The following is a 115,343-nucleotide window of genomic DNA, read 5'->3' as shown; positions in this document are numbered from 1 at the left end:
TGGGGGTCAGCGGCGGCATCGCCGCGTACAAGGCGTGCGAGCTGCTGCGCAGGCTGACCGAGTCCGGGCATGACGTCCGAGTCGTCCCCACGGCCTCCGCGCTGCACTTCGTCGGCGCCGCCACCTGGTCCGCCCTCTCCGGCAACCCCGTCTCGACCGAGGTCTGGGACGACGTGCACGAGGTGCCGCACGTCCGCATCGGCCAGCAGGCCGACCTGGTGGTCGTCGCGCCCGCCACCGCCGACACGCTCGCCAGGGCCGCCCATGGCCTCGCCGACGACCTGCTGACGAACACGCTGCTCACCGCCCGCTGTCCGGTCGTTTTCGCCCCGGCCATGCACACCGAGATGTGGGAGCACCCGGCCACCCAGGAGAACGTGGCGACCCTGCGCCGCCGGGGCGCCGTCGTCATCGAACCCGCGGTCGGCCGCCTGACCGGCGTCGACACCGGCAAGGGGCGGCTGCCCGACCCCGCCGAGATATTCGAGGTCTGCCGCCGGGTCCTGGCCAGGGGAGCGACGCGGCCGGACCTCGCCGGCCGGCACGTCGTCGTCAGCGCCGGCGGCACCCGTGAACCCCTCGACCCGGTCCGATTCCTCGGCAACCGCTCCTCCGGCAAGCAGGGCTACGCCCTCGCCCGTACGGCCGCCGCGCGAGGCGCCCGGGTGACGCTGATCGCGGCCAACACCGGCCTGCCGGACCCGGCCGGCGTGGACGTGGTACCGGTCGGCACCGCGCTCCAGCTGCGCGAGGCGGTGCTCAAGGCGGCCCCCGACGCCGACGCCGTGGTGATGGCCGCCGCCGTGGCCGACTTCCGCCCGGCGGCCTACGCGGCCGGGAAGATCAAGAAGAAGGACGACCAGGACCCCGAGCCGGTCACGCTGGTACGGAATCCGGACATCCTCGCGGAGATATCGGCCGATCGGCCGCGCCCCGGACAGGTGATCGTCGGGTTCGCCGCGGAGACGGACGACGTCCTCGCCAACGGCCGGAAAAAGCTGGTGCGCAAGGGCTGCGACTTCCTCGTGGTGAACGAGGTGGGCGAGCGGAAGACGTTCGGCTCCGAGGAGAACGAGGCCGTCGTGCTGGGCGCCGACGGCAGCGAGACGCCCGTACCGCACGGTCCGAAAGAGGACCTCGCGGAGATCGTCTGGGACCTGGTGACCGGCCGTCTGGGCTGATCGTTTCCGGCTGCGTTTCGCGTGGCGGCTCTGGTCAAGGCCGCCGCGCATTGGGCAGAATGCCCGTGCCGCAGGTCACAGGGCTCCCGAGTGGCGAGACAGGTGCTCCGGCGGCAGAGTGCGACCGATAAACTGTTCTCGGACGATGTTGGGCGCAGCTCCCCGCGTCGTCCGCCAATGATCAGCCAGCAGCCGCTGCAACCCCAGGGAGCGTTGTGTCCCGTCGCCTGTTCACTTCGGAGTCCGTGACCGAAGGTCACCCCGACAAGATCGCTGACCAGATCAGCGACACCATTCTCGACGCGCTTCTGCGCGAGGACCCGACCTCCAGGGTCGCCGTGGAGACCCTGATCACCACCGGCCTGGTGCACGTGGCCGGTGAGGTCACCACCAAGACCTACGCGGACATCGCGACCCTGGTGCGCAACAAGATCCTCGAGATCGGCTACGACTCCTCGAAGAAGGGCTTCGACGGCGCCTCCTGCGGCGTGTCCGTCTCGATCGGCGCGCAGTCCCCGGACATCGCGCAGGGCGTGGACACGGCGTACGAGTCCCGGGTCGAGGGCGACGACGACGAGCTCGACAAGCAGGGCGCCGGCGACCAGGGCCTGATGTTCGGCTACGCGACCGACGAGACGCCCACCCTGATGCCGCTGCCGATCTTCCTGGCGCACCGTCTGTCGAAGCGCCTGTCGGACGTCCGCAAGAACGGCACGATCCCCTACCTGCGCCCGGACGGCAAGACGCAGGTCACCATCGAGTACGACGGCGACAAGGCCGTCCGCCTCGACACGGTCGTCGTCTCCTCGCAGCACGCCAGCGACATCGACCTGGAGTCGCTGCTCGCGCCCGACATCCGCGAGTTCGTCGTGGAGCCGGAGCTGAAGGCGCTTCTCGACGAGGGCATCAAGCTCGACACCGAGGGCTACCGCCTGCTGGTCAACCCCACCGGCCGCTTCGAGATCGGCGGCCCGATGGGTGACGCCGGCCTGACCGGGCGCAAGATCATCATCGACACCTACGGCGGCTTCGCCCGCCACGGCGGCGGTGCCTTCTCCGGCAAGGACCCGTCCAAGGTGGACCGCTCGGCGGCGTACGCGATGCGCTGGGTCGCCAAGAACGTCGTCGCCGCGGGCCTGGCCTCCCGCTGCGAGGTCCAGGTGGCCTACGCCATCGGCAAGGCCGAGCCGGTCGGTCTGTTCGTCGAGACCTTCGGCACGCACAAGATCGAGACCGAGAAGATCGAGAAGGCGATCGACGAGGTCTTCGACCTCCGTCCGGCCGCCATCATCCGCGACCTGGACCTGCTCCGCCCGATCTACGCCCAGACCGCGGCGTACGGCCACTTCGGCCGCGAGCTCCCCGAGTTCACCTGGGAGCGCACCGACCGCGTGGACGCGCTGCGGAAGGCCGCGGGTCTGTAAGGCCTGCCCGTCTCCCGCCCGAGGCCCGGCTCCCGCGTGGGAGCCGGGCCTCGGCGTACGGCCACTCGGAGGCGCCTCCTGGGAAGCGCCCTCTAGGAAGCGGGTGCCAACCGGATCCGGCGGCGTTCGCGGTCGATCTCCAGGATGCTGACCGCCAGCTCCTGCCCCTCCCGGACGACGCGGCCGGTCAGGTCGGAGACGTGCACCAGACCCTCCGTGTCCTCGGCGATCCGCACGAACGCCCCGAACGGGATGAGCCTGGTCACCAGCCCCGGCATCACGTCACCCGCGCGTGCGGCCAGACGGTCCCAGGGGTCTTCCCGCAGGGCCTTGAGGGACAGGGACACCTGCCCCTGGAGGGTGTCCGCGACGAGCACCTCGCCGGTGACCCGCTGCCCCGGCTCGACCACGTCCTCCGGGTGATCGATGTGCGACCACGTCAGCTCGGGTACGCGGATGAAGCCCGTTCCGGGCCAGACGGGATGGACGGGCTCCCCGTCGATGTGCACGAACACCCCGAAGTTCCGTACGACGGACACCGTCCCCGTGCGGACCTCGCCGGGCTCGATGCCGAGGAGGAAGCGGCGCAGAGGCTCGTCCTCGCAGGCCTGGGCGGACAGCGAGACCTCACCGTTCCCGCCGTTTCGCCGGACGCTCCCCAGCACCTCGGCGGTGATCCGCTGCCCCACCTCCACCACGTCCGACGGGTCCTCGAACGCGGTCCAGGACAGCAGGTGCCGCGGGACGCGGCCCGTCGGAGCCTGCGGATCGTCGCCCTCCAGGCGCACGACGACTTCGCCGCCCTCGAATCCCACCACCGTGCCGGTGACCACCTCCCCGCGCCGGACGGTCGCGAGGCGGGCGCGCAGATGCTCCAGCGAGGTGGGTGTCGGTTCGGTCATGGCCGTCAGCCTAGGTCCGGCCCACGAGGGCCGGCACCGGGCGAGCACGCCGCATGTCAGTGGCGTTTGGTAAGAATGCAAGCGTGAGCAGCGAGAACGGGCAGGGGGACGGCGCGGACCAGGGGGCCGCGGCGGCGGAGCAGCTCGCGCTCATCCGGGAGGGGGTCCGGGAGGGCCGGGCCAAGGCGCCCCGGGCCAAGCCGCGGACCTGGCGGGGGGCCGCGCTGGCCGGGGAACTGCCCGTCGCGCGGGTGCTGGTCGACAAGGGTGTGCTCCATCTCGACCGGTACTTCGACTATGCCGTGCCCGAGGAACTGGACGCCGAGGCGCAGCCGGGGGTGCGGGTGCGGGTGCGGTTCGGAGCCGGGCGCGGCCGGGTGCGGGAAGGGCGCCGCGAGGGCGGCGGGCTGATCGACGGATTCCTCGTGGAGCGGCGCGCCGAGTCCGACTACTCGGGGCCGCTGGCGGCGCTGGCCCAGGTCGTGTCGCCCGAGCCCGTACTGAGCGAGGAACTGCTGGGGCTGGCGCGGGCCGTCGCCGACCGGTACGCGGGGAGCCTCGCCGACGTCCTGCAGCTGGCCGTGCCGCCGCGCAGCGCGCGGGCCGAGCAGCGGCCGTCGCCCGAGCCGCTGCCGCCTCCGCCCGCGCCGGACGCCGGGTCGTGGACGCGGTACGAACGGGGGCCCGCCTTCGTCGAGTCACTGGCCTCGGGCGGTTCCCCCCGCGCCGTGTGGAACGCGCTGCCCGGGCCCGAGTGGAGCGAGGAGCTGGCGCGGGCCGTCGCCGCGACGCTCGCCTCGGGGCGCGGCGCGCTCGTCGTCGTGCCGGACGGGCGGTCCGCCGCCCGGGTCGACACCGCGCTGACCGCGCTGCTGGGGGAGGGACGGCACGCGCTGCTCACCGCCGACGCCGGGCCCGAGAAGCGGTACGCGCAGTGGCTCGCCGTGCGGCGCGGGTCGGTGCGAGCCGTGGTGGGCACCAGGGCGGCGATGTTCGCGCCGGTGCGGGACCTCGGGCTCGTCGCCATCTGGGACGACGGGGACGACAGCCACAGCGAGCAGCACGCCCCGCAGCCGCATGCCCGGGATGTGCTGCTGCTGCGCGCCGCCCTGGACAAGTGCGGCTTTCTGCTGGGCAGTTGGAGCTGCACCGTGGAGGCGGCCCAGCTCGTGGAGAGCGGCTGGGCCCGGCCCCTGGTCGCCGGACGGGAGCAGGTGCGGCGGACCGCGCCGCTGGTGCGGACCGTGGGGGACGGCGACCTCGTGCGGGACGAGGCCGCCCGTGCGGCCCGGCTGCCCACGCTCGCCTGGCAGGTGGCGCGCGAGGGGCTGCGGCACGGGCCGGTCCTGGTGCAGGTGCCCCGGCGGGGGTACGTACCGCGCATGGCCTGCGCGCAGTGCCGGGCGCCCGCGCGCTGCCGGCACTGCTCCGGGCCGCTCCAGGCCCAGGACGCCGGGCCGCTCCGGTGCGACTGGTGCGGGCGAGAGGAAGGCGCCTGGCACTGCCCGGAGTGCGGGGGCTTCCGGCTGCGCGCCCAGGTCGTCGGGGCCCGGCGGACCGCCGAGGAACTGGGGCGGGCCTTTCCCGCCGTCCCCGTGCGGACCTCCGGCCGCGAGCATGTGCTGGACACGGTGCCGGGCACGCCCGCGCTGGTGGTGAGCACACCGGGGGCCGAACCGGTCGCCGAGGGCGGCTACGCGGCGGCACTGCTGCTGGACGGCTGGGCCATGCTCGGCCGGCCCGACCTGCGCGCCGGCGAGGACGCGCTGCGGCGCTGGATCGCGGCCTCGGCGCTGGTGCGGCCGCAGGGCGAGAAGGGGACCGTGGTGGTCGTCGCCGAGCCCACCCTGCGGCCCGTGCAGGCGCTGGTGCGGTGGGACCCGGTCGGGCACGCGGTACGGGAGCTGGCCGAACGGGCCGAGCTGGGGTTCCCGCCGGTGTCCCGGATGGCGGCCGTGTCGGGGACGGCGCCGGCCGTGGGGGACTTCCTCGGTGCGGTCGAACTGCCGCCGGACGCCGAGCTGTTGGGGCCGGTGCCGGTGCCGGACACCCTCCCGGGGCGGCCCCGGCGGCCCGGTGCGCCGCCACCGGGGGAGCACTGGGAGCGGGCGCTGGTCCGGGTGCCGCCAGGCAGCGGGGCCGCGCTCGCGTCCGCGCTGAAGGCCGCGCAGGCCGCCCGGATGGCGCGGGGGAGCGGGGAGGCGCCGGTACGGGTGCGGATCGATCCGCCGGACATCGGGTGAGACGGATCGAGTGGGCCGGGTATGCGGCTGCCCTCCCGGACGCGTGCCGGGAGGGCGGGGTGAAGGGGATCCCGGTGGCCCCGGGTGGCTTCGGGCGTCAGCCGTTGCGGGGGCCGGGGAAGGCCGTGGGCCTGACCTCGTCGCGGAGCGTGGGGCTGCCCGCGGTCGGCTGGGTCGGCATCGAACGGGCCGCCGGGACCGTCGGCACCGCGGGGAGGCCGGTGTTCACACTGATCGTGCGGGTGCCCGAAGGCTCCGTCGCGCGCTCGGCCTCGGCGGCCGCCTGGGTCGCGGCGCGACGGGCGCCGTAACGGCGGTGGACCGCCTGCTTGGTGACTCCGAGGGCGGAGCCCACCGCGTCCCACGAGAAACCGAGTGAGCGGTCGAAGTCCACGGCGGCCGTGACCAGGGTTTCGACGCTGTCCCTGAGTTCCTGGGCGAGACGGACGGTCGGGGCGGGGGCGCGTCCGTAGACGACGAAGCCCGTGGAGGGGCCGGAGCGGCGCGGGCGGTAGACGTTGCCGAGCTGGGCGGTGAGCGTGCGCAGTGCGTCCACCTGCCGGCGGACCCGCTCGATGTCCCGCACCAGCAAGTGCAGGCTGGCCCGGGCCTGGGCGTCGTGGGTGGCGTGGTCGGCCATGAACAAGCCTCTCGAACCGGCGTTGAAAGGAATTGGGCGGCGAAAGCGGCCCGATGTGGTCAACTCTCTCTTGACCAACGCGTACGCGCTCCGCTGGTAACGGGGTGGGGGCGTGTGGGCGCGTGCGTACGCCTGTTTCCCACCCGCGCACCACCTGCTTCCAGTTGGCCGGGAGGCGGGGCGCTCCCATGGGGGCGTTCGCCGTCGGCGGCCTTCCGTTTGCGGTGGGCGATCACGTCATAGACTTGTGCGTTGCCCGTCGATCCCCGCCCGAGAGGCCCGAAGCCACCCATGAAGCTCGTCTTCGCCGGTACCCCCGAGGTCGCCGTTCCCGCTCTGGACGCTCTTCTCGCCTCCGGGCGGCACGAGGTGGCCGCCGTCGTCACGCGCCCCGACGCGCCGGCCGGGCGGGGGCGCAGGCTGGTCGCGTCTCCCGTGGCCGAGCGGGCGGCGGAGGCCGGGATCGAGGTGCTGAAGCCCGTCAAGCCGCGGGACCCGGAGTTCCTGGAGCGGCTGAAGGAGATCGCGCCCGACTGCTGCCCCGTCGTCGCCTACGGCGCCCTGCTGCCCAGGGTGGCCCTCGACATCCCCGCCCACGGCTGGGTCAACCTGCACTTCTCGCTGCTGCCCGCCTGGCGCGGGGCGGCTCCCGTGCAGCACGCCATCATGGCGGGGGACGAGATCACCGGGGCCTCCACCTTCCTGATCGAGGAAGGGCTGGACTCGGGGCCGGTCTACGGCACCGTCACCGAGGTCGTCCGGCCCACCGACACCAGCGGCGACCTGCTGACCCGGCTGGCGTTTGCGGGCTCGGGCCTGCTCGCCGCCACCATGGACGGCATCGAGGACGGCACGCTGAAGGCCGTACCGCAGCCCGCCGAGGGCATCTCCGTCGCCCCCAAGATCACCGTCGAGGACGCCCAGGTCGACTGGTCGGCGCCCGCGCTCCGCGTGGACCGGGTGGTGCGCGGCTGCACCCCGGCGCCCGGCGCCTGGACCACCTTCCGCGGTGAGCGGCTCAAGCTCATCCACGTCACACCCGTCCCCGAGCGGACGGACCTCGCCCCCGGGCGGCTGGCGGTCGGCAAGAACAGCGTGCACGTCGGCACCGGTTCGTACGCCGTCGAGCTGCAGTGGGTGCAGGCCCAGGGCAAGAAGCCGATGCGGGCGGCGGACTGGGCACGGGGTGTGCGGATCGCGGACGGGGAGACGGTGGGCGGCTGAGTTCGCGGGGTTCCGCGGGGTCTTGGGGCCCGGCCTCGAGCCCCGGCCCGCCCCGCGGGTGCCGGCCCGACGTACGCTGGGTACCGCATTCCACCCCACACCCGGAGCACCTTTTTCGTGAGTGATCAGCCCCGGCGGCCCCGTAAGCCCGCCAAGCCCTACCGCCGGCCCCAGAAGGACCCCGTCCGCATCCTCGCCTTCGAGGCGCTGCGTGCCGTGGACGAGCGGGACGCGTACGCCAACCTCGTGCTGCCGCCGCTGCTCAGGAAGGCGCGGGAGAAGGGGGACTTCGACGCCCGGGACGCGGCGCTGGCGACGGAGCTGGTGTACGGGACGCTGCGGCGGCAGGGGACGTACGACGCCGTCATCGCCGCCTGCGTCGACCGGCCGCTCAGGGAGGTCGACCCGCCGGTCCTGGACGTGCTCAGCCTCGGGGCGCACCAGCTGCTGGGCACCCGGATCCCCACGCACGCCGCCGTGTCCGCCTCCGTCGAGCTGGCCCGGGTCGTACTCGGCGACGGGCGGGCGAAGTTCGTGAACGCGGTGCTGCGCAAGGTGGCCCAGAACGACCTCGACGGCTGGCTGGAGAAGGTCGCGCCGCCCTACGACGAGGACCCCGAGGACCACCTCGCCGTCGTGCACTCCCACCCCCGCTGGGTCGTCTCCGCCCTGTGGGACTCGCTCGGCGGCGGCCGGGCCGGGATCGAGGACCTGCTGGAGGCCGACAACGAGCGGCCCGAGGTGACCCTGGTCGCCCGGCCCGGGCGGGCCACCACCGAGGAACTGCTCCGCGAGGAGGCCGCCGTACCCGGCCGCTGGTCGCCGTACGCCGTGCGGCTCACCGAGGGCGGGGAACCGGGCGCCGTCGAGGCGGTGGGCGAGGGCCGCGCCGGAGTGCAGGACGAGGGCAGCCAGCTGGTCGCCCTCGCGCTGGCGGGCGTGCCGCTGGACGGGCCCGACGAGAAGTGGCTCGACGGGTGCGCCGGGCCCGGCGGCAAGGCCGCGCTGCTCGCCGCGCTCGCCGCCGAACGCGGGGCGATGCTGCTCGCCTCCGAGAAGCAGCCGCACCGCGCCGGACTGGTGGCCAAGGCGCTGGCAGGGAACCCCGGGCCGTACCAGGTCATCGCCGCCGACGGGACCCGGCCGCCGTGGCGGCCCGGCAGCTTCGACCGGGTGCTGATGGACGTGCCGTGCACCGGTCTCGGTGCCCTGCGCAGGCGTCCCGAGGCCAGGTGGCGGCGGCGCCCGGAGGACCTGGAGAACTTCGCGCCCCTGCAGCGCGGCCTGCTGCGCTCCGCGCTGGACGCGGTGCGGGTCGGCGGAGTCGTCGGCTACGCGACCTGCTCGCCGCACCTCGCCGAGACCCGCGCCGTCGTCGACGACGTGCTCAAGCAGCGCCCGGACGCCGAACTCCTCGACGCCCGGCCCTTCCTGCCCGGCGTCCCGGCGCTCGGCGAGGGCCCCGACGTACAGCTGTGGCCGCATCTTCACGGCACGGACGCCATGTATCTGGCGCTCATCCGACGGACCGGCTGACCCCGCGAGACGCCCCGACCCCTCACCGCTGAGGGATCTGGTACCGGACCGACGCGAACAACCGTGCCAGGACATGGCAGGCTTGGGGCATGGCCGTGCAGATCAACCCCAGCATCCTGTCCGCCGACTTCGCCCGTCTCGCGGACGAGGCCCGGGCGGTCCAGGGAGCCGACTGGCTCCACGTCGACGTGATGGACAACCATTTCGTCCCGAACCTCACGCTCGGCGTACCGGTCGTGGAGTCCCTGGCCCGCGCGACGGACACGCCGCTGGACTGCCATCTGATGATCGAGGAGGCGGATCGCTGGGCTCCCCAGTACGTGGAGGCGGGTGCCTCTTCCGTCACCTTCCACGTCGAGGCCGCCGCCGCACCTGTGCGGCTCGCCCGCGAGATCCGCGCCAAGGGCGCCCGCGCCTCCATGGCGCTCAAGCCCGCGACGCCCATCGAGCCGTACGAGGACCTGCTCCCCGAGCTCGACATGCTGCTGATCATGACGGTCGAGCCGGGCTTCGGCGGTCAGGCGTTCCTGGACATCATGCTTCCCAAGATCCGCCGCACCCGCGAGCTGATCGACAAGCACGGTCTGGAGCTCTGGCTGCAGGTCGACGGAGGTGTTTCCGCGTCGACGATCGAGCGGTGCGCAGACGCGGGAGCGGACGTCTTCGTCGCGGGTTCGGCGGTCTACGGGGCGAAGGACCCGGCAGAGGCGGTACGTGCACTACGCACCCAGGCCGAGGCGGCGACCGCCAAGGCGTCCTGGGCCTGCGACCACTAAACGGCCCTTGGGCCACAGCTATGTGAACGGCGCCCATCAGGGCAGATCAAGTGCGCCGGATCTGCAAGGATGAACGGCGAATCCAGAGTGTGAACAGCAGTGAGGAGATCGCCGTGTCGGGTATGTCGGCGGGCCGGTCAGCCATGCGGATGGGACCCGCTGAGCTGGTGCAGGCGGCGGCCATGGCCCGCCGCTTCTACCTCGAGGGCAAGTCCAAGATCCAGATCGCGGAGGAGTTCGGCGTCAGCCGCTTCAAGGTGGCCCGGGTCCTGGAGACGGCCCTCGAACGGGATCTCGTACGTATCGAGATCCGTGTCCCGGCCGAGCTGGACGCCGAGCGCTCCGACGCGCTCCGCGCCCGCTACGGCCTCAGACACGCCGTCGTGGTCGAGTCCCCGGCCGAGGCCGAGGAGACCCCCGACCCCGAGAACCTCGGGGAGGTGGCCGCCGACCTGCTCGGCGAGCTGGTCAACGAGGGCGACGTGCTGGGCCTGGCCTGGGGCCGGTCCACCATCCACATGGCGGCGGCGCTCGACCGGCTGCCGCCCTGCACGGTGGTGCAGCTGACGGGCGTGTACGACGCCGGGACCGCCGAGCGCGGCTCGGTGGAGGCCGTCCGTCGCGCCGCCCAGGTCTCCGGCGGCGACGCGCATCCCATCTACGCGCCGATGCTGCTGCCGGACGCGGCCACCGCGACCGCGCTGCGCCACCAGACCGGCATCGCCCGGGCCTTCGAGTACTTCGACAAGGTCACGGTCGCCTGCGTCTCCATCGGTTCCTGGGAGCCCGGCATCTCGACGGTGCACGACATGCTCAGCGACGAGGAGCGGGCGCACTACGCCTCGCTCGGTGTCGCCGCCGAGATGTCCGCGCACCTCTTCGACGCCGACGGCCGCCGGGTCGGGCGGGACCTGGGGGAGCGGTGCATCACGGTCAAGGCCGACCAGCTCCGCCGTGTCCCCGAGGTCGTGGCGATAGCGGGCGGGCAGCGCAAGGCGGCCGCGATCGACGCGGTGCTGCGCTCGGGGCTCGTCACCAGCCTGGTGACGGACACCTCCGCGGCGGACTACCTGATGACCGCGGGACCGGCGCCGAAGTCGGCGCTGAACCGGGCGGACCCGGACGGACCCTGACATGACCGACGGTATGGCCGACGACCTGACCGGTCGGTACGTGGTGGTTCTGGACCTCGACGGGGTCACGGACGAGGCCGGGCTGATGGACCGGTGCGTCCGCGCGCTGGACCTGCCCGGGTGGTTCGGCCGCAACTGGGACGCGCTGGCCGACAGCCTCTCCGACCTCTCCGTCTGGCCCGAGGAGGCCGAGGGCAAGGGGCTCCTGGTCGTCGTACGGGGGTGGCGGGGGTATGCGAAGGCGCGCCCCGAGGAGTGGGAGACCGCCCAGGAGGTGTTCTCCCACGCCGTCGGCCTGATGCCGTCGCTCGCCGTGGTGCTGGCCTTTGGAGGTTCCTCCTAGCGCCCCTCTGACCAGCCTGGATGTTCTGCCGGGGCATGGCGCGGGGGGTGTCATGGGAGAATGAAGTACGTGCTCTTTCCCCCTGGCTGACCTGTCCGGGGGCCACCTCTGATCGACTGGGATGTGCAGCACGTGCGTTTCCTCAATGACACCCGGCCCGCCTACGACCTGACGTACGACGACGTGTTCATGGTGCCGAGCCGCTCGGCCGTCGGCTCGCGCCAGGCCGTGGACCTCGGCTCACCGGACGGCACGGGCACCACCATCCCGCTCGTCGTCGCCAACATGACCGCCATCGCCGGCCGCCGCATGGCCGAGACGATGGCCCGGCGCGGCGGCCTGGTGGTCATCCCGCAGGACATCCCGAACGACGTCGTCACCGAGGTGATCTCCTGGGTGAAGAGCCGGCACCTGGTCCTCGACACCCCGATCGTGCTGGCCCCGCACCAGACCGTCGCCGACGCCCTCTCCCTGCTGCCCAAGCGCGCGCACAACGCCGGTGTCGTCGTGGACGAGGACCACCGGCCCATCGGTGTCGTCACCGACCGGGACCTCAGCGGCGTCGACCGCTTCACCCAGCTCGAAGTGGTCATGTCCAAGGACCTGCTGCTGCTCGACGCCGACATCGACCCGCGCGAGGCCTTCAACACCCTCGACGCGGCCAACCGCCGCTACGCCCCGGCCGTCGACAAGGACGGCAGGCTGGCCGGCATCCTCACCCGCAAGGGCGCCCTGCGCGCGACCCTGTACACCCCGGCGACGGACGCCGAGGGACGGCTGCGCATCGCCGCCGCCGTCGGTATCAACGGCGACGTGGCGGGCAAGGCCAAGCAGCTGCTGGACGCGGGCGTCGACACGCTCGTCATCGACACCGCGCACGGCCACCAGGAGTCGATGATCAGCGCGATCAGGCTGGTCCGTGCCCTCGACCCGCGGGTCCCGATCGTCGCGGGCAACATCGTCTCCGCCGAGGGCGTCAGGGACCTGATCGAGGCGGGCGCCGACATCGTCAAGGTGGGCGTCGGCCCCGGCGCCATGTGCACCACGCGCATGATGACCGGTGTGGGCCGGCCGCAGTTCTCCGCCGTCCTGGAGTGCGCGGCCGAGGCGAGGAAGTACGGCAAGCACGTGTGGGCCGACGGCGGTGTCCGCCACCCGCGCGACGTGTCGATGGCGCTCGCGGCCGGTGCGTCCAACGTGATGGTCGGCTCCTGGTTCGCGGGCACGTACGAGTCGCCGGGCGACCTCCAGCACGACGCGAACGGCCGCCCGTACAAGGAGTCGTTCGGCATGGCCTCCGCGCGCGCGGTGCGCAACCGCACCTCCGAGGAGTCGGCGTACGACCGCGCCCGCAAGGCGCTGTTCGAGGAGGGCATCTCGACCTCCCGAATGTTCCTCGACCCGGCCCGGCCCGGTGTGGAGGACCTGATCGACTCGATCATCGCGGGCGTCCGCTCCTCCTGCACCTACGCCGGTGCCGCCTCCCTGGAGGAGTTCGCCGAGAAGGCCATCGTCGGCATCCAGAGCGCCGCCGGTTACGCCGAGGGCAAGCCGCTGCACGCCAGCTGGGTCTGACGCACTCTCGTGCGCGACGGCCGTGCAACGGTCGACAGCCCGCGCGCAACGAATGGGCACCCCTTCGCGAGGAACGCAATGATCTTACGGTGATACGCAAGGCTGCTGCATTACGCCCGCGAAGGGCTGGCTCATAGGCTCCTCCCCTGTACGTGGTGTGGCGGGGACTCCGCTCGTCGGGTCCCTGCCCTCGCAGGGATGCCGCCGGTCCCCGCCGCCCTGACCGGCAGCGATGAAGGAGCCAGCGCGTGCTCGACCAAGGCGCACCCCCGCACGACCGCAGCGCAACCGCCCCCGCGTCCCCGGGCCTCGCCGCGCGCCTGATGCGCCGCAAGCCTGTAGAGCTCCTGGTCGCGGAGGCCGGCCAGGGCGATGGAGGGAGCCTCAGGCGCTCCCTCGGACTGTGGCAGCTGACCATGATCAGCATCGGTGCGACCCTCGGCACCGGCATCTTCGTGGTCCTCGGCGAGGCCGTCCCCAAGGCCGGTCCGGCCGTCACCCTGGCCTTCGTGATCGCCGGTCTCACGGCGCTCTTCTCGGCCCTGTCCTACGCCGAGCTGGCCGGCACCATGCCTGTCTCCGGCTCCTCGTACTCGTACGCATACGCAACGATGGGTGAGCTGATCGCCTGGGTCTGCGGCTGGTGCCTGGTCCTGGAGTACGGCGTGTCGGTCGCCGCCGTGGCCGTCGGCTGGGGCGAGTACCTCAACGAGCTGCTCGACGGCACCATCGGCGTCACCATCCCGGACGCCCTGTCGGCCCCGCCCGGCGACGGCGGCGTCTTCAACCTGCCCGCGCTGATCGTCGTACTCCTCGCCATGGCGTTCCTGCTGGGCGGCGCCAAGGAGTCCGCGCGCGCCAACACCGTCATGGTCTGCGTGAAGATCGCCGCACTGGTGCTGTTCTGCGCGATCGGCATCCAGGGCTTCCGCTCCGGCAACTACGAGAACTTCATGCCGCTGGGCATGACCGGCGTGAGCGCGGCGGGAGCGACGCTCTTCTTCTCGTACATCGGCTTCGACGCCGCCTCCACCGCCGGTGAGGAGGCGAAGGACGCGCAGCGCGACCTGCCGCGCGCCATCATGCTGTCGCTGGTCATCGTGACGGCGCTGTACGTGCTCGTCGCGGCCGTCGCCGTCGGCGCCAAGCCCTGGCGGCGGTTCAACGACTCGGAGGCCGCGCTCGCCCAGATCATGCGCGAGGTGACCGGGCAGACCTTCTGGGGCACCCTGCTGGCCGCCTGCGCGGTCGTCGCCATCGCGAGCGTCGTGCTGACCGTCCTGTACGGCCAGACCCGCATCCTCTTCGCGATGTCCCGGGACGGCCTGGTGCCCAAGGTCTTCGGCCGGGTTCACCCGAAGACCGGCGCGCCCCGCGCCAACACGGTGATCGTCTCGCTGTTCTGCGGTGTCCTCGCCGCGGCCATCCCGCTGGGCCAGCTCGCCGACGCCACCAGCATCGGCACGCTGTTCGCCTTCGCGCTGGTCAACGTGGCCGTGGTGGTGCTGCGCCGGACGCGTCCGGAGATGCCCCGCACCTTCCGGGTGCCGCTGTCGCCGGTGCTGCCCGCGCTGGGGCTCGCCTTCTGCGTCTGGATGATGGGCAGCCTGTCGGCCGTCACCTGGGTGGTCTTCGGGGTCTGGATGGCGGTCGGGCTCGTGTTCTACTTCGTATACGGCCACCGCCGGTCCCGACTCGCAACGCCCGCACCATCCGAGAAGTGATCAACCCACTGTGCTGAACGATCTCGACGAACGCATCGTGCACGCCCTCGCCGAGGACGCCCGCCGCTCCTACGCGGACATCGGGCAGATGGTCGGCCTCTCCGCGCCCGCCGTGAAACGGCGCGTGGACCGGCTGCGCGCCACCGGAGCCATCACCGGGTTCACCGTCCGGGTGGACCCGGCGGCGCTGGGCTGGGAGACCGAGGGATTCATCGAGATCTACTGCCGGCGCAACACCTCCCCGGAGACCATCCAGCGGGGCCTGGAGCGCTACCAGGAGGTCGTGGCCGCGTCCACCGTCACCGGGGACGCGGACGCGATCGTGCAGGTCTTCGCCTCCGACATGCGCCACTTCGAGCGGGTCCTGGAGCGGATCGCGGGGGAGTCGTTCGTGGAGCGGACCAAGTCGGTGTTGGTGCTGTCGCCGCTGCTGCGACGGTTCTCCTCGGGGTCTCCGGCTTGAGCGGGTGACGAGGTGACCGGGGGTTACCGCAGGTCACCATTGCGGTCGCCGGAGTGATCCCGTAGGTTGTCCGCACTTTCTACTGACTGGTAACACCGGCAGGTAACCCATGCGCTGGCCCGTCGGCCGTTCCTCCACCGTGCGCGCGCGCATCGTGGCGCTCGCGCTCGCCCCGGTCCTCGCGCTGATGACCCTGTGGACCTTCACCATGGTGTCGGTCACCGGCGACCTGCGCGCGCTGATCCGGCTCCAGGGGGTGTACGAGGACTTCGGCACCCCCGTCGACACGGCGGTCGGACAGATCCAGATCGAGCGGCGGCTGTCGGCCGTCTATCTGGGCGCCGACCGGGACCCGGCCACCGCTGGAGACCTGCTGGCCCAGCAGCGCCGCACCGACCGTGCGGTGGACGCCATGCGCGAGACGATCCGGGACGGCGGCCGGGACCGGCTCACCGGACGGCAGCGGCAGGTGCTGGACGCGATGGCGCACGCCACCGACGGGCTGGAGAAGCTGCGCGAACGGGTGCTGTCCCGCTCCCTCTCCTGGGACCGGGCGGTGACCGAGTACAGCGCCCTCGTGGAACCCGGCTTCGACGTCCAGTCCACCCTCACCGCACTCCAGGCCGGACAGCTGGCCCGCGAGGCGCAGGTCGTCGTCGAGCTGGTGCGGGTACGGGAGTTCGTCTCCCGGGAGGACGCCCTGGTCGCCGGGGCCCGCGCGGCCGGCACCCTGACCGACCACCAGTACGACACGCTGACGGCGACGATCGAGGACCGGCGGGTCTTCGAACGGACCTACGTGCCGGACCTGCCGTCCGACTCCCGGGCGCTGTTCGACCGGTTCCAGCGCGGTGACCTGCACCGGGACCTGGTGCGCGGCGAGGACGCGCTGCTGCGGGCGGGTGCGGCACACGCCGGACGGGCCGTCGCCGCAGGCACCTGGCGGACCACCGCCGACCGGGCCGTCAAGCGGTACATGCTGCTGTGCACCCGGTCGGCCGAGAACTCGGCCGCGCGCGGGCGCGCCTTCGCCTACCGGGAGCTGGCGAAGGCCGCGGTCGTCGGTGTGGTCGGGCTGGTCGCCGTGGGACTGTCCCTGTGGTTCGCGGTGCGCGGCGCCCGGCGCATCTCGCGCCGCCTGGAGACCCTCCGGGACGCCGCAGATCTGCTGACCACCCGCCAGCTGCCCGACGTGATGCGGAGGCTGAGCGCGGGCGAGGAGGTGGACGCGGTGGCCGAGGCGCCGCCGCTGGCCGCCGACGAGGTACGGCCCGACGAGATCGGCCAGGTCGGCCGGTCCTTCAACACCGCGCGCCTCGCCGCCGTCGAGGCCGCCGTCAAGCAGGCCACCCTGCGGCGCGGGCTGTTCGCGGTACTGCTCAACATCGCGCGCCGCAACCAGGCGCTCGTGCACCGGCAGCTGAAGCTCGTGGACACGCTGGAGCGGCGCACCGACGACCCCGGCATCCTGGGCGAGCTGTTCCGCATCGACCACCTCACCACCCGTATGCGGCGGCACGCGGAGAGCCTGATCATCCTCTCCGGCGCGGCGCCCGGACGCCGGTGGCGACGGCCCGTACCGGTCGCGGACGTCGTGTCCTCGGCGGTCGGCGAGATCGAGGACTACGCGCGGGTCGTGGTCCCGCCGATGCCCGAGGCCGGCATCGCCGCGGACGCCGTCGCCGACGTGGTCCACCTGGTCGCCGAGCTCCTGGAGAACGCCACGGTGTTCTCGCCGCCGCACACCCGGGTCACACTGCGCACCGGCCGGGCGCGGGGCGGCTTCCTCCTGGAGATCGACGACCGGGGGCTCGGCCTCGACGCCGACCAGCGTTCAGCGGCCCACCGCACCCTCACCGACCCGGACGCCTTCGACCCCACCCGGCACGACCGGCTCGGCCTCTACGTCGTGGGGCGCCTCGCCGCCCGGCACGGCATCGAGGTCACGCTGCGCGACTCGGCGTACGGCGGGACGACGGCGGCGGTGTGGCTGCCGCCGGGGGTGCTGGCGAAGACGCCGGAGCCGGAAGCGGGGGTGCGAGGGCTGCCGCCGGGGAAGGGGAAGGCCGTGCCCCACCCCGCCGCTGACCCTCCCGCCCCTGACCCCGGCCCAGCGCACCCCGATGCCGACGGTGCCGACGCCCTTGCCGCCCCGGGCTTCGAGGGTGCCGGTTCCCCCGGTGCCGACGCGCCCGCCCCCGCCCTCCCCACCCGTGTCCGCCAAGCCTCCCTGGCCGCTCCCTTGCGCGCGGACGCCCCGCCCGAGGGGGACTCAGGGCGGCGCGAGGTCGACGCCGAGGAGATGCGGGCGATCTTCGGCGCGTTCCAGCGTGGCCTGGACCGAGGCCGCAAGGGACTGCCCACGACCACCGACCCGGATGAAGGGACGCACGCCGACGATGCCCGGTGACCACCACAACCCCGAGCCCGCCGGCCCCGTCTCCGGCCAGGCGCCCGGCACGGACCTCGGCTGGCTGCTCGATGACCTCGTGGCGCGGACCGAGCACGTCCGCCAGGCCGTGCTGCTCACCGCCGACGGCCTCCCGCTGAGCTGCTCGGACGGCATGCGCAGACGGGAGGTGGAGCACCTCGCCGCGGTCTGCGCGGGCTTCGCCGGCCTGGCCCGTTCGGCGGGCGACCGGTTCGAGGCCGGCGAGGTGCGCCAGACCATGGTGATGCTCGACGACGCATATCTCTTCATCACCCCGGCGGGGCACGGCAGCCGCCTGGCCGTGCTCAGCGAGGCGCAGACCGATGTCGGACAGCTCGCCCACGAGATGGCGCTGCTCGTCCGCCGCCTCGGCCGCCATCTGGACGCCGCCGCGCGATCGGCCCCCTGACCCGCGGTGAGCGACGACCACTGGTACGAGGACGAGACCGGGTCGATGGTGCGCCCCTACACCGTGACCCGGGGCCGCACCCGCCCCTCGGACCGGCACACCATCGACCTGATGTCCCAGGTCACCGCCGTCCCGGTGGAGGTGGCTCAGCCGGGTGTCGACCACGCCCGCACCGCCCTGCTCGACCTGGTGCGCCGCGGTCCGCGCCCGGTCGTCGAGCTGGCGGCCGACGCCGACCTGCCCCTGACCGTCGTCCGTGTGCTGCTCGGCGACCTGGCCGAGGCGGGGCTGGTGCGCATCGACGAGCCGCGCCGCGTACTGCCGGCGGGACCGGCCGCCGACCCCGAACTGCTGCGCGAGATCGTAGACCGCCTGCGGGAGCTGTGACAGGCCCGGCGGACGCCCGGGACACGCAACGAATCGCCGCCGGAGGCCTGGTGCGCGCAACGAACCGCTCACCGGCGCGCAACAGCTTCTTCTTGTCCGGCCGAGGCCGCCGACCGTACCGTCTAATTGACCCCACGACCCCCTCCGTAACCGGTGAGGACCACGCATGCGCACCGCCCTGCTCCAGAGCTCCGGCCGCCCCGGCTCGCCCGCCGAGAACCTCAAGGTCCTCGACGAGGCCGCGGGCCGGGCCGCCGCCGCGGGTGCCGCGCTGCTGGCCGCGCCGGAGATGTTCCTCACCGGGTACGCGATCGGCGACGCCGTCGGGCGCCTCGCCGAGCCCGCCGACGGCGACGCGGCGGACGCGATCGCCGAGCTGGCCACCCGGCACGGCCTGGCCATCGCCTACGGCTACCCCGAGCGGGACGGCGACACGGTCTACAACTCCGCCCAGCTGATCTCCGCCGACGGCACCCGGCTCGCGAACTACCGCAAGACCCACCTCTTCGGGTGCTCCGAGCGCGATCACTTCACCCCGGGCGAGCAGTCGCTCGTCCAGGCCCGGCTGGGCGGTCTGACCGTCGGCATCATGATCTGCTACGACGTCGAGTTCCCGGAGAACGCGCGCGCCCACGCCCTGGCCGGCACCGACCTGCTCGTCGTGCCGACGGCGAACATGCACCCGTTCCAGTTCGTCGCCGAGTCCATGGTGCCGGTGCGTGCCTGGGAGAACCAGATGTACGTCGCGTACGTCAACCGGGTCGGCCCGGAGGGTGAGTTCGAGTTCTTCGGGCTTTCCGCCCTCGCCGGGCCCGACGGCATCGCCCGCACCCGCGCCGGCCGCGGCGAGGAGCTGATCGTCGCCGACGTCGACCCCGCCTTCCTGGCCGCCTCCCGCGAGGCGAACCCGTACCTGAAGGACCGCCGCCCCGGCCTGTACGGGTCGCTCGTCTGAGCCGCCTCACCCCCCGAGCCCCACCCCGAGTTCTTCCGCGCAAGGAGTCCGTACCCCATGACGTCCACGGTGCCCAACGCCGTCCAGCACGCCGACGAGCAGCAGCCGCCGATCACCATGTTCGGCCCGGACTTCCCCTACGCCTACGACGACTTCCTCGCCCACCCGGCGGGCCTCGGCCAGATCCCGGCGACCGAGCACGGCACCGAGGTGGCGGTCATCGGCGGCGGCCTGTCCGGCATCGTGGCCGCCTACGAGCTGATGAAGATGGGCCTCAAGCCCGTCGTCTACGAGGCCGACCAGCTCGGCGGCCGGCTGCGGACGGTGGGCTTCGAGGGCTGCGACCCCTCCCTCACCGCCGAGATGGGCGCGATGCGCTTCCCGCCGTCCTCCACGGCCCTCCAGCACTACATCGACCTGGTGGGGCTCGAGACCCGGCCCTTCCCCAACCCCCTCGCGGAGGCGACGCCCTCGACCGTCGTCGACCTCAAGGGCGAGTCGCACTACGCCGAGACGATCGACGACCTGCCGCAGGTCTACCGCGATGTCGCCGAGGCCTGGAACAAGTGCCTCGAAGAGGGCGCCGACTTCTCCGACATGAACCGCGCCATGCGCGAGCGGGACGTGCCGCGCATCCGCGAGATCTGGGCGAAGCTGGTCGAGAAGCTGGACAACCAGACCTTCTACGGTTTCCTCTGCGACTCCGAGGCCTTCAAGTCCTTCCGCCACCGCGAGATCTTCGGCCAGGTCGGCTTCGGCACCGGTGGCTGGGACACCGACTTCCCCAACTCCATCCTGGAGATCCTGCGCGTCGTCTACACCGAGGCCGACGACCACCACCGCGGCATCGTCGGCGGCTCCCAGCAGCTGCCGGTCAGGCTCTGGGAGCGCGAGCCGGAGAAGATCGTCCACTGGCCGTACGGCACCTCGCTGAAGTCCCTGCACGTGGACGGTGAGCCGCGCCCGGCCGTGACCCGGCTGCACCGCACGGCCGGCAACCGGATCACGGTGACGGACGCGGGCGGCGACATCCGCACGTACCAGGCGGCGATCTTCACCGCCCAGTCCTGGATGCTGCTGTCGAAGATCGCCTGCGACGACTCGCTCTTCCCGATCGACCACTGGACGGCGATCGAGCGCACCCACTACATGGAGAGCTCCAAGCTGTTCGTCCCGGTCGACCGGCCGTTCTGGCTCGACAAGGACGAGGAGACCGGCCGGGACGTCATGTCGATGACGCTCACCGACCGTATGACCCGCGGGACCTACCTCCTGGACGACGGGCCGGACAAGCCCGCCGTCATCTGCCTCTCCTACACGTGGTGCGACGACAGCCTGAAGTGGCTTCCGCTGTCCGCCAACGAGCGGATGGAGGTCATGCTGAAGTCGCTCGGCGAGATCTACCCGAAGGTCGACATCAGGAAGCACATCACCGGCAACCCGGTGACGGTGTCCTGGGAGAACGAGCCCTACTTCATGGGCGCGTTCAAGGCCAACCTGCCCGGCCACTACCGCTACCAGCGGCGTCTGTTCACGCACTTCATGCAGGACCGGCTGCCCGAGGACAAGCGGGGCATCTTCCTGGCCGGCGACGACATCTCCTGGACGGCCGGCTGGGCCGAGGGCGCGATCCAGACCGCGCTGAACGCGGTCTGGGGCGTCATGCACCACTTCGGCGGCACCACCGACCCGGGCAACCCCGGTCCGGGCGACGTCTACGACGAGATCGCGCCCGTCGAACTCCCGGAGGACTGAGTCCTTCGACAGGCCCTGGGGGTCACACCCCGGCCGCGCGCGCCTTCTCGTACACCTCGGCGGCGACGTCCTTGAGCTCCTCGGCGTCGCGGGTGCCGTGCTGGAGGTCGATGAAGATCTCGTCGAGACCGACCTCGGCGTGCGCGGCCAGGTCCGCCACGATCTGGTCGACGCTGCCCTGGAAGGGCCGCCGGTCGGCACCGTCGTAACCCTGGGCCAGGTAGTCCGCGTTGGTGCGCAAGGTCGTCTGGATCGGCTCGGTGCGCCCGCGTTCGGCGGCCAGCTCCCGCAGCCCGCGCCACTGCTCGGCGAGGGCCTCGGCGCCCATGCCCACCGGCATCCAGCCGTCGGCGTGGTCGACGAGGCGGCGCTGGGCCTTCTTCGACGCCGCCGCCAGCAGGATCGGGATCGGCCGGGCGGGCTTGGGGCCGACCACGGCGGACGCGATCTTCGTGACACGTCCGTCGTACGACACCGGGTCCTCGCCCCAGACGGCCCGGCACACCTCGATCAGCTCGTCCAGGACCTGCCCGCGCTCCCCGAAGGGCCTCACCGAGGCGGCCGCGTACTCGTCCAGGGACCACCCGGTGCCGAGCCCCGCCACCACCCGGCCGCCGCTCGCCGCGTCCAGGGTGGCGAGGGCCTTGGCGAGCTGGAACGGCACGTGCAGCGGGGCGACCAGCACGCTGGTGCCCAGCCGTGCCCGCTCGGTCGCCGCGGCGGCGAGGGTGAGGGTGACCAGCGGCTCGGCCACCCCCCGGTAGCCGTCCGGCCAGGGGAGGCCTTCGATGCCGTACAGGCCCTGGGTGGCGGGCTCGGGCACCAGGAGCCGCTCGTACACCCACAGGCTCTCGTAGCCGATCCGCTCGGCGGCCCGCGCCACGTCGGGCACGTCCCGTCCGAGGTCGTACTGCTTGTTCTGGGGGAGTCCGAGTCCGAGCCGCGTCGCCATGCCCTGTGCTCCTTTGCAAGAGGTCGGTTCCTGTCGAACGTACAACGTTCACACAGGAGTTGAGGGGGCAAAGCCCTCCCGTGGCCGGATCAGTCCGGTAGCGGTGTGAGCAGCATGCGGCCGGCGAAGCCGACGGCCGCGTCCAGGCGCTCGGTGAACTCCTCGGCCAGGTCCTCGAACCCGCGCAGCGCCCACAGCGCCCGCGCCGCCGACCAGGTGGCCTCCCGGGCGCGCTCCAGACTCCAGGAGCCGAGGAGATGGGTGAGCGGATCGGCGATCTGGAGCAGATCGGGGCCCGGCATCAGATCCTCGCGGATGCGCTCCTCCAGCGACACGAGGAGCTCGCCCACGCGGTCGAACTCGTCCTCCAGCTCGGCCGGTTCGCAGCCGAGGGTGCGACACGCGTCCACGACGGCCAGCGCCAGGTCGTGACCGATGTGCGCGTTGATGCCCGCGAGGGCGAACTGCAGCGGTCGTACGCCCGGATGGCGGCGGAGCTGGAACAGCGGCCGCCAGCAGGCCGGTGTGCGGCGGCCGTCGGTTGCCGCGTCGACCGCGACGAGATACCGCTCGGCGAACCGTACGTCCAGCGCGGTCGCGGCCCGCCGGTCCGGGAACTCCCCGGCCTCCAGGCGCCGTTCCACCTCCTCGGTGACGGCCAGGTAGACGCGGTTGAACACGGCGATCCCGTCGCCCGGCGGCAGGCTCGCGTCCAGGGCGCGCATACGGGAGACAACGGTGTCGACGGAAGGGGTGAACTGCTTCAACTGCGCCATGGGGGAAGGGTCCCAGCCCCGAGCCGACAGCCGCGCCGACGGGCCCGGCGCTTCGCCGGAACGGGGGAACGGCGGACAGCGAAATCGGACGGGTCCGGACCGTTGTCACGGGTATCTGGTGGCCCTACGCTCGCACGGTCCTACTCATGAACTGCGTTCACATTTCTGATCGGAGTGCTTGATGAGTGGAAGATCCCGTGCGGCCGTGCTGCTGGCCGCGGTGATGACCTTCGGAGCCGTACTGGTCCCCGCCGCCCAGGCGGCACCGAAGGCGCCCCGGACGGCCGTCCTCGACGGCACCCGCCTCCAGCAGACCCGTGTCCGCCTGGACCAGGGGGACCGCCGGCTCGAACGCGCGCTCAAGGCCCTGACCGCCCGCGCCGACGCGTGGCTCGGCCAGGGCCCCTGGACGGTCGTGGACAAGCCGAAGCCCGCACCCGGCGGCGACGTCCACGACTACCTGAGCCAGGCCCCCTACTGGTGGCCCAGCACGGCCCCCACCGCCGACAACCCCTGGGGCTGCCCGTACGTCCAGCGCGACGGACAGCGCAACCCGGAGGTCGACACCGGCACGGACCGGCAGGACGTCGAGAAGGTCTTCGACTCGGCGTACGACCTCTCCCTCGCCTGGTACTACACGGGCCGGCGGAGCTACGCCGAGAAGGCCGGGCAGATCCTGCGCGCCTGGTTCCTGGACCCGGCCACCCGGATGAACCCCAACCTGAACCACGCCCAGTTCATCCCGTGCAAGTACGACGGCCGGGCCATCGGCGTCATCGACTTCTCGCAGTCCTACACCAGCGTCCTCGACGCCCAGGCGATCCTCGCCACGGGCGCCCCCGGCTGGACGTCGAAGGACCGGACGGCGACGGGAAAGTGGAACTCCGACTTCCTCGACTGGCTGAAGAACAGCGACTTCGGCAGGCAGGAGGGCGCCGCCGCGAACAACCACGGCACCTTCTACGACATGCAGCTCGCCGCCCTCGCGTACGCCACCGGCGACAAGGACCTGGCGCGCCGGACCGTGCTCGACGCGCGCGCCAGGCGGATCGACCCGCAGATCGCGGCCGACGGCAGCCAGCCGCAGGAGCTCGCGCGCACCAGGAGCTGGCACTACTCGACCTTCGACCTGGTCGCCCACACCCGGCTCGCGGCCGTCGGACGGCACGTCGGCGTGGACCTGTGGGCGTATCGGGGGCCGGACGGCCAGAGCCTGTTCAAAGCCGTCGACCATCTGCTGCCCGCCGCCACCGGGGCCGCCGCCTGGCCGTACCCGGAGCTGGAGTTCCACCGGTACGCGGCGGTCGATGTCGTGCACGCCGCCGCCGACGCGGGGGACACGGCGGCGAAGCGGGCCGTCGCCGGGCTGGAGGCGCCGCCCGGCGGTGACCTCTGGGCGCTGCGGCCCGCCGCCGAGCAGCTCGATTCGATAGCGGGCTGACCAGGGGGCTTCCCGGCCGGGGCTCCTGAGCGCTCGCTTAGGATGGGGTGTCCCCACCGCCTCACCCGCGACGCCCAGGAGCCCCACCCGTGACCGCCGAAGCCCCGCCCGCCCCCGCCCTGTCGTACGGCCGTCTGATCCCGGTCACCGTCCACTTCGACGACCTGGACGCGCTCGGGCTGCTGCACAACGCCCGGTACCCGCTGATGGTGGAGCGCGCCTGGGCCGAGCTGTGGCACGCCCACGGCGTCCGCTTCGACGGCGACTGGGCGGCGGCCGGCGATGCCTGCAACGCGGTCAAGGAGCTGCGGATCACCTACGAGGCACCGGTGACCAGCCCGGGCACCTACGCCGTCCACCTGTGGCTGGAGCGGCTCGGCACCACCGGCCTGACCTACGGCTTCCGCTTCTGCTCGGCCGACGGGGCGGTCACCTACGCGCACGGCACCCGGGTGCTGGTCCGGCTGGACTCGGCCACCCTGCGCCCCACCGCGTGGAGCGAGGCCTTCAGGACTGCCGGTCGGGAACTGCTGCGGCCCGCGGACTGACCTCGCGCGGGCCCCGCCCGCCGCCCAGGACCCCCGCGAAGACCGCGAGGCCGCAGGCCAGCGCCGTCACCAGGCCGAACGACACCACCAGGCTGGTGGCCTGCGCCACCCCGCCGATCAGACTGGGCGCGATCAGCCCCGAGGTGTAGGTGATGGTCGCCACGCCCGCGATGGCCTGGCTGGGGTTCGGGCCACTGTGGCCGGCCGCGGCGAAGCACAGCGGGACGACGACCGCGATCCCGAGGCCCATCAGCGCGAAACCGGCCATCGCGAGCGCCGGACGGTCCGCGACGACGACCAGCAGCCCGCCGAGGACGGCGAGGACACCGCCGGCCCGGACCGTGCGGACCGCGCCGAAGCGGTTCACCACCGCGTCCCCGGCGATCCGGGCCACCGCCATGGTCAGCATGAAGCCGGTCGTCGACGCCGCCGCCAGACCGGCCGAGCTGTCCAGCCGGTCCCGCAGGAAGACCGCCGACCAGTCCAGGCTCGCGCCCTCCGCGAACACCGCGCAGAAGCCGACCGCGCCGATCAGCAGCGCCGACCTGGGCGGCAGTGCGAACCGCGGCGGCGGCTCCTCGTCCTCGGCGGGCTGCACGTCCAGCACCCAGCCGCAGGCCAGCACACCGAGCAGGGTGAGCGTGGCCGCAGCCAGCGCGAAGTGCGTGCGCGCGTCCGAGCCGAGGTGCGCGGCGAGCGTGCCGGCCGCGGAGCCGATCAGGGCGCCCGCGCTCCACATGCCGTGCAGGCCGGACATGATCGACCTGCCCAACAGGCGTTCGACCTCCACGCCCAGCGCGTTCATGGCGACGTCGGCCATGCCGGAGGCCGCTCCGTAGACGAACATCGCCAGGCAGAGCGTGTAGAGGTTCGGTGCGAGGGACGGCAGGACCAGGGACAGCGTCCACAGCGCGATCAGGCCGCGCAGGGCGGTACGGCTGCCGAAGCGGTGGCTGATCCGGCCGGCCAGCGGCATCGAGCAGGAGGCGCCGAACGCGGTGAACGCCAGGGCGAACCCGAGTTGCCCGGCGCTGAGCGAGGCGTGGTCCTGGATCCACGGCACGCGGGTCGCGAAGGAACCGGTGACGGCGCCGTGCACGGCGAAGACGGCCGCGACGGCGTACCGGGCGCGCTTCACCGTCGACCGGTCCTTGCGCTCGGCTTGCTCGGCGAACACCTCACTCATGTTTCCAGCCCCTCCCCGGGTCGTCGCACCCTGCTGCCCTGCCGCAACCGCCGTAAACTATCAGGGACCCTGCCTGATAGATAGCGGCTTTACGGCCGCCCGCGCACCGGGTGCCCGCTTCGCCGATCTGGGAGGATCCCGCCATGCCCGCATCACCGAGCACCGCCCGGGCCATCAACGACCGGCTCGCCCTGCGGCTGTTGCAGCAGGAAGGTCCGCTGACGGCAGGGCGGTTGAAGCAGCTGACCGGACTGTCCCGGCCGACGGTCGCCGACCTCGTCGAGCGCCTCACCGCCTCCGGCCTGATCACGGTGGTGGGGGAGTCCGGTGCGCAGCGCCGCGGCCCGAACGCCCGGCTGTACGGCATCGTCGCCGACCGGGCCCATCTGGCGGCCCTCGACGTCCGTACCGAGAGCGTCTCCGTGCTGGTGTCCGACCTGCTCGGCCGGGTGCTCGCCGAGGCGTCCGTGCCGATCGGCGGGGACACCGGGGCCGGACGGGCCGAGGAGCAGGCGGTGGCGCTGGTGGAGCGGGCGGTGAAGGAGGCCGGCGCCGACCGGCTGCACACCGTCGGCATCGGCGCGCCGGGCCTCATCGATCCCGGCACGGGCGAACTCCGCGACTCGGCGGGCCTGCCCGGCTGGCACCGCAGCCTGGCCGCCGCGCTCCAGGAGCGGTTCCCGGAATCCCGGGTCAGCGTCGAGAACGAGACCAACCTCGCCGCCCTGGCCGAGCAGCGCGAGGGGGCCGCCCGGGACCGGGACACCTTCGTCCTCCTCTGGCTCGGCCACAGCCCCGGCGCCGCCGTCGTCCTCGACGGCGCCCTCCGCCGAGGCGCCTCCGGCGGCACGGGCGAGATCGGCTTCATGCCGGTTCCGGGCACGGCCGCGCTGCCCTCGGCGACCGACTGCACGGGCGGCTACCACTCCCTGGCCGGGGCGCCAGCCATCGAGGAACTCGCCGCGGAGCACGGGCTGTCGAGACCCGGCGGGGAGGAGGCCGGCGCGGCCGCGGCCGTGCGGGACGCGGTGGACGCGGCCGGCGGGGACCACGCGGGGGCCGCCCGTTTCCTCGACGCCCTGGCCGACCGGATCGCCCTCGGTGTCGCCTCCGTCGTCGCCGTCCTGGACCCCGGATGCGTGGTCCTGGGCGGCGAGATCGGCCAGGCCGGGGACGCGGCGCTGGCCGCGCGGGTGGAGGAACGGATCCGCCGGATGTCCCCCCTGGCCACCGAGGTGAGAGCCAGTGGCCTCGGCGGCACGGCCGTACTGCGCGGCGCCCTGCTGACGGCCCGCGAGCGGGCGCAGGACGAACTGTTCGCGCCGCCGGGGTGATGCGCGGTGCGTGCGCGGTGCCCGCCGGCCCCTAGCGTCCCGAGCCACCCCCGAAGCGCCGCCCCAGGTACTCCTCGAACGTGCCCTTGCCCACCGCCTGCTCCGGTGCGAGGTGGCCGCCCTGTCGGAAGGCTCGGTAGGTCTTCCCGGGGAGCGGGAGGGGCAGGGTCGGGCGTCGTCGGCCTGTCGCCTTGAGGTAGGCGCGGGACAGGGACTCCAGTGTGCGTACTTCGGGGCCGCCCATGTCCGCGACCCGTCCCGCCGGGGCGGCGGTCGCCAACTCGGCCAGGCGGTCCGCGACTTCGGCCACCTCGACCGGCTGGTCCGGGACTCCGGCGGGGAGCAGCAGGACGGGCGGCTTGGCCAGCGCCTCGAACAGCTGCACGAGCAGGTCGTGGAACTGGGTCGCCCGCAGCACGGTCCAGCCCAGGCCCGACTCCTCCACCAGCCTCTCCACGGCGAGCTTCGACTTGTAGTAGCCCAGCGGCACCCGGTCGACACCCACGATGGAGATGTAGACCAGGTGACCCACCCCCGCCCGGCGCGCCGCCGCGATCAGATTCCCCGCCGCCCGCTCGTCACCGCCGCGCGGCGTGCTCGCGCAGTGGACGATCGTGTCCACGCCGGCCAGGGCCGTGTCCAGCCCCGCGCCGCCCTCACGCAGATCGACGGCGTACGGCTGGGCGCTGCGGCTGAGCACCCGCACCTCGTGCCCGTCCTCCCGCAGCCGCTCGGCGACGAGCCGGCCCAGGGTTCCGGTACCGCCGGTCACCAGGATCGTGGTCATGCTCCTTCAGTCCCTCCGGACACCGGGCGCCCCCGGACGGGACACCCTTCGTCAGCTGAGACCGGACAGCCCCACCGCGGTGTGACAGCTCTCGGCGTTCTTTTTTCAGAGGCGCGCCAGCTGACGCCGTACGAAGTCCAGCTTGTCCGGGTTCACCACGGCCCGCACCTGGGTGATCAACCTGTCCCGGACCTCGAAGGCGACGACGCCGATCAGCAGGCCGTCCGCCCATGCCGCCAGCGCGCTCTCGCCGTTGACCTCGGCCACCGTGAGGTCCAGGCCCGCCGCGAGCCGCCGCGAGCCGCCCGCGAGGAAGCGGAGGACCTTCTCCCGTCCCTCGATCGGCCGCCGGGCCGCCGTGACCTTGCCGCCGCCGTCGCCCCACCAGGTCACGTCGGCCGCGAGCAGCTTCTCGAGGCCGGCCAGATCGCCGTCGCGGGCCGCCGCGACGAACGAGGCGACCAGCTCCCGCCGCCGCTCGGGCGAGGGCTCGAAGCGGCCCTCCGGCACGGCCACCCGCTGGACCGCCCGCCGGTACAGCTGGCGGCAGTTGGCCTCGCTCAGGTCGAGCACGCCGGCGATCTCCCGGTGCCCGTACCCGAACGCCTCCCGCAGTACGTACACCGCCCGCTCGGTCGGTGTGAGCCGCTCCAGCAGCACCAGCAGCGCCATCGACACGTCGTCCCGCCGCTGCGCCGACTCCAGCGGTCCCAGGGTGCCGTCGGAGGTGAGCACCGGCTCGGGAAGCCAGGGGCCCACGTACTGCTCGCGCCGGGCGCGGGCCGAAGTGAGCCGGTTAAGGCAGAGGTTGGTGACGACCTTGGCCAGCCAGGCCGCGGGATGCTCGACCTGCGCCCGGTCGACGCCGGTGAACCGCAGATACGCGTCCTGCACCACGTCCTCCGCCTCGTGCGCGGCGCCGAGCATCCGGTAGGCCAGGCCGAACAGGCGGGGCCGGTGGGGTTCGAACTCCTCGGCGAGCGGTGCGGTCATGCGATCACCCTGCCAGAGTGAGGGCCCGGCGGCGGGCAAGGGCCGTCGTCACCGCCACCGGGCCCGTCCGCAACCCTAAAAGGACTAGACCAATCGGTCAATAGTATGGACCATTATTCTGTGAGCCACTCCACATCCATCACCCGTATGGACGGCGATCGGGCGTGGCACACTGGCCCTGTACCAGAAGCAGCGCACTCCGGGGTCGGTGAAAGTCCGAACCGGCGGTTACAGTCCGCGACCCGGTCGCTTCCAGCGGCCGGTTGACCAGGTGAAATTCCTGGACCGACGGTTAAAGTCCGGATGGGAGGCAGTGCGCGGCGGGCGGGCACACATGTGTGCGCGCCGCCGTCTGGGCTCGTCCGGTCGCGGGCGGGTCCCGTCCGGCGTCGCTCCCGGTGTGTTCACCCGTTTCATTCTGTCGTCATCGACAGGCCCCGGAGTCCGTGCCCGAAGAGGCAGGAGGACCCGGGAAGTGTTCACCGGAATCGTCGAAGAGCTGGGTGAGGTCACCGCCGTCGAGAATCTCGGCGACGCCTCCCGCTTCCGGCTGCGCGGCCCCGTCGTCACCGAGGGCGCGAAGCACGGCGATTCCATCGCCGTGAACGGGGTCTGTCTCACCGTCGTCGACCATGAGGGCGACGAGTTCACCGCCGACGTCATGGCCGAGACCCTCAAGCGCTCCAGCCTGGGCGCCCTCTCCGCCGGCTCCCGCGTGAACCTCGAGCGCCCCACCGCCGTGGGCGCGCGCCTCGGCGGGCACATCGTGCAGGGCCACGTCGACGGCACGGGCACGGTCCTGGCGCGGACGCCCTCCGAGCACTGGGAGATCGTCAAGGTCTCGCTCCCCGCCGAACTCGCCCGCTACGTCGTCGAGAAGGGCTCCATCACCGTCGACGGCATCAGCCTCACCGTGGTCGAGGCCGGCCCGGACTACTTCACCGTCAGCCTCATCCCTACCACCCTCGCCCTGACCACCCTCGGTCTCAAGCAGCCCGGCGACCCGGTCAACCTCGAGGTGGACATCGTCGCCAAGTACGTCGAGCGGCTGCTGGCGGCGGGTCAGGGGGCCGCGAAGTGAACGCACTGAACTCCGAGGCGTTCACCCTCCTCGACCAGCACATCCTCTGGTCGGACATGATCGGCAACATCCTCGGCCTGATCACCCTGGCGCTCGGCTGGCGACGCTCCCTATGGACCTGGCCGGTCCAGTTCCTGTCCGGTCTCGTCCTTTTCGGTGCCTTCTTCGGCCACCTGACCGGTAGCGCCGGCAAGCAGGTCGTGGTCATGGCCGTCGCCCTGTACGGCTGGTGGCAGTGGAACCGCGACAAGGGCCGGTCGGCGGACGGCCACATCGTCCCGCGGTTCGCCACCTGGCGCGAACGCGCGGCGATGGCCGGCGCCGCCGCCCTCGGCACGGTCGCCGTCGCCCTGCTCTTCAAGGCCTACCCGTCCCTGTCCTGGGACCCCTGGCCGGACGCCTACATCTTCGTCGGCACCATCGTCGCCATGTACGCCCAGGCGCGCGGCATGGTCGAGTTCTGGTTCGCCTGGCTGCTCGTCGACCTCGTCGGCGTGCCCCTGAACTTCGCCAACGGCTACGCCTTCTCCGGCTTCGTCTACGTCATCTACGGTGCGCTGGTCCTGTGGGGCATGCGCGACTGGTGGCTGCGCTCCCGGGAGAACGCGCGGCCCGCTCTGGAAGGAGCCCACGCATGACCGCGGCACCCATCCTCTACAGCACGGACGGCTTCGAGGACTTCGCGCTCGACCCCGTCGAGCAGGCCATCGCCGACATCGCGGCCGGGCGCCCGGTCGTGGTCGTCGACGACGAGGACCGGGAGAACGAGGGCGATCTCGTCATCGCCGCCGAGAAGGCGACCCCCGAGATCGTCGCCTTCATGATGAGCGAGTGCCGCGGGCTGATCTGCGCTCCCATGGAGGGCGAGGAGCTCGACCGGCTGCGCCTGCCGCAGATGGTCGAGGACAACACCGAGTCGATGAAGACCGCGTTCACCGTCTCCGTGGACGCCTCCGCCGCGCACGGCGTGACCACCGGCATCTCCGCCGCCGACCGCGCGACCACGCTCCAGCTGCTGGCGAGCGGCACCGCCGAGCCCACCGACCTGGTCCGCCCCGGCCACGTCTTCCCGCTGCGCGCAAGGCCCGGCGGCGTCCTGGTCCGCAACGGCCACACCGAGGCCGCCGTCGACCTCGCCCGGCTCGCGGGACTCCGCCCGGCCGGCGCGATCGTGGAGATCGCCGGCGAGGACGGCCGCATGCTCCGCCTGCCCGAACTGATCCCGTTCGCCCGCAAGCACGGCCTGACGATCATCTCCATCGAGGACCTGATCACCTACCGCCGCGGCGCCGAGCCCACCGTCCGGCGCGAGGCCGAGACCCGACTGCCCACCGCCCACGGCACCTTCACCGCGTACGGCTACCGCTCCACCGTCGACGGCGTCGAGCACGTCGCGCTCGTCCACGGCGAGATCGGCGACGGCGAGGACGTCCTGGTCCGCGTCCACTCCGAATGCCTCACCGGAGACGTGTTCAGCTCCCTGCGCTGCGACTGCGGCCCCCAGCTGGACACCTCCCTGGAGCGGATCCAGGCCGAGGGCCGGGGAGTCGTGGTCTACCTGCGCGGACACGAGGGCCGCGGCATCGGCCTGCTGTCCAAACTGCGGGCGTACGAGCTCCAGGAGCGCGGCCACGACACCCTCGACGCCAACCTCGAACTCGGCCTGCCCGCCGACGCCCGCGACTACGGCGCCGGCGCCCAGATCCTGGCGGACCTCGGCGTCCGCAGCCTGCGCCTGATGACCAACAACCCCGACAAGACCGAGGCGCTGCTGCGCCACGGCCTCAAGGTCACCGGACGCGAGCCGATGCCCGTACAGGCGGGCGAGCACAACCTCCGCTACCTGCGCACCAAGCGGGACCGGATGGGGCACGACCTGCCCTGGCTGGACACGCCCGCCGTGTCCACCTGCGGCAACCAGTAAGCAAGTAAGTCACTTAGGAGAGACGTGAGCGGCAAGGGTGCACCGGAACTGTCCGTACGCAACGCCAGCGACCTGCGGGTCGCGGTCATCGCGGCGCAGTGGCACGACACGGTGATGGACGGTCTGGTGAACGGCGCCCTGCGCGCCCTCGGCGAGCTGGGCATCGACGAGCCGACGCTGATCCGGGTCCCCGGCAGCTTCGAGCTCCCGGTCGCCGCCAAGGTCCTGGCGGGCCGCGGCTACGACGCGGTCGTCGCCCTCGGCGTCGTCATCCGTGGCGGCACCCCCCACTTCGACTACGTGTGCCAGGGCGTCGCCCAGGGCCTCACCCAGGTCTCCGTGGAGACCGGTGTCCCCGTCGGCTTCGGCGTACTGACCTGTGACACCGAGGAACAGGCCCTGGACCGGGCCGGCCTGGAGGGCTCGAACGAGGACAAGGGACACGAGGCGGTGACCGCCGCGGTGGCGACCGCGGTCACGCTCCGCTCAGTATCTGAACCGTGGCACTAGGTCGTGCGGCACACGCGTAAAGTGGGCGCCACCATGTCCAAGAAGACGTTCGAGGAGCTCTTCACCGAGCTCCAGCACAAGGCCGCCCAGGGCGATCCCGCCACCTCCCGCACCGCAGAGCTGGTCGGCAAGGGGGTCCATGCCATCGGCAAGAAGGTCGTCGAGGAGGCCGCCGAGGTCTGGATGGCCGCCGAGTACGAGGGCAAGGAGGCGGCCGCCGAGGAGATCTCGCAGCTGCTCTACCACGTCCAGGTGATGATGGTCGCCCGCGGGATCTCCCTGGACGACGTCTACGCCCACCTCTGAGCCGCAACCCGCACACCAGCACCGCACGAACGAACGAAGGAAGCCGACCTCATGCTGCGCATCGCCGTCCCCAACAAGGGTTCCCTGTCCGGCCCTGCGGCGGAGATGCTGCATGAGGCCGGCTACCAGCAGCGCCGGGAGTCCAAGGAGCTCAGGATCGTCGACCCGGAGAACGAGGTCGAGTTCTTCTACCTCCGCCCCCGCGACATCGCGATCTACGTCTCCTCCGGCCGCCTCGACATCGGCATCACCGGCCGCGACCTGCTGATCGACTCCGGCGCCGACGCCGAGGAGATCCTGCCGCTCGGCTTCGCCCGCTCCACCTTCCGCTTCGCCGCCAAGCCGGGCACCGCGAACGGCATCGAGGACCTGAAGGGCAGGACGGTCGCCACCTCCTACGAGGGGATCGTCGCGGGGCACCTCGCGGACAGCGGCGTCGACGCCTCCGTCGTCCACCTCGACGGCGCCGTGGAGACCGCGATCGAGCTGGGCGTGGCCGAGGTCATCGCGGACGTCGTCGAGACGGGCACCAGCCTGCGCAACGCGGGCCTGGAGGTCTTCGGCGAGCCGATCATGAAGTCCGAGGCGATCGTCGTCCGCCGCGCCGGCGCCGACACCGAAGAGCCCAAGGTGCAGCAGTTCCTGCGCCGCCTCCAGGGCGTCCTGGTGGCCCGGACCTACGTGATGATGGACTACGACTGCCGTGTCGAGCAGCTGGAGAAGGCCGTCGCGCTCACGCCCGGCCTGGAGTCGCCGACCGTCTCCCCGCTGCACAACGAGGGCTGGGTCGCCGTCCGCGCCATGGTCCCGGCCAAGGAGGCCCAGCGGATCATGGACGACCTGTACGAGATCGGCGCCCGGGCCATCCTGACCACCGCCATCCACGCCTGCCGTCTCTGAGGGCAGGAGGGGTAAGCCAGATGTCCGACCTTCCCGACCTTCCCGTCACCTTCCGGCCCGGTACCACCCGCGTGATCCTGCTCACCGCCGGTGCGGCGATCTTCGGGGTCATCTCGGCGATCGCGATGCTGCTGGAGCACCTCGGCCCGGGGGAGCGGCTCAGCTTCATCATCACCGGCGCGCTCATTTTCGGCGTGCTGGCCCAGCTCGCCCGGGTGAAGGTCGTCGCCGACGACTTGGGCGTCACCGTCGTCAACATCGCCAGCAGACGGCGCCTGGACTGGGCGGAAATCCTCCAGGTGAACCTCCGTCCGGGCGATCCCTGGGTGTTCCTGAACCTCAGCGACGGCACCAGCCTGCCCGCACTCGGCATCCAGCCGGGCGTCGCCAAGCAGCGCGCCATCGCCGACGCGCGCACCCTGCGGGCGCTCGCCGAGGCCCGCTCGACGGCCCGCCTCGCCGAAGATCAGGGCTGACTCGGGGCCGTCGACCCTGCCGCAGTCGCCCATGTCTTGATTAATCTGGTGGAGGAGGCGTTTTTCGCTGCGCTTCCGCCCCTGCGCGCCACCCGGTGCCAGGGGTTCCTGCTACCCGAGGAGTGACCCTCTCCGGCGATGGACGGATCGTCCTGTAGTACCTGCGCCGCCCCCTACCGACATAGCGCGGAGGCGGCGGCATCATGACCATCCCCCTGCTGCTCCTCGGAGCGGCGTTCCTGCTGATCCTCGCCAACGGGTTCTTCGTGGCGGCCGAATTCGGCCTGGTCACGGTGGAGCGCCCGGAGGCCGAGAAAGCCGCGGCCGAGGGCGACAAACGCGCCCGTACGGTCGTCGAGTCGCTCAAGGAGCTGTCCTTCCAGCTCTCCGGCACCCAGCTCGGCATCACCATCACCTCCCTGGTCGTCGGCATGCTCGCCGAGCCGGCCCTGGCCGAGCTGCTGCACGGCCCGTTCGCGGCCGTCGGCATCCCCGAGGGCGCCGTCTCCGGCGTCGCCGTGGTCGTCGGCATGCTGCTCGCCTCGGCGATCCAGATGGTGATCGGCGAACTGGTCCCCAAGAACTGGGCGGTGTCCAGGCCGCTGCAGGTCGCCCGGTTCGTGGCCGGCCCGCAGCACCGCTTCGCCCGCCTGTTCCGCCCGGTGATCGCCGCGCTGAACACGGTCGCCAACCGGCTGGTACGGGCCATGGGCATCGAGCCCGCCGAGGAGCTGGCCTCCGCCCGCACCCCCGGCGAACTCGTCTCCCTCGCCCGGCACTCCGCCCAGGCCGGCGCCCTGGAGCAGGACACCGCCGACCTGTTCGTCCGGACGCTGTCGCTGGGCGAGCTGACCGCACAGCACGTCATGACCCCGCGCGTGAAGGTCAGCGCCCTGCAGTCCTCGGCCACCGCCGAGGACGTGGTCAACCTCACCCGCGCCACCGGCCTGTCCCGCTTCCCGGTCTACCGGGAGAAGATCGACGAGATCGTCGGCATGGCCCACCTCAAGGACGCGCTGGCGGTCCCGGTGCACGACCGGCTGCGCACGCCCGTCGGACGCATCGCCCGCCCGGCCCTGCTCGTCCCCGAGACCCTGCCCGTCCAGCCCCTGCTGGCCCGCCTGCGCAGCGAGCAGCCGATCGCGGTCGTCGTCGACGAGTACGGCGGCACGGCCGGCGTGGTCACCCTGGAGGACATCGTCGAGGAACTGGTCGGCGAGGTCCGCGACGAACACGACGGCCAACTGGTGCCGGAGCTCGCCGCCGCCCCGCCCGAGGACGGCAGGCCCGCCTGGGACGTCGACGGCAGCTGCCGCGTCGACATCCTGCAACGCATCGGCCTCGAAGCGCCCGAGGGCCCGTACGAGACCGTGGCCGGCCTGGTCGCCGACCTGCTCGGCCGCATCCCCGCCCCCGGCGACAAGGCCGAACTGCCCGGTTGGCGGCTGTCCGTGCGCCGGGTCGGCCACTACCGCGCCGAACGCGTCCGCATCGTCCGCACGACCCCAGCGGTGAACATCATGGAGGCCGCCCGATGAGCGTCGTCCAACTGCTCTTCGCCGCGCTGCTCGTGCTCGCCAACGGCTTCTTCGTCGGCGCCGAGTTCGCGCTCGTCTCCGTCCGCCGCAGCCAGATCGAACCGCTCGGCACCACCCGCTCCCGCCAGGTGCTCTACGGCCTGGAGCGGCTGCCGCAGATGATGGCCGCCGCCCAGTTCGGCATCACCGTCTGCTCGCTGACCCTGGGCGCGGTCGCCGAACCGACGGTGGCGCACCTGCTGGAGCCGGTGTTCGAGGGGATCCACCTGCCGCACGGCGTGATCCACCCGCTGGGCTATGTGATCGCCCTCGCGGCGGTCGTCTTCTTCCACCTCGTCATCGGCGAGATGGTCCCCAAGAACCTCGCGATGGCCGCCCCGGAGAAGGCCGCGCTCTGGCTCAGCCCCGGCCTGGTCGCCTTCGCCCGCCTCTGCCGGCCCATCACCGTGACCCTCGGCGCCTGCGCCCAGGGCATCCTGCGGCTCTTCCGGGTCGAGCCCAAGGACGAGGTGGAGGCCGTCTTCACCAGCGAGCAGCTCAACAGGCTGGTGGAGGACTCCGGCCAGGCGGGCCTCCTCGACCCCGAGGAGCAGGAGCGCCTGGAGGACGCGCTGGAACTGGGCTCGCGCCCGGTCACCGACGTGCTGCTCAGGCGCGAGTCGCTGGTCACGGTGGATCCGTCGGTCACCCCGGGGGAGATCGTCGAGCTGACCGCGCGCACCGGGTACTCCCGCTTTCCGGTCGCGGCGGGCAACGGCGCCTTCATGGGCTACCTGCACGTGAAGGACGTACTGGACCTGGAGGACTCGAAGCGGGCGGTGCCCCAGCACATCTGGCGTCCGATGACCACCCTCAGGTCCGAGCTGCCGCTCGACGACGCGCTCACGGTGATGCGGCGCGCGGCGACCCACCTGGCGCAGGTGGCCGACGCGTCCGGCAAGGTACTCGGCCTGGTCGCGCTGGAGGACGTACTGGAGCTGCTGGTCGGCGAGGTACGCGATCCGGCCCACCGGGACGTGCCGAGGGTCGGTGACCCGCGGGTGAGCGGGGAGCCGGAGCAGGCTCTGGCGAGCTGAACCGGGGTGCCGCCGCATGGGCGCGGCGGCACCCACCCCGCGGCGCCGCGGGTCACTCACATGGCCGACGGATCCTGCGGACCCCGTCCCGACAGCACCTCTCCGTACGCCTGCATCAGGTCGGGGAGCCGCAAGGTCGCCAGGTCGTCCCGGGTCAGCATCCCGGGATACGTGGACAACCGCAGATCCCGGTAGGCACAGCTCTTCTCGTACAGCGTCCGCAGGAACCGCCCGTTGCCCAGCTCGTCGATCCACCCCTGATCGACGACATGCCCGGCGATCGACCGCAGCTCGTCCAGCGCCTCCTCGTCCCACACGTCCCCGTTCTCCGCGGCGAGCACCTCGCCGATCGCGGTGAGTTCGAGGGGCCGGTAGGAAGGGAAGTCGACGCGGCTGGTGAAGCGGGAGGACAGCCCGGGGTTGGCGGCCAGCAGCCGGTCCATGCCCTCGGGGTAGCCGGCCAGGATCACCACCAGGTGGTCGCGGTTGTCCTCGGCCCGCTTGAGCAGCACCTGCAGCGCCTCGTCGCCGTAGGCGTCGCCCTTGCCGTATCCCGAGTTGGACAGCGAGTACGCCTCGTCGACGAACAGCACCCCGCCGATCGCGGAGTCGATCAGCTCGTTGGCCTTCACGGCCGTCTGGCCCAGGTACTCGCCGACCAGATCGGCCCGCTGCGCCTCCACGAGATGGTCGCCGCCGAGCAGGCCGAGGGCGTAGAAGACGCGGCCGAGGATCCGGGCGACGGTGGTCTTGCCGGTGCCCGAGGGGCCGGAGAAGACGAAGTGCCGCTTCGGCGGCTGGACCGGCAGACCCTGCCCGGCCCGCAGCCGGGCCATGTTCAACTGCGCGGACAGCGCCTTGACCTGGCGCTTGACCGGCTCCAGCCCCACCATGCGCTCCAGCTCGGCGAGCGCCTCCTCCAGCAGCACGGGGTCGGTCGGCCCGGCGGGCAGCGGCGACGACGCCGCGACGGTCTTCGCGCGTACCGCCGGATCGGTCACCGACGGCATCGCACCGGCCGGCGGCAGGTCGGCCTCGGTCAGCCTCAGCTCGCGGCCCTCGGTGCCGAAGAGCGGGTCCAGCGTGTCGGGGCCGTCGACGGTGTCCTGGCCGAATCCGGTGAGGGTGATGGCCGCGAGTCCGGCCGCGTCCTCGTACCCGTCGCCCTCGGCGATCGCCGCGAGCCGGGCGGAGGTGTCCATGAACGCGGGGTCGACCCGGTGCACCGCCCGGTAGAGGGGGAGTGCGGCGGCACTGCGGCCGGTGCCCTCGTGGGCCCGGGCCAGCCAGTACCGCAGCTCCTTGCGCTGCGGCTGCTCGCTGCGGCACCGCATCAGCGCGGTCGACAGCAGCGGCTCGGCCTGCCCGTACATCTCCAGGCGGACCCGGGCCATGCCGCCGAACAGGCCCGCCTCGATGCCGAGCAGGGCATCGTCGAGCAGCGAGTCGGTGCGCCGGACCAGTTGCTCCCAGTCCTTGACCAGGTAGGCGCGGCAGGCGTGCAGGAAGCGGACCTGGGGGTCGGTGTCCACCGGCGGCAGCCCGGCGAGGGCCCGGTCCAGCTCCGGGACGTGCCGGCCGTCCAGCCAGTGCGAGGCGTGGGCGAGCAGCAGGTCGCGCGGGCTCTCCAGCACCGGCTGCACCCACCAGCCCAGCCAGTACCAGGAGTTGAGGCTGCGGCGGTGCCGGGCGCGCTGCTCGCCGAAGCGGTCCCGGTGCCGGAACATCCTGAGCAGCGCGGTCGTGGTGTCGATGCGCAGCGCGTGCAGCCCGAGCCAGGCGTCGGCCATCCCCGGATCCATCCGCACCGCGGCGCGGAACTCCTCCTCCGCCTGCGGATAGGCGCCCATGGTGTAGGCGTCCACACCTCGCAGCCAGGCGAGGTCGGCCGGGGCCTCGGGGCCCTGCGTGCCGAAGTCCATCACGTCCCCCACAGACCGTGCCCCCGGAGGTTCACCCCCGGACCGTCGTCCGGCGGCTGCCTTGGTCGAACCGCGGTGCCGCGGACCGGAGTTGCAGGTGCGCGAAGCAGCCGTTCGATGGTCGCACCGAGGGCATCGTACCCGCGTGACAGTGCCTCGCCGAAGGGGTGCCGCAGGAGCCGTTCGACGAGGTGGGAGCAGATGGGGCGCGCGCGGCGCGGTGACCCTGGGTGAGCGAATGGCGGCACATGGGGCCCGGAGAGCCGGGCCGCGAGCAGAACGAAGCCCCCGATCACGGGGGAACAACCGGGGGCTTCGCGTATGTGGGCGGCTCCGAATGGCCGCACGTTGAGAACGTAAGACCTGTACGGCCCCCGGGTCAAGCCGAGTTGGAGCACTCGAACAAGATCTCCCGCAAGGGTCTTCACAGGTTCAGCACACAGCGGACGGTCCATCACTCTGGGTGACATCTGGGTCCGGTCCAGGAGTCGCCGCGGGCCCCGGCAGCACCTCGTACCCCTCCTGTGACTGGAGCACCAGAAGATCGGCGTACGGCCGCGAGGGGTCCCCGGCGAAGTGCGCGCGTTCCGCCTCGACCCACCCGGCCCAGAACTCCCGCTGCTCCGCCCCGTCCCGTGTCCGTCCCCGTGTCCAGGACTCCTCGTGCGGCAACTCCATCCACAGCAGCCGCGCCAGGTGCGGGCGCAGGGCGCGGCGGCCGGCGCCGACCCCCTCGACCAGGAGCACGGGAGCGGACGGCAGCGCGCGGGGCGGGCCGAAGCGCCGGGCGCGCCAGTCGTACGGCGTGTAGTGCGCGCTCTCGCCGCGGCCGAGCGGCTCGATCACCTGGGCCAGCAGACGCCCGGTCCAGTCGAAGAGCTCCTCGTGGCTGGCGATGTCGTCCAGGTGCAGCACCGGCGCCCCGCCCAGCGCGGCGGCCAGCCGTCCGGCGAACGTGGACTTCCCCGAACCGGCGTGCCCGTCGACGCCGACGAGGCGGACCGGCCCGCAGGAGGGGGGCAGGGCGCGCAGCCGGCAGGCGAGGTCGTGAATGGCGATTCCCGAGGTGTGGTGCGGTGTGGGGTGTTATCCGGAAACATTCTAGTAGGGGGCTGGGCGGGGCCCGCCCCGGGGATCCGGAGAAACGTATCGCCTTGAACTGGTCTCAAGGTGTCCGGAAATCGTTGCAATGAATCCCGAATCTGCTGACCGATATGTCGAATTCGGCATTCCCGGTGCGCCCGCCGCTGAGTAAGGTGCCTCCTGCGCGACTGCGATGCGCCGTACGGGGATGGACAGGGGTAGATGGCCGCGGAGTTATTCGAAGGGCAGTATGTGTGGCATCCGGCGGCCGACGACCGTCTGCTCGCGAGCGTATGCGTCGACGTGCGCGCCGGACGTTATCGGAGTGCTCACGAAGCCCTCGCCGAGACGGGCACGGACTACGGCCTGCGCGCCCACCGCTCCCTCGTGCTGGCGTCCGAGGCCGCCGGCACCGACCTCGTGGAGCGCTGGCTGGACGAGGAGCCGACACCCGAGGCGGCGCTGATGTGGGCCCGGGTCGCCGTGCAGCGGGCGCTCAGGGCCGCCGACGGCCGGGACGAGCGGGCCGAGGCACTGGAGCGGATCGCGCTGACCGCCTGCGACCGGGCCGCCGCCCTGGCCCCGGCCGACCCCACGCCCTGGGTCGCCCGACTGGCCATGGCCCGGCTGCACCGGCTCCGCGACCCCGCCCCCAACGGGCTGCTGACCGCCCCGCCCGGTCCCTGGCGGCTGTTCGCCCACATCCTGTCCCTCGACCCGTGGCACCGCGAGGCCCACCACCGCTTCCTGTCGTGTTTCTTCACGCGGTACGGCGGCTCGGTCAACTCGGCCTGGGACGTGGCCGCCTTCCTCAGTCAGCGGGCGCCCGCCGACTCCCCGCTGCGCCTGCTGCCCCTGGTCGCCCTGGTGGAGAGCTACAACCCGACCCAGCTGCTCGCCGACCGCGTCTGGGAACAGCCCCAGTGGCGCTCCACGGCTCTCGCGATCTACCACAACTGGCTGCCCGCGGTGGCCGGTTACCGCTTCACCCCGGTGCTCGACCTGGCCTACCTCGCGCACGCGCTGGTCATGGCCCAGCGCGAGTTCGAGGCCCGGGCGGTGTTCACCGCGATGGGCCCCTACGCCTCCCGCATGCCCTGGAGCGCCTTCGGCGACCCCGCCGAGCAGCTCTCCCGGGCCCGGCGCGGCTGCGGCCTGCCGGTGCCGGGGTCCGCCTGATCCGCACGGCTTCCCGTTCGTCCCCCACCCAGAGAAAGGTCGATCTGTGTCAGAACGGATATCGACTCCACGGGCAAGAGCCCGCGGGGAAGAGGACCCGATCGCGCTCGACGACGACGCCACCCTGCACGCGATGGGTTATCCGCGGAAACTCACCCGTCGTTTCAAGGCGTTCGACAATTTCGCGATCTCCTTCACCATCATCAATATCATCTCGGGTATCTTCTCGTCCTTCGGGTACGGTATGAACGCGGGCGGCCCGCGCATTCTCGTATTCGGTTGGATCGGTGTTTCCGTCATGGTGCTGTTCATTGGCGCGGCCATGGCGGAGGTGGCGTCCGCCTATCCGACGAGCGGGGCCCTGTATTTCTCCGCCGGTAAACTCGCCAAACGCCACAAGGGCGCCTGGTCCTGGTACACGGGCTGGCTGAACTTCGTGGGCCAGATCGGCGGCACGGCCGCCACGGGGTACGCGGCCGCGACCTTCGTCCAGGCCTTCATCGCCCTGCAGTGGGATTCGTACACGCCGACCACCCACCAGACGGTCCTGATCACCGCCGTGATCATCGTGCTGCAGGGACTCGCCAACACCTTCACCGTCCAGCTGGTCGCCGTCCTGAACCGCATTTCCGTGTGGTGGCTGCTGATCGGACTCGTGGTGATCGTGAGCACACTGATCGTGATGCCGGACCACCACCAGTCGGCGTCCTTCGTGACGCATTTCGCGAACAACACCGGCTTCACGAACGGCCTTTACGGCGGGATGCTCGGTCTGCTGGTGACCAGTTGGACCTTCACCGGCTTCGACGGCAGCTTCCACATGTCCGAGGAAACGGTCCAGGCGACGGTCAACGCACCCAAGGGGATCACCCGTGCGATCGGCTATTCGGCGATCACCGGGCTGATCCTGATGCTGGCATTGGTCTATAGCATTAGCGACTACGACAAGGTGGCGAGCTCCTCCGCGCCGCCCGTCCAGATTCTCATCGACGGTCTCGGCATGGGCTGGGCGAAGGCGCTGCTGCTCGTCGTGATCGGCTCGATGCTCTTCTGCGGCCTCGCCAACCTCACCAGCAACACCCGGCAGATCTTCGCCTTCTCCCGGGACGGCGCCATGCCCGGTTCGCACCTGTGGCACTCGGTCTCGCCGCGCACCCGTACGCCGGTCAAGGCGGTGTGGCTGGCGGTCGGCTGCTCGCTCGCCCTGGTGCTGCCGGGCTGGTGGTCGCACACGGCGTTCACCGCCATCGTCAGCGTCAACGTCGTCGGGCTGTTCCTCGCCTACGCCGTGCCGGTCTTCCTCAGGCTGCGGCTCGGCGACGAGTTCCAGCCCGGGCCCTGGCACCTGGGCCGCTGGGGCCGGCCGATCGGCTGGCTGGCCGTGGTCTGGATCCTGCTCAGCAGCGTGCTGTTCATGCTGCCGCAGGCCTCGCCGATCACCGTCGACTCCTTCAACTACGCGCCGATCGCGCTGGCCGTGGTCCTGCTGGTGGCCACGGTGTGGTGGTTCGCCACCGCCCGCCGCCGCTTCCAGGGGCCGGTCAGCTACGGCCGTCCGGACGAGGTCGCGGCGATGGACCTCATCTGACGCTCCGGCCCCCGGCCCCGGCCTGCGCACCGCGTACGCCGGGGCCGTTCGCATCCCCGGCGGCCTGCCAATGGCCCAGACCAATATTCGTGGGCGTGGCATGGGCCGAAGTGCTGGCAGGGGCATGCCCGCTCCTCCATAGTTGGCGCACAGCCGTGCATCGGACCGCCCGACTTCTGACACCTGGGGGTCTTCCGCCCATGAGCACAGCCGAACACCCGTCCCGCAGAACCGTCCTGGCCGCGGCCGTCGCCGCCGCGGTGGTCTCCGGTGCCGGCCCCGCGGCCGCCACGGCGGGGGCCGACGCCAAGGAGGCCGGCCGCACCCCGGCCCGCCCGGTCGACTACCGGGCCTGGACCACGTACTCCGACTGGCGCTGCGGCGCCGCCCAGGGCACCCGGCCCGTCGCCGGCGCCCGTCCCGGGCTCGCGATCGGAGCTCCGGCCGGTACCACCGACTACACCGACCCGCACACCGGCACGACCGCCCCCTGGGAGTACGCCACCTGGACCTCGCCGGTGCACCGGCTCGCCGTCCCCGCCACCGAGGTGATCGCCTCCTGGAACGCCCGGACGCCGGCCGGCACCTGGATCCAGGTCGAGATGTCGGGGACGTACTCCGACGGCACCGCCACCCCCTGGTACGTGATGGGCCGCTGGGCTTCGGGTGACCAGGACATCAAGCGGACCTCGGTGGACGACCAGACCGATGGCAGGAGCACCGTCTGGACGGACACCTTCGCCATCGACGACGCCTCCACGGGCCTGCGCCTGGTGTCGTACCGGCTGCGGCTGACCCTCTACCGCAGGCCCGGCACCAGGGCGACCCCGACCGTCTGGCGGCTCGGCGCCATGGGCTCCGACATCCCCGACCGCTTCACCGTCCCGGCCTCCACCCCCGGCCTGGCCCAGGAGTTGACCGTCCCGCGCTACTCGCAGGAGATCCACGCGGGCCAGTACCCGGAGTACGACAACGGCGGCGAGGCCTGGTGCAGCCCCACCTCCTCGCAGATGATCATCGAGTACTGGGGCGGCCGGCTCACCGCCGACCAGCTGTCCTGGGTCGACCCCTCCTACGCCGACCCGCAGGTGTGCCACGCGGCCCGCCACACCTACGACTACCAGTACGCGGGCTGCGGCAACTGGCCGTTCAACGCCGCCTACGCGGCCACGTACAGGGGTCTGCAGGGCGTGGTCACCCGGCTCGGCTCGCTCACCGACCTGGAGACGCTGATCGCGGCCGGCATCCCGGCCATAACGTCCCAGTCCTTCCTCAAGACCGAGCTGACGGGCGCCGGTTACGGCACCTCCGGCCACCTGATGACGGTGATCGGCTTCACCGCCGAGGGCGACGTGATCGCCAATGACCCGGCCTCGCCGAGCGACCCGGCGGTGCGGCGCGTGTACCTGCGGCGGGAGTTCGAAAATATCTGGCTCAGGACCAAGCGGTACAACGCCAGCGGCAAGGTGGTCTCGGGCACGGGCGGCGTCTGCTACCTGTACTTCCCGGCCCATCCCACGCGCCACCAGCGCTGGGCGCTCGCCGCGGCCGGTGTGCGCTGACTCCGGACGGCTGTGACCAACGTCTCCGCCGCGAAAGCCGCTTCCGGTGGCAAGGTGGACAGAACGGTGGGGGGAGTCCATCCGGCCCAGCAGACCTCAGCGAGACACCATGACCGCACACTCGGCCACCGCAGCCCACACCCGTACCCGCACCGGCGGTCCGCAGGACGACGGCCCGCAGATCCTCGAGCACGTTCTGGGCTGGATCCTGGTCGCGGTGATCGCGATGCTCGTGACCCGGCTCGGCCTGCTCTGACCTGGCGCGGGTGCCCTGAACCCGACGGGGCGGTCCGGTTGTTCTGACATACTGCCGATGTCCCGCAGCCCGTTGAGACCAGGGTTTGAATTGAATACGAGGCAACAAGGTGCCACCGTCCGTCCCCCGACGCGCGGCACCGAGCGCTCCGCGGCGCGTCGTGCCGAACTCATCGCCATCGGGCGGAAGTTGTTCGCCGATACGTCCTACGACGCGCTGTCCATGGACGACATCGCACGGCAGGCGCATGTCGCCAAGGGCCTGATCTACTACTACTTCCAGTCCAAGCGCGGCTACTACCTGGCGATCATCCAGGACTCCGTCGCCGGCCTGGTCACCCATGCCTCGAGCGGTCTCGACCTGCCTGCCGTGGACCGGGTCCACCGCACCGTCGACAGCTATCTGCGCTACGCCGAGCACCACCAGGCCGCCTACCGCACCATCGTCAGCGGCGGCGTCGGCTTCGACACCGAGGTGCACGCCATCCGGGACGGCGTGCGCGAGGTGGTCGTGGCGACCATCGCCGAGGGGGCGTACGGCCGCAGCGACATCGCGCCGCTGGCCCGCATGGGCCTGCTCGCCTGGGTGTGCAGCGTCGAGGGCGCCACCCTCGACTGGATCGACCACCCCGGCCTGTCCCGCGAAACCATGCGCGAGCTGCTGGTGAAGACCCTGGGTGGCGCCCTGCGCGCCATCGAGGAACTCGACCCCGCCTATCCGGCCCCCGTGCCGGCCCGCCGGGAGGCCTGAACCCCGGGGTGGTCCATACCAATTTCGGCCAGGGGTCGAAGCCTGCGGTGGACGTCTTGAAGTGAGCGGTCGTTAACTGGTGACGAGAGGTCGCCGATCGGGCATACTCACAGCGCACAGCCGCTGGTCAGCGGCTTCCGAGACCCGGGAGCGCGCGCATCGGCCGGACCCAGACAGACCAGGCGGCGCCGCCCCACCCAAGGCGCACGTCCGCCGATGCGCCCGACAGGGAGGAGAGCGTCGCCATGCCCGACCGCGCCCCGCAGCCGGTGGACCGGCAACTGCCCACGGACGAGGCCCGGGATCTGATCTCGCTCGTCCGCGACATCGCGCAGCGCGAGATCGCACCCACGGCGGCCGAGGAGGAGGACGCCGGACGCTTCCCGCGTGAGATATTCACCCTTCTGTCGGAATCGGGACTGCTGGGTCTGCCGTACGACTCCGAGTACGGTGGCGGCGACCAGCCGTACGAGGTCTACCTCCAGGTCCTGGAGGAGCTCGCCGCCGCCCGCCTCACCGTCGGCCTCGGCGTCAGCGTGCACACCCTGGCCTCCTACGCGCTCGCCGCCCGCGGCACCAAGGAGCAGCAGGTCGAGCACCTGCCCGCGATGCTCGGCGGCGGACTGCTCGGCGCCTACTGCCTCTCCGAGCCGTCCTCGGGCTCGGACGCGGCCTCGCTGCGCACGAAGGCGGTGCGCGACGGTGACGAGTGGGTGATCAACGGCACCAAGGCCTGGATCACCCACGGAGGCATCGCCGACTTCTACACGGTCATGGCGCGCACCGGCGAGGACGGCCCGCGTGGGATCACCGCGTTCCTGGTGCCGGGCGACGCGGAGGGCCTCAGCGCCGCCGCGCCCGAGAAGAAGATGGGCATGAAGGGCTCGCCCACCGCCCAGATCCACTTCGACGGTGTGCGGGTCGCCGACGAGCGGCGCATCGGCGAGGAGGGCCAGGGTTTCGCCATCGCCCTGTCAGCGCTCGACTCCGGGCGCCTGGGCATCGCGGCCTGCGCGATCGGCGTGGCCCAGGCCGCGCTGGACGAGGCGGTCGCCTACGCCACCGACCGCCGGCAGTTCGGACGCCCGATCGCCGACTTCCAGGGCCTGCGCTTCATGCTCGCCGACATGGCCACCCAGATCGAGGCGGGCCGCGCCCTGTACCTGGCGGCGGCCCGGCTGCGGGACGCTGGGCGGCCGTTCGCCAAGCAGGCGGCCATGGCCAAGCTGCACTGCACGGACACGGCGATGAAGGTGACCACCGACGCCGTCCAGATCCTCGGCGGGTACGGCTACACCGCGGACTTCCCGGCGGAGCGCTACATGCGCGAGGCCAAGGTCCTGCAGATCGTCGAGGGCACCAACCAGATCCAGCGGATGGTCATCGCCCGTCACGTCGCGGGGCCGGAAGGCCGCTGAACTGCCCGAGCGTGGCCGACGGGGCCGCCAGTCTGACCCACTCCGGGTCGTGGCGGCCCGGTAGCGTGCGGCCCCGGTCGGCCCAGGCGCGCAACAGGTCGCGGTAGATGGGTGGATCCTGCGGCGGGGGAGGGGGGACCGATCCCGCGGGCGGAGGAACGAACACGCGGTACTGACGCCCTGTCGCCGAATGTGTGGGGGTCATACCAGGGCAACGCCCGCACCGGCGGACAGGTCACCCTTCCCGCAATTCGGGCGTGAGTTCGCGGCCGTCCGGCCACACTCCGCGCCCCTTCCGGCGGCTCCGGACACACCTGTCCCGCACCACGGCGGCATACGTGCCGTGGCGCGGGGCGGCTACCGGGATGTGGTGCGGTGACTCAGGCGGCCCGGCGCATCTCGGGTACGCGCATCGGGCGTGAGCCCGGGCCTCCGACGTGCGAGAAGGGCTGCGTCCGCCAGTTCAGTCCCTGCGGCAGCGTCAGCAGGAGCGCGGTGTCCTGCTCCTGGGGCTGGAAGGACTCGTCCGCGGGACGGGCGTCGGCCGCCGCGCGGCCCGTGCCGGCACACACCGTGAGGCCGAACGGGTTCCACGGCGAGGCGCACAGCGCGTGCTCCGGCAGGATCTCCTCGTCCGCCAGCAGGGCGATGGGCTGTGCGCAGTCCGGGCAGATCACCCGGTACATCTCGAAGGTGTCGTAGGCGTCGGCTTCCTCGACGTCCGTGTCGTCGAAGGCGTCGGGTTCGACGCCCTCCGGCTCGGGTTCGACGACCGGCTGCTGCCGCTTGGGCATGCTACGACCAGGGCGCTTAAGACTCTGCATGGGATTCTCCCCCTCGGGCTGGGCCGCGACGGCACTGCGGCCTCGACCACAGCAAGCACTTCCCGTCCGCTCGCGGCGGTAATCACGAGACCATCACGGAGCCCGCCCGAGGGCTGTGGCGTTGGTCACATGCCACCCGCAGGTGCCCGGTGCGGTGCGTTTGTCCCTCAGATGGCTCACAGCCGGCTCTCGGGGACATCACGAACCGGGTAGGACCTGGGGTGCTCAGGTATCCGAGGAGATCAAGGGCACTGTAGGTTTTGGCGCCATGGAGGAGCTGGACCGACAGATCGTGCAGCTGCTCGTCAAGGACGGGCGGATGAGCTACACAGACTTGGGCAAGGCCACGGGCCTGTCCACGTCGGCCGTGCACCAGCGGGTGCGCCGGCTCGAACAGCGTGGTGTCATCCGCGGCTACGCCGCGGTCGTCGACCCCGAGGCCGTGGGGCTGCCGATGACCGCGTTCATCTCGGTGAAACCGTTCGACCCCAGCGCCCCCGACGACATCGCGGACCGCCTCGCCGGGGTCCCCGAGATCGAGGCCTGCCACAGTGTCGCGGGCGAGGAGAACTACATCCTCAAGGTGCGCGTGGCCACCCCGCACGAGCTGGAGGAACTGCTCGCCCGGGTGCGCAGCCTGGCCGGGGTGTCCACCCGGACGACGGTCGTGCTGTCGACGCCGTACGAGTCGCGGCCGCCGAAGATCTGAACCGGCGGCCCCGGGTGCGGCGCGGCCGGTTTCCCGCGAGAGACTGTCGGTCATGAGTGAACGACCCGCCCCCGGCTCCGAGACCGTCCTCCTGCGCCGCGGCGAGGTGCACAGCCCCGCCGACCCCTTCGCCACCGCGATGGTCGTGGAGCGCGGCCAGGTCGCCTGGGTCGGCTCCGAGGGTGCCGCCGACGCCTTCGCGGACGGTGTCGACGAGGTGGTCGACCTGGACGGCGCCCTGGTCACCCCGGCGTTCACCGACGCCCATGTGCACACCACGGCCACCGGCCTCGCGCTGACCGGCCTGGACCTCTCGGACGCGCCCTCCCTGGAGGCGGCCCTCACCCGGGTACGGGACTTCGCCGCCGCCCGCCCGGACGACCGGGTCCTGCTCGGCCACGGCTGGGACGCCGCCCGCTGGCCCGGCGGACGGCCCCCGACCCGCGCGGAGCTCGACGCGGCCACCGGCGGGCGCCCGCTGTACCTCTCCCGTATCGACGTCCACTCGGCGGTGGTCACGACGGCCCTGCTCGACCTGGTCCCGGGGCAGGTGTCCCACGCGGACGCCCCGCTCACCCGCGACGACCACCACGCCGTACGCGCCGCCGCGTTCGCCGCCGTCACCCCCGCCCAGCGCGCCGAGGCCCAGCGGGCCGCCCTCGCGCACGCCGCCTCCCTCGGCATCGGGTCGGTGCACGAGTGCGGCGGACCGCGGATCTCCTCCGAGGACGACTTCACGGACCTGCTGCGGCTCGCCGCCGAGCAGCCGGGACCGCGCGTGATCGGCTACTGGGCGGAAGGCGATGTGGAGAAGGCGCGGGAGCTGGGCGCGCTCGGCGCCGCGGGCGACCTCTTCGTGGACGGCGCCCTCGGCTCGCACACCGCCTGTCTGCACCAGCCGTACGCCGACGCCGGCCACACCGGCACCGCCTACCTCGACGCGGCCGCCGTCGCCGAGCACGTCATCGCCTGCACCGAGGCGGGCCTCCAGGCCGGCTTCCACGCCATCGGCGACGCCGCCGTCACCGCGGTCGTCGAGGGCGTACGGGCCGCCGCCGAGAAGATCGGCCTCGCCCGCGTCCGCGCCGCCCGGCACCGCGTCGAGCACGCCGAGATGCTCACCCCCGAGACGATCGCGGCCTTCGCCGAGCTCGGCCTGACCGCGTCCGTGCAGCCCGCCTTCGACGCGCTGTGGGGCGGCGAGGACGGCATGTACGCCCGGCGCCTGGGCGCGGAACGGGCGCGGACGCTGAACCCCTTCGCCGCCCTGCTGCGCGCCGGTGTGCCCCTCGCCTTCGGCTCCGACAGCCCGGTCACGCCCCTCGATCCGTGGGGCACCGTCCGCGCCGCCGCCTTCCACCGCACGCCCGAACACCGCGTCTCCGTGCGGGCCGCGTTCACCGCGCACACCCGCGGCGGCTGGCGGGCCGTCGGGCGGGACGACGCGGGCGTCCTGGTGCCCGGCGCGCCCGCGGACTACGCCGTCTGGCGGACCGACGCGCTGGTCGTCCAGGCCCCCGACGACCGTGTCGCGCGCTGGTCGACGGACCCCCGTTCCGGCACCCCCGGTCTGCCCGACCTGACCCCCGGCCACGACCTGCCGGTCTGCCTGCGGACCGTCGTGGGCGGACGGACGGTGTTCGTACGGCCGGGCGAGTGATCTCCCGGGGTGGCGCGGCGGCGATCGGCCGCCGCGACGGCGTCGCGCGACCTGCGCATCCTCTGCGCCGACCGCTCGACCCCGTGTGTTTGCGCAGATCAAACGGCTGTTGACAGCCGATGGAGGCGGGCCGGTAGGTTCGGCCGAGTCCACCACCGGACGCCCGACCGGGGAGCATTTCGCGCACGCGTCGCAGCGCCGCTGGGTCAGGGACGGTGTGCCGCACCGGGGCACCGTCGCTGGGAGCCAGGCTCAGCGCCCGCGCCGACGCGGGACGCTTCCGACCGGCCGGGAAGGTGTGACCCGGGTGGGGCCCGGGCGCTCAGTAGACAACGGCTTTCGGTCGATCCGCAGCCAGCGGGTCCCAGGTCGGCCCGAAGGGCGCCGGGCCCCCATCCGCAGCGGGACGCGATCCGAAAAACACATTCTTACCCCGCTCTTGGGGAATCGACACCACCATACGAACGAGCCGTCGCGTCGGCGCAGGCCGCGGCCACTATGGTGGACCCTGCGTACGACATGTGAAGGGGCAGCAGTGAACGACGGCGACGAGACCCTCGCGGCACAGGACCGGGAGAGGCGGTTCGGTCCGCTCGGCACGGCCTTGGTGATCATCCCGACCTACAACGAGGCGGAGAACATCAAGGCCATCGTCGGCCGGGTGCGCAAGGCGGTTCCCGAGGCTCACGTGCTCGTGGCCGACGACAACAGCCCCGACGGCACGGGCAAGCTCGCCGACGAACTGGCCGCCGAGGACGACCATGTCCAGGTGCTGCACCGCAAGGGCAAGGAGGGCCTCGGCGCCGCCTACCTGGCCGGATTCCGCTGGGGCCTGGACCACGGCTACGGCGTGCTGGTCGAGATGGACGCCGACGGCTCCCACCAGCCCGAGGAACTGCCCCGCCTGCTCACCGCCCTCAAGAGCGCCGACCTCGTGCTCGGCTCCCGCTGGGTGCCCGGCGGCCGGGTGGTGAACTGGCCCAGGTCCCGCGAGTTCCTCTCGCGCGGCGGCTCCACCTACTCGCGCCTCATGCTCGACGTGCCGATCCGTGACGTGACCGGTGGCTTCCGCGCCTTCCGCCGGGAGACCCTGGAGGGCCTGGGCCTCGACGAGGTGGCCTCGCAGGGGTACTGCTTCCAGGTCGACCTGGCCCGGCGCGCGGTCAGGGCCGGCTACCACGTGGTCGAGGTGCCGATCACGTTCGTGGAGCGGGAGCTCGGCGACTCCAAGATGAGCCGCGACATCGTCGTGGAGGCGCTGTGGCGGGTCACGGCGTGGGGCGTGGGCGAGCGGCTGGGCAGGGTCACGGGCAAGGTCAGGCAAGCCCGCTGATCGACCCCCACCCCTTATCCCGCGCTGAGCCGGGGCCGGGCACACTGGTCCCATGACGACTGGCGCTCCGCCCCCTTCGCAGCCCACCACCCGGCCCCGACGCTCCCGGCTGCGCACGTTCCTGCCGCTCGGGATCGCCGCCTGGCTGGTACTGGAGATCTGGCTGCTGACCATGGTCGCGGGCGCGACGAGCGGCTTCGCCGTGTTCATGCTGCTGGTGGCGGGCTTCGTCGCCGGCTCCGTGGTCATCAAGCGGGCCGGCCGCCGTGCCTTCCAGAACCTCAACGAGGCGGTGCAGCGGGGCGGCTCGCCCTCGAAGGGCTCCGGCAACGGCCTGATGATGCTCGGCGGCCTGCTGCTGATGATCCCCGGCCTGATCTCGGACGCGGCGGGTCTGCTGCTCCTGATCCCGCCGGTCCAGAAGGCGGTCAGCGGTTACGCCGAGCGCACCTTCGACCGCAAGCTCCGCGAGGCCGTCCCCGGTGGCCTGGGCGACGTCTTCCAGCAGGCGCGGATGTACCGCCCCGACGGCAAGGTCGTCCAGGGCGAGGTCATCAGGGACCAGCCGGGGGACGCGCCGCGGGAGCAGCGGCCGCCGCTGACCCGCTGAGCGAACACGAAAACCGCGGGCGCCGTACGTCGACTTCACGTACGGCGCCCGCGGTTACTCACGTGCGCTGATGGACCGCCTCAGCCCCGCAGGGGCTATGCGCTCTTGCGGCTGTCCCTGGGGTGAACCGCGATGTTCATCGCCCCGGAGCGCAGTACCGCCAGACGCTCCTCGAGGACCTCTTCGAGTTCCTCGCGGGTGCGCCGCTCCATCAGCATGTCCCAGTGCGTACGCGCGGGCTTGGCCTTCTTCTCCTCAGGGCCGTCGCCGTCCACGAGGAGTGCAGGGGCACCGCAGACCTTGCACTCCCACTCCGGCGGGATCTCCGCCTCCACCGAGAAGGGCATCTCGAAGCGGTGCCCCTTCTCGCATGCGTACTCCACGGCCTGGCGCGGCGCCAGGTCGATGCCGCGGTCCGTCTCGTAGCTGGTCACCACGAGGCGCGTACCGCGAAGAGCTCGCTCACTCATGAATCGTGCCTCCCGGGCTTGTCGCCCACAGGACAGGTGTCGCTGTCGTCGTCATCCGGTCAACGTCCGGTCGGCGGTAAAGATTCCCGATCCGTGTCCCGTTCCGGGTCATGCGTCGCCGTCGTAGCCGCCCCTTGTTGTACCCACCAGCGCCCGGTTTGTCACATCTGCTAGCAGATGTCACCCAGCGTTTCGGCTTCTTTGACGCGCAGTAACGGTACGCCTGGCAGGCCAAACGCGTACACTACCGCCCTTTCGTGTTGAGCGCTAAATCTTCTCCGGAACCGGGTTGCCCGCCTCGCCGATCGCACGCCGCACCGGCACCCGCGCGAGCAACACGAACCCGATGACGAAGAAGGCCACCAGCGAGATGATCGCCGAGCGGTAGCTGCCGCTCAGCTGGTAGGTGATCCCGAACAGCAGTGGGCCGAGCCAGCTCATCCCGCGGTCGCTCATCTCGTAGGCCGCGAAGTACTCGGCCTCCTTGCCGGGCGGGACCAGATGCGAGAACAGCGAGCGGGAGAGCGCCTGGCTGCCGCCCAGGACCAGCCCGATCCCGGCGGCGAGCGCGAAGAACCACACCGGCGCCCCGGCGGGCAGGAAGTACCCGGCCCCCAGGGTGAGCGTCCAGGCGACCAGCGAGCCGAGGATCGTCCGCTGCGCGCCGTACGTCCGCGCAAGCCGCCCCATCGCCAGGGCGCCCGCGACGGCCAGTACCTGCACCAGGAGCACGGCCCCGATGAGCGTCGACTGCCCGAGTCCCAGCTCCTCGGAGCCGTAGACCGAGGCCTGGGAGATCACGGTCTGGATGCCGTCGTTGTAGATGAGATAGGCCAGCAGGAAGGCGAGTGTCAGCGGGTGGCGCCGCATGTCCCGGACCGTGGCCGCGAGCTGCCGCAGCCCGGGCGCGGTGGCCTCCCGTACCGTCCCGGCGCGGCGGTCGCGCAGCCGCCGCAGCGGTACGAGAGTGAAGGCGCCCCACCACAGGCCGGCCGACGCCAGACAGACGCGTACCGCCGCCGTCTCGGAGAGCCCGAAGGTGTCGTGCGCGGAGTACAGCACCAGGTCGACGATCAGGACCAGGGCGCCCGCCGCGTAGCCGAAGGCCCAGCCGCGGGAGGAGACCGCGTCGCGTTCCTCGGGCGGCGCGATCTGCGGGAGGTAGGAGTTGTAGAGCATCATCGCCACGGACTGCGCCGCGTTCGCGACGATCAGCAGGACGCCGCCCAGGAGATAGCGGTCGCCGTCCAGGAAGAACATGCCGGTCGTCGCCGCCGCGCCGGTGTAAGCGGCAGCGCCGAGGAGGGGCTTCTTGCGGCCCGTGCGGTCGGCCGCGCTGCCCACCAGGGGCATCACCACGACCGCCAGGATCACCGACAGGGACACCGAGTACGCGAAGAAGGAACCGGCCCGGACCGGCACCCCCAAGGGGTGGACGAAGCCGTCGGGGTCCGCCGCCGACTTGGCGACCGAGGTGAGGTAGGGGCCGAGGAACACGGTCAGCACGCTCGTGGAGTAGACCGAGCACGCCCAGTCGTAGAAGTACCAGCCGCGCTGCTCGCGCCGTCGCCCGGCGGACTCGTCGGCCGCCTCCGCCCGCACGGTGTCGGTGCCCACCCGTGCCCTCGCTTCCCCGCTGAAGTGCCGTGCGAAAGCCGGGCGCGGCGCCCGGAGGGTCAGACCCAGACGCCCCGGTCCTCCATGACCTTGCGCAACGTGTCGATGTGATCGGTCATGATGCCATCGACGCCCAGGTCCAGGAGCCGGCGCATCCGCTTGGGCTCGTTGATCGTCCACACGTGCACCTGCAGCCCGCGCGCGTGGGCCACGCGTACGAAGCGCTGGTCGACCACCGGGACACCCGACTGGGCCTCGGGCACCTGCGCGGCGACCGCCGACCGCCGCACCGCGGCGGGCAGCCCCCAGGAGCGCAGCCGGAGGTTGAGCACCCCGCGCGTGCCGAACGACGTGGCCAGCCGCGGTCCGGCCAGCCGCTGGGCGCGCAGCACCCGCGCCTCCGAGAAGGAGCCGACGCAGACGCGGTCCCAGGAGTTCGTCCGCCCGATCAGCTCCAGCAGCGGGCGCAGGGCGGGCTCCGCCTTGACGTCGACGTTCCAGCGGACGTCAGGGAAGGTCTCCAGGAGCTCCTCGAAGAGCGGGACCGGTTCGCGGCCCGCCACGCGCGCGTGCCGGACGTCCTCCCAGGGCAAGTCGGCGATCCGGCCCGCGCCGTCCGTGACCCGGTCCAGGGTCGCGTCGTGGAAGGCGACCAGCTTTCCGTCCGCCGTGGCGTGCACGTCGGTCTCGATGTACCGGTAGCCCAGCTCGACCGCGCGGCGGAACTGCGCCACGGTGTTCTCCAGGCCGTCGGCGGCCCCGCCCCGGTGGGCGAAGGCGAGGGGACCAGGATGGTCCAGGTACGGGTGGCGTACGAGCGTGCTCACGGACGCAGTATCACCCGTTCGGGTGTCCCCTTGGCAACGATTGTGCTGCTACCGGATTCCGGCTGGACGGTGAACAGGCGCAGGAAGATCTGCGCCAGCGGGCCGATGGCCAGGGCGTACAGGATCGTGCCCACCCCGACCGTGCCGCCCAGCGCGAAGCCGGTGGCGACGACGGTGATCTCCACGCCGGTGCGGATCAGCCGGATCGAGCGGCCCGTGCGCCGGTGCAGTCCGGTCATCAGGCCGTCGCGCGGGCCGGGGCCGAGGTCCGCGGCGATGTAGAGGCCGGTCGCCATGCCGTTGAGCACGACGCCGGCCACGAGGAGCGGGATCCTGACGGCCAGGGCCCGCGGTTCGGGCAGCACGGACAGGGTGGCGTCCATGGCGAACCCGATCACCAGGACGTTGGAGACCGTGCCGAGTCCGGGGCGCTGGCGCAGCGGGATCCACAGCAGCAGGACCGCCGCGCCCACGATCGTCAGTACGACGCCCATGTTCAGCCCCGTGAGTTTCGCGAGGCCCTGGTGCAGGACGTTCCAGGGCTCCAGGCCGAGACCGGCCTTCACAAGGAGCGCGGAGCTCGCGCCGTACAGCGCGAGTCCGGCGTACAGCTGGATCAACCGCCTCGCCATGTGCCGCTTCGCGGACAAAGGGTCCCCCCGGTGGTGGTAGTGGCCTGACCCGTGACACTCTGTGGCTTGGAAAGAGGCATCATCCATGGCCAATCCAAGGAAGGTGGACTGATCGTCATGGCCCAGTGGACCTCGGCGGTGGGCGCCGCGCAGCTCGCCCGGCTGCTCAACTCGCAGCAGGACCGCCCCGCCGGTGCCGGTACGCGCCGTCCGCCCGCCTACCGCGCGCTCGCCGACGGCATCCGGCTGCTGGTGCTCGAAGGGCGGGTGCCCGTGGCCGCCCGGCTGCCCGCCGAGCGCGAGCTGGCGCTCTCCCTCTCCGTCAGCCGCACCACCGTCGCCGCCGCCTACGAGGCGCTGCGCGCCGAGGGCTTCCTGGAGTCCCGGCGCGGCGCGGGCAGCTGGACGGCCGTCCCGGCGGGCAACCCCCTGCCCGCCCGGGGACTGGAACCCCTGCCCCCCGAGGCGCTGGGCTCGATCATCGACCTGGGCTGCGCCGCCCTGCCCGCCCCCGAGCCATGGCTCACCCGCGCGGTACAGGGCGCCCTGGAGGAACTGCCGCCGTACGCCCACACGCACGGCGACTACCCGGCGGGGATCCCGGCGCTGCGCTCGATGATCGCCGAGCGCTACAGCGCGCGCGGGATCCCGACCATGCCCGAGCAGATCATGGTGACGACCGGCGCGATGGGCGCCATCGACGCGATCTGCCACCTCTTCGCGGGCCGCGGCGAGCGCATCGCCGTCGAGTCGCCCTCGTACGCCAACATCCTCCAGCTGATGCGGGAGGCGGGCGCCCGGCTCGTGCCGGTCGCCATGGGCGAGGGGCTCAGCGGGTGGGACATGGACCGCTGGCGCCAGGTGCTGCGGGACGCCGCGCCCCGGCTCGCCTATGTCGTCGCCGACTTCCACAACCCCACCGGCGCCCTCGCCGACGAGGACCAGCGGCGCCGGCTGGTGGACGCGGCCCGCTCGGCGGGCACGGTGCTCGTCGCCGACGAGACGATGACCGACCTGTGGCTGGACGAGGACCTCGACGCCGCCGCGATGCCGCGCCCGGTGTGCGGCTTCGACCCGGCCGGCTCCACGGTGATCACCGTCGGCTCGGCCAGCAAGGCCTTCTGGGCCGGGATGCGGATCGGCTGGGTACGGGCGGCCCCCGACGTGATCCGCAGCCTGGTCGCCGCGCGCGCCTACGCCGACCTGGGCACACCCGTCCTGGAGCAGCTCGCCGTCAACTGGCTCTTCAGCACCGGCGGCTGGGAACAGGCGGTCGACCTGCGCCGCGCCCAGGCCCGCGAGAACCGCGACGCCCTGGTCGCCGCCGTCCGCCGTGAGCTGCCCACCTGGGACTTCCAGGTCCCCCAGGGCGGTCTCACGCTCTGGGTGCGCGCGGGCGGTCTGTCCGGCTCGCGGCTGGCGGAGGCGGGGGAGCGGGTCGGCGTACGCGTCCCGTCCGGCCCGCGCTTCGGGGTCGACGGCGCCTTCGAGGGGTTCGTGCGGCTGCCGTTCACCGTGGGGGGAGCGGTGGCCGAGGAGGCGGCGGTACGGCTGGCCGCCGCCGCCCGCCTGGTGGAGACGGGCGCGAGCGGAGGGACGGAGTCCCTGCGCACGTTCGTGGCGTAGCTGCCGTGGGGTGCGGCCGGCCTCACGAACTCTCGGCCGCCACAGCCTCCGCGGGCACCGGCTCCGGCTCCGGATCCGCCCCCTTCACCGGCACGGTCTCCCCGTCCGCCGGCGTCGTCCGCGGCGGCAGCAACGCCATCACCGCCTGCCGGTCCGCATCGCTGGTGGCGTCGTCGTACGGATCCGGCGTCGAGGGCACCTGCAGCCGATGCACGGGCCCATGGCCCAGCCGCGCGTAACCCCGCCCGGGCGGGACCTGCGCCAACGGCGTCGTATGGGGCGGCAGGCCCAGCACGTCGACCAGTTGCTCCGCCGTCGCGGGCCCGAGCACGACACGCGCGCGCGTGTGGTGCCGTACCGCGTCGCTCAACACTTCCGCGCTGTCGAACTGTTCGGCCACGGCGACGGTCACATGGGCCGCCCGGCCGTGCCGCAGTGGCACCTGGAGCAGCGTCTGCGGATCCTTGCGTCCGTCCGCCGCGGCCACGTGGGAGAGGGCGCTCGGCCGGTCCAGCAGGATCCACAGCGGTCGCTTGGTGTCCTCCGGCGGCGGGTGGCCCGCCTGTCGCGCCCGGTTGACCGCGATCAGCCGTCGCTCCGTCTCGTGCGCGGCCCACTCCAGGCTGGCCAGCACCCCGGCCAGCCCGCACTCCACCGCGAGCACCCCGTCCCGCCCGGTCAGGCAGGCGTACTCGCCGGTGCCGCCCCCCTCGACGATGAGCACGTCACCGTACTGGAGCGCCTGGAGCGCGATGGACCTCAGCAGGGTCGAGGTGCCGCTGCCCGGCCGGCCCATGACCAGCAGGTGCGGCTCGGTGGACCGCGGTCCGGTGCGCCACACCACCGGAGGCGCGTCGCGCTGTTCCTCGCCGTAGGAGAGGGGCAGCGTGCGCTGGACCTCGGTCGGGTCGGTGAAGCCGAGGACCGTCTCGCCGGGCGCGGTGACGAACCGCTGGGCGGCGATGTCGGTGGGCAGCGGGGCGAGGACGGTGACGGTGAGCTCGTTGCCCTCCTCGTCCCAGGCGAAGTGGTACTCGCGGCCCCGGCCGGCCTTCGCGGCGAGCAACTGCTCGATCCGCGCGCGGGCCTCGGGCTCACCGTCCGGGAAGTACGCCGGATAGCGGATCACGAGGTGACCGACGCGCCCCGCGTCGTCGAACTCGTGCGCGGTGAAGGCCTTGTCCCACTCCCCGCCGTGCGCGTACAGCGGGGCGGGGTCCTCGGCGGCCGAGAAGTACGGCACCAGGGCCTCGTACAGCGTCCGAAGGCGCTGCGTCTGCGACTCGTCGGGCCCTTGGGGCCCGGGCGGCGTGCGGTCTCGGCCGTGCCAGGCCGCCGCCGCCATCAGGGTGATGGCGGCGAGCAGCGGTCCGTACGGCACCAGCGCCACCACCAGGACCACCGAGGCCGCCAGGAACAGCAGCGGCCCGCGCCTGTCCTTGGGTGTCTCCGCCCACCTGCGCCGCCCGGCCGAGGCCAGCCGGCGCAGTCCGCGCGTCATGGTGATCAGCGGGTGGAGGACGTCGGTGGCGCTGTCGGCCGCCGTCCGGGCCAGCTCCCGGCTCCGGGCGATCTGCGCGCTGCCGTTGCTCAGAATGCGGGGGAGAGGGCGCCGGGCCACTGCTGTCTCCTGATGGTGCGTGCGGGCGGGACGGGCGGCGTCACCAGGTTCAGAACTTGATGCCACCGAGGAGGCTCGCCAGGCTCTCGCCCCCGGCCTTGATGCTGGGTGCGATGGCCGTGCTGGACAGGTAGAAGCCGAACAGGGCCGAGATGCATGCGTGCGAGCCCTTGAGCCCGTCCTTCCGGAAGAAGAGGAAGACCACGATGCCGAGCAGGACGACGCCTGAGATGGAGAGGATCATTTGGGGGCTCCTGGTGTCGAGGGGGACAGTCACCCTGAGTTCTTCCAGGATCACAGCATGTATCCATACGATAAAAGGTGCAACTGGGTGAAAACTGGCTGATTTCCATCTAGCGGCGCAGTGGCACCTCCTGCTGATCTTCACCTCGGGTCTTTACCTCGGGCAGATCGGGTCATGTGCCGCCGGAGCCAGTACGCTGGCGATTCACCCGTACGGCGGCGGGTCGCCCGCTGCCGTACGCTCCCTCAGTCCCGAACGTTCCCGAAGTTCCAAGGAGAGGCGGTCCGGCCGATGAGCGAAGCCCCCGACCCCGAGGTCGTGGAGCTGGCGACCAAGATCTTCGATCTGGCCCGCAAGGGACGGACCGAAGACCTTGTGGCGTACGTCGACGCGGGGGTCCCGGCCAACCTCACCAACGACCGCGGTGACTCGCTGGTGATGCTCGCCGCCTACCACGGCCACGCCGACGCGGTGCGCGCGCTGCTCGCCCGGGGTGCCACGCCCGACCAGGTGAACGACCGGGGCCAGACCCCGCTCGCGGGAGCCGTCTTCAAGGGTGAGGCGGACGTGATCAAGGCTCTTCTGGAAGGCGGCGCCGATCCGGCGGCGGGTACTCCGTCGGCCGTCGACACCGCCCGGATGTTCGGTAAGAGGGAAGTCCTGGAATTGTTCGGCGCGCACTGATCCGAACGTCCTGACCAGGTACGACACGGAAAACGGGGGAGGCGGTAAAGGGCCGCCGGAAATACGGTCGCGGCAGGAGAAACCCGCGGGTCATCATGACGTCGTGATTCACGGACGCGATGGCTGGGCAGGTGTTGCCGCACCACGCGGGCCGTGATGCGGTCCGCATGGGCCACAGACGAGAGGCAGAGGAAGATGGTCTACAGCAAGCAAGAGACGGCGGGCGCCCCGACGTTGTGTCACGCGGCCAGGTAATGCGTGTTCCCCGGTTGCGTCGACGCTTGATGTGAGGCTGTTTCCCATGTTCGATCCGGTCATAGCGCCCAGCGGTACGCTGCTCGGCCTGCTCCAGCGGGGCCGCGGCGACGGCACGCTGCACGCGCTCACCGCCCCGCGCGCCGAAGCGCTCGCGGCCCTGAACCACTGTGTGCTGCGCGACCCCCGTCACGACTGGCAGGTGGAGAACCGCTCCCTCTACTACGCCCGCCTGTACCTCGATCTGAACGGCGAACTCGACGCCATCGAGGCACACCTCTTCGACCCCGAGGACACCCTCGACACCGACGAGTCCCGTACCGGTCTCGCGCTCGCCGTCCTCGGTCACCTCGCCTCGTACGGCAGGCGGGACGCGCTCGAAATGCTGCGCAGGTACGCCGCCCGCGGCTCCAACTGGGCCTGGGCCCTCGACGAACTCGCGCTGCGCGACGACGACGCGGCGCTGCGCGCCCTCGCCGCACCCGTCCTGGCGCGCTTCTCCACCGACCCCGAGGGCGAGGCCGAGCTGGCCGCCGTCGTGCGCGACGCGTTCGAGCCCCGGCCGTGGCGGCTGTGGGCCGAGGATCCGCGCGAATCGATCGCCACACGCGTGCGTGCCGCCCAGGAAACGGGCTGCTTCGACCGCTGGCAGCGGCAGATGCGGCCCAGCGGGCCCCGCCCGGACTGGAGCGTGCGAGCCGTACTCGAATGGGCCCAGCAGGGTGTCGAACGCGGCGCCGCCCTCCATGTCCCGGCCGCCCGCTGTCTGGTCGCCGTGGCCGGCCCCGAGGACCGTGCGGAGATCGTGCGGGCCGCTCAGAACGGCACCGAGGGCGCCCGGTGCACCGCCCTGCGCTACCTCGCCGACAGCAACGACCCCGCCGCCCTCGGCCTGATCGAGGCCGCCGTCGCCGACGGCACGACGCCGGTCGTGGAGGCCGCCGTGGCGGCCTTCGAACGGATGCGCAGCATCGCCGCCGTAGACCGCGCGCGCGGCTGGGCCCATCGGCCCGACGCCCTCGGCGCCGCCGCCGGACGCATGCTCGCCTGCCGCGGCGGCGCCCAGGACAGCGACCTCGTCCTAGGGGCCCTGCGCGAGGCCGTGCGGGGCGAGGGCCCCGACGCGCCGACCCTGTGGACCCTCGTCGACGGCACCGGACGGCTCGGCATCGCCTGCGCCGCCCCCGTCCTGCGCCATGTCTACCGTGAGACGGCCTCCTCCCATCTCCGGGGCCGCGCCGCCCGCGCGCTGGCCGCCACCGACCCCTCCTTCGCCACCGGATTCGCCGTCGAATGCCTCTGGGACTGCGAGGAGACCACCCGCGAGATCGCCGCCCGGCACGCCGAGACCGGCGACGCCCGCGTGGTCGAGCGACTGCGCCGGCTCGCCGCCGACCCGGCCGAGGAGGCCGAGGTCCAGACCGCGGTACGCAGCCGGATCGCACCGGAAGGGCCTGCCCTGTGAACACCGGGTGACCCGCGGGTCAGGAGGGCGTGGACACGATCCGACCCGCTCGGGTGTGCGGTGCAACGCTCACAGGACGTTCCTCGTCCGGAAAGATCCACGTTGACGCGGCCACGTCCGGCGCGGCGACAACACCGGTATGCGTGTCGTCATCGTGACCGAATCCTTTCCCCCCGATGTGAACGGCGTGGCCCACTGCGCGCTCCAGACCGCCCGGCACCTCGTAGATCGCGGTCACCTTCCGCTCGTCGTCGCGCCGGCCACCGCGCCCGGCACCAAGGCCGACGCCCTCGCGGCGCCGTGTCCCGTCATCCGTGTCCCCTCCCTCCCGCTCCCCGGCTACCCCCAGGTCCGCGTCGCCCTCCCCAGCCGACGCGTCGCCGCGGCCCTCGTCGAGCACCGTGCCGACCTCGTCCACCTGGCCAGCCCCTTCGTCCTCGGCGTCCGCGGCATGGCCGCCGCCGCCCGGCTCGGCATCCCGGCCGTGGCCGTCTACCAGACCGACCTCGCCGGATACGCCCGCACCTACATGGGCGCCGGCGAGGCGGCCGCCTGGCGGCGGATCCGCTCCGTCCACGCCGCCGCCGACCGGACGCTCGCCCCCTCCAGCGCGGCGCTGCACGACCTGGAGACGCACGGCGTGCCCCGGGTACGGCTCTGGGCGCGCGGCGTCGACACCGCCCGCTTCCGCCCCGACCGGCGCGACGAGGCACTGCGCCGCGAACTCGCCCCGAACGGCGAGCTGATAGTGGGCTACGTCGGACGGCTCGCCCCCGAGAAGCAGGTCGAACTCCTGGCCGACGCCTGCGGTCTGGAGGGCGTACGGGTGGTCGTCGTGGGCGACGGGCCCAGCCAGGCACATCTGACCGAAGCCCTGCCGGGCGCGGTCTTGCTCGGCCGCCGCACCGGCGACGAACTCGCCCGGATCTTCGCCTCGCTGGACGTCTTCGCGCACACCGGCCCCTTCGAGACCTTCTGCCAGACCGTCCAGGAGGCCATGGCCAGCGGCGTGCCGGTCGTCGCGCCCGCCGCCGGCGGCCCGCTCGACCTGGTCGCCCACGGCCGCACCGGGCTGCTGGTCCCGCCGCGCGACGCCACCGCCGTACGGGACGCGGTGGCCGCCCTGGCCGCCGATCCGGGGCTGCGCGCCGCGTACGGCGCCGCGGGGCGGGCCACGGTCGAAGGACGGACCTGGGCGGCGGTCGGCGACCAGCTGATCGCGCACTACGAGGACGTGCTCGCCACGCGGAAGACGGTGGTGGCGGCATGAGCACCGGTACCGGCACCAGCACCGAGCCCCTGCGGATCGTGCGGCTCGCCAACTTCGTCGCGCCCGCCTCGGGCGGTCTGCGCACCGCCCTGCGCGAGCTCGGCAAGGGCTTCCGGGCGGCGGGCCATGAACCCGTCCTGGTCGTCCCCGGCGAGCGCCACACCGACCGCGAGACCGAGCAGGGCCGGGTGATCACCCTGCCCGGCCCGCTGCTGCCCGGCACGGGCGGCTACCGCGTGCTCACCGACAAACGGCGCGTCGCCGCCCTCCTGGAGGACCTCGCCCCGGACCGCCTGGAGGTGTCCGACCGTACGACGCTGCGGTGGACCGGCAGGTGGGCCCGCCGGGCCCGGGTACCTGCCGTGATGGTGTCCCACGAGACCGCCGACGGAGTGCTGCGCACCTGGGGCCTGCCGGAGAACCTGTCCCGGCGCGCCGCCGACGCCCTCAACATCCGCACGGCGCACGTCTACTCGCGGGTCGTGTGCACCACCGAGTTCGCCGAGCGGGAGTTCGTCCGGATCGGCGCGCGCAACGTCGTACGCGCCCCGCTGGGCGTGGACCTGATGGAACGCCACCCCTCCCTGCGGGACGCCGGGCTGCGGGCCCGGCACGCGCGCGCGGACGAGGCGCTGCTGGTGATGTGCTCCCGGCTCTCCGTGGAGAAACGTCCCGGCACGGCCCTCGACACCCTGGACGAGCTGCGCCGGCGGGGGCGGCGCGCGGTGCTCGTGGTGGCCGGGGACGGGCCGCTGCGGGGGCGGCTGGAGCAGCGGGCGCGGGAGCGCGGGCTGCCGGTGACCTTCCTGGGACACGTCTCGGACCGGGGCGCGCTGGGCGCGCTGCAGGCCTCCGCGGACGTGTGCCTGGCTCCCGGGCCCGCCGAGACCTTCGGGCTCGCCGCCCTGGAGGCGATGGCGTGCGGAACGCCCGTGGTGGCCAGCGCGTCGTCCGCGCTGCCGGAGGTGATCGGGTCCGCCGGAGCCACGGCGGGCGACCGCGGGGAGGCCTTCGCGGACGCTGTGGAGACGCTGCTGGACCGCTCGGAGCCGGAGCGGCGGGACGCGGCACGCGCGCGTGCGGAGTGCTTCGGGTGGGGCGCGGCGGTGGAGGCGTTCCTCGCGGCGCACGACGCGACGGTGCTGTGCCGTCGTGACGGAAGCGGTGCGACGGGAGGTCGTGACGGAAGCGGTGCGACGGGACGGTCCCGTTCCACCGCGCACGACGCGACGGACCCGTCCCGGCGCGGCGTGCCGGAGGGCATCGGATGAGAGCCGTTCGTTTCGTGGCGCTCGGGGACTCGCTCACGGAAGGGGTGGGCGACCCGGTCGGCGACGCCTGGCGCGGCTGGGCCGAGCTGCTCGCCGGCGGACTCGCCGGGGAATCGGTGGAGTTCACCAACCTCGCGGTCAGCGGGGCGCAGACGCGCGACGTCCTGGAGCGGCAGACCCCGGCGGGGCTGGCGCTGAGCCCGGACCTGGTGTCGGTCGTCATCGGTGTCAACGACACCCTGCGCTGCACCTTCGACATCCGGGCGGTGGCCGCCCGGCTGGACGAGGTCTACGCGGCCTTCACCGCCCGGGGCGCGGTCGTGCTCACGGCCTGTCTGCCCGACCCCGGCGCCATGCTCGGCCTCCCGGGTGCCCTGGCCCGCCCGCTGGCCCGGCGGCAACGGGCGGTCAACGCGGTGGTCCACGCGCTCTCCGACCGGTACGGGGCCGTCCATCTGCACGCGGCGGAGGGCGCCTGGCTCACCGACCGCGCCCTGTGGAGCGCGGACCGGCTGCACCCCGGCGAGCGCGGGCACCGGCAACTCGCCCTGCGCTTCCACGCGCTCCTCGCCGACGCCGGCATGGCGAGCGGGCCCGCGCCGTCGGCCCGGCCGGAGTTCCCCGCGCCGACCCGGTCGGCGAGCCTGTGGTGGCTGGCCACGGCCGGGACCGGCTGGGTGGCCCGGCGGTGCACCGATCTGCTGCCGCAGCTGGTCCGGCTGGCCGCCGACGAGATGCGGCACCGCGCCCGCGGCACCAGCGCCCGCCTCGACCTGCGCACCGCGCACGCGGTGTCCGCCGCGCTCGCCGCCCTGTCGGTCGCGGACCGGCCGGACGCCGTGTGACGGCTGGGGGCCTGTCGCGCAACAGGCACTAGCGGCGCCGCACGGCCACGAAGCGGACCGGCGTGCCGGGCAGTGCCTGTCCGGCCGCCGGGAGGTCGGCGGCACGGACCACCGCGATCACCGGGTAGCCCCCGGTGGTCGGGTGGTCGGCCAGGAAGACCACGGGCCGGCCGTTCGGCGGGACCTGGACCGCGCCCAGGACCATGCCCTCGCTGGGCAGTTCGCCGGGACGGGCCCGCTCCAGGGCGGGCCCCTCCGTGCGCATGCCGATGCGGTTGCTCGCGGACGACACCCGGAAGGTGCGCGTGGTGAGATCGCGGACGGCAGCGGGCGTGAACCAGTCGGCGCGCGGGCCGGGCGTGACCCGCAGGACGAGTTCGGCGGGCGGGCACGGCTGCGGGGCGACGTCCACGCGCGCGTGCGGCACGGAAGGGCTCCCCAGGGGCAGCACCGCCCCGTCCGCGAGCGGCGCCGGGCCGAGGCCCGAGAGCAGGTCCGTGGCACGGCTGCCGAGCACCGGCTCGACCGCGATGCCGCCGGAGACGCCCACGTACGTCCGTACTCCCCGCTCGGCCGCTCCGACCTCCAGCACCTCCCCGGCCGGTACCAGGACCGGCGCACCCCAGGCGACCGGACGACCGCCCACCGCGACCGGGCACGGCGCACCGGCGACCGCCACGGTGACCGCCGAACGGGGCCGCAGGGCACAGCCGGTGAGCGTCGTCTCCAGGACGGCCGCCTCGGGCCCGTTGCCGACCAGCCGGTTGACGAGCGCCGCCGCGGGCGGGTCGAGCGCCCCCGAGCGCGGCACACCGAGGTGGGCGTACCCGGGTCGCCCCAGGTCCTGCACGGTGGTCAGCGCCCCGGCCCGTACGACGACGAGCGCACGGTCGGTCATACGTCCCCCACGGGTACGAAGCGGACGCGCGCCCCCGGCGACAGCAGAGCGGCCGGCACGCGCGCGTGGTCCCACAGGACCGCGTCCGTCGTGCCGATCAGCTGCCAGCCGCCCGGCGACGAGCGCGGGTACACGCCCGTGTAGGGACCGGCCAGCGCCACGGCACCGGCCGGGACGGCCGTGCGCGGTGTGGCCCGGCGCGGCATGTCGTAGCGCGAGGGCAGGCCGGTGAGGTAGCCGAAGCCTGGGGCGAAGCCGCAGAAGGCGACGGTGAACTCGGTGGCCGCGTGGATGCGGGCCACCTCCCGCTCCGGCACGTTCCAGTGGGCGGCGACGTCGGCGAGGTCCGGGCCGTCGTAGCGGACCGGGAGCTCGACGATCTCGCGCGCGTGTGGGGGAGCGGGCGGCACCTCGGAGGCGGTCAGTTCGGACGCCAGGCGCTCGGGGTCGTCGAGGCCGTCGAGGAGGACGGTGCGGGCCGCGGGCACGATCTCACGGACGGACAGCAGCCCCTCCGCGCGCCGCCGCGACAGTTCCGCGTGCAGCGCCCGGGCCTCCTCGCCCGAGGCGACCTCGACCAGCAGCCCGCTGTCGCCGAAGGGCAGCGCCCTCATGCGAAGGACTCCACCGTCACGCCCGACGCCACCAGCCGCTCACGCACCCGGCGGGCCAGCTCGACCGCGCCGGGTGTGTCGCCGTGCAGGCACAGGGAGCGGGCGCGCACCTCGATGCGCGTGCCGGAGTGCGCGGCGACCGTGCCGGAGCGGGCCAGCTCCACCGAGCGCTCCACGACCGCCTCCGGGTCGCTGACCACCGCGCCGTCCAGACCGCGCGGCACGAGCGTGCCCTCCTCGGTGTACGCGCGGTCCGCGAACGCCTCGGTGACGGCCGGCAGCCCCGCCTCGCGGGCCAGGTCCAGCACGCGCGAGCCGGGCAGGCCCAGCACGGGGAGCGAGGCGTCGGCGAGGAGCACACCGTCGACCACCGCCCGGGCCTGCTCCTCGTCGTGCACCACCCGGTTGTAGAGGGCACCGTGCGGCTTCACGTACGCCACGCGCGCGCCCGCCGCACGCGCGAAGACCTCCAGGGCGCCGATCTGGTAGGCGACCTCGGCGGCCAGTTCGGCGGGCGGCACGTCCATCGCGCGCCGCCCGAACCCCGCCAGGTCCCGGTAGGAGACCTGCGCGCCGATCGTCACCCCGCGCTCGGCCGCCAGTTCGCACACCCGGCGCATGGTGGCCGCGTCCCCGGCGTGGAAGCCGCAGGCCACGTTGGCGCTGGTGACGACGGACAACAGGCGTTCGTCGTCGGTGAGTCGCCAGCGGCCGAAGCCCTCGCCGAGGTCGGCGTTCAGATCGATCGAGGTCATGGATCTTCTTCCGTGTCTTTCGTGTCTCGGTCCGGCGCGGTCAGGCGTGCCCGGCGCGGTCAGGCCACGCGGTACTGCTCGTCGCGGGCGTCGGTGAGGAACATCTGGCCCGGCGCGTGCGTGATGGCGAACGGCGGGCGCGAGGCCATCACGGCGGCCTGCAGGGGTCACTCCGCAGGCCCAGAACACCGGGATGTCGTCCGGTTCGGCGGCCACCGGGTCGCCGAAGTCGGGCCGCCCGAGGTCGTCGATACCGAGCGCCGCCGGGTCGCCGCAGTGCACGGGGCTGCCGTGCACCGCCGGGAGCAGGCTGCTCTCCCGGATCGCGGCCGCCAGGTGCTCCGGCGGCACCGGGCGCATGGAGACCACCATGGGGCCCCGCAGCCGCCCGGCCGGACGGCACTGCCGGCCGGTGACGTACATCGGCACGTTGCGGCCCTGCTCGACGTGGCGGATCGGCACGCCGGCCCCGGCGAGCGCCCACTCGAAGGTGAAGCTGCACCCGATCAGGAACGACACCAGGTCGTCCCGCCAGTGGGCGCGCACGTCGGTCGGCTCGTCCACCAGCTCGCCGTCCGCCCACACCCAGTAGCGCGGCAGGTCGGTGCGCAGGTCCGCGCCGTCGGCGAGGACGGTGGTGAAGGAACCGGCGTCCGTGACGTCGAGCACCGGACAGGGCTTGGGGTTGCGCTGGCAGAACAGCATCATGTCGTAGGCCCAGTCGGCGGGTACCGAGATCAGGTTGGCCTGTGTGTGGCCCGCCGCGACCCCGGCCGTGGGGCCCGCCAGGCCCTCCCGGACGCGGGTCCGCGCGGTTCTGGGGCTCCACGCGTGCGCGTGCTCCTCGACGAGGACCAGGGGGCGGTCGTCGGTGCGGTTCACTCCGGTCACTCCAGCTCCGTTCCGCGCGTCTCCGGCAGCCCCAGCAGGGCCAGCGCCGCTATGCCGTACCCGATCGCGCCGAAGACCAGCGCGCCGCCCACGCCCCAGCTGTCGGCCAGGAAGCCCACCAGGGTCGGGAAGACCGCGCCCACCGCGCGGCCGGTGTTGTACGTGAAGCCCTGTCCCGTGCCGCGCACCGCCGTCGGGTACAGCTCGCTCAGGTAGGAGCCGAAGCCGCTGAAGATGGCCGACATGCAGAAGCCGAGCGGGAAACCGAGCACCAGCAGAAGGGTGTTGGCGCCGCTGGGGATGTTGGCGTACGCCAGGACGCAGACCGCCGACAGCAGCGCGAAGAGCCAGATGTTGCGCCGGCGGCCCAGCCGGTCGGTGAGGTAACCGCCGGTCAGATAGCCCAGGAAGGCACCGGAGATGAGGAAGGTCAGATAGCCGCCGGTGCCCACCACCGACAGCCCGCGCTCGCTCTTCAGGTACGTCGGCACCCAGGTCGCCAGCGTGTAGTAGCCGCCCTGGACGCCCGTGGAGAGCAGGCCCGCGAAGACCGTGGTGCGCAGCAGACCCGGCTTCTCGGCCGTCCCCGGCCGGAAGATGGCCGCGAACGACCCCCGCTGCGGGCTCTGTTCACGGGCGGCGGTCGCCTGCGGGGCGTCGTGCACCCGGCGGCGCAGCCACACCACGAGCAGGGCGGGCAGCGCCCCGGTCCAGAACATCACGCGCCAGGCCAGGTCGTCGCCCACGTAGGAGAAGACCAGCGTGTAGACGACGGCGGCCAGCGCCCAGCCGACGGCCCACGAGCTCTGGATCGCGCCGAGGGTGCGTCCCCGGTGCTTCGCGCTCGCGTACTCGGCGACCAGGATCGCGCCGACCGCCCACTCGCCGCCGAAGCCGAGGCCCTGGAGGGCCCTGAAGACCAGCAGGGTCTCGTAGGTGGGCGCGAAGCCGCAGGCCACGGTGAACACCGCGTAGGTGATCACCGTGATCATCAGGGCCCGGACCCGGCCGACCCGGTCCGCCACCACGCCCGCCACGGCGCCGCCGATCGCGGAGGTCACCAGCGTGACGGTGGTGAACAGGCCGGTCTGGCCGCTGTCGAGGCCGAAGTACGCCGCCAGCGCGACCATGCTCAGCGGCAGCGTGAAGTAGTCGTAGGAATCCAGGGCATATCCGCCGAAAGCACCGGTGAAGGCGCGGCGGCCACGCGGCCCGAGGGCGTGCAGCCAGCCCAACGCGCCGTCCTCGGTGGTGCGTTCGTCTTTCGCCGGGTGCACGGGGGTCACGGACTGTGGTGGAGGGGTCGTGCTCATGGGCACCTCGCAGAGGGGGACGGAGGGTGCGGAGAAGTGAGCCGTGTCGAGCACCGTAGAGGATCGTTCAACGATCCTTCAATACCCATGTTGTTTCGTTCTTGTGTCTGCGGTTGAATTCCGGGCATGGCAGAGCAGCTGACGGGACTGGCCGACGACCGCGCCCTCCTCGGGCGCACCAGCACCGCCGAACGGGTCTCGGACATCCTCAGAAGCCGTATCGCCGAGGGCTACTTCCCGCCCGGCACCCGGCTGTCGGAGGACAGCATCGGCGGGGCGCTCGGCGTCTCCCGCAACACCCTGCGCGAGGCGTTCCGGCTGCTCACCCACGAGCGCCTGCTCGTCCACGAGCTCAACCGGGGCGTCTTCGTCCGGGTCCTGACCGTCGAGGACGTCGAGGACATCTACCGCACCCGCACCCTCGTCGAGTGCGCCGTCGTACGGGGGCTGGGCGAGCCGCCGTACGCGCTGGAGGAGCTTGCGGCGGCGGTCACCGAGGGGCAGGTGGCGGCCGTCGAGGGTGACTGGAAAGGACTGGGTACGGCCAACTTCCACTTCCACCGGGAACTGGTCGCCCTGGCCGGCAGCGAGCGCACCGACGAGCTGATGCGCAGCGTCTTCGCCGAACTGCGCCTCGCCTTCCACGTCGTCGACGACCCGCGGGCCCTGCACGAGCCGTACCTCGCCCGCAACCGCCAGATCCTCCAGGCCCTGCAGGCCGGGGACCGGCCCGAGGCGGAGAGACTGCTGGGGACCTACCTCGCCGACTCGCTGAAGCGGCTCGTGGGGGTGTACCGGCGACGGGTCGGACAGGACGGCCCGGGCCCCGGCTGACGCTGTGTCGCGCCCGTGTGACGGCCGTCGCTTCTGCGTCGTTTGGGTCGTTGTCAGACCGAGGACCTAGTCTGTGCACCGTGACTTCGCCTGCATCGACGGACAGTGTTCCGGCCCAGCTCAGCGCGGGACCGCGCCCGGCTCCGGGCCCGGCCGCCGACGAGGGGCTGGCGCGGCGGCTGCGCGCGCTCGCCTGCACCGCGCCGCTGCACGACCTCGACGCGCGCAAGGTCAACCTCGCGGGCGAGTACTCGGTGTACGGCATGGCGGAGGTGGCCCTGGCCGCCATCGACCTCGTCACGCTGAACATGGACTTCGACACCGGCGCCGACCACGAGCAGATCGTGGCCCGGCTCATCCCGCGCATCGCCGCCCAGGCCCCGCGCCGCCCCGTCGCCGAGCACGAGCGCGTGGCCCGCTGGGTCCTGGAGAACCTGATCAACGTCGGCAGCGTCGACCGCGGCTTCCGCGCCGTGTACGGCACGTTCGCCCCGGACGGCACCTATGTGCGCCGTGACTACGACTTCAAGCTGATCGAGGAGGTCCCCGGCCCCGGCGGCACGGTCTACCTCCGGACCACCGACGAAGCGGTCAACGTCCTGGTCGGCGCCCTGGACACCGATGTCACCAGCGCCCAGATCGCCGCCGAGGTCAAGCTCGAGGTGCTGATCAACCGCGGCCGCCTCGCCGACGCCCAGCTCGCCGCCGAGCAGGCCCGGTACCGCACCGTGCAGTACTCCGAGACGCTGCGCCGGTCCCTGGACGCCACCCGGCGCAACGTCCGCGCGGTGGACTGGCTCAACGCCGTACCGGACATGATCGCCGAGGCCCTGGACCACGTGGCGGACCGGTACCGCCACGAGAACGCGATCCTCACCAACATCCGCAAGGCGCGCGACGAGACCGAGGACCCCGAGCACAAGCGCCGGGCCGCCGAACTGGTCGACATCGTCAAGGACTGCATCCGGCGGCACACCCAGCTCCAGTCGCGCCTGCTGGAGGCCGGGCCCCTGTTCCGCGCCGAACAGGACCGGCAGGCCTTCGCCACCCCCCTGACCACCTCGGGCATAGACCTGTACGGGCACCTCGTCGCGCCCGTCCTCCCGCTGCCCCTGGAGCGTGCGATCCGGGTCACCGACGCCTTCTTCGCGCGCGGGACCGGATTGCGTACGCCGGTGTCGGTCCGGGTCGTCGACCTCGTCGACATACTGCTGACGCCGCCGGTGGAGCGGGAACACCTGGGCGCCGAGATGCCCGAACCCGACCTGATCGCCACGCCGGACGACAGCCGGTTCAGCGAGGAGCAGCTGGCGGCGGCGATGGAGTTGCTGGACCTCCCGGCCGACGCGCCCCGCCGGCTGTCCGGGCTGCTGTCCGAGGCCCGCCGCCAGGACCCCGAGCTGCCGTACCTGGTCGCACTGCTGGCCGTGCACGCGGCCAGCCCCCCGGTGGGCACGGCCTACCGGCAGGGCGAGCAGAAGCTGCTGTTCGCCGTGGACGACGGGACCGAGCTGGACGATCCCGAGTTCGGCGGAGCCGATCTCATCGTCGGCACGGCCCTGCTGGACGCGGCGGGGATGGCGGCGGACCGGACGGAAGCGACATGAGTGACCGAGAAAGCAGCAAGGAGCCGAGACCGTGAGCGAGCACGTCGAGTGGAGTGAGGCGGAGACCCCCGCCGCGTCGGCGACCCCCGCCGTCACCCCCGCCGACGCCGCCGACGCGGCGCGGCTCGTCGCCTTCGGGCTGCAGCCCAAGCTCCAGCCCGCCCGGGACCAGGAGTACACCGAACTGCTGCGGCGCTACCGCGAGGATCCGCCGTTCGCACGGCTGGCCGACGCGGTGGCGGCCGGACTCGGACTCGTGGTGCTGGAGGTCTCCCCGCGCGCGGGGATGGCCGTGACGGCCGCCGAGGACTCGGTGTTCGCCGTCCGCATGGGCGACTACGCGCGTCGCACGTCCGCCGACTCGGGGGACCGGTTCCTGCACGGGCTGGCCCATCTCGCCGTCGCCGCACTGGCGTTCCCGCGTCCGGAGGACCTGGCCGACGACGGCTACATCGGGCGGGTCTCGGTCAACGGCGTCGACGCCTTCGTCCGGCAGGCTTGCCGGCGCCTGGAGGAGCGGGCCGAGGAACAGGGCGAGATCACCGACCCCGCCACCGACGCGCCCGGCCTGGAGGCCGCCTGGCGGATCTGGGCCAGACGCAGCGCCACCGGCGCCACCAAGGACGCGCGCCGGCCGGCCGCGTCGACCACGGGCATCGTGGCCAAGGCCGTCGGGTTCCTCACCGAATCCGGCTTCCTGCAGCGCACGGGCGACGACAACGGCGGTACGTACCGCACCACCGCCCGCTACCAGCTCCAGGTGCGCGACCTGGCGGGCAGCGCCGCCATGGCCGAGCTGCTCGAGCTGGGCGTCGTCCCGGTCACCGACGGCACGGCCAGCCTGCTGCCCGCCGACGACACCGACGACCTGGACCTGGTGGCCGACGCCGGGCTGCCGTTCCACTCCTGAACCTTCCCGATCTGCCGAAGACTTACGAGAGTCCGCCATGTACGAGCTGTCCCGGGTCCGCCTCTACTCCATCGGGCCCGCCGGTGCGCGCTACGCCGACACCGTGCTTGACCTGCGGGGCGTGGGCGAGCCGGTGCCCGACCCCGCGCCCACCCAGGCGGAGTTCTTCGAGGAGGAGCCCGTCGGCCCGCCCCGCCGGCCCGCACCCGCCGGCGTGCTCTTCCTGGAGAACGGCGGCGGCAAGTCCGTCCTGCTCAAGCTGATCTTCTCCGTGATGCTGCCGGGCCACCGCAACACCCTCGGCGGCGCCAGCTCCGGAGTGCTGCGCAAGTTCCTGCTCGCCGACGACTGCGGGCACGTGGCGCTGGAGTGGCAGCACGTGCTCACCGGCGAGTGCGTCGTGGTCGGCAAGGCCAGCGAGTGGCGCGGGCGGCAGGTCTCCAACGACCCGCGGAAGTTCGCCGAGGCCTGGTACTCCTTCCGGCCCGGCCCCGGACTGAGCCTCGACAACCTGCCCGTCGCCGAGTCCACCGCCGTACGCCCGCCCGTCGAGGGCGCCTCCGGCGCACAGGGCCGCCGCCGCACCATGAAGGGCTTCCGGGACGCCCTCACCGAGGCGGGCAAGGCGTACCCGCACCTGGAGGTGCACTGGGAGGAGATCCACGACCGGTGGATCGAACACCTCGGCGAACTCGGCCTCGACCCCGAACTCTTCCGCTACCAGCGGGAGATGAACGCCGACGAGGGCGAGGCCGCCGGACTCTTCGCGGTGAAGAAGGACTCCGACTTCACCGACCTGCTGCTGCGCGCCGTCACCGACACCCGCGACACCGACGGACTCGCCGACCTGGTCAGCGGCTTCGGCAACAAGCTGGGCCGGCGCGCCGAACTGATCGCCGAACGGGACTTCACCGCCGGGTCCGTCGACCTGCTCGGCCGGATCGTGGAGGCCGCCGAGGCACGCTCACGCGCGCGTGACATCCACACCACCGCCGAGCGCCGCACCCGCACCCTGGCCCGGCGGCTGTCCGCGCGGGGCGTGCGCGAACGGGTCCGGGCCGCCGACCTCGCCCAGCGGGTCACCGCCGCCGCGTACGCCGTGACGCACTCCGAGGGCGCCCGGGAGCGCAGCGCGCTGATCGCCGCCCAACTCGCCTACCGGCACGCCTCACTGGCACTCGCCGCCGCCGAGAAGTCGGCCGCGGCGCAGAAGCGCGAGCTCGCCGACGCGCGCACCCTGCACTCCGCCTGGCAGGCCGCCGAGACCGTGCTGCGCCACCGCGCCGCCGCCGACCGCGTCGCGCGCGTGGCCGCCGCTATCCAGGAGGCCGAACGGGACGCGGCCCCCGCGCTCGCCGCCCGCGCCAAGGCCGCCGTCGATCTCGTACGGGCCCTGCACACGGCCGCCGAGAGCGCCGAGACCCTCGCCAACGAGGAGGAGGAGCGCTCGGCCGCGCTCCAGGAGGTCAACGACTGCGCGTACCGGGACTCGACCGCCGCCGCCACTGAGGCCCAGCGCGCCCGCAGCGAGGCCGGGCACCTGCGCCAGCGGCTGAGCGAGGTCGAGCAGGAGACCGCCGAGGCGGTGCGCGCGGGCTGGCTCGACGACAGCGCGCCCGACGCCGACCCCGCGCGCGCGGCCCTCGCGGCCAGCGACGCCGAGAAGACCGCAGTCGCCGCCTGGGACGTGGCCCGCGAGGCCTCCCGCAAGGCCACCGAGCACGCCCGTGAGGCGGCCTCCGCCGAGTCCCGCGCCGAGCTGACCGCCGCCCGCGCGGCGGACGCGGCGACGGCGGCGGAACGGTCGTACGACGCCGAACGCCGCCTCGCCGAAGCGCTGGCCGGCGAGGAGCGCCTCGCCGAGCTGCTCAGCCTCACCGGCCCCGACGCCCGCCCCGGAATTCCCCACCCCCGGCACGGCACCGACGGTCCCCCCACCCCCCCGACCGGACACGGTGACAGCCCCCTCACCGCCGAGGAGCTCGACCGCTTCGCCGACGAACTGCGCGAACTCCTCGACGACGCCGTCACCACCGCCGAACGCCACCTCTTCGAGCTGCGCACGGCCGCCGCCGACGACTCCCGGATCCTCGGCGCCCTGGGCGACGGCGGCCTGCTGCCGCCCGGCCCCGACGTCCTGGCCACCGTCGAATACCTGGGCGAACACGGCATCCCCGCGCTGCCCGGCTGGCGCTACCTCGCACAGGCCGTCGACCCCGCCGACCACGCGCGCGTGCTCGCCGCCCGCCCCGAGCTCGTCGACGGCGTGATCATCACCGACCCGGACACCCACGCGCGGGCCCGCGAGGTGCTCGGCGACGCCGCCCTGCTGCCCCGGTCCGCCGTCGCCGTCGGCACGGCCGCCGCGCTGCTCGCCCCCACCCCGGCCGAGGACACGACCCCCGATGACGTGTTCCTCGTCCCGCCGAACCCCGCCATGCACGACGAGCACGCCGCCGACGAGGAGCGGCAGGCACTGCGCGCGCGGGCGACCGAGCGGGACGAGGAGATCCGGGCGCTCGCCGCCCGGCTCGGCAAGGACCGTGAGCTGGCCGCGCGGCTCGCCTCCTGGCGCACCGGCTGCCCGGCCGGGCGGCTGACCGAGCTGGCGCGGACCGCCCAGGAGGCGCGCGCGTTCGCCGAGGAGTCCGAGGCCGAGCTGGCCGAGGCGCGCACCGTGCGGGCCGAGGCCGACGAGGCCGCCGCCGAGACCGCGCAGGTGCGCGACGAGCGGCAGGAGGCCGCGCAGAAGGCCCGGCGCGCCGCCGACGCCCTCGCCGGGCTCGCCTTCCGGCTGCGTGAGCGGGTCGGCTGGCAGGTCAAGCTGCGTGAACTCGCGGACGAGGCCGCCGAGTCGGAGGCCCGCGCCCAGTCCTGCCTGGAGCGCGCCCGTGCCGCCGACGAGGACCGCCGCGCCGCCCAGCGCGCCGCCGACGACGCCCGCCGCACCGCCCGCGCGCTGCGCGCCGAGCGCTCCGAGATCGCGGGCGCCCCCGACGACGTACCGCAGGACGACGAAGGCACGCCCAAGGCGTCCCTGCCCGCCCTCCGCGAGGCCTACCGGGCCGCCTCCCAGGTGTACGAGAAGGTCGGCGTCGGCGCCGACCTGCGCGCCGAGCAGGCCCGCGCGGAGAGCGACGAGAGCGCCGCCCGGGCCGAACTGGACCGGCTGAGCAACAAGGTCCGCACCCGCGCGGAGCAGCTGCTCCAGTCACCCGACGGCTCCGACGGACCTTCCCGGCAGGCCGCCGCCGCGCGCGCGGAGGAGCTGGTGCAGCTCCTGGAGACCCGCATGTCCAGCGCCAGCGAGCAACTCGGCCGACTGCGCGGCGAGGCCGAGCGGCACGCCCCCGAGGACGGCGAGGCGCACACCGAGCTGCCCGAGGACCTCGTCCCGCGCGACGCCGAGCACGCCCAAGCCCTGCTGCGCACCGCCACCGCCGAACTCGCCTCCCGCGCCGAGGCATTGGCCCAGGCCCGAGAGGCGCACGCCGATCTCCTGGAGGCCCACCGGGCCGCCGAGGACGCGGCCGGCGGCTTCGACGAGATCGCAGCGATGCTCCGCGACCTGCTGCGCGAGCATGTGACCGAGGAGGAACAGGAGGAGCAGGAGCCGTACCCGGGCAGCCCGGAGGAGGCCCGGCAGGCCGCCGCCGAGGCCCGCCGTTCGCTGCGCGGCTGCGCCGCCGACCTGTCCGCCGCCGAGGCCGCCGTGCGCGAGGCCAGTGACATCCTGGTCCGGCACGCCAACTCCACCCGCTACGAGCAGGTCCGCACCCCGGCCCGGCAGCAGATCCGCGAGCTGCCCGCCTCCGCGCTGCCCGAGCACGCCCAGAAGTGGGCGGACGCCTTCGCGCCCCGGCTCCGCGTCCTCACCGACGAGCTGGAGCAGCTGGAGCGCAACCGTGACTCGATCGTGGACCGGCTGCGCGGACTCGTCGAGTCGGCCCTGGCCACCCTACGGTCCGCCCAGCGGCTCTCCCGTCTGCCCGAGGGGCTCGGCGAGTGGTCCGGGCAGGAGTTCCTGCGCATCCGCTTCGAGGAACCCGACCAGGCCACGCTCACCGAACGGCTCGGCGAGGTCATCGACGAGGCGACCCGGGCCGCCGTGAAGAAGAACTCCGACCTGCGCCGCGACGGCATGTCCCTGCTGCTCAGGGGCGTCGCCGCCGCACTTCAGCCCAAGGGCGTGGCCGTGGAGATCCTCAAGCCCGACGCCGTGCTGCGCGCCGAGCGCGTCCCCGTCGGGCAGATGGGCGACGTGTTCTCCGGCGGCCAGCTGCTCACCGCGGCCATCGCCCTGTACTGCACGATGGCGGCGCTGCGTTCGAACGACCGGGGCCGGGACAAGCACCGGCACGCGGGCACCCTGTTCCTGGACAACCCGATCGGCCGTGCCAACGCCACCTACCTGCTGGAACTCCAGCGGGCCGTGTCCGACGCGCTGGGCGTGCAGCTGCTGTACACCACCGGCCTGTTCGACACGACCGCGCTCGCCGAGTTCCCGCTGGTCATCCGGCTGCGCAACGACGCCGACCTCAGGGCGGGGCTGAAGTACATCAGCGTCGAGGAACACCTCCGCCCGGGACTGCCCCAGCAGCCCCGGGCGGGGGAGGCGGTGCGCAGCGAGATCACGGCGACACGGATGTTCAAACGACCGGCATAGCCGTCAGGCGTCCTCCTTCAGCAGATCCGCGCACTTCTCGCCGATCATCATCGTCGTGATGCACGGGTTGACGGCGATGAGGTCCGGCATGACGGACCCGTCGGCGACCCTGAGTCCCTCGACCCCCTTGACCCGCAGCCGCGCGTCGAGCGGGGCCGAGGGGTCGTCGTCCGCGCCCATCTTCACCGTGCAGGACGGGTGGTAGACGGTGTTGTGGGTCTTGCGGATGTAGTCGAGCAGCTCGTCGTCCGTCCGGACATCCGGCCCCGGCGCCAGTTCGGCGCCCGTCCACCCGCTCAGCGCGGGTTGTGCGGCTATCCGCCGGGCCAGTTTCAGCCCGTACGTCATCACCCGCACGTCGTGCTCGTGCGTGAAGTACCGCGGGTCCACCTTCGGCTTGTCCCGGTAGTCCCGCGTGCGCAGCCGTACCGTGCCCCGGGACTTCGCCTTCGTCACGTTGGGGGTGAGGCAGAAGGCGTTCTCGGAGGTTGGATAGCCCCAGCGGGCGGTGTTCATGTCGAACGGCACCGAGCCGTAGTGGAACATCAGGTCGGGCCGGTCCAGGCCCGGTTCGGTGTCGTAGAAGATGCCCGCCTCCCACCACTGAGTGGACGTGCTGGTCATCGGCTGCCGGGCCTCCCACATGATCACGCCCTCGGGGTGGTCCTGGAGGTTCTCGCCGACGCCCGCCGAGTCGACGACCACCTCGACGCCGACCTCGCGCAGCTGCCCGGCCGGTCCGATGCCGGACAGCATGAGCAGCTTGGGCGAGTCGATCGACCCGCACGAGACGATCACCTCACGCCGGGCCCGTACCGTGCGGGTGTGCACGAGGTCGGGGTCCAGGTATTCGGCGCCCACGCACCGCCGCCCCTGAAGCACCAGCTTCTTGGCCCGCACCCCGGTCCGTACGTCCAGATTGGGCCGCTTGCCCAGCACCGGGTGCAGATAGGCGACGGACGACGACTGGCGGATGTTGTTCTCGTCGGAGTTGATCTGGAACCAGTTGGCGCCTCGGACGACGGTGCTGCCCGTGTTGAACGGGACCGTGGGGATGCCCGCCTGCGCACAGGCCTCCAGCAGGGCCGTGCCGCACGGGTCCTCGCCCTTGAGCGTGCGCAGCTTCACCGGACCGGTGCGGCCGTGGTGGTCGCCGGGGGCGTCGTTGTTCTCCAGGCGCCGGTAGAGCGGGAAGAGGTCGGCCGCGCTCCAGCCCGTGCAGCCCGCCGCCGCCCAGTCGTCCAGGTCCTGGGCCGGGGCCCAGAAGGCGATACAGGAGTTGTGCGAGGAGCAGCCGCCCAGCACCCTGGCGCGCGCGTGCCGCATGAAGCTGTTGCCGCTGGCCTGCGGTTCGACGGGGTAGTCCCAGTCGTAGCCGGACTCCAGCAGGCCCATCCAGCGTTCCAGTCTCAGCACGTCGTCGTCGCCGACGTCGCTCGGACCGGCCTCCAGGACGCACACGGTGACGGACGGATCCTCGGAGAGGCGGGCCGCGACCACATTGCCCGCGGTGCCGCCGCCCACCACCACATAGTCGAACTCATCGGTGCTCATGAGCTGGTGACCTCCTTAGTCGGCCGCCGGGGCGGCGAGGGGACCGGTCGGGGCGGGGGAGGCGGAGGCGTCGTGGCGGTGCTCGGCGAGGACACCGGTGCGGTGCCGCTGGACGAACCAGTAGTAGGCGTAGCCGCCGCCCGCGATGACCGCGACGAACAGCACCGCGCCCCACTGCAGGTACCAGTGGTGCGGGGCGGTCGCGTTGTACACCGCGTCCCGCGGCCAGATGAGGTTGACCGTCATGGCCCCGCCCCACACCACCGCGACGATGTTGACCAGCAGTCCCCAGCGGCCGAGGGAGAATTTGCCGTCGCCGGCCGGCTGCCACTTGCCGCGCAGCCGGGCCACCAGCATGGGCGCGGTCACGCCCAGGTAGGCGAGGTAGATCATGATGATGCCGATACTGGTGACGACCGTGAAGATCTGCGGCTGGCGGATGTTGACGACGAGGATCGCCAGTGCCAGCACGCCGATGATCACGGCCGGGAGCACCGGAGTCTGGAACCGCGGGCTGACCCGGGCCAGCAGCGAGGACGCGGGCAGGTTGTTGTCCCGGGCCATCGCGAACGCCAGTCGGATCGCGGCCGTGTGCACGGCCAGCGCGCAGACCGTGACCGCGATCAGCACGCACCACAGCATCGCCTTGCCGGCCGTGGGGCCGAGCACGTCGAGCACGATGTACTGCAGACCGTCCGTGGACAGCTTCTCGCCCTTCAGGCTGGAGACGCTCATCAGCGCCAGCAGCAGCACCAGGCCGCCCAGTACGAAGGAGGCGACGATCGCGCGGATGATGGCGCGCGGCGCGTTCCGCGACGGGTCCAGGCACTCCTCACCGAGCGAGGAGGCGGTGTCGAAGCCGTACATGACGTACGCGGACGCCAGCGACGCCACCAGGAAGGCGCCCAGGTAGCCGGTCGAGTAGCCCGTCCCCGTGCCGTTGGTCTGCATGACCACCTGAGGACCGCGCGTGATGTGGACTGCGAACAGGACGATCAACACGACGGTGGCGATCAACTCGATGAAGACACCGGCCGTGTTGATCGTGGCCATCAACTTGACGCCGAACGCGTTGACGAGGGTGGTGAAGAGAATCAACACCGCCGCCAGGACGACCGCGTTGGTCGCCACGTCGTACTTGCCGGTGCCGTCCCCGACGAACTGGAAGGCGGACGAGATCTGCGGCAGCGTCAGCTGGTAGGCGAGCGCCACGGCCGAGATCGACACGATCGAGGCGATCAGCATCATCCATCCGGCCAGCCAGCCCAGATGGGGATTGCCGACCTTCTTGGACCAGTTGTAGACGGAGCCCGCGATCGGGTAGCGGGCGGCCAGTTCGGCGAAACAGAGGGCGACCATGAACTGGCCGACGAACACCATCGGCCACGACCACCAGTAGGCGGGGCCGCCGCTGCCGTAGCCGAAGTAGAAGAGCTGGAAGGTGCCGGTGAGGATCGAGATGTAGCTGATCCCGGCGGCGAAGGTGTGGAAGTTGCCGAGGGTTCTCTTGAGTTCGGGTTTGTAGCCGAACTCGGCGAGTTCGGTGTCGTCGTGGTGGTGCGGGCCTGGTGGCTGCTCGGTCGTGGTCATGAGCGGACTCCTCGTGGGCCGGGGGGAGGGGAGCGAGCGGCTCGTGCGGGTGCCGGATCCGGGGGGCACGGCAGGGTCAGTCGAACCAACCCTGGGGTGCGGGTGCGGTGTTGCGCCAGATGTGCTTGGTCTCGCGGTACTCGGCGAGCCCCGCCGGCCCGAGCTCGCGCCCGAAGCCGGACTGCTTGTAACCACCCCATTCGGCCTGCGGCACATACGGGTGGTAGTCGTTGATCCAGACCGTGCCGAGCCGCAGCCGCGCCGCGACCCGGGCGGCCTTGGCCTCGTCGCTCGTCCACACGGCGCCGGCCAGGCCGTAGACGGTGTCGTTGGCCAGCCGGACGGCCTCCTCCTCGCCGGTGAAGCGCTCGACGGTCAGCACCGGCCCGAAGGACTCCTCCCGGACCACCGACATCCCGCTCGCGCACTCGTCCAGCACGGTGGGCGGATAGTAGAAACCGTCGTCGAGGCCGGGCCCGGTGGGACGCGCGCCGCCGCAGCGCAGCACCGCGCCCTCCGCCAGCCCCTGGGCGACATAGGCCTCCACCTTCGCCCGGTGCGCGGCCGAGATCAGCGGCCCGGTCCGGGCCCGCTCGTCGAACGGGCCGCCCAGCCGGATCAGCCGAGCGCGCCGTACGACCTCGTCCACGAACCGGTCGTGCAGCGAGTCCTCGACGAGGAGCCGCGCGCCGGCCGAGCAGACCTGCCCGGAGTGCAGGAACACGGCGGTCAGCGCCATGTCGACGGCCGTGTCGAAGTCGGCGTCGGCGAAGACGACGTTGGGGTTCTTGCCGCCGAGTTCGAGCGCGACCTTCTTCACCGTGCCGGCCGCCGCCGCCATCAGCCGGCGCCCGGTCTGCAGGCCGCCGGTGAAGGAGACCAGGTCGACGTCCGGGTGGTCACCGAGCGGAGCGCCCGCCTCCGGACCCGCGCCGAGCACCAGGTTGGCCACGCCCGGCGGCAGCCCGGCCTCCGCCAGCAGCCGCACCAGGTGGATCGCGGTGTGCGGGGTCAGCTCGCTCGGCTTCAGCACGAAGGTGTTCCCGGCGGCCAGGGCGGGGGCGACCTTCCAGGCCGTCTGCAGCAGCGGGTAGTTCCAGGGGGTGATCAGCGCGCAGACACCGACGGGCTCGTACACCACCCGGCTGTCCACGCCCTCGGTGCCCGTGTCGACGACCCGCCCGGTCTCGGCCGCGACCAGCCGCCCGAAGTAGCGGAAGCAGTTCACGATGTCGTCGATGTCGTACGCGCTCTCCACCAGCCGCTTGCCCGTGTCCAGGGACTCGGCGCGGGCCAACGCCTCCTTGTCGCGCAGGATCAGGTCGGCGACGCGCAGCAGCAGGTCGCCGCGCTCGTTCGGGGGCGTGTGCGGCCAGGGGCCGGTGTCGAAGGCGCGCCGGGCGGCGGCGATCGCCTCCACCGTGTCCTTGCCGCCCGCCTCGTCCACGACCCCGACCAGCGAGCCGTCGGCGGGGCAGCGGATCTCGCGGGTGCGCTCGTCGAGGGCGCCGCGCCACTCGCCGTCAATGAACAGTTCCGGCATGGCCGCCTCCCAGCTTCTCCACGAGCCACTCGTGGAAGATCCCGATGTGGTGCTCGTTGGGGACCAGCACACCACCCCGGCGGTAGGCGCGGGAGGCCATGGCCGGCTGGGTCCGCTCGCAGGCCTCGAAGTCCTGGACGTTCACCCGGTGGAACAGCTCCACCGACTTCGACACGTCCGCGCCCGACGCCACCACCTCCGGCGCGTACAGCCAGTCGCACTCCACGACCGTGCGGTCCTCGGCGAGCGGGAACATGCGGTGCAGGATCACATGGTCCGGTACGAGGTTGACGAACACCGTCGGTTTCACGGTGATGGCGTAGTAGCGACGGTCCTGGTCGGCGCTGACGGCGGGCAGTCTGGCGAAGCCCTCGCTGCCGTCGACCGTGAAGCCCTTGATCTCCTCGCCGAACTCGGCGCCGTGGCCGACGTAGTACTGGGCCGCGTAGCCGTCCGCGAACTCCGGGAGGACCTCGGTGAGTTCGGGGTGGATCGTGGCGCAGTGGTAGCACTCCATGAAGTTCTCGACGATCAGCTTCCAGTTGGCCTTCACGTCGTAGGTGACGCGTTTGCCGAGCGCGAGGTTCTCGGTGCCGTAGTGCTCGATCGCCGCCGCGTCGCCGAGCCGTTCCACGGCCGCGTGCACCACCGTGTCCTCGAAGGAGGGCGGCTCGTCGGCGAGGCACACCCAGGCGTAGCCGAGCCACTCGCGCAGGGCCACCTTGATCAATCCGTACTCGACGCGATCGACGTCGGGCATCTTGATCAAGTTGGGTGCGGCGATCAACCTGCCGTCTAGGTCGTACGTCCACGCGTGGTACGGGCACTGCAGGGAGCGCCGGACCTCGCCGGACTCCTGCGTGCACAGGCGCGCCCCGCGGTGCCGGCAGACGTTGAGGAAGGCGCGCAGCTCACCCGTGCGGGTGCGGGTGATGATGACGTTCTCGCGGCCGACCTGGACGGTGCGGAAGGCGCCGGGCCGGGTCAGGTCGGCGCTGCGGACGGCACAGAACCACATGGACTCGAAGACGAGTTCCTGTTCCTGCCGGAAGACCTCGGGGTCCGTGTAGAAGTGGCCCGGAAGCGTCGCGATGAGGCTCGGGGAGAGAGGGATCGTCGTCACGTGCGTGCTCCTCAGGCGGGCGCGGCGGCGAGGCGGGCGGGGTCGAACAGGCCGATGGGGTGGGCGGTGGAGCCGGTCAGGGCCAGGTCGGCGAGGATCTCGCCGACGACGGGCACGAACTTGAAGCCGTGCCCCGAGAACCCGCAGGCCACGGTGACCGACTGCGGGTGCGCGGGGTGCCGGGCGATGACGAAGTGTTCGTCCGGGGTGTTGGAGTACATGCAGGTCGCGGCCTTGAGGAAGGTGCCGGGCAGGTCGGGGATGCAGCGGGACATGTGGTCCGCCATGGCCTTGACCTCGTGCTCGTGCACGGTCCGGTCGATGGTCTCCGGGGTGCACTCGACGCCCTTGCGGAAGAAGGCGACCTTGGCGCCGAGCTCGGGGCCGTCGATGGCCGGGAAGCCGTAGACCTGGACGCCTGCCGCGTCCTCCCAGATGTAGATCGGGTGGTGGGCGGGGACGAAGGCGTCCGTGCCGCCCCTCGGCTGGAACCAGTACATGATCTGCCGCTCGATGGTGAAGGGCACCCCGAGGTCGGTGAGCAGTTGCGGCGCCCACGCGCCGGGGCAGATCACCATCTGCCCGGCCGTGTAGGTGTTCTCGGCCGTGTGCACCCGCACGCCGTCCCGGTACGGTTCCCAGCGCACCATCGGCTCGTCGAAGTGCAGCTCCGCGCCCTGCCGGGTGGCCAGCTGGAGATGGGCGGCGACGGTGTTCTCGGGCCTGAGGAGACCGGCCTTCTCCTCGTACAGCGCCACCTCGTCGTCGTGCGGGTTCAGGGTCGGGAAGCGGCGGCGGATCTCCCTGGCGTCCAGCATCTGGTGCGGCAGGTCCCACGCGGTCGCCGACCGCAGGGAGCCGGAGACGGTCCGCGAGTCGGGCGGGCCGACCATCACCCCGCCGGAGAGGACGGCGATCTCCCGGCCGGTGGCCCGCTCCAGGTCCTCGTACAGCTCGTAGGCGCGCAGCAGCAGCGGGACGTACGCCGGGTCCTCGAAGTACGACTGCCGGGTGACCCGCGAACCGCCGTGGCTGGAGCCCCGGTTGTGCACCGGGCCGAACTTCTCCAGGCCGAGCACGCGGGCGCCGCGGGCGGACAGATGGTGGGCGGCGGCGCTGCCCATGCCGCCGAGACCGATGACGATCACGTCGTACGTGGGGGACATGTCTGCCTCCTATCGGCGGATGCGGGTCATCTTCGGGTCGAACAGCGGCTCTTCGGCGACGGTGGCCGGCACCTTCTCGCCGAAGTACTCGATGTGCACGGCGGCTCCGGTGGTGAGGTGCGCGGGCAGCCAGGCGTACGCGACGCAGCGGCCCAGCGTGTAGCCGTAGGACGCGCTGGTCACATAACCGGCGGGGGTGCCGTCGACGAAGACGGGCTCCTTGCCGAGGACCACGGCGGCCGGGTCGTCCAGGAGGAGGGGTGTGAGGCGGCGGCTCGGCGCGGCGGCGGCCTCCAGCGCGGCCTTGCCGGTGAACTCCTCCTTGTCCATCCGCACCGCGAAGCCGACGCCCGCCTCGAACGGGTCGTGCTCGTCGGTCATGTCCGTGCCCCAGGCGCGGTAGCCCTTCTCCAGCCGCAGCGAGTTGAAGGCCGACCGCCCGGCCGCGATCACCCCGAGGTCCCGGCCCGCCTCCCACAGCGTGTCCCACAGCCGGAGCCCCAGGTCGGCGGTGGTGTACAGCTCCCAGCCCAGTTCACCGACGTAACTGAGCCGCATCGCCGTGACCGGGACATGCCCGATGTAGGTCTCCTTCGCCCGGAAGTAGCCGAAGCCCTCGTGAGAGAAGTCGTCAGCGGTGAGTGGCTGGACGAGGTCGCGGGCGAGCGGGCCCCAGACGCCGACGCAGCAGGTGCCGGAGGTGATGTCGCGGATGTGGGTATCGGCCGGGGCGTGCCGCAGCAGCCAGTCGAGGTCGGCGGGAGAGTTGGCGCCGACCTGGAAGCGGTCGGGGGCCAGGCGGGCCACGGTGAGGTCGGAGCGGACGCCGCCGGTGTCGTCGAGGAGCAGGGTGTAGGTGACCGCGCCCGGCTTCTTGCGGAGGTTGTTGCTGGTCATGCGGTTGAGGAAGGCGAGCGCGCCGGGGCCGGTGACCTCCAGGCGGCGCAACGGGGTCATGTCGTAGAGGGCGACCTTCTCGCGGGTCGCCGTCGCCTCGGCCGCGGCGATGGGGGACCAGTAGCGGGCGGACCAGGCGTCGCGTTCGGGGAGGCCACCGAGCGCGTCCACGAGCGGGGCGTTCGCCTCGTACCAGTGCGGGCGCTCCCAGCCGGCGCCCTCCAGGAAGAACGCGCCGAGTTCCCGCTGGCGGGCGTAGAAGGGGCTGACCCGCAGCGGACGCGGGTGCTCCATCGGCTGGAGGGGGTGGAGGACGTCGTACACCTCGACGAACTGCTGTGCACCGCGCTCACGGACGTACGACGGTGAACGCTGCGCGTCCTCGAAACGCGTGAGGTCGCACTCGTGGACGTCCAGGGAGGGCCGCCCGTCGACCATCCACTCGGCGACGGCCTTGGCGACCCCGGCGGAGTGGGTGACCCAGACCGCCTCGGCCAGCCAGAAGCCCCTCAGCCGCCGTGACTCGCCGAGCACCGGCATGCCGTCGGGGGTGAAGGAGAAGACCCCGTTGAAGCCGGTGTCGATCTCCGTCTCGCGCAGGGCGGGGATCAGCCTGCGGCAGTCGTCCCAGCCGGGGGCCCAGTCCTCTTCGGTGAAGGGGTAGGAGGAGGGCATGTCCATGCTCTGGGCGCGGGCCTCGTCGTACGGCGGGATCGCGAAGGGGTCGACGGGCATCGGCCGGTGGGCGTAACTGCCGATGCCGATACGGTCCGTGTGCTCACGGAAGTACAGGTCGCGGTCCTGGAAGCGGAGGATGGGCTTCGAGGCTTCGGCGGTGGCACCGCTCAGCTCGGGGAGCGGCTTCGTCCTCGCGTACTGGTGGGCGAGCGGTTGCAGCGGTACGTCGATCCCCGCCATGCGGCCGATGACCGGGCCCCAGAAACCGGCCGCGGAGACGACGTGGTCGGCGGGGAAGGTGCCCCGGTCGGTGACCACGCCCGTGACCCGGCCGTCCTCCTTCTCGATCCCGGTGACTGTGTGGCGGTCCAGGAAACGGGCGCCCCTGCGGGCGGCGCGTTCCATCTGTGCCCGGCAGGCGAGCAGCGCGCGGGCCAGTCCGTCGTCGGGGGTGTGGAAGCCGCCGAGGACGACCGACTTGTCGAGGAGCGGCCAGAGTTCCTCGCAGCGGGCCGCGCTCACCACCTCGCCGCGGATGCCCCAGGCGGCGGCGTAACCGGCTCTGCGGTGCAGCTCGGCGAGGCGCTCCGGGGTGGTGGCCAGCTCCAGGCCGCCGACCTGGTTGAAGCACGGGACCCCGTCGGCTTCCAGGGAGGAGAACTTCTCGACCGTGTACCGCGCGAACTCCGCGAGGGTCTTGGACGGGCTGGTCTGGAAGACGAGGCCCGGCGCGTGCGAGGTGGAGCCGCCGGGGGCGGGCAGCGGGCCCTGTTCGAGGACGGTGACGTCGCTCCAGCCGCGCGCGGTGAGCTCGTCGGCGAGCGAGCAGCCGACGATGCCGGCGCCGATGACGACGACGCGCGGACCCTGGAGCCGGTTTTCGGGGGTGCTGGACATGCCCCTCCTTGTGGTGGCGGGGATGGCAGGTTCGGGGGAGTCGCTCAGGCGGCGGGCAGGTGAGGCCGCTCGGCGGCGATCGTCGTGTCCTGGCCGTGGCCGGTGTGGACGACGGTGTCGCCCGGCAGGGTGAACAGCCGGGCGCGGATGGACGCCTCGATGGCGGGGCGGTCGGAATACGAGCGGCCGGTGGCGCCGGGGCCGCCGTGGAAGAGGGTGTCGCCGGTGAACACCGCGTCGAGGAACGGGGCGTAGAGGCAGCAACTGCCCCAGGTGTGGCCGGGGGTGTGGACGACCCGCAGCTCGATGCCGGCGACGGCGAGGACGCGGCCGTCGGTCAGCTCGCCGTCCGGTTTGCGGCCGGGGTGGGTGTGGGACCACAGCTCGTGGTCGTCGGGGTGGAGCAGGACGGGTGCGCCGGTGCGGGTGGAGAGTTCGGCGGCGGCGTCGATGTGGTCGTCGTGGGCGTGGGTGCACACGACGGCGGTGACCCGCCGTCCCGCGACCGCCGCCTCGATCGCGTTCGCGTCGTGCGCGGCGTCGACGACGAGCACCTCCTCGTCGTCCCCGATCAGCCAGACGTTGTTGTCGACGTCGAAGGTCTCGCCGTCCAGGCTGAAGGTGCCGGAGGTGACGACGCGCTCGACGCGCACGGCCCCGTGGACGCTCACAGCACCACCACCGAGCGCAGTACCTCGCCCCGGTGCATCTTGGCGAACGCCTCCTCCACCTGGTCGAGGGCGATGGTCTCGGACACGAAGGCGTTGAGGTCCAGCAGTCCGTACAGGTACTGGTCGATGAGGAACGGGAAGTCGCGGCTGGGCAGGCAGTCGCCGTACCAGGACGACTTGATGGCGCCGCCGCGCGAGAACACGTCGATGAGGGGGAGCTCCACCTTCATCTCGGGGGAGGGGACGCCCACCTGGACCAGCAGACCGGCGTGGTCGCGCATGTAGAAGGCCTGGGTGAAGGTCTCCGGTCGGCCCACCGCGTCGATCGCGATGTCGACGCCGAAGCCGTCGGTGAGCGCGCGGACCGCCTCGACGGGGTCGGTGCCACGGGAGTTGACCGTGTGCGTGGCGCCGAACTTCTCCGCCTGGTCCAGCTTCTTGTCGTCGATGTCGACGGCGATGACCTTCATCGCGCCGTTGAGGCAGGCACCGGCGATGGCCGCGTTGCCGACGCCGCCGCAGCCGATGACGGCCACCGAGTCGCCGCGGCCGACGTTGCCGGTGTTGACGGCTGCCCCGTACCCGGCCATCACGCCACAGCCGATCAGGCCCGCGGCCTCGGGGCGGGCGGCCGGGTCGATCTTCACGGCCTGACCGGCCGCGACCAGTGTCTTCTCGGCGAAGGCGCCGATGCCGAGGGCGTTGGAGAGCGGGGTGCCGTCCAGCAGGGTCATCGGCTGGGCGGCGTTGCGGGAGTCGAAGCAGTACCAGGGGCGGCCACGGCGGCAGGAACGACAACTTCCGCAGGGGGCGCGCCAGGCGAGCACCACGTAGTCGCCGGGTACGAGGTCGGTCACCCCGGGGCCGACCGCCTCGATGGTGCCGGCCGCCTCATGGCCCAGCAGGAACGGGAAGTCGTCGTTGATCGCGCCCTCCCGGTAGTGCAGATCCGTGTGGCAGACACCGCAGGCCTGCACGGTGACGAGGACCTCACCGGGCCCGGGGTCGGGGACGAGGATCGTCCGCACCTCGACGGGTGCGCCCTTCTTCACAGCAACTACGGCACGGACCTCGTGTGGCACGACCACGCTCCTCTGCTGTTGCGCAATGCACGATGGGTTGCGCGATGAGGAACATATTGAGAACGCCCTCACGGAGCCGTCAAGAGGTGCGCGTTAACCCTTGGCAAAAGGCGTCCGCGGGGCGAAACCTGCCGGACACACAGCCGCGCGGGACCAGGGAGTTCCCGGTCCCGCGCGGTGGTCGTGACCCGATTCGGCCGCCGGAGGCCGAGCGGACCGGCCGTCCAGCCGGCCTCGGTCAGAAGCCGTAGCCCATACGGCGCGACAGCTCGGCCCCGGCCGCCACCGTCCGCTTCGCCAGCTCCGGCAGCCGGTCCGCGTTCAGTCGGTACACCGGCCCCGAGACGCTGATCGCCGCGATCACCTTGCCGTCGTGGGCCCGGACCGGTGCGGCCACGGCGGCGAGCCCCAGCTCCAGCTCCTCGATGGTGACTCCGTAGCCCTGCTGGACGACGGCCTCCAGTTCGCCGCGCAGCGCCGAGGCCCCGGTGATCGTCCGCTCGGTGAAGCGGTGCAGGGGGCGTGCCAGCAGGCCCTCGCGCAGGGTCGGCGGCAGGTGGGCGAGCAGCACCTTGCCGCTGGAGGTGGCGTGCAGCGGGGTGCGTCTGCCCAGCCAGTTCTGCGCCGTCACCGACGCGGTGCCGCGGGCCTGCATGATGTTGACCGCCGCGTCGTCGTCGAGCACGGCGATGTTCACCGTCTCGCCCAGCTCGTCGGCGAGTTCCCGGCAGACCGGGACGCCCTCCTGCGAGATGTCCAGCCGCACTGCCGCCGCCCCCGCCAGGCGTAGTACGCCGGCCCCCAGGTAGTACTTGCCGCGGTCCTTCGCCTGGGCCACCAGGCCGCGGTTCTCCAGGACGCCGAGCAGCCGGAACGCGGTGGACTTGTGCACCTCCAGCTCCTCCGCGATCTCGGTGACGCCCGCCTCGCCGTGCCGGGCGAGGATCTCCAGGACGCTCACCGCGCGGTCCACCGACTGCACGGCGCTCGCCGTTCCCCGGCCGTTCTGCCTCTCGGGGCTTTCGGCCTTCTCCTCGCTGCGGTCAGACTGCTTCTGCGTGCGGGTCATGGCTCAACTCTCACCACCTGTCGGCCCGGTTTGGGCCGCATCTGCGGGAAACCCTTGACGCGACGGTCATCCCGCCCGGATTCTGTTGCGCATAGCGCGAGATCGTGCGCCATGTGAAACATCATGTTACCGAAGCGTCCGAATCCCGGAAGGGTGCCGGACGCCCTGGACCAACGGCGGTCCGCAACTCCTCACCGCTTCACCTTCACCGCCCGGACCGAAGCAGGTCCGGACTCCCTGACTGCCTGCACCGAGCAGGTCTGGACCGAGGGTCCCGGACCGCGCGTCCCGGACCGAGAGGGGGGCCCGTGATACCCGTCTGCCGCCTCGAAGACCTCCCCGAGGGCGAGTGCGTCCGCGTCGAGACCACTCCACCCATCGCCGTGTTCCGCACCGACGACGGCGAGCTGTACGCCATCGACGACACCTGTACGCACCAGGACGCGTCCCTCTCCGAGGGATGGCTGGAGGGCTGCCTGGTCGAATGCCCGCTGCACGCCGCGTCATTCGACCTCCGCACCGGAGAGCCGACCTGTTTCCCGGCCCGCCGCCCCGTCCGCACCCACCGCGTCACGGTGGACGAGGGACTCATCCACGTCCACCTGATGGCGGAAGAGGGAACGGCCGCATGACGGCCTCGACCGAGAGGAGCCGTGCGGCATGAGAACCGTGACCGTCGTCGGCGCCTCGCTCTCCGGCCTCTACGCGGCCCGTGAGCTGCGCGCCCAGGGCTTCGACGGCCGACTGGTGATCGTCGGCGACGAACCCCACCGCCCCTATGACCGGCCTCCCCTCTCCAAGGACTTCCTCACGGGCCGCGCCGACGAGGACGCCCTCGCCCTCACGGACCCCGAGGAGACCGGCCGGCTCGACGCCGAATGGCTCCTCGGCGTCCGCGCCCGTGGCCTCGACCCCCGTGGTCGCACCGTGCTGCTCGACGACGGCCGTACCGTCTCCACCGACGGCGTCGTCATCGCCACCGGCGCGGCGGCCCGCCGCCTCCCCGGCGACAGCCTCACCGGGGTGCACACCCTGCGCACCCTCGACGACGCCCGCGCCCTGCGCGCGGAACTCACGCGAGGCCCGCGTCAGGTCGTCGTCATCGGCGGCGGCTTCATCGGCGCCGAGACCGCCTCCTCCTGCGCCGCCCTGGGCCACCGCGTCACCGTCGTCGAGGCCGCCCCGCTCCCGCTCGTGCCCCAACTCGGCGCCGAGATGGCCGCCGTGTGCGCCGGACTGCACCGCCGCGGCGGGGTGGACCTGGTCACCGGCACGGGCGTCGCCGGACTGCGCGGCACCGCCGCCGTCACCGGCGTGGAGCTCGGCGACGGCCGCGTCCTCCCGGCCGACGTGGTGATCGTCGGGATCGGCGCCACGCCCCACACCGCCTGGCTGGCGGGCTCCACGCTCGCCCTGCACGACGGGGTGCTGTGCGACGACGGCTGTGTGACCGCGCTGCCCCAGGTGGTCGCCGTCGGCGACGTGGCCCGGGTGGCCGGCAGCCGGGCCGAACACTGGACCTCCGCGACCGAGCAGCCCCGCGTCGCCGTGGCCAACCTGCTCGCCGGCCGCACCCTCGAGGCCGTCAGGTCGGTGCCGTACTTCTGGTCCGACCAGTACGGGGCGCGCATCCAGTTCGCCGGCCGACGCAGGGACGGTGACACCGTCCGTGTCGCCGAGGGCGAGTTCGCCGATGGGGGTCCGGGTGAGGGGGGCTTCCTCGTCCGGTACGAACGGGACGGCCGCACCGTCGCGGTGCTCTCCGTGGACCACCCGCGCCCCTTCATGCGGGCGCGACGCGAACTCCTGCGCGAGGAGAGCGAGGTGAACCGGGCACAGCCCGCCGCGCTGTGAACGCGGGGCGGCGGCGCTGTGACGCCCGCCCCGTGTCTCAGGGGTGCGACAGCTGTCCCGCGCCGCCCCGCCGGCGTATGCGCGCCCGCTCGCGCTCGGCGGCCCGCGCCTCCCGGCGAGCGGCGCGCCGCTCACGCCGCAGGGAACGGGCCGTGCTGCTCGGCACCGACACCACGCCGTTGCGCTGGTTCCACACCTGACGGGTCACCCACACGTCGACCGCGCCCCAGGTGGCCACGACCGTGCTCGCCACACTGCTGATCACCATCGGGAACGCCAGCCAGGACCCCGCCATCGTGCACAGGAAGGCCACCATGGCCTGGATGAGCGTCACCGCGATGATGAGCACCGCGCGCACGGCGGCCGTCCGCACCGGGTCGGGGAGCCGCCGCCGTCGCGCGGGCTCCTCGACCCACAACGGCCGGTAGAACGAATCCTGTTGCGTTCCGGCCCCCTCTGTGTCGCGCTCAGTCGACTCTCCGTCAAACCCATGTGACGGAATGTCGCGATCCGGCGCCTGTGAGCCCCTCCGTTCCTTCGAGAGCACCGCCACCCCGTCCTCGGGTGCCTCGTGCCGCTCAGCCGTGCCCATCACCCTGTCACTCCCCACCGCCGGCAAACCGCTCGCTCCGGTGTCCGAAGACACCAACTCCCCAGTGGCTGCCCGGCTTGCGCTGTTTTACGCTGCCCGGTTGCGGGATGCGGCTCCTGTGGCCGATTCCGCACCCATCTCCCGAAGAGAAGGACGAACGGCGCGTCACGAAGATTCCCACCAATCGAAAAAATTCGGCCAACCGGCCCGCTGGGCACATCCCGTTCCACTCCGCCCCGGCCGCCTCGATCGCGGTGGCAATCTCCCGTAATGCCCGGACAACTCGCCATGTCTTGCCGTCGGTGCGGAAGTTCAGCCTCCGGACACGTCTTCGAGTTAACGGTGTGGCGGTAGTAGGCTCGCGCCGTTTGTTGACGCACATGCGTGCCCCCGACCGGCGGGGGTCGAGCTGGGGGAGGCCATGCGCTTTCGCGGGAAGTCCATCCGCCGGAAGATCGTGGCGCTTCTTCTCGTGCCGCTGGTGTCCCTGACCGCGATCTGGGGTTTCGCGACCGTGCTCACGGGGCGCGAAGTGGCCCGGCTGTTCCACGTGACGGACATCGTGGAGGACATCGGCTACCCCACCGAGGACACCGTCCGCGTCCTGCAGCAGGAACGCCGCCAGACCCTCGTCTACCTCGCCGACCCCCGTGCCTCCGACGCGCTCACCGCGCTCCGCCGCACCCGGGCCGCCACGGACGATGCCATCCGCAAGATCCGTAAGAACGCCAAGGACTCCGACATCCGCGGCAACATGGACCCGGACGACAGCGAGCACCTCACCGCGGTGCTGGACGCCTTTGCCGGCATCGACTCCCTGCGCCGCAGCATCGAGGAGGGCACGGTCGACCGGGCCCAGGCCCTGGACCAGTACAACAGCCTGGTCGACCCCTGCTACGGCCTGCTGGCCACCCTCGACGGCATCGACGACGTCGAGATGGACAAACAGGCCCGCGCCCTCGTCAACATCACCCGCGCCCGCGAACTGCTCTCCCGCGAGGACGCCCTGGTCGGCTCCGCACTGGTCGTCGGGAAACTCTCCGCCGTCGAGACGCGAGACGTCTCCGACCTCGTCGCCCAGCGCAGCCTCCTGTACGAGATGAGCCTGCCGCTGCTGCCCGCCACGGAACGCGACCGCTACGAACGCTTCTGGAACAACGCCACCACCGCTCCGCTGCGCGCGGCCGAGCAGGACATCGCCGCCATCCGCTCCGGCACCCCGCACGACGTCAGCGCCAAGACCTGGGACGCCGCCGCGGGCAATGTGCTCGACGAACTCCGCACCCTCGACGACCAGGTCGGCGACCGCTACCAGGACCGCATCCGGCCGGTGGCCTTCGGCGTGATCGTCCAGGCGGCCGTCGCCGGCGTCCTCGGGCTGGTCGCGCTGCTGCTCTCCGTCGTGCTGTCCGTCCGCGTCGGCCGCAGCCTCATTCGCGACCTGCGCCAACTGCGCATGGAGGCGCACGACGCGTCCGGCGTCCGGCTGCCCAGCGTGATGCGCAGGCTCTCCGCGGGCGAGCAGGTCGACGTGGAGACCGAGGTACCACGCCTGGAGTACGACAGGAACGAGATCGGCGAGGTCGGCCAGGCGCTCAACACCCTGCAGCGTGCCGCCGTCGAGGCCGCCGTCAAACAGGCCGAGCTGCGCGCCGGGGTCTCCGAGGTCTTCGTGAACCTCGCCCGCCGCAGCCAGGTGCTCCTGCACAAGCAGCTCACGCTGCTCGACACCATGGAGCGCAGGACCGAGGACACCGACGAACTCGCCGACCTCTTCCGGCTCGACCACCTCACCACCCGCATGCGCCGGCACGCCGAGGGCCTGGTGATCCTCTCCGGCGCCGCTCCCTCGCGGCAGTGGCGCAAGCCCGTGCAGCTCATGGACGTCGTCCGCGCCGCCGTGGCCGAGGTCGAGGACTACGAGCGCATCGAGGTCCGCCGGCTGCCGCGCGTCGCGGTCACCGGTCCGGCCGTCGCCGACCTCACCCATCTCGTGGCCGAACTCCTCGAGAACGCCACGGTGTTCTCGCCACCGCACACCGCCGTGCAGGTCCTCGGCGAGCGGGTCGCCAACGGCTTCACCCTGGAGATCCACGACCGGGGCCTCGGCATGGCCGCCGAAGCACTGCTGGACGCCAACCTCCGGCTCGCCGAGACACCCGAGTTCGAGCTCTCCGACACCGACCGGCTCGGCCTGTTCGTGGTCAGCCGGCTCGCCCAGCGCCAGAACGTCCGCGTCTCGTTGCAGCCGTCGCCCTACGGCGGCACCACCGCGGTCGTGTTCATCCCCGACGTGCTGCTCACGGACGACGTACCGGACACCAACGGCATCGGCTTCCGCCTCGACCGGGAGCGGCCCGCGAAGGCGGTCGGCCGGGAGGAGAGCCGTACGTCGGCGCTGTCCCAGTCGCCCGCGCCGCCCGGTCTGCCGCCCTCGCTCCTGGACGGCCCGGTCGAGCTGGAGGCACCCGTCGACCTCGACGCCCTCGACGGCTTCCCGGGCGCCCTCACCGACGAGGACAGCGAACGCGGCGGGCTCTTCCTCCCCCGCCGCCCCCGCTCCGGCGCGGACGAGGCCCCGGCGCAGCTGGGTGAGCTCCATCAGCAGCTCCCCGGCGCCCAAGACCGGACGGGTGCCGACGACCGCCCGAACGCCCCCGTGCCGCTGCCCCGGCGCGGTACGCCCAAGCTGGTGAGCTCGCACGGGCGGCCCGTCACCGAGCAGCGGTCGCGGCGCGACGAGGCGGACCAGAAGTCCCTCCCGGGTGCCGGACCGCGCCGACCGGAGCAGGGCGCGGACCCGGCTCCGCTCCCGACCCGCCGCCGTGGCGAGACGGCGGCGCGCCGGGCCACCGGACTGGCCGACCGCGTCGACGAGCGTGACCGGTTCCCGGCCTCCGGCCCCGACGAGCAGTCCGAGGCCCCGGAGCTGCCCCGGCGCAGCCGTCGCCCCGCGATCGCCCCCGGCGGCCCCGGCGGCCCGTCCGCCGACGGCCCGCCCCGGGCCGCCGAGTCCGGCACCGGACCGCTGCCCAGACGCGTCCGGCAGGCCAACCTGGCACCACAGCTGAGGCAGGACCCCGAACGGCGGCCCGGGCGCGAGGCGGAGCCCGTCGAGCGCGACGCCGACGAGGTACGCAGCCGGATGGCCTCGCTCCAGCGCGGCTGGCAGCGTGGTCGTGAGGAGAACGCCACGGGCGACGGGGCCCAAAACGGCACAGCACAAGGAACGACTAAGGGGGACGGTCGATGACCGCACCGAAGGCCACCGGCCACAGCGCGACGAACAACGGGGAGCTGAACTGGCTCCTCGACGACCTCGTCGACCGGGTCGCCAGCATCCGCAAGGCCGTCGTGCTCTCCGGCGACGGCCTGCCCACCGGGGTGTCCAAGGACCTCACCAGGGAGGACGGCGAGCACCTGGCCGCCGTGGCCTCCGGCTTCCACAGCCTCGCCAAGGGCGTCGGCCGCCACTTCGAGGCGGGCACGGTCCGGCAGACCGTCGTCGAGCTCGACGACGCCTTCCTCTTCGTGACGGCCGCCGGTGACGGCAGCTGCCTCGCCGTCCTCTCGGACGCCGACTCCGACGTGGGCCAGGTCGCGTACGAGATGACGCTCCTGGTCAAGCGGGTCGGGGTGCATCTGGGCACCGCCCCGCGCACCGATCTGCCCGCAGGCGGGTAGTGGGATGACATGAGCGGAGACGGTCAGGGAAGAAGCCACTGGTTCGACGACGAGGCCGGACCGGTCGTCCGCCCCTACGCCATGACGCGGGGCCGCACCACGAGTGCGGCCCAGCATCGCCTCGACCTGATCGCGGTGGTCGTCACGGAGTCCCACGCGGACGACCCGGAAGCGGACCAGACACTGTCCCCGGAACACGTGGACATCGTCGAGCTGTGCCGCGAGACCCCGCAGTCGGTCGCCGAGCTCGCCGCCGAGCTCGACCTGCCCATCGGAGTGGTGCGGGTCCTCATCGGCGATCTTGTGAACGAGGAACTCGTCCACGTCAACCGTCCGGTACCCCCGGCCGAGCTGCCGGACGAGAGTATTCTGCGCGACGTGATCAACGGCCTCCGGGCGCTGTGAGCGGCGCGGAAGCGGGGTAGTGACGTGACTGGCTGGCAGTTCTGGGTCGACCGAGGCGGCACCTTCACCGACGTCGTCGCGCGGCGCCCGGACGGCCGGCTGCTCACGCACAAACTGCTGTCCGACAACCCGGCCCGGTACGCCGACGCGGCCGTCGCCGGTGTGCGCGCGCTGCTCGACGGCTCCGAGGAGCCCGTCGATGCCGTCCGTATGGGCACGACGGTCGCCACCAACGCACTTCTGGAACGCAAGGGCGCGCGCACCCTCCTTATCGTCACCCGGGGCTTCCAGGACGCCCTGCGCATCGCCTACCAGAACCGCCCCCACATCTTCGCCCGCCGCATCGAACTGCCGGAGCTGCTCTACGAGCGGGTCGTCGAGGTCGACGAGCGCATCGCCGCCGACGGCACCGTCCTGCGGGCCCCCGACCTGGACGCGCTCGCGGGCCCGCTCCAGCAGGCGTACGACGACGGGATCCGCGCCGTCGCCGTCGTCTGCATGCACAGCCACCTCCACCCCGCCCACGAACGGGCCGTCGGCGAGCTGGCCGCTCGCACCGGCTTCCCGCAGATCTCGCTGTCCAGCGAGGTCAGCCCGCTGATGAAACTCGTCCCGCGCGGGGACACCGCCGTCGTCGACGCCTACCTCTCGCCCGTGCTGCGCCGCTACGTCCAGCACGTCGCCGGCGAGCTCGAAGGCGTGCGGCTGATGTTCATGCAGTCCAACGGCGGGCTCGCCGAGGCCGGGCAGTTCCGCGGCAAGGACGCCGTCCTGTCCGGGCCGGCCGGCGGCATCGTCGGCATGGCCCGCATGTCGCAGCTCGCCGGCTTCGACCGTGTCATCGGCTTCGACATGGGCGGCACCTCCACCGACGTCTCCCACTTCGCAGGCGAGTACGAACGCGTCTTCACCACAAGGCTCGCGGGCGTCCGGCTGCGCGCTCCCATGCTGGACATCCACACCGTCGCCGCCGGTGGCGGTTCGGTGCTGCACTTCGACGGCTCCCGCTACCGGGTGGGCCCGGACTCGGCGGGCGCGGACCCCGGACCCGCCTGCTACCGCGGCGGCGGCCCGCTCGCGGTCACCGACGCCAACGTCATGCTCGGCCGCATCCAGCCCGCGCACTTCCCCCAGGTCTTCGGCCCCGGCGGGGACCAGCCACTGGACGCCGCACTCGTCCGCGACCGCTTCACGACTCTCGCGCGCGAGATCCGCGAACGGACCGGCGACGACCGCACCCCGGAGCAGGTCGCCGAGGGCTATCTGCAGATCGCCGTCGCCAACATCGCGGGCGCCGTGAAGCGGATCTCCGTCCAGAAGGGCCACGACGTCACCCGCTACGCCCTCACCACCTTCGGCGGCGCGGGCGGTCAGCACGCGTGCCTCGTCGCCGACTCGCTCGGCATCCGCACCGTCCTCGTACCGCCCATGGCCGGTCTTCTCTCCGCGCTCGGCATCGGCCTCGCCGACACCACCGCCATGCGCGAGCAGTCCGTCGAGGCACCCCTGGAGGCCGCCTCGATGCCGGGCGTGCGGAAGACGGCCGACGAGCTGGAGGCCGCGGCCCGCGCCGAACTCCTCGCCGAGGACGTCCCGCCGGACCGCATCAGGATCACCCGCCGGGCCCAGCTCCGCTACGACGGCACGGACACCACCCTCACGGTCGAGCTGACCGGGCCCGACAGCATGCGGCACGCCTTCGAAGAACGTCATCGCGCCACGTACTCCTTCACCCTCGACCGCCCGATCGTCGTCGAAGCCCTCTCCGTGGAAGCCACCGGCATCACCGACCCCCCCGATCTCTCCGCACTCGCCCCCTACGAGGGCCACGCCGCCGCTCCCGACACCGTCCGTCTGCACACCGGCGGGTCCTGGCGCGACGTACCCCTCCACCGCCGCGAGGACCTGCCCCCCGGCGAGACCGTCACCGGCCCCGCGATCATCACCGAGGCCGGCGCGACGACCGTCGTCGACGACGGCTGGCGGGCCGCGGCCACCGACGACGGGCATCTGGTCATGGAACGCGCGGTGGTCACACAGAGTTCCGAACTCGACACGGAAACCGATCCGGTTCTCCTCGAGGTGTTCAACAACCTGTTCATGTCCATCGCCGAACAGATGGGCGCCCGGCTGGAGTCGACGGCCCAGTCCGTCAACATCAAAGAACGTCTGGACTTCTCCTGCGCCCTGTTCGACCCGGACGGAAACCTGGTGGCCAACGCCCCGCACATCCCCGTCCACCTGGGCTCCATGGGCACCAGCGTCAAGGAGGTCATCCGCCGCCGAAGCGACTCGATGAGGCCGGGCGACACCTACGCCGTCAATGACCCGTACCACGGCGGCACCCACCTGCCCGACGTCACCGTCATCACCCCGGTGTTCGACACGGAGGGTGACCGCACCCTCTTCTACGTCGCCTCACGCGGCCACCACGCCGAGATCGGCGGCATCGCACCGGGCTCCATGCCCGCCGACAGCCGCACCATCGACGAGGAGGGCGTCCTCTTCGACAACTGGCTGCTCGCCGAGAACGGCCGGCTCCGCGAGGAGGAGACCCTCCGCCTGCTGACCGAGGCGCCCCACCCCTCCCGCAACCCCCGGACCAACCTCGCCGACCTGCGCGCCCAGATCGCCGCCAACCGCAAGGGCGTCGACGAGGTCGGCCGCATGATCGAGGACTTCGGCCTCGACGTCGTCCAGGCCTACATGCGGCACGTCCAGGACAACGCCGAGGAGGCGGTCCGCCGTGTCATCGACGCCCTGGACGACGGCGAGTACGCCTACGAGACCGACTCGGGCGCCGTCATCCACGTCCAGGTGCGCGTCGACCGCGACAACCGCCGCGCCACCATCGACTTCGCCGGTACCTCCGCGCAGCTCGAAAGCAACTTCAACGCCCCCTACTCGGTCGTCAACGCCGCCGTGCTCTACGTCTTCCGCACCCTGGTGGCCGACGACATCCCGCTCAACGACGGCTGCCTGCGCCCCCTGGACATCCTCGTACCGCCCGGATCGATGCTGGCCCCCGAGCCTCCGGCCGCGGTGGTCGCGGGCAACGTCGAGACCTCGCAGGCCATCACCGGCGCCCTGTACGCGGCGCTCGGCGTCCAGGCCGAGGGATCCGGGACCATGAACAACGTCACCTTCGGAAACGACCGCCACCAGTACTACGAGACCGTCGCCTCCGGATCCGGCGCCGGCGACGGCTTCCCCGGCGCGAGTGTCGTGCAGACCCACATGACCAACTCGCGCCTGACCGACCCGGAAGTACTGGAGTGGCGACTGCCCGTGCGGCTGGAGGAGTTCGCGGTCCGGCCGGGGAGCGGCGGCGCCGGGCGCTGGCGCGGCGGGGACGGCGCGGTGCGTCGTATCCGCTTCGGCGAGGCCATGACCGTCTCCACGCTGTCCCAGCACCGCCGGGTCCCGCCGTACGGAATGGCGGGCGGCTGCCCGGGCGCTCTGGGCGTCAACCGTGTGGAACGGGCCGACGGCACGGTCACCGCACTCGGCGGAAGCGACTCGGCGGACGTCGGCCCCGGAGACGTACTCGTCATCGAAACCCCTGGTGGCGGCGGCTACGGCCCACCGTCACCCGACCCCCATCAAGCAGGAGAAGAGATCGATGATCTTCGGGCGTTCTGAGCGCGGCAAGCCCCCGGTCGAGCCCGTCACGCTCAAGATCCTGGTGGCCGGCGGCTTCGGCGTGGGCAAGACGACCATGGTCGGAGCGGTCAGCGAGATCAGGCCGCTGCGCACCGAGGAGCTGCTCACCGAGGCCGGGCGCCCGGTGGACGACACCAGCGGTGTGGAGGGCAAGCGCACCACCACCGTGGCCATGGACTTCGGCCGCATCACGCTGCGCGAGGACCTGGTGCTGTATCTGTTCGGGACGCCCGGGCAGGAGCGGTTCTGGTTCATGTGGGACGAGCTCTCCGAAGGGGCGCTGGGCGCGGTGGTCCTGGCGGACACCCGTCGGCTGGAGGACTGCTTCGCCGCCGTCGACTACTTCGAGCGGCGCTCCATCCCCTTCGTCGTCGGCGTCAACTGCTTCGAGGGAGCCGTCCGCTATCCGGCCGAGGACGTCCGCCAGGCCCTCGACCTCGACGACGACGTACCGCTCGTACTGTGCGACGCACGGGACCGGGAGTCCGTCAAGGACGTGTTGATCGGGGTCGTCCAGCACGCCATGGCGTACGCGGCCGATCGCCGCCAGGCCGTGACCACCTGACGCGCCGTTCGACACCGACGCACCACCCCGCAGACACGAGCACGGCCCGTACCCCGCCGACCGGGGTACGGGCCGTGGTCCATGGGCTGCCCACGCGCGCGTGGAGCTCGTCTACCCCGGTCGCCCTCCTCCAGCCGTGCTCCGGGTACCGCTACTGGTCGCCCTCCTCCAGCCAGCCGAAGCTCTTCTCCACGGCCTTGCGCCAGTTGCGGTACTCGCGGTCACGCACCGACGCCTCCATGGCGGGCGTCCACTCCGCGTCCTTCTGCCAGTGCGACTTCAGCTCGTCGAGGTCGTTCCACACGCCCGTGGCGAGGCCGGCCGCGTAAGCCGCGCCCAGACAGGTCGTCTCGGAGACCCTGGGCCGGATCACCGGCACCCCGAGGACATCGGCCTGATGCTGCATGAGCAGGTTGTTCTTGGTCATGCCGCCGTCCACCTTCAGGGTCGTGATCCGTACCCCGGAGTCCTGGAACATGGCGTCCACGACCTCCCGTGTCTGCCAGCTCGTCGCCTCCAGGACCGCGCGCGCGAGGTGAGCCTTCGTCACGTACCGGGTCAGGCCCGTGACGACCCCGCGTGCGTCGGAGCGCCAGTAGGGGGCGAACAGGCCCGAGAAGGCGGGCACGATGTAGGCGCCGCCGTTGTCCTCCACGCTCGCCGCCAGCGTCTCGATCTCGTCGGCGGTGCGGATGATGCCGAGCTGGTCCCGGAACCACTGCACCAGCGCGCCCGTTATCGCTATGGAGCCCTCCAGGCAGTAGACCGGCGCCTCACCGCCGATCTTGTAGCCCATGGTCGTCAGCAGCCCGCTCTTGGAGGGAACCGGCCGGTTGCCGGTGTTGAGGAGGAGGAAACTGCCCGTGCCGTAGGTGTTCTTCGCCGTGCCGACGTCGTAGCACGCCTGTCCGAACACGGCCGCCTGCTGGTCGCCCAGCGCGGACGCGACGGGCACGCCGGCGAGCTGGCCGACGGCCGTGCCGTAGACCTCGGCGGAGGACCTGATTTCGGGGAGGACCGCTTCGGGCACGTTCATCGCGGACAGGATGGACGCGTCCCACTGGAGGGTCTCCAGGTTCATCAGCATGGTGCGCCCGGCGTTGGTCACGTCGGTGACGTGCCGCCCGCCCTCGGTGCCCCCGGTGAGGTTCCAGATCAGCCAGGAGTCGATGGTCCCGAAGGCGATCTCGCCGCGTTCGGCGCGGTCCCTGAGCCCCGGCACCGTGTCGAGCAGCCAGGCCGCCTTGGGGCCGGAGAAGTAGCTGGCCAGCGGCAACCCGGTCTGCTCGCGGAAACGGTCCTGCCCGTCCGGGCCGCCCAGCTCGTGGCACAGGGCCGCGGTACGGGTGTCCTGCCAGACGATCGCGTTGTGCACGGGTTTGCCGGTGGCGCGGTCCCAGAGGACCGTCGTCTCGCGCTGGTTGGTGATGCCGAGCGCGCTGAGCTGGTCGGCGCGCAGCCCGGCCTTGGCGACGGCCCCGGCGACCACCGCCTGCACCTTGGACCAGATCTCGGTGGCGTCGTGCTCCACCCAGCCCGGCTTCGGGAAGATCTGGCGGTGTTCACGCTGGTCGACGGCGACGATCGCGCCACCGTGGTCGAAGATGATGCAGCGGCTCGAGGTGGTGCCCTGGTCGATGGCGGCGACGTACTTCTCGGCGTTGTCCGTCATGGCTGCCCCTTGGTCGCTGGTCAGAAGGCTGCTTTGTAGATGAGGCCCGCGAGCGCCCCGCCGATCAGCGGGCCGACGACGGGAATCCAGGCGTAACCCCAGTCGGAGGTGCCCTTGTTCGGGATCGGCAGGAAGGCGTGCACGATGCGCGGGCCGAGGTCGCGGGCGGGGTTGATCGCATAGCCGGTGGGCCCGCCCAGGGAGAGGCCGATACCGACGACGAGCAGCGAGACGATCAGCACGGTGGTGCCGGACTCGCCGAGCCCCTTGGTCAGCCCGAAGGCGAGGATCGGCAGGACGAGCGCGATCGTCGCGATGATCTCCGTGATCAGGTTGGCGACCGGATTACGGATCTCCGGGATGGTCGAGAAGATGCCGAGGGTGGGCACCGGTTCGTCGGCGGTCCCCTCGGTGGTGCCCGTCGTGCGCACGTTGGCCTGGAACTGGGCGAGGTAGACCAGGTACGCCAGGACGGCCCCGAGCATCGCGCCGACGATCTGGCCCAGCAGGTAGAGCCAGACTTTGCCCCACTCGCCGGTGTCGACGGCGATGCCGATGGTGACCGCGGGGTTGAGGTGTCCACCGGAGAGGGGAGCGGCGGTGTAGGCGCCCGCCAGCACGGCGAATCCCCAGCCGAACGCGATCACCACCCACCCCGAGGCCCGCGCCTTGGAGTATCTGAGGGTGACGGCGGCGCAGACACCGGCACCGAAGAGGATCAGGATGGCGGTACCGATGACCTCGCCGACGAATATGTCTCCGTTGCTCATGGCGGCTCCTAGGCGCTGACCCGGGGCGGCTGGCCGGCCCGAGTGCAGGGACGTTTCCCTTGGCGACTTCAGCCGAAGGCAGGGAGGGTCCCGCGCCCCGCCCGGCGTCCGTGACGAGCGTGCCGTGACAGCCGAATCACCCGTGGGGGAGCGGGCCGTGACTCAGGAGAGACCCGCGCGGCGCAGTGCCAGATACGCCGGGAATGTACGGCGGTGCCGACCGACACCGGAAGTGTTCACCGGTGCCGTGGGAGCGTCAAGGTTGCCGACGCCAACGGTGACAGCCGCCCGCGTGGAACCCTCCGGGCCCTCAAAGGGTGCTGGAGGGAGGGGAGCGGACGGTAGGTCAGCCCAGCGGTTCCACGGCCGCGCACCCCGCCTGGGCGGGCATCGTCTCCGTGCCGCGCCGGATCTCGTGACCGGGCAGCCCCGCGCGCCCCAGCACCCAGCTGGCCCCGCGCAGCGACTTCGCCGCCTTCTTCAGCGGTGCCAGACACGCGGCGGCCTGCCGGTGGTCGCTCACGCTGCCCGGCGTGCACAGGACGGTGGCCAGGGACAGGGTGACCCGGTGGTCGCCCGCCGACCAGGGAGCGTCGAGCACGGCGGCGACCAGCGGCTCCAGCCCCTCCTCCTCGGTGAGCACCAGGAAGTCGTCCCCGCCGATGTGCCCCACGCGCGCGTGCCCGGTCACCGCCTGCTGCAGCGCCCGCCCCACCGACCGGATCAGCTCGTCGCCGGCCGCGAACCCGGCACCGTCGTTGACCCGTTTGAAGTGGTCGATGTCCAGCCAGCTCAGCGTGAACGCCCGCCCGTCGGCGATGCGCCGGTCGACCTCCCCGGTGATCGCGTCCGAACCGGGCAGCCGGGTCAGCGGATTGAGCCCCGCCGCCTCCTCGACCCTGGTCTCGGCCAGTGCCCGTACGAGGTCGGCCAGCCGGACGACGCCGACGCACCGCCCGTAGTGGTCCACGACCGCCACGTCGTCCGAGGTACGGTCCGGTCCGCCGACCGCCACCACGTCCAGGACCTCCCAGGCCGTTGCGTCGACGCCGACCGTGCGCGGCGGGTCGCCCAGCTTGACGGCGGGTCGGTCGGCGTACAGGGCGTGCCCGTAGCGGCCCGACATCGACAGCAGGAAGCGGGAGCGGTGCACCGACCGGACCGGCGCTCCGGTCTGGTCGACGAGCAGCACCCCGGACACGTCGGGCGAGCAGGTCAGCAGCGCCCGTACCTGGCCCGCGGAGGCTGTGACCGGCAGCAGCGCGGCGGGCCGCACGAACTCCCGCACCGACGGCCCCGACCGGGGCACGGCCCCGAAAGCCGGGGAACGGGGCGGAACGTATACATCCGCCATCGGGATCCGGGCCGGCGGTGCGAACAGCTCACCCTGCGCGAGCTGCGCCCCGGCCGACAGCGCGGCCGCACACTGCAGTTCGGTCTCCACGCCCTCGACCGACAGCATGGCGCCGAGCTGCTCGCACAGTGTCCGCATCGCCCGCACCGCGGCCGGGCGCGCCAGCAGCGAGGCGTCGAGTTTCACCACGTCGGGGGCGAGGTCGGTGAGCAGCCGCAGGGGTACGTCACCGTCCCCGATGCCGTCCGCGCTGATCCGGAAACCCTGTCCGCGCAGTACCGTCACCGCTTCCAGCAGCGCCGGCTGCGGCACGTGAGTGAAGGGCGGAACGATGTCGAGCGTGACCTCCCACGGCAACCGGCCCGCCTCCTGCACGGCGTCCCGCAGGCGGCTGAGACCGCCCAGGTCGGCGAGGGTGGCCGCGAAGACGTTGAGGTGCAGCGGCAGCATCGTCTCCTTGCGGACCGCCGTCCTGAGGGCCAACACGGCCAGTCTGCCGTCGAGTTCGGGATCCCGCCGGGCCTCGGCCAGGATGTCCCCGGTCTCCGGGCGCGCGAGTATCTCCAGTGCGGCGACCCCACCGGTCCTCAGGTTGACCACCGGCTGGAAGGCGAAGCGGAGAGTATCCGTCCAGGAGTGCACGGGAGCATGATGGCGCCGCGCGTGCACGCCCAGGGGCAGTTCATGAGACGTTCACGCAGCATTCCGGGATGGTCACAGAGCGTAGGAAAAGCCCTGTGACCTCCCTGTCACACAAGCGCGCCGCTCCTCACCGGACCGCGATCACCGACGAGCCGTGCCCGAACAGTCCTTGGTTGGCCGTGATGCCCACGCGCGCCCCGGCGACCTGCCGGTCACCGGCGGTGCCCCTCAACTGCCAGGTGACTTCGCAGACCTGGGCGATCGCCTGGGCCGGAACGGCCTCCCCGAAGGAGGCGAGCCCGCCGCCGGCGTTCACCGGTATGCGGCCGCCCGGGCCTGTCGCGCCCTCCCGCAGCAGCTTCGCGCCCTCACCGGCGCCGCACAGCCCCAGATCCTCGTACCACTGCAGCTCCAGGGCGGTGGACAGGTCGTACACCTCGGCCAGGGACAGGTCCTCCGGGCCGATGCCCGCCTCCTCGTATGCGGCCCGGGCGATCGACGCCCGGAACGTCTCGTCCGGGGGCGCCACCGCCGCCGCGGAGTCCGTGGCGATGTCCGGCAGGTCCAGCACGGTGCTGGGATAGCGCGGCGTCACGGTGGAGACCGCCCGGATCCGCACCGGGGCGGCCACGCCGTGCCGACGCGCGAAGTCGGTGCTGGACAGCACCAGCGCCGCGCCGCCGTCGGAGGTCGCGCAGATGTCGAGCAGCCGCAGCGGATCGGCGACGACCGCCGATGCGGCCACCTCCTCGGCGGTGACCCGCTTGCGGTAACGGGCGTACGGGTTCAGCGCCCCCTGGGCCGCGTTCTTCACCTTGACCAGCGCGAAGTCCTCCAGGGTGTCCCCGTGCACGGCCATCCGCCGGCGCGCGTACAGCCCGAAGTACGCCGGATTCGTCGCCCCCAGCAGACGGAAGCGCAGCCAGTCCGGGTCGTCGGGCCGGTCCCCGCCACCGGGCCGGAAGAAACCCTTGGGGGCCGCGTCCGCACCGACCACCAGCACCGCGTCCGCGAGCCCGGCGAGGATCTGGGCACGCGCGGTGGCGACCGCCTGCGCCCCGGAGGCGCACGCCGCGTACACGCTGGTGACCCGGGCACCCTGCCATCCCAGGGCCCTGGCGAACGTCGCGCCCGAGACATGTCCCGGATATCCACCGCGGACCGTGTTCGCGCCGACGACCGAGCCGATGTCCCGCCACCGCAGACCGGCGTCCGCGAGGGCCGCGCGGGCCGCCGCCGCCCCGTACTCCACGAAGCCGCGCCCCCATTTGCCCCAGGGGTGCATGCCCACGCCGAGCACCGCCACGTCCGCCGTCATTCCGCCACCCCCGTCGGCCGCCAGCGCCAGATCGTCCAGGTCGTCTCCGCGTCCTCGTACAGCACTCCGGGGACGACCTCCACCTCCATGCCCACCGTCAGATCGGCGACGGTGATCCCGGGAACCGCCTGTCCCAGCACCACGATCCGCTCGGACTCCAGCTCCACCGCGATCAACGCGTACGGCTCCCACGGAATTTCCGGATCGCTCACATAGGGTGACGGTGGCCGGTAGCGGCTGTCGGTGTACGACCAGATCCGCCCGCGCCGTGACAGCGGGACCTCCTCCAGGTCACCGCCCCGGCACTCCGGGTTGCGGCAGTGGGTGTCCTCGCGGGGGAAGAAGACCGACGCGCAGGCCGAACAGCGCGTGCCGAGGAGCCTGAAGCCGTCCCCCTCGCCGGTGAACCAGCCCGCCACGGCAGGCGTGCGTGCGCCCGACACATTCCCTCCCCGCACCGAATCTGACGGAACGTCAGAAGTGTGCCACGGGCAACCGGAAAAGAGCAGACCCGTCCCGCAGAACCGCACAGCCCCTTCCGGCGTCGTGGTAACGGGAGAGGTGGCCGGGGCCGACGGGGGTGGTTCCGGCCCCTCTCTGCTTTCTTGCGATTTGGGGCCCGACTGTTTCCAGAAGACGCCCCTCCTTTGATCGGATACAGTCCGCGCGTGTCCGAAATCCAGCACCCAACCGCCGTCTCCGCGCCGAACTCCCACTGCTCGAGCTGTGGAGCGTCCTATGGCGAGGGAGTCTCCGGCTGGCCCCGCACCTGTCCGTCCTGCGGGACCGTCGTCTACCGCAATCCGCTGCCGGTCGCGGTCGCCCTCCAGCCCGTGTACGACACGAAGGGCACCGCCCTGGTCGTCATCACCCGAACCGTCCCCCCCGCGCGCGGGGGCACCGCACTGCCGGGCGGTTACATCGACGACCGCGAGGACTGGCGCCACGCCGTCGTCCGCGAGCTCAAAGAGGAGACCGGCATCGACGCGGCCGCCCGCGACGTGCGCCTGGCCGACGCCCTGAGCTCGCCCGACGGACACCTGCTGCTTTTCGGTCTCCTCCCGGAACGCCCCGCCGAAGGACTGCCGCCGTCGGCCGAAACGGACGAGACGGAGGGCTGGCACCTGCTGCGCAGGCCGGAAGAGCTCGCCTTCCCGCTGCACACCCTGGTCGCGCGGGCGTGGTTCGAAGGCCGGTACGTCTGAGCAGGCCTCAGCCGAGTCCTCGGACGCGCACCGGGTAGGGCGGCTCGCTCGCGCCGTCCTCCCGCTCCCGCACGACCACCAGCCGTCGGCCCTCCCAGCGGGCGACGTAGTGCTCGACCTCCGGTTCGTCCCACCCGTCGCCCGCGTCCGGCACGACCAGCCCGGCCCCGGTGCGTCCTCGGACGGGCGCCCACACCTCCAGCTCCAGCCCGCCGTCGTCGCCCCGCACGGGAACGATCGCCCCCGCGCGCGCGAGCACCGGGATCCGAGACAGAGGCGCGTCGACGAGCACCTGCCCCGGTCCCTCGTACACCTGCTCCGTCACGGTGTCGTACCAGCGTCCCCGCGGCACCTGCACCGGCCGCCGGTCCGCCCCCGGATCGAGCACCGGTGCCACCAGGAGGCAGTCGCCCAGCAGGAACGCGTCCTCGCAGTCGCGCAGCGCGCGGTCCTCCGGCGCCCCCCACCACAGGGGCCGCACATAGGGCGCGCCGGTACGCCGGGCCAGATGCGCCAGCGTCATGAAGTACGGCAGCAGACGCCGGCGCTCCAACAGAGCCCCGCGCGCGTGCTCCAGCACCTCGGCACCGAACGCCCACGGCTCCCTGCGTCCCGCCCGCAGACTCGCGTGCGTGCGGAACAGCGGCAGATAGGCGCCCAGCTGGAACCACCGCAGATACAACTCCGGCGAGGGGCTGCCGTCGAACCCGCCCACATCCGGCCCCGAATACGGCACCCCGCACAACCCGAGCCCCATGACCAGCGACAGCGAGGCACGCAACCCCGGCCAGCCCGTGGCGACATCCCCGGACCAGGTGCCCCCGTAGCGCTGCATCCCGGCCCAGCCCGAGCGCGAGAACAGGAACGGCCGCTCCTGGGGAGCCAGTTCACGCAGCCCCTCGTAACCCGCCCTGGCCATGCACAGCGCGTACACGTTGTGCGCCTCCCGGTGGTCCCCGCCGCACCCCTCCATGGAGTGCCGGGCCGAGCGCGGCAGGGTCGACTCACCGAAGGCGTTGAACGACGTCGGTTCGTTCATGTCGTGCCAGAACCCGGCGAAGCCCCGCGCGAGCCGCTCCTCGTAGAGCCCACCCCACCACTTGCGCACGCGCGCGTGCGTGAAGTCCGGATAGACCGACTCACCGGCCCACACCTCGCCCCGCACCGTCCGCCCGGAGGCATCCCGTACGAACGCGTCCACGGCCGCCCCACCGTCGTACACGGCATTGCCCGCAGCCGCCTTCACCGCCGGATCGACGATCGACACCAGCCGGATCCCGTCCCGGCGCAACTCCTCCGCCAGCACCGGCAGCTTCGGGAAGCGCTCCTGGTCGACGGTGAACACCTGATGCGCGTCGTAGTGATCGATGTCCAGATGGACGGCGTCCAGCGGCAGACCACGCTCCTGGTAGCCCGCGACGATCCGCCGCACCTCCTGCTCACTGCCGAAACCCCAGCGGGCGTGATGGTGCCCCAGCGCCCACGCCGGCGGCAGCGCGGGCGCGCCGCTGAGCGAGGCCCAGACGTGCAGCACGCGCGCGGGGGTGCCCACCATCACCCAGCAGCGCAACGGGCCGCCGTCCACCCGCAGCTCGGACCTCCCGGCGCGGTCGTGCCCCGAACCGGCCCCCTCCACGCCCTCCCGCAGCGTCACCGTGCCGTCCCACGACGTGTCGTGGAACACCAGATGCGTGGCCGCGTCCGACACCACCAGCTGCACCGGCATGGTGACGTACAGCGGATCGTCGCCCGGGGCGAAGGCACGGCCCGGATCGGTGTTCCACAGCCGGTACGTCCCGTCGCGCAGCCGCGGCCCCGACGCCCGGCCCCCCAGCCCGAAGAAGCGCGCGTCGGCCGCCACCTCCGACCGCTGCATCCAGCGCGCCGGGCCCCCACCGACCGGCTCCCACCACCGCGGCGGCAGATCACGCCGCAGCATCACGCCTCCGGGCGTGCACACCTCGACCGCGCCGTGCCGGGAGACGGCGACCGTCACACGCTCCGCCACCACCCGCCAGCCGCCGTCCCTGTCCGGCTCCAGGACCGCCCGGGGATCCGGCTCAGGGCAGCGCCCCGCGAGCGCGTACGACGGCTCCGGCCCGGCCCCGTCCCAGCCCCAGAAGACAGCCCCGTTCACCGCCACTGTGATGCGCAGCTCCGACCGGCTGAAGCGGATCACACCGCCCCCCGGACCCGGCTCCGCGCCCAGCACCGGGCCGGGCACCCGCGCACGCTCGGCTCCCCGCGGCGGCAGCCCCACGGTGTCGGCACGCCTCCTGCGCCACGCCGCCCGTACCGTACGCAGCCCCTGTGCCGCCCCCGACGAACTCACCACCTTCACCGAACGCACCAGGTCACGACCGTCCATACCGCTCACCTTGCCATTGACGGCGCCACGCGCGCGTGTCGTTCAACTGCCGTTCACCCATGCTGGGACCACACCTTCACGTCACGGACTGTGTGGGGCGCGCCCTGGTATAGAAGTCGATCACATGGCATCGTCCGTGTCAGCCGCGTCACGCGCACACCCAGCCCGTGCGCGACGACGCCCACAACGCGCACAGTCCGGGAGCCGCACCATGTCGACCGCGAACCCCCAGCCGCTCTGGCAGCCGGATCCGGAACGGATCGCCCGAGCCCGTATCACCCAGTTCCAGGCCTGGGCGGCCGAGCACCACGGCGCCCCGGCCGAGGGCGGCTACCCCGCGCTGCACCGCTGGTCCGTCGACCACCTGGACACCTTCTGGGAGGCCGTCACCGAGTGGTTCGACGTACGGTTCTCCACGCCCTACGCGCGCGTGCTGGGCGACCGCTCGATGCCCGGAGCGCAATGGTTCCCCGGGGCGACGCTGAACTACGCCGAGCACGCCCTGCGCGCCGCCGCGGACCGCCCGGACCAGCCCGCGCTCCTCTGCGTAGACGAAACCCACGAGCCCCGGCCGGTCACCTGGTCCGAGTTGCGCCGCCAGGTCGGCTCCCTGGCCACCGAACTACGCGCTCTCGGCGTCCGTCCCGGGGACCGGATCAGCGGCTACCTCCCGAACATCCCGCAGGCCGTCGTCGCCCTGCTCGCCACCGCCGCCGTGGGCGCGGTGTGGACCTCCTGCGCGCCCGACTTCGGCGCCCGCAGCGTCCTCGACCGCTTCCAGCAGGTCGAACCGGTCGTCCTGTTCACCGTCGACGGCTACCGCTACGGCGGCAAGGAACACGACCGCCGTGAGATCGTCGCCGAGCTGCGCCGCGAGCTGCCCACCCTGCGTGCCGTCGTCCACATCCCCCTGCTCGGTACGCAGGCACCCGAAGGCGCTCTGGACTGGGCGTCCCTGACGGCTGCCGACACCGAGCCCGTCTTCGAACAGGTCCCGTTCGACCACCCCCTGTGGGTGCTCTACTCCTCCGGGACGACCGGTCTGCCCAAGGCCATCGTCCAGTCCCAGGGCGGCATCCTGGTCGAACACCTCAAACAACTCGGCCTGCACTGCGACCTCGGCCCCGAGAACCGTTTCTTCTGGTACACCTCGACCGGCTGGATGATGTGGAACTTCCTCGTCTCCGGCCTCCTCACCGGCACGACGGTCGTCCTGTACGACGGCAGCCCCGGCTATCCGGACACGGGCGCCCAGTGGCGGATCGCCGAACGCACCGGAGCCACCCTCTACGGCACCTCGGCCGCCTACGTCATGGCCTGCCGCAAGGCGGGCGTCCACCCCTCCCGCGACTTCGACCTCTCCCGGGTGCAGTGCGTCGCCACCACCGGCTCGCCCCTGCCGCCCGACGGCTTCCGCTGGCTGCACGACGAGGTCCGCGAGGACCTGTGGATCGCCTCGGTCAGCGGCGGCACGGACGTGTGCTCCTGCTTCGCGGGCGCCGTACCGACACTCCCGGTGTACACCGGCGAACTCCAGGCGCCCAGCCTGGGCACCGACCTGCAGTCCTGGGACCCGGCCGGCGAGCCCCTCGTCGACGAGGTGGGCGAACTCGTGGTCACCAACCCCATGCCGTCCATGCCGATCCACTTCTGGAACGACCCCGACGGCAGCCGCTACCACGACAGCTACTTCGACACCTATCCCGGCGTCTGGCGCCACGGCGACTGGATCACCGTCACCTCCCGGGGCTCCGTCGTCATCCACGGCAGATCCGACTCCACGCTCAACCGGCAGGGCGTCCGCATGGGTTCGGCCGACATCTACGAGGTCGTCGAACGTCTCCCGGAGATCAGGGAATCCCTGGTCATCGGCATCGAGCAGCCAGACGGCGGCTACTGGATGCCCCTGTTCGTGCACCTGGCGCCCGGAGCGGTCCTCGACGAGGCCCTCCTGAACCGCGTCAAGCGGGCCATCCGCGAACAGCTCTCACCGCGGCACGTCCCCGACGAGATCATCGAAGTGCCCGGGGTGCCGCACACCCTCACCGGAAAGCGCATCGAGGTCCCGGTCAAGCGCCTCCTCCAGGGCACCCCCCTGGACAAGGCCGTCAACCCGGGCTCCATCGACAACCTCGACCTCCTCGGCTTCTACGAGGAACTGGCCCGCAAGCGAGCCTGACCCCGGCACCGACCCCCTCAGCCGCCCCCTGGCGCAGTCTCGATTGTCAGTGCCGCCGGTTACGGTGAGTGAGCATTGATCGACTGTGCACAGGGGGAAAACATGGCGCACACCGACCACCGGACCATGCGACGCGTCCTGCGCCGCGAAATCGCCGGCACCATCGGTCTGCTGACCGACGAACACGACTTCCGCGCCATGCGGCGCTACCGCAGCTTCACCTTCGACGACCACACCACCTATCTCCGACAGGTGGAGGCTCTGCTCCGGACCCGCGCCTCCCAGGGCAGCCACACCACAGTGGCCCTCTTCGACCCGGAGGAGTACGCGGAGTTCTGTACGGAGAGCGGCCTGGAGCCGGACGCCCCGTCGAGCCGCACCCGCTTCACGGCCGAGATCGCGGCCACCGGCCCCACGATCCCCTACGAGGGCCAGGCCCTCACGGACCTCGTACCCGCCCTCGTCGACGAAGCCGTCCGGCAGGCCACCTGGCAGTACGCCACCACCTTGCTGGCCAGGCTGGGCCCCTGCCCCACCTGCGGCGAGGACATCGGCCGCGCCGCCTTCACCCGCGCCTCAGACCTCGTCGTCCGCATCCTCGACACGGCGCCACCAGGCGACCGGCATCTCGTCTGCAGCGTCTCGGGCACCCCCGAAGCGCTCGTCTCCGTCCTCCATGCCGACGAGGACATCGACAGCACCCTCCACCTCGACGAGGCCGAGGCCCTCGAATTCACCACCGTCCTCGCCGCCGGCCTCGCCACCCGCAGTCCCGGCGGACTCGTCATGCGCACCAGCGCCCAGGGCAAGACCGACCGCATCTACGGCTGGCGCCTACGAGGGAACGGCCTGCACCCGCTCACCGCGGGTGAGGTCTTCGACGCCTACTGCACCGACATCGAGACCGGCGACATCATCTCCCCGGAATCAGGCGTCGACTACTGCGTGGCCCCCGACCTCGAAGAGGAGGACCCGGCGACCGAACACCGCCACTGAACGCACCAGGGGCGCCCCACCCGCAGGTGGAGCGCCCCTGAAAAACAGCCGACGACGGGTCCCGGGCCTACTCGCCGGACAGCACCGCCTGGGCGGCGTCGCGCGCATCCGCGGCGCTGTCCGCCGCCCGCGCGGCCGCCGCCGCACGCTCGCACTGCGCCAGCGTGTACTTGCCCAGCGCGGCCCGGACGTAAGGAATCGACGCCGCGCCCATGGACAGGGAGGTGACACCCAGACCCGTCAGCACACAGGCCAGCAGCGGGTCGGACGCGGCCTCACCGCAGACGCCGCAGCTCTTGCCCTCGGCCTTCGCCGCCTCCGCGGACAGCGCGACCAGGTCGAGCAGCGCGGGCTGCCACGGATCCTGCAGGCGCGAGACCGCACCCACCTGACGGTCCGCGGCGAAGGTGTACTGCGCGAGGTCGTTGGTTCCCAGGGACAGGAACTCGACCTCCTGCAGGATCGAGCGCGCTCGCAGCGCGGCCGAGGGGATCTCCACCATCGCACCGAACTTCGCCCGGAGCCCCGCCTCACGGCACGCGTCAGCGAACGCCTTGGCATCTGCACGGTCGGCCACCATCGGGGCCATGACCTCGAGGTAGACGGGCAGCCCCTCCGCGGCCTTCGCGAGCGCCGTCAGCTGCGTGCGCAGAATCTCGGGGTGGTCGAGCAGCGTCCGCAGGCCTCGCACGCCCAGCGCCGGGTTCGGCTCGTCCGCCGGCGTCAGGAAGTCCAGCGGCTTGTCGGCACCCGCGTCCAGGACACGTACCACGACACGGCCCTCGGGGAAAGCCTCGAGAACCTGCCGGTAGGCCTCGACCTGCTTCTCCTCGGACGGGGCGTTCTTGCTGTCGTCGAGGAACAGGAACTCGGTACGGAACAGACCGACACCCTCAGCTCCCGCATCGAGGGCGGCCGGGACGTCCGACGGACCGCCGACGTTGGCCAGCAGCGGCACCTTGTGCCCGTCGGCGGTGGCGCCCGGTCCGGTCGAGGCGGCCAGCGCCGCCTTGCGCTCGGCTGCGGCGGCCTCGAGCTGGGCCTTCTTCTCCTCGCTGGGGTTCACGAAGATGTCGCCGCTGCTGCCGTCGACCGCGATCAGCGTGCCCTCGGCGAGCTCACCGGCCCCCGGCAGCGCCACCACGGCCGGAACGCCGAGCGCCCGCGCCAGGATCGCGCTGTGACTGGTCGGACCGCCCTCCTCGGTGACGAAACCGAGGACCAGCGTCGGATCCAGCAGCGCGGTGTCGGCCGGCGCGAGGTCACGGGCGACCAGCACGTACGGCTCGTCGCTGTCCGGGACGCCCGGCATGGGCACCCCCAGCAGCCGGGCGACGATACGATTCCGCACGTCGTCGAGGTCGGCCACGCGCCCGGCGAGGTACTCACCGGCGCCGGCCAGCAGCTCGCGGTACGCGGCGAACGCGTCGTACACGGCCCGCTCGGCCGTGCTGCCGACGGCGATACGCCGATCCACGTCCGCGATCAGCTCGGGGTCCTGGGCCATCATGGCCTGCGCTTCGAGCACCGCCTGGGCTTCGCCCCCCGCCAGGTTGCCGCGCGCCATCAAGTCGGCAGCCACAGCCTCCACAGCCTGACGGGCACGCCCCTGCTCGCGCTCCGCCTCCTCCGCCGGGATCTGCTTGGCAGGCGGCTCCAGCACCGCCGTTCCCATGTGCCGAACCTCGCCGATCGCCACACCGTGGCTCACGCCGACGCCTCGCAGCGTTGTCTCCATCTCACCCGTCTCCGATAGTGCGGCGGGTCCCGCCGCCGCGATGGTTGTTCTGTTCACCGTCTGTACGACGGCACCGACATCACTTCCAGAGGAAGAGACTGTCGCCGGCCTTCACTTCACCGTCGTCGCGGAGGTCGGAGAGAGAAGCGGCCGTGGCCTCCAGCGCCACGACCGGGCAGACCGGAGACTTCCCGGCGGCCTCGACGGCGGCCGGGTTCCAGCGCACGACGGCCTGTCCGCGCCGCACCGTGTCGCCCTTGTTCACGAGCAGCTCGAAGCCTTCACCGTTGAGCTGCACGGTGTCGATACCAAGGTGGGTGAGCACGCCGTGCCCCTGCTCGTCGACGACGACGAAGGCATGCGGATGCAGAGAGACGATGACGCCGTCAACGGGCGACACGGCCTCGGACGGCTCCCGCACGGGGTCGATCGCGGTGCCGGGGCCGACCATGGCCCCGGAGAAGACCGGATCCGGCACGGCTGCCAGTCCGATGGCACGTCCGGCCAGCGGCGACGTCACGGTGGTCATGGGAAGCCTCCCAGGGGTGGAGATCAAATGGGCCGTCGCTGTCCCGGACGGCACACTGGCAGCAGCGTATGTCATAGGAACTGACGGTTCCGTATGGAAGTTAGCGGCTAGAGGTCTAGACCACAACCCTCGGCGATTTGCACCGCCTTCAAGGCTCCGTGTACAGTCGTAACCCTGCTCGACGCCGAGTGACGCGACCAAGCATCCTTGCTCAGCAGCATCCAACTTGTCAGATCCTATCTCGGGGTCATCTTCCGCATGTCTGCGGGAGGGTGGTCGGAGAGACGGAAAAACACTGGTAGAGTTGGAAACACCGAAGGGAAGCCCGGAGGAAAGCCCGAGAGGGTGAGTACAAAGGAAGCGACCGTTCCTTGAGAACTCAACAGCGTGCCAAAAATCAA

General features: G+C 72.3%; 96 protein-coding genes, 1 pseudogene and 1 riboswitch (1 of these 98 running past the window's edge). Of the genes and pseudogenes, 58 read left to right on the top strand and 39 right to left on the bottom strand.

The window, feature by feature from the left end; genetic code table 11:
• On the top strand, positions 1–1,181 hold the 3' portion of the coding sequence (coaBC, locus tag ACZ7L0_RS38200) for a bifunctional phosphopantothenoylcysteine decarboxylase/phosphopantothenate--cysteine ligase CoaBC (RefSeq protein WP_471247197.1). It extends 22 nt beyond the left edge of the window; the window shows 1,181 of its 1,203 coding nt (coding positions 23–1,203); the start codon falls outside the window, past its left edge; it ends in the stop codon at positions 1,179–1,181.
• Between the two features lie 215 nt (positions 1,182–1,396).
• The gene (metK, locus tag ACZ7L0_RS38195) at positions 1,397–2,605 is read left to right on the top strand and encodes a methionine adenosyltransferase (protein WP_471247178.1); all 1,209 of its coding nucleotides are present in this window, start codon (positions 1,397–1,399) and stop codon (positions 2,603–2,605) included.
• Positions 2,606–2,697: 92 nt separating this feature from the next.
• Here metK and ACZ7L0_RS38190 read toward each other — a convergent pair whose 3' ends face one another.
• The gene (locus ACZ7L0_RS38190; protein WP_471247177.1) at positions 2,698–3,507 is read right to left on the bottom strand and encodes a S1 RNA-binding domain-containing protein; all 810 of its coding nucleotides are present in this window, start codon (positions 3,505–3,507) and stop codon (positions 2,698–2,700) included.
• A gap of 83 nt (positions 3,508–3,590) precedes the next feature.
• On the opposite strand from ACZ7L0_RS38190, the gene ACZ7L0_RS38185 reads away from it, so the two are divergent.
• On the top strand, positions 3,591–5,750 hold the full coding sequence (locus ACZ7L0_RS38185; protein WP_471247176.1) for a primosomal protein N': 2,160 nt from the start codon (positions 3,591–3,593) through the stop codon (positions 5,748–5,750).
• Between the two features lie 97 nt (positions 5,751–5,847).
• Here the strand turns inward: ACZ7L0_RS38185 and ACZ7L0_RS38180 are convergent, their stop codons facing one another.
• Positions 5,848–6,390 (bottom strand): hypothetical protein, encoded by a 543-nt coding sequence (locus ACZ7L0_RS38180; protein WP_471247175.1) that lies wholly within the window; start codon positions 6,388–6,390, stop codon positions 5,848–5,850.
• A gap of 291 nt (positions 6,391–6,681) precedes the next feature.
• On the opposite strand from ACZ7L0_RS38180, the gene fmt reads away from it, so the two are divergent.
• The 13 genes from fmt (at position 6,682) to ACZ7L0_RS38115 (ending at position 21,101) form a co-directional block, all read left to right on the top strand.
• Positions 6,682–7,614, top strand: coding sequence for a methionyl-tRNA formyltransferase (gene fmt / locus ACZ7L0_RS38175; protein ID WP_471247174.1), 933 nt, complete (start codon positions 6,682–6,684; stop codon positions 7,612–7,614).
• A 117-nt stretch (positions 7,615–7,731) separates the two neighbouring features.
• Positions 7,732–9,150 carry an RsmB/NOP family class I SAM-dependent RNA methyltransferase gene (locus ACZ7L0_RS38170; protein ID WP_471247173.1) on the top strand — a complete coding sequence of 473 codons (1,419 nt, stop codon included), beginning with the start codon at positions 7,732–7,734 and terminating at the stop codon, positions 9,148–9,150.
• An 89-nt stretch (positions 9,151–9,239) separates the two neighbouring features.
• Entirely contained in the window at positions 9,240–9,926 is a 687-nt protein-coding gene (rpe, locus tag ACZ7L0_RS38165; RefSeq protein WP_471247172.1) for a ribulose-phosphate 3-epimerase, read from the top strand.
• An 89-nt stretch (positions 9,927–10,015) separates the two neighbouring features.
• Positions 10,016–11,059, top strand: a complete 1,044-nt coding sequence (locus ACZ7L0_RS38160) for a sugar-binding transcriptional regulator (RefSeq protein WP_471247171.1) — start codon at positions 10,016–10,018, stop codon at positions 11,057–11,059.
• Between the two features lie 13 nt (positions 11,060–11,072).
• Positions 11,073–11,402, top strand: a complete 330-nt coding sequence (locus ACZ7L0_RS38155) for a barstar family protein (protein WP_471247196.1) — start codon at positions 11,073–11,075, stop codon at positions 11,400–11,402.
• Positions 11,403–11,534: 132 nt separating this feature from the next.
• Positions 11,535–12,977 (top strand): GuaB1 family IMP dehydrogenase-related protein, encoded by a 1,443-nt coding sequence (locus ACZ7L0_RS38150; RefSeq protein ID WP_471247170.1) that lies wholly within the window; start codon positions 11,535–11,537, stop codon positions 12,975–12,977.
• A gap of 248 nt (positions 12,978–13,225) precedes the next feature.
• A complete protein-coding gene (locus ACZ7L0_RS38145) occupies positions 13,226–14,701 on the top strand; it encodes an amino acid permease (RefSeq protein WP_471247169.1) in 1,476 nt (491 codons plus the stop codon).
• A 10-nt stretch (positions 14,702–14,711) separates the two neighbouring features.
• Positions 14,712–15,164: an Lrp/AsnC family transcriptional regulator gene (locus ACZ7L0_RS38140; protein WP_471247168.1), complete on the top strand. Its 453-nt coding sequence runs from the start codon at positions 14,712–14,714 to the stop codon at positions 15,162–15,164.
• A 109-nt stretch (positions 15,165–15,273) separates the two neighbouring features.
• Positions 15,274–17,574 carry a sensor histidine kinase gene (locus tag ACZ7L0_RS38135; protein ID WP_471247167.1) on the top strand — a complete coding sequence of 767 codons (2,301 nt, stop codon included), beginning with the start codon at positions 15,274–15,276 and terminating at the stop codon, positions 17,572–17,574.
• A complete protein-coding gene (locus ACZ7L0_RS38130; protein WP_471247166.1) occupies positions 17,564–18,004 on the top strand; it encodes a roadblock/LC7 domain-containing protein in 441 nt (146 codons plus the stop codon). The genes ACZ7L0_RS38135 and ACZ7L0_RS38130 overlap by 11 nt, the downstream gene beginning before the upstream one ends.
• A 6-nt stretch (positions 18,005–18,010) precedes the next feature.
• A complete protein-coding gene (locus tag ACZ7L0_RS38125) occupies positions 18,011–18,391 on the top strand; it encodes a DUF742 domain-containing protein (protein ID WP_471247165.1) in 381 nt (126 codons plus the stop codon).
• Between the two features lie 166 nt (positions 18,392–18,557).
• Positions 18,558–19,346, top strand: a complete 789-nt coding sequence (locus tag ACZ7L0_RS38120; protein ID WP_471247164.1) for a carbon-nitrogen hydrolase family protein — start codon at positions 18,558–18,560, stop codon at positions 19,344–19,346.
• 57 nt (positions 19,347–19,403) lie between these two features.
• The gene (locus ACZ7L0_RS38115; protein WP_471247163.1) at positions 19,404–21,101 is read left to right on the top strand and encodes a flavin monoamine oxidase family protein; all 1,698 of its coding nucleotides are present in this window, start codon (positions 19,404–19,406) and stop codon (positions 21,099–21,101) included.
• A 22-nt stretch (positions 21,102–21,123) separates the two neighbouring features.
• Here ACZ7L0_RS38115 and ACZ7L0_RS38110 read toward each other — a convergent pair whose 3' ends face one another.
• Both ACZ7L0_RS38110 and ACZ7L0_RS38105 read right to left on the bottom strand, forming a co-directional pair.
• Positions 21,124–22,053, bottom strand: coding sequence for an LLM class F420-dependent oxidoreductase (locus ACZ7L0_RS38110; RefSeq protein ID WP_471247162.1), 930 nt, complete (start codon positions 22,051–22,053; stop codon positions 21,124–21,126).
• A gap of 89 nt (positions 22,054–22,142) precedes the next feature.
• Positions 22,143–22,829 carry a DUF5995 family protein gene (locus ACZ7L0_RS38105; RefSeq protein ID WP_471247161.1) on the bottom strand — a complete coding sequence of 229 codons (687 nt, stop codon included), beginning with the start codon at positions 22,827–22,829 and terminating at the stop codon, positions 22,143–22,145.
• Positions 22,830–23,010: 181 nt separating this feature from the next.
• On the opposite strand from ACZ7L0_RS38105, the gene ACZ7L0_RS38100 reads away from it, so the two are divergent.
• Positions 23,011–24,270, top strand: coding sequence for an alginate lyase family protein (locus ACZ7L0_RS38100; protein ID WP_471247160.1), 1,260 nt, complete (start codon positions 23,011–23,013; stop codon positions 24,268–24,270).
• 89 nt (positions 24,271–24,359) lie between these two features.
• The gene (locus tag ACZ7L0_RS38095; RefSeq protein ID WP_471247159.1) at positions 24,360–24,818 is read left to right on the top strand and encodes an acyl-CoA thioesterase; all 459 of its coding nucleotides are present in this window, start codon (positions 24,360–24,362) and stop codon (positions 24,816–24,818) included.
• Here the strand turns inward: ACZ7L0_RS38095 and ACZ7L0_RS38090 are convergent.
• The gene (locus tag ACZ7L0_RS38090; RefSeq protein WP_471247158.1) at positions 24,778–26,004 is read right to left on the bottom strand and encodes an MFS transporter; all 1,227 of its coding nucleotides are present in this window, start codon (positions 26,002–26,004) and stop codon (positions 24,778–24,780) included. The two genes, ACZ7L0_RS38095 and ACZ7L0_RS38090, sit on opposite strands and share 41 nt — an antisense overlap.
• A 143-nt stretch (positions 26,005–26,147) precedes the next feature.
• Here ACZ7L0_RS38090 and ACZ7L0_RS38085 point away from each other — a divergent pair, with 143 nt between their 5' ends.
• Positions 26,148–27,338 (top strand): ROK family transcriptional regulator, encoded by a 1,191-nt coding sequence (locus tag ACZ7L0_RS38085; RefSeq protein ID WP_471247157.1) that lies wholly within the window; start codon positions 26,148–26,150, stop codon positions 27,336–27,338.
• A gap of 31 nt (positions 27,339–27,369) precedes the next feature.
• Here ACZ7L0_RS38085 and ACZ7L0_RS38080 read toward each other — a convergent pair whose 3' ends face one another.
• Complete coding sequence (locus tag ACZ7L0_RS38080) at positions 27,370–28,125, bottom strand: SDR family oxidoreductase (protein WP_471247156.1); 756 nt, start codon at positions 28,123–28,125, stop codon at positions 27,370–27,372.
• 105 nt (positions 28,126–28,230) lie between these two features.
• A complete protein-coding gene (locus ACZ7L0_RS38075; RefSeq protein WP_471247155.1) occupies positions 28,231–29,118 on the bottom strand; it encodes an RNA polymerase sigma-70 factor in 888 nt (295 codons plus the stop codon).
• Positions 29,119–29,308: 190 nt separating this feature from the next.
• Positions 29,309–29,439: riboswitch (FMN riboswitch) on the top strand.
• Between the two features lie 154 nt (positions 29,440–29,593).
• Here ACZ7L0_RS38075 and ACZ7L0_RS38070 point away from each other — a divergent pair.
• The 9 genes from ACZ7L0_RS38070 (at position 29,594) to ACZ7L0_RS38030 (ending at position 36,929) form a co-directional block, all read left to right on the top strand.
• A complete protein-coding gene (locus ACZ7L0_RS38070; RefSeq protein WP_471247154.1) occupies positions 29,594–30,199 on the top strand; it encodes a riboflavin synthase in 606 nt (201 codons plus the stop codon).
• The gene (locus ACZ7L0_RS38065; RefSeq protein WP_471247153.1) at positions 30,196–30,837 is read left to right on the top strand and encodes a nicotinamide mononucleotide transporter family protein; all 642 of its coding nucleotides are present in this window, start codon (positions 30,196–30,198) and stop codon (positions 30,835–30,837) included. Before ACZ7L0_RS38070 ends, ACZ7L0_RS38065 begins: the two co-directional genes overlap by 4 nt.
• The gene (locus tag ACZ7L0_RS38060) at positions 30,834–32,123 is read left to right on the top strand and encodes a bifunctional 3,4-dihydroxy-2-butanone-4-phosphate synthase/GTP cyclohydrolase II (protein WP_471247152.1); all 1,290 of its coding nucleotides are present in this window, start codon (positions 30,834–30,836) and stop codon (positions 32,121–32,123) included. The genes ACZ7L0_RS38065 and ACZ7L0_RS38060 overlap by 4 nt, the downstream gene beginning before the upstream one ends.
• A gap of 24 nt (positions 32,124–32,147) precedes the next feature.
• A complete protein-coding gene (ribH, locus tag ACZ7L0_RS38055) occupies positions 32,148–32,633 on the top strand; it encodes a 6,7-dimethyl-8-ribityllumazine synthase (RefSeq protein WP_471247151.1) in 486 nt (161 codons plus the stop codon).
• Between the two features lie 33 nt (positions 32,634–32,666).
• A complete protein-coding gene (locus ACZ7L0_RS38050) occupies positions 32,667–32,939 on the top strand; it encodes a phosphoribosyl-ATP diphosphatase (protein ID WP_019983911.1) in 273 nt (90 codons plus the stop codon).
• Positions 32,940–32,990: 51 nt separating this feature from the next.
• Positions 32,991–33,839: an ATP phosphoribosyltransferase gene (hisG, locus tag ACZ7L0_RS38045; protein ID WP_471247150.1), complete on the top strand. Its 849-nt coding sequence runs from the start codon at positions 32,991–32,993 to the stop codon at positions 33,837–33,839.
• Positions 33,840–33,859: 20 nt separating this feature from the next.
• Positions 33,860–34,315: a PH domain-containing protein gene (locus ACZ7L0_RS38040; RefSeq protein WP_471247149.1), complete on the top strand. Its 456-nt coding sequence runs from the start codon at positions 33,860–33,862 to the stop codon at positions 34,313–34,315.
• A gap of 203 nt (positions 34,316–34,518) precedes the next feature.
• Positions 34,519–35,853, top strand: a complete 1,335-nt coding sequence (locus tag ACZ7L0_RS38035; protein WP_471247148.1) for a hemolysin family protein — start codon at positions 34,519–34,521, stop codon at positions 35,851–35,853.
• Complete coding sequence (locus ACZ7L0_RS38030) at positions 35,850–36,929, top strand: hemolysin family protein (RefSeq protein WP_471247147.1); 1,080 nt, start codon at positions 35,850–35,852, stop codon at positions 36,927–36,929. Before ACZ7L0_RS38035 ends, ACZ7L0_RS38030 begins: the two co-directional genes overlap by 4 nt.
• A gap of 56 nt (positions 36,930–36,985) precedes the next feature.
• Here the strand turns inward: ACZ7L0_RS38030 and ACZ7L0_RS38025 are convergent, their stop codons facing one another.
• Together ACZ7L0_RS38025 and ACZ7L0_RS38020 are read right to left on the bottom strand one after the other, a co-directional pair.
• A complete protein-coding gene (locus tag ACZ7L0_RS38025) occupies positions 36,986–38,851 on the bottom strand; it encodes an AAA family ATPase (protein WP_471247146.1) in 1,866 nt (621 codons plus the stop codon).
• 432 nt (positions 38,852–39,283) lie between these two features.
• The gene (locus tag ACZ7L0_RS38020; RefSeq protein WP_471247195.1) at positions 39,284–39,904 is read right to left on the bottom strand and encodes a uridine kinase family protein; all 621 of its coding nucleotides are present in this window, start codon (positions 39,902–39,904) and stop codon (positions 39,284–39,286) included.
• A 252-nt stretch (positions 39,905–40,156) separates the two neighbouring features.
• Between ACZ7L0_RS38020 and ACZ7L0_RS38015 the strand changes: the two genes are divergently transcribed.
• From ACZ7L0_RS38015 to ACZ7L0_RS37990, 6 genes are all read left to right on the top strand, one after another.
• On the top strand, positions 40,157–41,113 hold the full coding sequence (locus ACZ7L0_RS38015; RefSeq protein WP_471247145.1) for a hypothetical protein: 957 nt from the start codon (positions 40,157–40,159) through the stop codon (positions 41,111–41,113).
• Between the two features lie 46 nt (positions 41,114–41,159).
• Entirely contained in the window at positions 41,160–42,701 is a 1,542-nt protein-coding gene (locus tag ACZ7L0_RS38010) for an amino acid permease (protein WP_471247144.1), read from the top strand.
• Positions 42,702–42,901: 200 nt separating this feature from the next.
• A complete protein-coding gene (locus ACZ7L0_RS38005; RefSeq protein WP_471247143.1) occupies positions 42,902–44,263 on the top strand; it encodes a peptidase C39 family protein in 1,362 nt (453 codons plus the stop codon).
• Between the two features lie 109 nt (positions 44,264–44,372).
• Complete coding sequence (locus ACZ7L0_RS38000) at positions 44,373–44,519, top strand: SCO1431 family membrane protein (protein ID WP_471247142.1); 147 nt, start codon at positions 44,373–44,375, stop codon at positions 44,517–44,519.
• A gap of 57 nt (positions 44,520–44,576) precedes the next feature.
• On the top strand, positions 44,577–45,269 hold the full coding sequence (locus ACZ7L0_RS37995) for a TetR/AcrR family transcriptional regulator (protein ID WP_471247141.1): 693 nt from the start codon (positions 44,577–44,579) through the stop codon (positions 45,267–45,269).
• Between the two features lie 245 nt (positions 45,270–45,514).
• Complete coding sequence (locus ACZ7L0_RS37990; protein ID WP_471247140.1) at positions 45,515–46,687, top strand: acyl-CoA dehydrogenase family protein; 1,173 nt, start codon at positions 45,515–45,517, stop codon at positions 46,685–46,687.
• 380 nt (positions 46,688–47,067) lie between these two features.
• Here the strand turns inward: ACZ7L0_RS37990 and ACZ7L0_RS37985 are convergent, their stop codons facing one another.
• Positions 47,068–47,511, bottom strand: a complete 444-nt coding sequence (locus tag ACZ7L0_RS37985) for a hypothetical protein (protein ID WP_471247139.1) — start codon at positions 47,509–47,511, stop codon at positions 47,068–47,070.
• 268 nt (positions 47,512–47,779) lie between these two features.
• Between ACZ7L0_RS37985 and ACZ7L0_RS37980 the strand changes: the two genes are divergently transcribed.
• The 4 genes from ACZ7L0_RS37980 (at position 47,780) to fxsA (ending at position 51,823) form a co-directional block, all read left to right on the top strand.
• Positions 47,780–48,220, top strand: a complete 441-nt coding sequence (locus ACZ7L0_RS37980; RefSeq protein ID WP_471247138.1) for an Lrp/AsnC family transcriptional regulator — start codon at positions 47,780–47,782, stop codon at positions 48,218–48,220.
• Between the two features lie 52 nt (positions 48,221–48,272).
• The gene (locus tag ACZ7L0_RS37975; protein WP_471247137.1) at positions 48,273–49,880 is read left to right on the top strand and encodes an amidohydrolase; all 1,608 of its coding nucleotides are present in this window, start codon (positions 48,273–48,275) and stop codon (positions 49,878–49,880) included.
• A 535-nt stretch (positions 49,881–50,415) separates the two neighbouring features.
• Entirely contained in the window at positions 50,416–51,213 is a 798-nt protein-coding gene (locus tag ACZ7L0_RS37970; RefSeq protein WP_471247136.1) for a polyprenol monophosphomannose synthase, read from the top strand.
• Positions 51,214–51,265: 52 nt separating this feature from the next.
• Positions 51,266–51,823, top strand: a complete 558-nt coding sequence (fxsA, locus tag ACZ7L0_RS37965; RefSeq protein ID WP_471247135.1) for an FxsA family membrane protein — start codon at positions 51,266–51,268, stop codon at positions 51,821–51,823.
• Positions 51,824–51,918: 95 nt separating this feature from the next.
• Here the strand turns inward: fxsA and ACZ7L0_RS37960 are convergent, their stop codons facing one another.
• The 4 genes from ACZ7L0_RS37960 to yczE form a co-directional block, all read right to left on the bottom strand.
• A complete protein-coding gene (locus ACZ7L0_RS37960; protein WP_009187548.1) occupies positions 51,919–52,293 on the bottom strand; it encodes an RNA polymerase-binding protein RbpA in 375 nt (124 codons plus the stop codon).
• A gap of 267 nt (positions 52,294–52,560) precedes the next feature.
• Positions 52,561–53,910 carry an MFS transporter gene (locus ACZ7L0_RS37955; RefSeq protein WP_471247134.1) on the bottom strand — a complete coding sequence of 450 codons (1,350 nt, stop codon included), beginning with the start codon at positions 53,908–53,910 and terminating at the stop codon, positions 52,561–52,563.
• Between the two features lie 59 nt (positions 53,911–53,969).
• A complete protein-coding gene (locus ACZ7L0_RS37950; protein WP_471247133.1) occupies positions 53,970–54,737 on the bottom strand; it encodes a glycerophosphodiester phosphodiesterase in 768 nt (255 codons plus the stop codon).
• On the bottom strand, positions 54,734–55,369 hold the full coding sequence (yczE, locus tag ACZ7L0_RS37945) for a membrane protein YczE (protein ID WP_471247132.1): 636 nt from the start codon (positions 55,367–55,369) through the stop codon (positions 54,734–54,736). Before yczE ends, ACZ7L0_RS37950 begins: the two co-directional genes overlap by 4 nt.
• 117 nt (positions 55,370–55,486) lie before the next feature.
• Here yczE and ACZ7L0_RS37940 point away from each other — a divergent pair, with 117 nt between their 5' ends.
• Entirely contained in the window at positions 55,487–56,995 is a 1,509-nt protein-coding gene (locus tag ACZ7L0_RS37940; protein ID WP_471247131.1) for an SCO1417 family PLP biosynthesis transcription factor, read from the top strand.
• Positions 56,996–57,017: 22 nt separating this feature from the next.
• Here ACZ7L0_RS37940 and ACZ7L0_RS37935 read toward each other — a convergent pair whose 3' ends face one another.
• Positions 57,018–58,616, bottom strand: a complete 1,599-nt coding sequence (locus ACZ7L0_RS37935) for a hypothetical protein (protein ID WP_471247130.1) — start codon at positions 58,614–58,616, stop codon at positions 57,018–57,020.
• 49 nt (positions 58,617–58,665) lie between these two features.
• The gene (locus ACZ7L0_RS37930; RefSeq protein WP_471247129.1) at positions 58,666–58,860 is read right to left on the bottom strand and encodes a hypothetical protein; all 195 of its coding nucleotides are present in this window, start codon (positions 58,858–58,860) and stop codon (positions 58,666–58,668) included.
• A 291-nt stretch (positions 58,861–59,151) separates the two neighbouring features.
• Between ACZ7L0_RS37930 and ACZ7L0_RS37925 the strand changes: the two genes are divergently transcribed.
• The 5 genes from ACZ7L0_RS37925 to ACZ7L0_RS37905 all read left to right on the top strand — a co-directional run bounded on the left by ACZ7L0_RS37925 (position 59,152) and on the right by ACZ7L0_RS37905 (position 64,650).
• Positions 59,152–59,544, top strand: a complete 393-nt coding sequence (locus tag ACZ7L0_RS37925; protein WP_471247128.1) for an ankyrin repeat domain-containing protein — start codon at positions 59,152–59,154, stop codon at positions 59,542–59,544.
• A 301-nt stretch (positions 59,545–59,845) separates the two neighbouring features.
• Positions 59,846–61,264 carry a HEAT repeat domain-containing protein gene (locus ACZ7L0_RS37920; RefSeq protein WP_471247127.1) on the top strand — a complete coding sequence of 473 codons (1,419 nt, stop codon included), beginning with the start codon at positions 59,846–59,848 and terminating at the stop codon, positions 61,262–61,264.
• A gap of 139 nt (positions 61,265–61,403) precedes the next feature.
• A complete protein-coding gene (locus tag ACZ7L0_RS37915; RefSeq protein ID WP_471247126.1) occupies positions 61,404–62,534 on the top strand; it encodes a glycosyltransferase family 4 protein in 1,131 nt (376 codons plus the stop codon).
• On the top strand, positions 62,531–63,805 hold the full coding sequence (locus tag ACZ7L0_RS37910) for a glycosyltransferase (protein ID WP_471247125.1): 1,275 nt from the start codon (positions 62,531–62,533) through the stop codon (positions 63,803–63,805). The genes ACZ7L0_RS37915 and ACZ7L0_RS37910 overlap by 4 nt, the downstream gene beginning before the upstream one ends.
• Positions 63,802–64,650 carry an SGNH/GDSL hydrolase family protein gene (locus tag ACZ7L0_RS37905; protein WP_471247124.1) on the top strand — a complete coding sequence of 283 codons (849 nt, stop codon included), beginning with the start codon at positions 63,802–63,804 and terminating at the stop codon, positions 64,648–64,650. Before ACZ7L0_RS37910 ends, ACZ7L0_RS37905 begins: the two co-directional genes overlap by 4 nt.
• A gap of 28 nt (positions 64,651–64,678) precedes the next feature.
• Here ACZ7L0_RS37905 and ACZ7L0_RS37900 read toward each other — a convergent pair whose 3' ends face one another.
• From ACZ7L0_RS37900 to ACZ7L0_RS37880, 5 genes and pseudogenes are all read right to left on the bottom strand, one after another.
• Positions 64,679–65,548: a 5-oxoprolinase subunit C family protein gene (locus tag ACZ7L0_RS37900; RefSeq protein ID WP_471247123.1), complete on the bottom strand. Its 870-nt coding sequence runs from the start codon at positions 65,546–65,548 to the stop codon at positions 64,679–64,681.
• Positions 65,545–66,162 carry a 5-oxoprolinase subunit B family protein gene (locus tag ACZ7L0_RS37895; RefSeq protein ID WP_471247122.1) on the bottom strand — a complete coding sequence of 206 codons (618 nt, stop codon included), beginning with the start codon at positions 66,160–66,162 and terminating at the stop codon, positions 65,545–65,547. The genes ACZ7L0_RS37900 and ACZ7L0_RS37895 overlap by 4 nt, the downstream gene beginning before the upstream one ends.
• The gene (locus ACZ7L0_RS37890; protein ID WP_471247121.1) at positions 66,159–66,917 is read right to left on the bottom strand and encodes a LamB/YcsF family protein; all 759 of its coding nucleotides are present in this window, start codon (positions 66,915–66,917) and stop codon (positions 66,159–66,161) included. The genes ACZ7L0_RS37895 and ACZ7L0_RS37890 overlap by 4 nt, the downstream gene beginning before the upstream one ends.
• Before the next feature lie 59 nt (positions 66,918–66,976).
• A pseudogene (locus ACZ7L0_RS37885) lies at positions 66,977–67,799 on the bottom strand (putative hydro-lyase).
• Positions 67,800–67,804: 5 nt separating this feature from the next.
• On the bottom strand, positions 67,805–69,121 hold the full coding sequence (locus tag ACZ7L0_RS37880) for an MFS transporter (protein ID WP_471247120.1): 1,317 nt from the start codon (positions 69,119–69,121) through the stop codon (positions 67,805–67,807).
• Between the two features lie 126 nt (positions 69,122–69,247).
• Here ACZ7L0_RS37880 and ACZ7L0_RS37875 point away from each other — a divergent pair, with 126 nt between their 5' ends.
• The 4 genes from ACZ7L0_RS37875 (at position 69,248) to ACZ7L0_RS37860 (ending at position 77,138) form a co-directional block, all read left to right on the top strand.
• Positions 69,248–69,955 carry a GntR family transcriptional regulator gene (locus ACZ7L0_RS37875; protein WP_471247119.1) on the top strand — a complete coding sequence of 236 codons (708 nt, stop codon included), beginning with the start codon at positions 69,248–69,250 and terminating at the stop codon, positions 69,953–69,955.
• 80 nt (positions 69,956–70,035) lie between these two features.
• Positions 70,036–71,562: a hypothetical protein gene (locus ACZ7L0_RS37870; protein ID WP_471247118.1), complete on the top strand. Its 1,527-nt coding sequence runs from the start codon at positions 70,036–70,038 to the stop codon at positions 71,560–71,562.
• A 31-nt stretch (positions 71,563–71,593) separates the two neighbouring features.
• Positions 71,594–72,472, top strand: a complete 879-nt coding sequence (locus tag ACZ7L0_RS37865) for a hypothetical protein (RefSeq protein ID WP_471247117.1) — start codon at positions 71,594–71,596, stop codon at positions 72,470–72,472.
• Between the two features lie 37 nt (positions 72,473–72,509).
• The gene (locus tag ACZ7L0_RS37860; protein WP_471247116.1) at positions 72,510–77,138 is read left to right on the top strand and encodes a hypothetical protein; all 4,629 of its coding nucleotides are present in this window, start codon (positions 72,510–72,512) and stop codon (positions 77,136–77,138) included.
• A gap of 3 nt (positions 77,139–77,141) precedes the next feature.
• Here the strand turns inward: ACZ7L0_RS37860 and ACZ7L0_RS37855 are convergent, their stop codons facing one another.
• From ACZ7L0_RS37855 to ACZ7L0_RS37815, 9 genes are all read right to left on the bottom strand, one after another.
• Positions 77,142–78,692 carry a GMC family oxidoreductase gene (locus tag ACZ7L0_RS37855; RefSeq protein ID WP_471247115.1) on the bottom strand — a complete coding sequence of 517 codons (1,551 nt, stop codon included), beginning with the start codon at positions 78,690–78,692 and terminating at the stop codon, positions 77,142–77,144.
• A 15-nt stretch (positions 78,693–78,707) separates the two neighbouring features.
• Positions 78,708–80,282, bottom strand: coding sequence for an APC family permease (locus ACZ7L0_RS37850; protein WP_471247114.1), 1,575 nt, complete (start codon positions 80,280–80,282; stop codon positions 78,708–78,710).
• Between the two features lie 76 nt (positions 80,283–80,358).
• Entirely contained in the window at positions 80,359–81,825 is a 1,467-nt protein-coding gene (locus tag ACZ7L0_RS37845) for an aldehyde dehydrogenase family protein (RefSeq protein WP_471247113.1), read from the bottom strand.
• Positions 81,806–82,948: an aromatic ring-hydroxylating oxygenase subunit alpha gene (locus ACZ7L0_RS37840; RefSeq protein ID WP_471247112.1), complete on the bottom strand. Its 1,143-nt coding sequence runs from the start codon at positions 82,946–82,948 to the stop codon at positions 81,806–81,808. The genes ACZ7L0_RS37845 and ACZ7L0_RS37840 overlap by 20 nt, the downstream gene beginning before the upstream one ends.
• An 11-nt stretch (positions 82,949–82,959) precedes the next feature.
• The gene (gene solA / locus ACZ7L0_RS37835; RefSeq protein ID WP_471247111.1) at positions 82,960–84,114 is read right to left on the bottom strand and encodes an N-methyl-L-tryptophan oxidase; all 1,155 of its coding nucleotides are present in this window, start codon (positions 84,112–84,114) and stop codon (positions 82,960–82,962) included.
• 9 nt (positions 84,115–84,123) lie between these two features.
• Positions 84,124–86,586, bottom strand: a complete 2,463-nt coding sequence (locus ACZ7L0_RS37830; RefSeq protein ID WP_471247110.1) for a GcvT family protein — start codon at positions 86,584–86,586, stop codon at positions 84,124–84,126.
• Positions 86,587–86,630: 44 nt separating this feature from the next.
• The gene (locus ACZ7L0_RS37825; protein ID WP_471247109.1) at positions 86,631–87,257 is read right to left on the bottom strand and encodes an MBL fold metallo-hydrolase; all 627 of its coding nucleotides are present in this window, start codon (positions 87,255–87,257) and stop codon (positions 86,631–86,633) included.
• Entirely contained in the window at positions 87,254–88,339 is a 1,086-nt protein-coding gene (locus ACZ7L0_RS37820; protein ID WP_471247108.1) for an S-(hydroxymethyl)mycothiol dehydrogenase, read from the bottom strand. Before ACZ7L0_RS37820 ends, ACZ7L0_RS37825 begins: the two co-directional genes overlap by 4 nt.
• Before the next feature lie 238 nt (positions 88,340–88,577).
• The gene (locus ACZ7L0_RS37815; protein WP_471247107.1) at positions 88,578–89,408 is read right to left on the bottom strand and encodes an IclR family transcriptional regulator; all 831 of its coding nucleotides are present in this window, start codon (positions 89,406–89,408) and stop codon (positions 88,578–88,580) included.
• Between the two features lie 308 nt (positions 89,409–89,716).
• Between ACZ7L0_RS37815 and ACZ7L0_RS37810 the strand changes: the two genes are divergently transcribed.
• Together ACZ7L0_RS37810 and ACZ7L0_RS37805 are read left to right on the top strand one after the other, a co-directional pair.
• Positions 89,717–90,040, top strand: coding sequence for a bifunctional 3-phenylpropionate/cinnamic acid dioxygenase ferredoxin subunit (locus ACZ7L0_RS37810; protein ID WP_471247106.1), 324 nt, complete (start codon positions 89,717–89,719; stop codon positions 90,038–90,040).
• A 28-nt stretch (positions 90,041–90,068) separates the two neighbouring features.
• A complete protein-coding gene (locus tag ACZ7L0_RS37805; RefSeq protein WP_471247105.1) occupies positions 90,069–91,262 on the top strand; it encodes an NAD(P)/FAD-dependent oxidoreductase in 1,194 nt (397 codons plus the stop codon).
• A 37-nt stretch (positions 91,263–91,299) separates the two neighbouring features.
• Here ACZ7L0_RS37805 and ACZ7L0_RS37800 read toward each other — a convergent pair whose 3' ends face one another.
• On the bottom strand, positions 91,300–91,854 hold the full coding sequence (locus ACZ7L0_RS37800; RefSeq protein WP_471247194.1) for a hypothetical protein: 555 nt from the start codon (positions 91,852–91,854) through the stop codon (positions 91,300–91,302).
• 421 nt (positions 91,855–92,275) lie between these two features.
• Here ACZ7L0_RS37800 and ACZ7L0_RS37795 point away from each other — a divergent pair, with 421 nt between their 5' ends.
• The 5 genes from ACZ7L0_RS37795 to ACZ7L0_RS37775 are packed head-to-tail and all read left to right on the top strand — an operon-like array spanning position 92,276 to position 100,171.
• A complete protein-coding gene (locus tag ACZ7L0_RS37795; protein ID WP_471247104.1) occupies positions 92,276–95,107 on the top strand; it encodes a sensor histidine kinase in 2,832 nt (943 codons plus the stop codon).
• Positions 95,104–95,538, top strand: coding sequence for a roadblock/LC7 domain-containing protein (locus tag ACZ7L0_RS37790; protein ID WP_471247103.1), 435 nt, complete (start codon positions 95,104–95,106; stop codon positions 95,536–95,538). The genes ACZ7L0_RS37795 and ACZ7L0_RS37790 overlap by 4 nt, the downstream gene beginning before the upstream one ends.
• Before the next feature lie 9 nt (positions 95,539–95,547).
• Positions 95,548–95,943, top strand: coding sequence for a DUF742 domain-containing protein (locus tag ACZ7L0_RS37785; RefSeq protein ID WP_471247102.1), 396 nt, complete (start codon positions 95,548–95,550; stop codon positions 95,941–95,943).
• Positions 95,944–95,967: 24 nt separating this feature from the next.
• Positions 95,968–99,585, top strand: coding sequence for a hydantoinase B/oxoprolinase family protein (locus tag ACZ7L0_RS37780; protein WP_471247101.1), 3,618 nt, complete (start codon positions 95,968–95,970; stop codon positions 99,583–99,585).
• Positions 99,566–100,171: a GTP-binding protein gene (locus tag ACZ7L0_RS37775; RefSeq protein ID WP_471247100.1), complete on the top strand. Its 606-nt coding sequence runs from the start codon at positions 99,566–99,568 to the stop codon at positions 100,169–100,171. Before ACZ7L0_RS37780 ends, ACZ7L0_RS37775 begins: the two co-directional genes overlap by 20 nt.
• 151 nt (positions 100,172–100,322) lie before the next feature.
• On the opposite strand, the gene glpK is transcribed toward ACZ7L0_RS37775, so the two are convergent.
• The 5 genes from glpK to ACZ7L0_RS37750 form a co-directional block, all read right to left on the bottom strand.
• Entirely contained in the window at positions 100,323–101,843 is a 1,521-nt protein-coding gene (gene glpK, locus ACZ7L0_RS37770; protein WP_471247099.1) for a glycerol kinase GlpK, read from the bottom strand.
• A gap of 20 nt (positions 101,844–101,863) precedes the next feature.
• On the bottom strand, positions 101,864–102,613 hold the full coding sequence (locus tag ACZ7L0_RS37765; protein ID WP_471247098.1) for an MIP/aquaporin family protein: 750 nt from the start codon (positions 102,611–102,613) through the stop codon (positions 101,864–101,866).
• Between the two features lie 346 nt (positions 102,614–102,959).
• The gene (locus ACZ7L0_RS37760) at positions 102,960–104,609 is read right to left on the bottom strand and encodes an EAL domain-containing protein (protein ID WP_471247097.1); all 1,650 of its coding nucleotides are present in this window, start codon (positions 104,607–104,609) and stop codon (positions 102,960–102,962) included.
• A 127-nt stretch (positions 104,610–104,736) separates the two neighbouring features.
• Positions 104,737–105,927: a lipid-transfer protein gene (locus tag ACZ7L0_RS37755; protein ID WP_471247096.1), complete on the bottom strand. Its 1,191-nt coding sequence runs from the start codon at positions 105,925–105,927 to the stop codon at positions 104,737–104,739.
• Complete coding sequence (locus tag ACZ7L0_RS37750; protein ID WP_471247095.1) at positions 105,924–106,370, bottom strand: Zn-ribbon domain-containing OB-fold protein; 447 nt, start codon at positions 106,368–106,370, stop codon at positions 105,924–105,926. Before ACZ7L0_RS37750 ends, ACZ7L0_RS37755 begins: the two co-directional genes overlap by 4 nt.
• 225 nt (positions 106,371–106,595) lie before the next feature.
• Between ACZ7L0_RS37750 and ACZ7L0_RS37745 the strand changes: the two genes are divergently transcribed.
• The gene (locus ACZ7L0_RS37745) at positions 106,596–107,132 is read left to right on the top strand and encodes an NUDIX domain-containing protein (RefSeq protein ID WP_471247094.1); all 537 of its coding nucleotides are present in this window, start codon (positions 106,596–106,598) and stop codon (positions 107,130–107,132) included.
• A gap of 7 nt (positions 107,133–107,139) precedes the next feature.
• Here ACZ7L0_RS37745 and ACZ7L0_RS37740 read toward each other — a convergent pair whose 3' ends face one another.
• Positions 107,140–109,500 carry a glycoside hydrolase family 31 protein gene (locus ACZ7L0_RS37740; RefSeq protein ID WP_471247093.1) on the bottom strand — a complete coding sequence of 787 codons (2,361 nt, stop codon included), beginning with the start codon at positions 109,498–109,500 and terminating at the stop codon, positions 107,140–107,142.
• A gap of 211 nt (positions 109,501–109,711) precedes the next feature.
• Between ACZ7L0_RS37740 and ACZ7L0_RS37735 the strand changes: the two genes are divergently transcribed.
• Positions 109,712–111,679, top strand: a complete 1,968-nt coding sequence (locus ACZ7L0_RS37735; protein WP_471247092.1) for an acetoacetate--CoA ligase — start codon at positions 109,712–109,714, stop codon at positions 111,677–111,679.
• 102 nt (positions 111,680–111,781) lie between these two features.
• Positions 111,782–112,675 (top strand): hypothetical protein, encoded by an 894-nt coding sequence (locus ACZ7L0_RS37730; RefSeq protein ID WP_471247091.1) that lies wholly within the window; start codon positions 111,782–111,784, stop codon positions 112,673–112,675.
• 67 nt (positions 112,676–112,742) lie between these two features.
• Here ACZ7L0_RS37730 and ptsP read toward each other — a convergent pair whose 3' ends face one another.
• Complete coding sequence (gene ptsP / locus ACZ7L0_RS37725) at positions 112,743–114,413, bottom strand: phosphoenolpyruvate--protein phosphotransferase (RefSeq protein WP_471247090.1); 1,671 nt, start codon at positions 114,411–114,413, stop codon at positions 112,743–112,745.
• A 79-nt stretch (positions 114,414–114,492) separates the two neighbouring features.
• The gene (locus ACZ7L0_RS37720; RefSeq protein ID WP_471247089.1) at positions 114,493–114,942 is read right to left on the bottom strand and encodes a PTS sugar transporter subunit IIA; all 450 of its coding nucleotides are present in this window, start codon (positions 114,940–114,942) and stop codon (positions 114,493–114,495) included.
• Positions 114,943–115,343 lie beyond the last annotated feature (401 nt).

The sequence above is a fragment of the Streptomyces sp. NPDC039424 genome (assembly GCF_055639495.1).
The sequence above is the reverse complement of the archived record's forward strand: the minus strand, read 5'-3'. Positions and strand labels throughout refer to the sequence as shown.

Bases quoted from the DNA above. Each gene is read 5' to 3' on its own strand.
- ACZ7L0_RS37790 (WP_471247103.1), top strand. From the start codon at position 95,104: ATGACCGCACCGAAGGCCACCGGCCACAGCGCGACGAACAACGGGGAG.
- hisG (WP_471247150.1), top strand. From the start codon at position 32,991: ATGCTGCGCATCGCCGTCCCCAACAAGGGTTCCCTGTCCGGCCCTGCG.
- ACZ7L0_RS37975 (WP_471247137.1), top strand. From the start codon at position 48,273: ATGAGTGAACGACCCGCCCCCGGCTCCGAGACCGTCCTCCTGCGCCGC.
- ACZ7L0_RS37890 (WP_471247121.1), bottom strand. From the start codon at position 66,917: ATGACCTCGATCGATCTGAACGCCGACCTCGGCGAGGGCTTCGGCCGC.
- ACZ7L0_RS38090 (WP_471247158.1), bottom strand. From the start codon at position 26,004: ATGAGTGAGGTGTTCGCCGAGCAAGCCGAGCGCAAGGACCGGTCGACG.
- ACZ7L0_RS37845 (WP_471247113.1), bottom strand. From the start codon at position 81,825: ATGCCGGAACTGTTCATTGACGGCGAGTGGCGCGGCGCCCTCGACGAG.
- ACZ7L0_RS37895 (WP_471247122.1), bottom strand. From the start codon at position 66,162: ATGAGGGCGCTGCCCTTCGGCGACAGCGGGCTGCTGGTCGAGGTCGCC.
- ACZ7L0_RS37875 (WP_471247119.1), top strand. From the start codon at position 69,248: ATGGCAGAGCAGCTGACGGGACTGGCCGACGACCGCGCCCTCCTCGGG.
- ACZ7L0_RS38085 (WP_471247157.1), top strand. From the start codon at position 26,148: ATGCCCGCATCACCGAGCACCGCCCGGGCCATCAACGACCGGCTCGCC.
- rpe (WP_471247172.1), top strand. From the start codon at position 9,240: ATGGCCGTGCAGATCAACCCCAGCATCCTGTCCGCCGACTTCGCCCGT.
- ACZ7L0_RS37860 (WP_471247116.1), top strand. From the start codon at position 72,510: ATGTACGAGCTGTCCCGGGTCCGCCTCTACTCCATCGGGCCCGCCGGT.
- ACZ7L0_RS37980 (WP_471247138.1), top strand. From the start codon at position 47,780: ATGGAGGAGCTGGACCGACAGATCGTGCAGCTGCTCGTCAAGGACGGG.
- ACZ7L0_RS37850 (WP_471247114.1), bottom strand. From the start codon at position 80,282: ATGACCACGACCGAGCAGCCACCAGGCCCGCACCACCACGACGACACC.
- ACZ7L0_RS38115 (WP_471247163.1), top strand. From the start codon at position 19,404: ATGACGTCCACGGTGCCCAACGCCGTCCAGCACGCCGACGAGCAGCAG.
- ACZ7L0_RS37805 (WP_471247105.1), top strand. From the start codon at position 90,069: ATGAGAACCGTGACCGTCGTCGGCGCCTCGCTCTCCGGCCTCTACGCG.
- fxsA (WP_471247135.1), top strand. From the start codon at position 51,266: ATGACGACTGGCGCTCCGCCCCCTTCGCAGCCCACCACCCGGCCCCGA.
- ACZ7L0_RS37940 (WP_471247131.1), top strand. From the start codon at position 55,487: ATGGCCCAGTGGACCTCGGCGGTGGGCGCCGCGCAGCTCGCCCGGCTG.
- ACZ7L0_RS38050 (WP_019983911.1), top strand. From the start codon at position 32,667: ATGTCCAAGAAGACGTTCGAGGAGCTCTTCACCGAGCTCCAGCACAAG.
- ACZ7L0_RS38080 (WP_471247156.1), bottom strand. From the start codon at position 28,125: ATGACCACGATCCTGGTGACCGGCGGTACCGGAACCCTGGGCCGGCTC.
- ACZ7L0_RS37815 (WP_471247107.1), bottom strand. From the start codon at position 89,408: ATGACCCGCACGCAGAAGCAGTCTGACCGCAGCGAGGAGAAGGCCGAA.
- ACZ7L0_RS38000 (WP_471247142.1), top strand. From the start codon at position 44,373: ATGACCGCACACTCGGCCACCGCAGCCCACACCCGTACCCGCACCGGC.
- ACZ7L0_RS38015 (WP_471247145.1), top strand. From the start codon at position 40,157: ATGGCCGCGGAGTTATTCGAAGGGCAGTATGTGTGGCATCCGGCGGCC.
- ACZ7L0_RS37920 (WP_471247127.1), top strand. From the start codon at position 59,846: ATGTTCGATCCGGTCATAGCGCCCAGCGGTACGCTGCTCGGCCTGCTC.
- ACZ7L0_RS37755 (WP_471247096.1), bottom strand. From the start codon at position 105,927: ATGACGGCGGACGTGGCGGTGCTCGGCGTGGGCATGCACCCCTGGGGC.
- ACZ7L0_RS38135 (WP_471247167.1), top strand. From the start codon at position 15,274: ATGCGCTGGCCCGTCGGCCGTTCCTCCACCGTGCGCGCGCGCATCGTG.
- ACZ7L0_RS37730 (WP_471247091.1), top strand. From the start codon at position 111,782: ATGGCGCACACCGACCACCGGACCATGCGACGCGTCCTGCGCCGCGAA.
- ACZ7L0_RS38190 (WP_471247177.1), bottom strand. From the start codon at position 3,507: ATGACCGAACCGACACCCACCTCGCTGGAGCATCTGCGCGCCCGCCTC.
- ACZ7L0_RS37855 (WP_471247115.1), bottom strand. From the start codon at position 78,692: ATGAGCACCGATGAGTTCGACTATGTGGTGGTGGGCGGCGGCACCGCG.
- ACZ7L0_RS37720 (WP_471247089.1), bottom strand. From the start codon at position 114,942: ATGACCACCGTGACGTCGCCGCTGGCCGGACGTGCCATCGGACTGGCA.
- ACZ7L0_RS37830 (WP_471247110.1), bottom strand. From the start codon at position 86,586: ATGTCCAGCACCCCCGAAAACCGGCTCCAGGGTCCGCGCGTCGTCGTC.
- ACZ7L0_RS38030 (WP_471247147.1), top strand. From the start codon at position 35,850: ATGAGCGTCGTCCAACTGCTCTTCGCCGCGCTGCTCGTGCTCGCCAAC.
- ACZ7L0_RS37900 (WP_471247123.1), bottom strand. From the start codon at position 65,548: ATGACCGACCGTGCGCTCGTCGTCGTACGGGCCGGGGCGCTGACCACC.
- ACZ7L0_RS38180 (WP_471247175.1), bottom strand. From the start codon at position 6,390: ATGGCCGACCACGCCACCCACGACGCCCAGGCCCGGGCCAGCCTGCAC.
- ACZ7L0_RS38025 (WP_471247146.1), bottom strand. From the start codon at position 38,851: ATGGACTTCGGCACGCAGGGCCCCGAGGCCCCGGCCGACCTCGCCTGG.
- ACZ7L0_RS37960 (WP_009187548.1), bottom strand. From the start codon at position 52,293: ATGAGTGAGCGAGCTCTTCGCGGTACGCGCCTCGTGGTGACCAGCTAC.
- ACZ7L0_RS37925 (WP_471247128.1), top strand. From the start codon at position 59,152: ATGAGCGAAGCCCCCGACCCCGAGGTCGTGGAGCTGGCGACCAAGATC.
- glpK (WP_471247099.1), bottom strand. From the start codon at position 101,843: ATGACGGACAACGCCGAGAAGTACGTCGCCGCCATCGACCAGGGCACC.
- ACZ7L0_RS37910 (WP_471247125.1), top strand. From the start codon at position 62,531: ATGAGCACCGGTACCGGCACCAGCACCGAGCCCCTGCGGATCGTGCGG.
- ACZ7L0_RS37880 (WP_471247120.1), bottom strand. From the start codon at position 69,121: ATGAGCACGACCCCTCCACCACAGTCCGTGACCCCCGTGCACCCGGCG.
- yczE (WP_471247132.1), bottom strand. From the start codon at position 55,369: ATGGCGAGGCGGTTGATCCAGCTGTACGCCGGACTCGCGCTGTACGGC.
- ACZ7L0_RS37985 (WP_471247139.1), bottom strand. From the start codon at position 47,511: ATGCAGAGTCTTAAGCGCCCTGGTCGTAGCATGCCCAAGCGGCAGCAG.
- ACZ7L0_RS37800 (WP_471247194.1), bottom strand. From the start codon at position 91,854: ATGGGCACGGCTGAGCGGCACGAGGCACCCGAGGACGGGGTGGCGGTG.
- ACZ7L0_RS37785 (WP_471247102.1), top strand. From the start codon at position 95,548: ATGAGCGGAGACGGTCAGGGAAGAAGCCACTGGTTCGACGACGAGGCC.
- ACZ7L0_RS37995 (WP_471247141.1), top strand. From the start codon at position 44,577: ATGTCCCGCAGCCCGTTGAGACCAGGGTTTGAATTGAATACGAGGCAA.
- ACZ7L0_RS37775 (WP_471247100.1), top strand. From the start codon at position 99,566: ATGATCTTCGGGCGTTCTGAGCGCGGCAAGCCCCCGGTCGAGCCCGTC.
- ACZ7L0_RS38040 (WP_471247149.1), top strand. From the start codon at position 33,860: ATGTCCGACCTTCCCGACCTTCCCGTCACCTTCCGGCCCGGTACCACC.
- ACZ7L0_RS37990 (WP_471247140.1), top strand. From the start codon at position 45,515: ATGCCCGACCGCGCCCCGCAGCCGGTGGACCGGCAACTGCCCACGGAC.
- ACZ7L0_RS38120 (WP_471247164.1), top strand. From the start codon at position 18,558: ATGCGCACCGCCCTGCTCCAGAGCTCCGGCCGCCCCGGCTCGCCCGCC.
- ACZ7L0_RS37915 (WP_471247126.1), top strand. From the start codon at position 61,404: ATGCGTGTCGTCATCGTGACCGAATCCTTTCCCCCCGATGTGAACGGC.
- solA (WP_471247111.1), bottom strand. From the start codon at position 84,114: ATGTCCCCCACGTACGACGTGATCGTCATCGGTCTCGGCGGCATGGGC.
- ACZ7L0_RS38035 (WP_471247148.1), top strand. From the start codon at position 34,519: ATGACCATCCCCCTGCTGCTCCTCGGAGCGGCGTTCCTGCTGATCCTC.
- ACZ7L0_RS38105 (WP_471247161.1), bottom strand. From the start codon at position 22,829: ATGGCGCAGTTGAAGCAGTTCACCCCTTCCGTCGACACCGTTGTCTCC.
- ACZ7L0_RS37740 (WP_471247093.1), bottom strand. From the start codon at position 109,500: ATGGACGGTCGTGACCTGGTGCGTTCGGTGAAGGTGGTGAGTTCGTCG.
- ACZ7L0_RS38130 (WP_471247166.1), top strand. From the start codon at position 17,564: ATGCCCGGTGACCACCACAACCCCGAGCCCGCCGGCCCCGTCTCCGGC.
- ACZ7L0_RS38110 (WP_471247162.1), bottom strand. From the start codon at position 22,053: ATGGCGACGCGGCTCGGACTCGGACTCCCCCAGAACAAGCAGTACGAC.
- ACZ7L0_RS37905 (WP_471247124.1), top strand. From the start codon at position 63,802: ATGAGAGCCGTTCGTTTCGTGGCGCTCGGGGACTCGCTCACGGAAGGG.
- ACZ7L0_RS37735 (WP_471247092.1), top strand. From the start codon at position 109,712: ATGTCGACCGCGAACCCCCAGCCGCTCTGGCAGCCGGATCCGGAACGG.
- ptsP (WP_471247090.1), bottom strand. From the start codon at position 114,413: ATGGAGACAACGCTGCGAGGCGTCGGCGTGAGCCACGGTGTGGCGATC.
- ACZ7L0_RS38155 (WP_471247196.1), top strand. From the start codon at position 11,073: ATGGCCGACGACCTGACCGGTCGGTACGTGGTGGTTCTGGACCTCGAC.
- fmt (WP_471247174.1), top strand. From the start codon at position 6,682: ATGAAGCTCGTCTTCGCCGGTACCCCCGAGGTCGCCGTTCCCGCTCTG.
- ACZ7L0_RS37795 (WP_471247104.1), top strand. From the start codon at position 92,276: ATGCGCTTTCGCGGGAAGTCCATCCGCCGGAAGATCGTGGCGCTTCTT.
- ACZ7L0_RS37930 (WP_471247129.1), bottom strand. From the start codon at position 58,860: ATGATCCTCTCCATCTCAGGCGTCGTCCTGCTCGGCATCGTGGTCTTC.
- ACZ7L0_RS38100 (WP_471247160.1), top strand. From the start codon at position 23,011: ATGAGTGGAAGATCCCGTGCGGCCGTGCTGCTGGCCGCGGTGATGACC.
- ACZ7L0_RS38060 (WP_471247152.1), top strand. From the start codon at position 30,834: ATGACCGCGGCACCCATCCTCTACAGCACGGACGGCTTCGAGGACTTC.
- ACZ7L0_RS37765 (WP_471247098.1), bottom strand. From the start codon at position 102,613: ATGAGCAACGGAGACATATTCGTCGGCGAGGTCATCGGTACCGCCATC.
- ACZ7L0_RS38005 (WP_471247143.1), top strand. From the start codon at position 42,902: ATGAGCACAGCCGAACACCCGTCCCGCAGAACCGTCCTGGCCGCGGCC.
- ACZ7L0_RS38075 (WP_471247155.1), bottom strand. From the start codon at position 29,118: ATGACCGCACCGCTCGCCGAGGAGTTCGAACCCCACCGGCCCCGCCTG.